The sequence below is a fragment of the Nocardia seriolae NBRC 15557 genome (genome assembly GCF_007990715.1).
Lineage (GTDB): Bacteria > Actinomycetota > Actinomycetes > Mycobacteriales > Mycobacteriaceae > Nocardia > Nocardia seriolae.
Genome location: NZ_BJWY01000011.1, coordinates 1 through 101,187, shown reverse-complemented (window position 1 = coordinate 101,187; position 101,187 = coordinate 1). Strand labels below are relative to the sequence as shown.

Sequence of the window (101,187 nt, the reverse complement as noted above, 5' to 3'; positions counted from 1 at the left end):
CGAGTAGGTTATTGATATACACTAAATGCGAGTATTGTCCGTATGCCGCTTGGGAATTGGGCGACCGGCGGGGTTGCGGCAGGATCGCTGTTTTCCTGAGTCTTGCAAAACGGATCAGGCAGGATCGGCGGCCGAAAGCTCGTGTTGCGCGGCGTGTTCCAGTTGAACAGTCTGTTTTCGGCTGAGATACCCCGCAACGTTCATGTTTCCGAGAATAAAAGGGCGTGTTATTGAAACGTCCCGTTCCGTTGCTGGCTAACCTCGCTTACACTTGCTTGGCAACGGCTGCTGTCGAGTGTCCCGCAGCGCTTCACTCGCCGGTCACGCCTGCGTTCGATTGCGAAATGGGGTTGTGACACAAATGGATTCGCGGACCGTCGCATTGATAAGAACAACGTTCAAGGCGGTTGCTGCGGAAGATGGTGGCCCCGAGAAGCTCGCCCGATCGTTCTACGCCATCCTCTTCACGGAGTACCCGCAGGTTCGCGATTTCTTCCCCGCCGCGCTGGACGCCCAGCGCGACCGCCTGGTCAAGGCCATCGCCTACGTGGTGGACCGGCTCGAGGAACCGGAGCGGCTGCTGCCCTTCCTGGCCCAGCTCGGGCGCGATCACCGCAAGTACGGTGTGGTCCCCGAACACTATGTGGCCGTGGGCAAATCGCTGAAGTCCGCGCTGGAGGCGTACGCCGGCACCGAGCTGTGGACCGACGAGATCGGCCGGGCCTGGGACGAGGGCATCGGCGTCATCGCCAACACCATGATCACCGCGGCCGACCAGGAGAGCACCCCGCCGGTCTGGACCGGCACCGTCATCGAACACCGCGAAGTGCTGCGCAATCTGGCCGTGGTGCGGCTGCAACTGGACCAGCCCATGCAGTACGCGGCCGGGCAGTACATGAGCGTGCAGATCCCGTCCCGCCCGCGCATGTGGCGCTACCTGTCGCCCGCCATCCCCGCGAACACCAACGGCGAGCTGGAGTTCCACATTCGCGGCGTGACCGGCGGCTGGGTCAGCCCGGCCATGGTCGGCCACAGCCGGGTCGGCGAGCAATGGCTGATCGGGTCGCCGCTGGGCGGGCTCGGCGTGCCCCGCAATACCCGTCGCAAGATGCTCATGGTCGGTTGCGGCACCGGCATCGCCCCGCTGCGGGCGCAGCTCATGGCCATGACCGCACGCCGCTCCAACCCCAAGGTGGACCTCTTCGTCGGCGGCCACTACCCGTGTGACCTCTACGATCTCGAGGTGCTGAGCCAATTGGCCTGTGCCAACAAGTGGCTCACCGTCCACCCCGTCACCGAGTCCACCGAGAACCCGTGGTGGCACTTCGACAATTCCGATGAGTCCCGGGAGTTCCCGGGCCTGCAACCGCGGGTGGTCGGTCAGATCGGCAAGATCGTGGCGAGCCACGGCTCGTGGAACGACCGTGACGTGCAGATCGTGGGCGCGCCATCCATGGTGCAGACCACCAAGTTCCGGCTCATGGCGGCCGGAACCCCCACCCAGAACATCCGCCACGACCCGCTGTTCTGAGCGGCCTCCCTCCCCCGCCTCCCCGAGCCTTCAGCGGGCAGCTGGGTGCCGTTGGCTGTCTCGCATCCGTGCCTGCGTCGGGCGCCGAAACTATTTTGGGGGTACCCGGTGAGTTACCCGGATCCTCGCGAAATGGGTTGTCGCGTTGTCGATTATCAAAAACCCTCGTAGCGAATGGCTTCCGCTGGTGCGCCGATGGCGACCAGCTGGTCGATGGTGTTGCGGACCATGGCGGCGCCGCCGCAGACCAGGATCTGGTGGTGGTCCAGGGGACCGAAGCGCTCCGGGATGTCGGCGATGGTGCCCGGCATCATTTCCTCCGGGTGGAAGCCGATGTCGACCCGGCACTGCTCGTACCAGTCGTCGCGGACGTCGGGGTCGTATTCGTCCTGCACCACGGGAATGACCGTGAGCCAGGGGGATTCGTTCGCCAGCAGGTAGAGCATGTCCGAGGCGTAGAGGTCGCGGGGGTAGCGGCCGCTCACGAACAGGTGGGTGCGGGGCGGATCCTCGCGGCGGGCGATGTCCAGCAGCAGGGCGCGCAGGGGCGCGAGCCCGACGCCGTCGGCGAGCATGACCACGTCGGTGGTCTCCGGCTCCACGGTCAGCCAGCCCCCGGGCGCGCTGATCCGCCACTCGTCGCCCGGATGCGAGTCGGCCACGATCGACCCGCTGCACCAGCCGCCCGGCACCGTGCGCACATGGAATTCCAGTTTGCCGTCCAGCGAGGGCGGCAGTGCGCAGTACATGCGCCGCACCATGTTCGGGTGCTGCGGCGTGCGCACCTCGACCGACTGGCCGGCCGCGAACGGCACGAACTCGCCGATCAACCGCACCACCGTGGTGTCCTCGCGCAGCCGGTGCGCGCCGACCACGGTCGCGGTCCACTCGGTCTGGGCGAGGGGGAGCTCTCCGGTCCGGTCCGGGTCGAGCGTCACGGGTGACTCCTGATCATTCGAAAGGGCGGAGCTGCTTCGGGTCGGGCTTCGAAATGTCGTGCACTACACCGGATCCGAGCTTATCGCCGAACTCGGCGTGCCCACCGCGAGCAGCGCGCGCCGGGTGTCGGCGATCATGCGGGCCGACCCGGCGATCTGGATCTGCCGGTCCGCCCACGCCCCGAAGCTGGCCACCACCGCGCCCAGATTGCCGATCAGCCGCCGATGCATGCCGAACGGCGTCTCCGCGGGCGGATACGGATGCCACCACGGGTTGGTCTCGTTCTCGCACACCGGGACCACGGTGAGCCACGGATTGGATTGCGAGAGCTGCCACATGTTCTCCACATCGTAGAGATCACACGGGTAGCGCCCGCCCATGAACAGGTGCACGCGCGGATTGATGCCGCGCCGCCCCATCTCGATCAGCTGCGCCCGCAGCGGCGCGATACCGGTGCCGGAGCCGATCATGAGCACATCCTTGCGGCGGCTCAGGTCCACGTGCAGCCCGCCCAGCGGGGCCGCGATCATCCACCGGTCGCCGACCTGCGTTTCGTTCACGATGGCCGGGCTCACCCAGCCGGTGCGCACCTTGCGCACGTGGAACTCGATCTCGCCGTACGGGTTGGTGGGTATCGCCGGGGACAGGTAGCGCCACATCTTGGGCCGCTGTGGAATGGCGATGGGCACGTACTGCCCGGCCTGATAGGGGATCGGGGTGTCGGTCTGGAGCCGGACGATGGCCAGATCGTCCACCACCCGCCGGTGCCCGACCACCGTCGCCTCCCAGTACGGCTGCGACTTATCGGAATTCGCGCCGATGGCCATGGACGCCGAGATCAGGATGGTGATGTCGCGCCAGCCCGCCTCCAGCTGCCGGCTCCAATTGGCGGCGCCGTTGTAACTGCGGAAGGCGTGCAGCAGGGCGCGGCCGGCGATGTCGTAGTGCGCCGCCTCCACCCCGTACTTGCGATGGTCGCGCGCGAGTTGCTCGAGGAAGCGTTGCGCGCGATCCCAGTCCTCCAGATTGTCGAGCACGAAGGAGATGGCTGTGACCAACCGCTTGGGCTGCATGTCCATGGCGGAGGGGAACAGTTCCCGCAGGGCGGGAATCTCCGCGAAAAGATGACCGTAGAACGCGCTGATCAGCCGTTCGGGCCCGTTGGGGGCCTCGACGACTGTCCGAAAGTTTGCGCGGACCAGCGCTGCCGAACGCGCATCCACGACGTCGAGCTTTCCTTCCTGTGCAACTACCCCGGAACGCCTGCTGCCAGGCGGCCCTCCGCGTCAAGTATCCCTGAAAACGTGGTGGTCGCACGGATATAGCCGGAGGCTGATCGTTTTGGAGCCGTTGGGAGGTATGGGCGGAACTCGAGGTTCAGATCACCAGCACCGTCTTGCCGCGTGCGCCGGACGCTCCGATTACCTCCGCGGCCGCCGCCAGCGGCGGCATATTGCTGATCGGGACCATCAGGTCGGCATTGCCGACCAGGCGCAGCAGCTCCCGCAATTCGGCTGCGCCGCCACTCGATTGGAGGTTGCCGCCGGAGATGCCGCGGGCCTTCAGGTCGGCCTCGTCGGCGGACCCGGTGGTCGAGTAGGCCCAGCCGCCCGGCTTCACCAGGCTCGCGTTGTCGGCGAAGACCGGCGGCGCGGAGACCAGATCGAAGAGCACATCGATGCCGCCCGGGTGGGTCATGCGCACCGAATCGGCGGCCGACAGCTCCGAGTCCTCGGCGCGTGTCGGCGAGTCGGTGACGGTGACGCGGCCGTAGTTCACCACCTCGGTCGCGCCCAGCCGGATCATGCGATCGGTGTCGTCGGGGCGGGCGGTGGCGATGACGTGCGCCCCGGCCAGCGCGCCGAGTTGCACCAGGTACGAGCCGACTCCGCCCGACGCGCCCACGATCAAGACCCGCTGCCCGCCCTTGACCCCGGCCGCGTGCATGAGATCCAGCGCCGTGATGCCCGCGGTGGGCAGGGCGGCCGCGCGAATGGCGGTGACCTCGTCCGGCAGCTTGGCGATGGTGCTCTCGCGCGGCACCACGATGTACTCGGCGAAGGTGCCGTGCCCGACCGGCGGGATCAGGAACTTCCCGACCACCCGATCGCCGATCTCGAAGTCGTTCACCCCCGCGCCCACGGCGGTGATGGTTCCGGCCCCGTCGGTGCCGGGGATCAGCGGAAAGTCGTGCGGCAGTTTGCCGTCCAGGTAGCCGTCGATGATCAGCCGGTCGAACGGATTCACCCCCGCGGCCTCGAGCTGTATCTGGAGCTGTCCGGGCCCGGCCTCGGGGGTCGGCATGTCGGCGGCCTCGGGTTTGCCGCCGAATTCACGGACGACGATCGCGCGCATTGCTGCTCCATTCGTTCGGAAACCGGGATGGATGAGCGGGTGTGATGCGTCAACGAATGGGCCCATCGTACGCGTAGCGTGAGTAAGGGCTTTGGACTCTGGACCCGGCGTCGAAAACTAGTCAGACTTGAGCGGAACAGACTCAACTTGGGTCGCGTTGTACGGAGCAACGACTAGCAGGAAGGTGACAGTGGACTCGTTCAATCCCACCACCAAGACCCAGGCGGCCCTGACCGCCGCGCAACAGGCGGCCTCCGTCGCCGGAAATCCGGAGATCCGTCCGGCGCACTTGCTGGTGGCGTTGCTGGATCAGACCGACGGCATCGCCGCTCCGCTGCTCAAGGCCGTCGCCGTCGACCCGGGAACGGTCCGGCGCGAGGCTCAGGAGATCGTCGACCGGCTGCCGCGGGCGACCGGCGCGACCACCACACCCAATCTCGGCCGGGAGGCCATCGCGGCGCTGAGCTCCGCGCAGAAGCTGGCCACCGAGCTGGGCGACGAATACGTCTCCACCGAGCACCTCGTCTACGGCTTGGCCGCAGGCGATTCCGACGTCTCGCAGCTGCTGCTGAAGTACGGCGCGACCGCGGACAATCTGCGCGAGGCCTTCACCGCCGTGCGCGGCAATGCCCGCGTCACCTCGCCGGATCCGGAGGGCCAGTACCAGGCGCTGGAGAAGTACTCCACCGATCTGACCGCCGCTGCCCGCGAGGGCAAGCTGGACCCGGTCATCGGGCGCGATCACGAAATCAGGCGCGTCGTCCAGGTTTTGAGCCGCCGCACCAAGAACAACCCGGTGCTGATCGGCGAGCCCGGCGTCGGCAAGACCGCGATCGTGGAGGGCCTGGCCCAGCGCATCATCGCGGGCGACGTCCCGGAATCGCTGCGCGGCAAGAAGCTCATCTCGCTCGATCTGGGCGCGATGGTGGCGGGCGCGAAGTACCGCGGTGAGTTCGAGGAGCGGTTGAAGGCCGTGCTGGAGGAGATCAAATCCTCCGCGGGGCAGATCATCACGTTCATCGACGAGCTGCACACCATCGTGGGCGCGGGCGCGACCGGCGAATCCGCCATGGACGCCGGCAATATGATCAAGCCCCTGCTGGCCCGCGGCGAACTGCGGCTGGTCGGCGCGACCACCCTGGACGAGTACCGCAAGCACATCGAGAAGGACGCGGCCCTGGAGCGCCGGTTCCAGCAGGTGCTGGTCGGCGAGCCGTCGGTGGAGGACACCGTCGGCATCCTGCGCGGGCTCAAGGAGCGCTACGAGAACCACCACCACGTGCGCATCACCGACTCCGCGCTGGTGGCCGCCGCGTCGCTGTCCGACCGCTACATCACCTCCCGGTTCCTGCCGGACAAGGCCATCGACCTGGTCGACGAGGCCGCCTCCCGGCTGCGCATGGAAATCGATTCCCGCCCCGTGGAAATCGACGAGATCGAGCGCGTCGTGCGACGGCTCGAGATCGAGGAGGTGGCGCTGGCCAAGGAGACCGACGAGGCGTCCAAGACACGGCTCGAGAAGCTGCGCTCCGAGCTGGCCGACGACCGCGAGAAGCTCAACCAGCTGATGACCCGCTGGCAGAACGAGAAGCAGGCCATCGACGCGGTGTCCGAGCTCAAGGAACAGCTCGAATCGCTCAAGGGCGAGTCCGAGCGGGCCGAGCGCGACGGCGACTACAACAAGGCCGCCGAACTGCGGTACGGGCGAATCCCCAAGCTGGAGAAGGAACTCGCCGAAGCCGAGGTCAAGGCGAAGACCGCCGCCGACGAGGACGTCATGCTCAAGGAGGAGGTCGGGCCGGACGATATCGCCGAGGTGGTGTCCTCGTGGACCGGTGTCCCCGTGGGCAAGATGATGGAGGGCGAGACCCAGAAGCTGCTGCGCATGGAGGACGAGCTGGGCCATCGGGTGGTCGGGCAGAAGGAAGCCGTGCAAGCGGTTTCGGATGCCGTGCGCCGCGCGCGGGCCGGGGTCGCCGACCCGAACCGGCCGACCGGTTCCTTCATGTTCGTGGGACCCACCGGCGTCGGTAAGACCGAGCTCGCGAAGGCGTTGGCGGACTTCCTGTTCGACGACGAGCGCGCCATGGTCCGCATCGACATGAGCGAGTACTCCGAGAAGCACTCGGTGGCCCGCCTGGTCGGCGCGCCCCCCGGCTACGTCGGCTACGACCAGGGCGGCCAGCTCACCGAGGCGGTGCGGCGGCGCCCGTACACGGTGGTGCTCTTCGACGAGATCGAGAAGGCCCACCCGGACGTCTTCGACATCCTGCTGCAGGTGCTCGACGAGGGTCGCCTCACCGACAGCCAGGGCCGCACGGTCGACTTCCGCAACACCATCCTCATCCTGACCTCGAATCTGGGTGCGGGCGGTGACAAGGACACGGTCATGAGCGCGGTGCGCCGCGCCTTCAAGCCGGAGTTCCTCAACCGGCTCGACGACGTGGTCATGTTCCACGCGCTCGACGAGGAACAGCTGGAGCACATCGTGGACATCCAGCTCAACCAGCTGCAGAAGCGGCTGGCCCAGCGTCGCCTGAAGCTGGACGTGTCCGACTCGGCCCGCTTCTGGCTGGCCGTGCGCGGCTACGACCCGGCCTACGGCGCGCGTCCGCTGCGCCGCCTGGTCCAGCAGGCCATCGGCGACTCGCTCGCCAAGGAACTGCTGGCCGGGGAGATCCAGGACGGCGACACCGTGAAGGTGAACGTCACCCCCGACGGCGACACCCTCATCGTCGGGCGCTGACCAGCGCAATCACGGGCCCCCGCACGAGCTTCGGCGCGCGCGGGGGCCTTGCCGTCGCTTGTGAAGAGGCCCTGCTGTTTCGGGACCGTCCGGTCGAGTTCGCGGCCGGGGCGGGGTCGGCCGCCTACCCTGGAAGCCATGACTGATCCGAGCGATCCGTGGTCGCGGCGGCCGGAACCGGGCCCCGAAGGTGGGCCCACCGAGGCCATACCCGCCGGTCCGACGGATTACTTCGGACAACCGCCCGGACCCGACGCCACCCGGGTGCTGCCACCCGCCGACGCGCAGTGGGGCGGCTACGAGACCGGCGGGGGATACGAGCCGACGGCCGTCTATCCGGGGCAACCGGGATACGAGCCGACGAGTAGCTATGCGGCCCCGGGTTATCCGGGCGGTCCGGGCATGCCGACCGGTGGCTATCAGCCCGGGGGCTTCCCGCAGAACCCGCCGCCGCCCCCGCCCAAACGCAATACGACCCTGTGGATCGGGCTGGCCATCGCGGCCGTCATCGCGGTCGCCATTGTCGGCGTCCTGGTGGGAACCATGCTGGGGAGCAGGGATTCGTCGGAGTCGGCCGCCGCGTCCAGCAGTGTCCAGACCTCCGGGTATCCGCTGCCGGGCAACACCTCGGCCATACCGCTACCCAGCGGGATTCCGACCATTCCGGGGCTCGGTGATCTGGATCAGCTCGGCGCCAATATGGGCACCATCGCCAGCAACGACGGCTCCACCCTGACCGTGACCACCCTGTCCGGCGGCTCACTGACCGTGAAGACCGACGACAAGACGCAGGTGATCTCACTCGGCGGCACCAAGGTCGCCGACCTGCCCGTCGGGGAAGTCGTTATGGTGCAAGGCGATAAGAACGCCGACGGATCCATTCAAGCGAAGCTGATCTTCAGCACTTCGCTGCCGAGCGGAACCCGATAACCGATGGAGCATCACGAAGTGATTCCGATAGGGGTGGTGGTGGGGCGACGGGTGGGCAAAACCGCAGGCGTGCCGGGCATTACAACGCCCGGGTGGATAGGGTAGGCGGCGATGACGGCGATATGGTTCGGGCTGGCGGCGATCGCGCTCGTAGGTGCGATCGTGCTGCTCTATTTCGATCGGCTGCAGCGGCAGCGCACTGGGCACGTGCGACAGGTCTGGGCGAAATCCCAGGGGTACACCTATGTTTCGGTGGAACCCGCACTGGCGTCCACCTGGCGGCGCGGTGCGCTGGCCAAACTCGGCTACCTGTCCGCGGTGGACGTGGTCTCGGGCAACCGCAAGGGTGAGAAGTTCGTGCTCTTCGATCTGGAGGACGCCGCCACCCTGGTCGCGGTGCGTCGGCAGATCGGCTCGGACATCGATATCGACCTGCGGGTGAAAACCGCGGCGCCGCCGAAGGATCACGACCTGGAGCTGCTCGGCGCCATCGGTGACCGGGTGGTCTTCGCCACCAATCCGGATGTCGCCCGGCACGCGGTGGATCAGCGCATGGTGGCGTTCATCGAGTCGCTGCCCGACACCGTGCAGCAGCTGTGGTCCGAGGGCAACTGGACCCTGGGCATGCTGCCGGTGTCGGCCACCGCCAAGGACTGGGAGATGGCCATCGACGCGGTGCTGCGGCTCTCGGGCCTGCTGCACGTGCTGCCGCCGGTCATCAGCACCGAGCGCGGTCGTGACGAACTGCCCGAACCCGGCAGCTCCCGCCCGCTCCCCGAGGACGACGACTACGACGGCCACGACGAGTACGGCGACTTCGGCGACGAGGAAGCGGCTCCGCGCCCCCGCGGCGAGGCCCCGCAGCGTCCGCGTGGTGAGGGCTCGCAGCGCCGCCGCGGTGAGGCCCCGCAGCGTGTCGAGCCGGACGACTACGACTCACCGCTGGTCAGCGATATCGCGGGCGAATCGGGCGAGGAGCCCGAAAACTGGCGTCCCGCACTGAAGGTCGTGCCGGACCCGCGCAATCGGGTGCGCCGCAACTGGCCGCCCGCCCCGGAGGGCGAGCCCGACTGGGACGACGAGGACGCCGAGCCGCGCCGTCCCGAGGGCGAAGACCGTTGGGACGAGCCCGAATCCGACGACCACCGCGACGATCCCGATCGGGAGCCCGAGGAGGGCTGGCGTCGGGACCAGGGCCGCAGCGCCCCGCCCGGCGGCCCCTTCCACCCCGGCTTCCGCCCGTACCAGGGGCCAGCCCCGAGGTGACCCGCCGCGGCCCGCGCCGAACCCGTTCCCGGCACGTCGTGCAGACCCATGCACGGCACGCAATGGACCCCGGCGCGCGGCACGCCGCAACCACGTCGCATCTGCGGGAATTCGCAGCGTGTGGGACAGTCAGGGACCAGAATGGGGGCGCAGTTTCGGTCATCGCCGACCGCTCCCCCGTCGTGCGAGTGATAGGCCGTCGATGACCGCGAGTTCCCCTGCAGCGCGCCTGCCCGGCGCGCACCGGCCGGTGTCCCTGGTCACCGGGCCGACCTCCGGCATCGGCAAGGCGTACGCCACCCGGCTCGCCTCGCTGGGTTACGACCTGGTGCTGGTGGCGCGGGATGAGGATCGGCTGGCCGCCCTGGCACACGACGTGCGGGTGCGGTTCGGCGCGCGAGCCGAGGTACTGCCGGCCGACCTGACCCGGCCGCAGGATCGGGAGCGGGTGGCGCGGCGGCTGGCCGAGGGCGTCGAATTCCTGGTCAACAACGCGGGATTCGGCATGACGGGCGAATTCTGGACCGTGGAACCGGACGCCCTGCAGCAGCAACTCGATGTGAACGTCACCGCCGTCGTACAGCTGACCCGGGCGGCCCTGCCGCCCATGCTGCACGCCGCCAAGGGCACGGTGGTGAATGTGGCCAGCACGGCGGGCCTGATCCCCGGACGGGGATCGACCTATTCGGCCTCCAAGGCGTACGTCGTATCCTTCTCGGAAGGGCTGGCGGGCACGCTGGCCGGAACCGGAGTTCGAGTGCAGGCCCTGTGCCCGGGATTCGTCCGCACCGAATTCCATCGGCGAGCCGGAATCGATATGGCATCGCTGCCGCGACCACTGTGGTTGAGCGTGGACGAGGTGGTAGCCGGTTCGCTGCGTGATCTGGAAAAGGACCGGGTGGTCAGCGTGCCCGGCCTGCAGTACAAGGCGATCGTCGCGGTCGCCGAACTGATCCCACGATCCCTGGCGGCCCGTCTCAACCGGGGCCTGTTCAACGCACGCGGAAGGACATGAACACAGCAATGCAGGTAACGACGACCGACCGGGACAGACTCGCCGGGCTGGTGCGCGACCTCGCCGTCGTACACGGCCGGGTCACCCTGTCCTCGGGCAAGGAAGCCGACTACTACGTGGACCTGCGCCGCGCGACCCTGCACCACGAGGCCGCCCCGCTCATCGGCAAACTGCTACGTGAGCTGGTGGCGGACTGGGACTTCGACGCGGTGGGCGGGCTCACCATGGGCGCGGACCCGGTGGCGGCGGCGGTCATGCACGCGCCCGGCCGTCCCATCGACGCCTTCGTGGTCCGCAAGGCCGCCAAGACCCACGGCATGCAGCGGCAGATCGAGGGCCCGGACATCGTGGGCAAGCGGGTGCTGGTGGTCGAGGACACCACCACGACCGGCAACTCGCCGCTCACCGCGGTGCGCGCGCTGCGGGACGCGGGCGCGATCGTGGTCGGCGTGGCCACCGTGGTGGACCGGGAGACCGGGGCCGACGGCATCATCGCGGCCGAGGGCCTCGAATACCGCTCGATCCTGGGCCTGAAGGATCTGGCGTTGGGGTAGGACGAAAGTCCTTACCTGGCGGTTAACGTGACTTGGCTCTGGGCTGAACCCTTGCTCTGGGTTAGCCTGGTGCTGGTCTTACGTCCGACAAAGGTGTTGTGAAGGGTCGTGTGAGTCACCTGTGGTGAGCATTGCAATCAACAAGGGTCATCAAAATGTTGCGATGCTCGGCATCGGCGCTTATCGGCCCCAGCGCCTGGTCAGCAATGCCGATGTGTGCGAGATCCTGGACTCCACCCCGGAGTGGATCTTCGAACGCACCGGCATCCATAACCGGCGCTGGATCTCCGGTGACGAGACCCTGCGCACCATGGCGGTGGCGGCGGGCAACCGGGCGCTGAACAACACCGGCATCGACCGGTCCAAGATCGGCGCGCTCATCTTCTGCACCTCCAGCTGGCTCAAGCTGACCCCGCACGGCGCGCCCAGCGTGGCCGCCGACCTCGGCATGAACGGCATCCCGGCCTTCGACCTGACCTCCGGCTGCGGCGGTTTCGGCTACGGCCTGGGTGTCGCCACCGACATGATCCGCTCCGGCTCGGCCGAATACATCCTGGTCATCGGCGCGGAGACGATGACCGTCGGCCTGGATCCGAAGGATCGCGGCACCGCCATGATCTTCGGCGACGGCGCGGGCGCGGTCGTGGTCGGGCCCAGCGAGGAGAACGGCATCTCGCCGACCGTGTGGGGCTCCGACGGCGAGAACGCCGAGGCCATCGCACAGGATGTGGACTTCCTGGAGTTCATGAACAAGGCCCAGCGGCTGCAGGGCACCGATCCGGCCGTCGAGCCGGTCGGCCGGATGTCGCTGCACATGGAGGGCCCCAAGGTTTTCCGCTGGGCCGCGGTCACCCTGCCGCGCGCGCTGTCCAGCGCCATCGAGAAGTCCGGTGTGGCCAAGGAAGACATCGAGATCTTCATTCCGCACCAGGCCAATGCCCGCATCAACGAGCTCATGAAGAAGAACCTGGGGCTCGCCGACGACATCCCGATGGCCAATGACATCGAGAACACCGGCAACACCTCCGCGGCCTCGATTCCGCTGGCCATGGAGGAAATGCTGGTGAGCGGCAAGGCCAAGGGCGGTCAGCTGGCCCTGCTGCTCGGCTTCGGCGCGGGCCTGTCCTACGCCGGACAGGTCGCGGTGCTGCCGCCGGCACCGGCCGAACCCAGCTTCTGATGGCCCGCCCGTTCCGCGCCGCGTTCGTCGGCGCGGCGGCGGTGACCGTGTTCGGCGCGGTCACCGGACGCGAGAAATTGCAGTGGGCCGCGAAGCCTTTGCTGATGCCGCTGCTGGCCGCCGACGTGGCGGTGAACGGCAAGTATCTGGATCGCACCGATCGCACGGTGCTGCTCGGGTCGCTGGCCGCGGCCACCGTCGGCGACGTGCTGCTCATCGAACCCGACGACGATCGCCGATTGATCGCGGGCGCTTCGTCTTTCGCGGTCATGCAGACCGGGTACTCGTGGCTGTGGTTCCGGCACGGTGGACGGCCGCGCGCCCAGATCGCGGGTCCGCGCCTGGCGGCCTGGCTGGGGGCGGCGGCGCTCATGCGATCGAAGGCCCCGACCGTGGCTGTCCCGCTGGCCGTTTACGGCGCGACACTGGGCACCGCGGCCACTCTCGCCTCCGATCCGGACCTGGCCCGGGACGCGAAGAATATCGCGGGCGTGAATGTTCCGAATGCCGACCCGCACAGCCGCCTGGGCGTGGGCGCGCTGCTGTTCACGCTGTCCGATGGATTGATCGTGCTGCGGCGCATTTTCGCGCGCGGCGAGAAGTCGCGGCGGATCAGCGAGGGCGTCATTCTCGGGACGTATGCGGCCGCGCAATATCTGCTGGCGGATCCGCGCGCGCATCGGTAATCGAATCGGTCACCGAATAGGTGATCGAATAGGTATGGCACGAGCCCCGTCCCGCGTCCGGGATGGGGCTCGCGTTGTTTCAGGCCCGGGAAATCAGGGCAGGACCTGCGGCACCACATCCGGGGCGACCGCGCCGACGATCAGGCCGATGAGCGCGCCCTCGAGCGCACCGCTGACGAGGCAGGCCGGCAGCGCGACGATGCCGATGACGGTGACGGCGCAGATGACGCCCTGGATGATGGCGCCGGCGCCCGCGCCCGCGGCGACCCCGTTGGCCAGCGGATCGTGGTTCTTCGCGTCCGGGTTGGTGGCGATGTCCTGCGGCTGCGAAATCTCCACTGCCGCAGGCGCGATGGCGGGCTGCTCGAGCGCGGGGGCGGCGGCCTCCGGGGCGATCGGCAGCGCGACGGCGGCGACGACCGGGGCGACGGGGGCGGCCTGCGGGGCGAGCTGCACGACGGCGGCCGGAGCGATCGGTTCGATGGCGGTCGCGGATGCGGTGCCCGAGCTGGCGAAAACGGTGACGACGGCCAGCGGCAGCGCCGCGACGAGTGCCTTGGCCCCGAAATTACGAATGGTGTTACGCATGATTTTTCCTGTCCTCCCGACCCCCGTTGCACGCTGAACTCGGCTGGCGTGCAGAACGATTCGTGTCGCCGATGGCAACGGAACAAGTTCTATCCGATCATGGTCACCGAATCAAGTCCGGCCGTCGCTATTCGGGATCGATGCAATTGTGTTCGCCGCCACTATTCGGCGGCGCGGTCACATTCCCCGGACAGCGGTTAGCAGTTCGCGGCCCGCGCGGGACTCGGTCCACCACTTCGTGTGCCCGAGAAAGTACTCGGTATAGGCGATTTCGGCGTTCTCGGTATTGCCGCCGGGAACTATGCCGAGGAAGTAGTCGATCTCGGAGAGCTCATACTCGCAATGTACGAGGGGGAGTAGTGCCGGAAGTGCGTGTCTTTCGGCATCCGTCAAATACCGTACCGATTCGTATGTTTCGAGTAGGGCGCGAACCTGATCGAATCGCGCATTCGCGGGCCCGCCGTCGCGAATCGAAATCCAGTCCACGGCACAGCGTTCGATGGCGGTGGCCAGATCGTGGACGGCGGTGGTGCGGTCGCACAGACCGAAATCGATGACGGCGGAGACGTCCTGGTCGCGCCACAGCAGGTTGGTGCCGTGCCAGTCATTGTGTGTCCACAGCGGTTCCAGGTCCGCGAGCAGCGGCCGGAGGCGTTCGTAGGCCGGGATATGGACGCGCTCCATATCCGCCCGCCAGTCGCGTTCGGCCAGGAACGCACCCAGCGCGGGCCGTTCGGCTGCTCGATCCGCCACGGCCGCAAGGGGATCGGCGGAGGAGAAGACGGTGAAGCCCGCCATCAGCGGCCGCGATCGCCGGCGTGGGGCATCGTATCCGGCCGCTGCCAGGTGCAGCCGGGCCAGCATGTGCCCGGCGGCGGCCGCCTCGTCGCGGGAGCGGTAGGGGGACCAGGAGAAGGCATCCTCGTATTCGTCGATGCCGACTCCGAGTTCCTGTACCTCATAGGTGAATTCGCCGAGGTCGACGGTGCGAACGACGCCGGGCACCGGAATCCCGCGCTCGCGCAGGTGATCCATGAACCGGTGCTCTTCGCCGAGTGCGGCCGAGTCCCGCAGCGCGCGGGGCAGGCGCTTGACGACGACGTCGCGCCCGCCGGGCAGCCGCACCCGCGCGGTCGCCGAGAGCGGTCGCGGGCTGCGCCGGTCGATGACCGCGTCCACGCCCAGCACCGCGTTCACCTCGGCGGAAGTCAGTGCGGGCCAATCGGGTTCGACCAGCGGGTCGAGTCCCATGCCGTAGACGCGATCGTCGCCGGTCATCCCCGCCGGAACCGGACCAGGAGCGCGGTCACCGCCGCGGCCGCGAGGAACGAGTACAGCGAGGCCGAGGACCACCAGCCGGGATGAATGTGCAGGGTGTTCTGCGCCTTCGTCCAGAAATCCGTCCACCAGCTGATCGAGCCCGGATTGAACAGCTGATAGGTGACGAAGCCGATCGCCCACGGCAGCAGCATGAGTGGCCGGGTGGGTGCGTTCTCGTCGAGATTCCAGCCCGTCCGGCCCCGGCCGAAGAAGTAGTCGACGATGAGCACCGCGCACAGCGGCACGAACACCGATCCGATCAGCACCAGGAAGTTGGCGTAATTGCTGAAGTCGGGCACGGGCAGCGCCAGCAGCGTCACGATCAGGCCGACCAGTCCGGCGAGCAGCCGCCGATCCACACGGGGCAGCAGATTCTGGATCGACATGGCCGTCGAATAGATATTGGCGAAGGACTGATCCGATTCGCGCAGCACCAGCACCGCGAAGAACAGCCAGCCCGCCGCCACTCCGAGGAAGGTGTCGAAGATGTGGTCGGCGTTGCCCGCGTGCAGGATGGCGAGGATGCCCAGGCCGTAGCACCAGATCTGGGCGACGGAATAGCCGAGCACGGTGGCGCTCGCGGCGGTCTTCGCCGAGGGGGAGTGCCGGGTGTAGTCGGCGGCCAGCGGCACGAACGAGATGGACACCGCGAGGGTGCTGTCGACGGCGGGCCAGAATCCGCTCCAGCTGGTGCCCGTGGGTAGCGGAACCGGTTGCCGCAGTAGCTGAACCGTGAAATAGATCAGCGCGATGGCCACCGCGACGGAGACGTACTTGCGCAGCGCCCGCACCGCGGCCAGCGGCCAGATGGCCATGACCGTGGACAGCACACCGGCGGCGACGATCACGATCCAGTGCGGCACCCGGTCGTGGGTGAGCGCCGAGACGCCCAGGGTGATGACGGTGAGCTCGTACACGCCCCACCCGATGCACTGCACGATATTGGCGACCGTCGGCAGATACGACAGTCGCGTGCCGAACAGTCCGCGCAGCACCGCCATGGCGGGCGCGCCGGTGCGGGACCCGATGGCGGCGGGCCCGGCCACCATGGCCGCGCCGATCACGGTGCCGACCACGGTCGCCAGCAGCGCCCCGATCAGCGGCAGGCGCGAACCCTCGGTCGGCGACAGCACCACCGCCGCGCCGCTGAACCCGATCAGGCTGACGCCGATGTTCAGCCAGAACGCCGCCTGATCGGTGAACCCGAGCGTGCGCGGCGGCTGGGTGTCGAGCACCAGCGGCGCTTCTCGATGGTCCTTCTTGTCGGCGATCGTCATGCCCAGGATGCTACGGCCCGAATCAGGCGAAACCGGCAGCCAGGTGGCTCTGACCTGGATATATGTTTCCCGGTCAGGGGATTGAGATCACAGGCAGAGCATGATGCGGTCGCGGTTGGCGGGGTCGACCCGGATCGAAATAGTGCCGCCCACAGTGATTCTCGGCTTCACCACCGGTTCCACGTCGAAGACGATGCTGCCGTAGTAGGTCTCCGAGCCCGGGACCACCAGTTCCAGATCCAGTTCGGTGATCTCGGTGCAGTGGTCGGTGCGTTGTAAGGGATGCACCGCTTCGATATTCGCCCAGCCCTCGAGTCCGTGCTTGCGCAGTTTGCGGTCGGAGCGGGTGGGCCGCTGGGCCAGCAGCATGCCGAGGCCGAGGAAGGTTCCGAACAGGCCGACCAGTGTGATGACTTGCAGCGGCACGGTGCCGGGCGGCGTGAGCGGGACTATCCAGCCCAGCCAGCACCCCAGGGCGACCAGGTAGGCGGCCGTCACTCCGAGCACCGTCCGGACTATGCGCGCGTGGTCCATGACACCCTCCAACCACGGCTTACGGGACTCCAGGATAGTCCCGAATTTCGTAGCAAAAGGCGGAGTGGCACGAAGTGCCTCGGTTGGGGGTGGTGGTGGGGTGACGGGTGGGCCCGGCGAGGTCAGAGGCGGTATCGAGTCAGGCGGACGCGGCCGGGGAACGGAGGGTGGTGAGCGCGTCCAGATCCAGCGGCAGGCTCATGCCGTCGAGTTCGAGGGTGACCTGTCCCGAGTGCTCACCGGTCGGTACGTACCGGCCGTCCTGCAATCGATGGGTCAGCAGCCGCAGCGAATTCTCGGTCTCCAGCAGCCAATAGTGCTCGATGCCGACCGCCGCGTACTCCACGAACTTCATGATCCGATCCACCCGCCGGGAACCCGGCGAGACGATCTCGATGGCCCCCAGCACATCCGCGGGCCGCACCCGGGTGGCGTGCTCGGCCCCCGCCGCACCGCCCACGATCAGCACGTCCGGCACCCGCACCGTCGGCGGCGTGCCCTCGTCGACGAGCAATTCGATGCGGGCCATGGCCGCCACCCGCCGCGGTAGCGCCCGCTCCAGCTGAGCCGCCAAGCGCCACACCGCGAGTTGATGCCGCGGCGGCTGCGGCGCGACCACCAGCACGCCGTCCACCAGTTCGCGGCAGTGCCGGTTGTTCTCGGGCAGCAGCGCCCACTCGGCGATGGTGAGCAGGTGATTCGGCCAGTATTCAACCGATTTCAGCAATTCCGCGGAACTCGACCGAGTCATGCCCCCAGTCTTCCACGCTCCGCAATCGCGCAGCGACGTTTCAACCCTTCAACCGAAGAACCGCGAGCACCCGTCGGTGATGCAGATCCGAGGGCGGTAGTTCCAGTTTGGTGAAGATGTTGCCGATGTGCTTCTCGACCGCGCGTTCGGTCACCGTGAGGGCCTGTGCGATGGCCGAATTCGACAGGCCCTGGGCCATGGATTCCAGCACTTCGCGCTCGCGCGGGGTGAGCCGGGCCAGTGAATCCTGTTGCCGGGCAGCGCCCATGAGCTGGCTCACCACCTCCGGATCGAGCGCGGTGCCGCCGGTGGCGACGCGGCGCAGGGCCGCCACGAAATCGGTCACGTCGGCGACCCGGTCCTTGAGCAGGTAGCCGACGCCGCCCGCACCGGCGGCCAGTAGTTCGGTGGCATAACGGGTTTCGATCCACTGTGAGAACACCAGCACGCCGGTGCCGGGATGGCCGCGGCGCAGGGCGAGCGCGGCCAGCAGGCCCTCGTCGGTGAAACTGGGCGGCATGCGGACGTCCACCACGGCCACATCCGGCGCATGATCGGCTACCGCGACATGCAGACCGGTCGCGTCGCCCACCGCGGCCACCACTTCGAAGCCGCGCTCGGCCAGCAGCGCGGTCAGGCCGTCCCGCAGGATGGCATTGTCCTCGGCGATCACCACGCGCAGCGGCCCGGAAGCGGTATCCATGCCCTCGATCATGGCCGAGCCCTCGAACTCGGCCGAGCCCTCGACCACCGCGAAGTCCTCGCTCACTGCGGCCCCGCGAACGGCAGCACCAGCGTGACCAGGGTCGGGCCGCCCACCGGACTGTCCACGAACAGCGCGCCGTCCACCGACCGCGCCCGCTGCGCCAGCCCCGAAAGCCCGCCCACCACAACGGCTTCCCCCGCCGCTTCGGCGGGTTGCAGCGCACCGCCCTGTCCGTTGTCGCGCACGCTCACCGACAGCGCGTCCGATCCGGTCGGCAGCACCGCCACCCAGATCCTGGTCGCGGCAGTATGTTTCACCGCATTGGTCAGCAGCTCCGCGACCGAGAAGTACGCGATGGCCTCGATGGCCGGGCTGGGCCGGGCGGGCAGCAGCACCCGCAGTTCCACCGGGATCGCGCAGCGGGCGGCCAGGGTCTCCAGCGCCGGCGCCAGCCCGAGTTCCAGGGCGGGCGGGTGGATGCCGCGCACCAATTCCCGCAATTCGGTCAGGGCCTCCTTGGATCCGGTGCGCGCCTGGGCGATCAGCTCGCTCGCGTCGCCGCCGGTGGCGAGGCGCTCCTCGGCGCGGCCCAGCATCATGGCGATGCTCACCAGCCGGGCCTGGGTGCCGTCGTGCAGGTCGCGTTCCAGTCGGCGCAGGGTGGCGGCCGCGTCGTCCACGGCCGCGCGGCGCCTCTCCTGGAGTTCGGCGAGCTTCCGGTCGCGGGCGGTCGGGGTGAGCAGGAATCGGGAAAGCAGCACGTGCAGCAGGCACACCGCGCGGAACAGCCACGGCAGCAGGAAGCAGCCGATCACACCGACGGCCGCGAAGGCCAGCACCCGCGGCCAGGTGTCGAGATGGTAGTCGTTGAACTGGGCGAGCGAATGATGCGCCACGCCTTGGTCATCCACATTGGTCGGGTTCCCCACCGCCCACGGAATCGGTGACACCGCCACGAATCCGGTGATGACTACGGTGAGCAGCACGCAGTAGCCGACCACCACGCCCAGCACGAACTCGAGCACCAGGAAGAGCAGGGCCCGCCAGGCGGTCCGGTCGGTGAAGGCCGCGCGCAGCCAGCCGAACAGTCCGGGCCGGAAGGTGAACGGCGGCGGCTCGGGCAGATTCGCGTCCAGCAGCACCGTGCCCAGCACCCGGTAGATGCGGCCCCACACCCGGGCGCCCAGGATCATGGCCGCCAGCAGCGGGATGCCGAGAACGAATATCGACAGGTACGCACTGCCGCCGACGGCGAAGAACAGGTAGGCGGCGGCCAGGCAGCCGAGGCCGAAAACAACGATCAGATAGGCGAACTCCTTCCAGGTGCGAGCCCGGAAGGGGGACAGCAGAAAGGCTCGCAACACGCTCCAGGGCGTACGTTCGCCCGGATCGGGCTGTGGCGCGGGCGGATTCGGATGGGGCATGGATGGATCCGCGGGCGGCGTGGGCGGATCGAACGCGAGGGTGGGAAGGGCGGCCGTTTCGCTCATGCCTCCCATCGTCTCGGTCGCGGCCCCACGAGGCGATGGGGCAGCCTCGAATATGTCCGGTGTGGCCAGCACTACCACCTAGCATTTGGCCATGACGTACGATCCGCCGCCGCCGGGGTGGGATCCGCAGTTCCCCGGCTTCGACAAGCAGCCACAAGACCAGCAGCCACAGGGCGGCCAGCCGCTGAGCTACGGCTACGTCCAGCAGCCGGGCTACTACCCGGGTTATCCACAGCCCGCACCGGGCTACTATCCACAGCCCTACTACGGTGCGCCGCCGCCGGACCATCCGCAGGCGGTGGTGGTCCTCATCCTCGGCATCATGAGCCTGGTGTTCTGCCCGCTCCTGGGACCGGTGGCGTGGATCATGGGCGGCAGCGCGCGCCGGGAGATCACCCGGTCGCAGGGCGCCATCGGCGGCAGCGGCATGGTGACCGCGGGCTGGATCTGCGGCATCATCGCCTCGGCGGGGATGATCCTGCTGCTGTTGTTCATCGTGTTCGCGGTGATCGCCGGTTCGGGGGGCTCCCCGAGCTAGGCACTACGATCGCCGGGTGAGTCCCGCCTCGACCTCCGACGAATCGCTCGCCCCCGGCCCGACCGAATGGGGTGAGCATCCGCACGGGGTCGGACCGTGGCGCGACGAATTCGGCACCGAGCCGCCCGCGGATCCCCGCCTGGATCCGGAACTGCTCAGCCACGGCGACCGGCGCAATGTGGTTGATGCCTACCGGTATTGGCGGCGCGAGGCCATCGTCGCCGATATCGACGCCCGCCGGCACCCCTTCCACGTGGCCATCGAGAACTTCGGGCACGACGCCAATATCGGCACGGTGGTGCGCACCGCCAATGCCTTCGCCGCGGCGGCCGTGCACATTGTCGGCCGCAAGCGCTGGAACCGCCGCGGGGCCATGGTCACCGACCGCTACCAGCACATTCGGCACCACACCGACACCGGCGAATTGCTGCGCTTCGCGGAGTCGGAAGGTCTGACCGTGGTGGCCGTGGACAATGTCCCGGGCTCGGTCCCGCTCGAAACCGCGACGTTGCCGCGCGATTGCCTGCTGCTCTTCGGTCAGGAGGGGCCCGGTGTCACCGAGGCCGCGAAAAACGGGGCGCTGCTGACCGTTTCGATCGCCCAGTTCGGCTCGACCCGCAGCATCAATGCCGGTGTCGCGGCGGGAATCGCCATGCACGCCTGGATCCGCCAGCACGCCGACCTCGGCAATGCATGGTGACGCTCGACTCTCGGTAACAAAATAGCCACGAACAGTGTTGTCCGACTGGCACCATTAGTCCCATGACATCGCGGACCGGGCGCAATATCGAGCCGACCGCTGCGCTCTGGTCGGAACGCGCCGACCTGGCGGAATCCGCGATCCTGTCCCGGCACCTACGGAAGCTGTGGGCCATCCCCGGCACCCAGCTCGGCGTGGTCGGCTGGCCCGCCACCAAGGGCGAGCGCACCTTCGCCTTCTGGCACTACTGGTGGCAAGCCCACTTGATCGACTGCGCGGTCGATGCCGCCAACCGGGCCCCCACGCCCGCTCGGCAGCGCCGCCTCTGGTCCATCGCGCACGCCGTGCGGCTGCGCAATATCACCGGCTGGACCAACAACTACTACGACGATATGGCCTGGCTGACAATCTCTCTGGAGCGCGCCGAGCGCACCCAGGGTGTCGCCGAGGTGCGCGGTGCCCTGCTCACGCTGGAGAAGGAACTGGCGGGCGGGTTCGAGCCGGAGTTCGGCGCGGTGCCGTGGCGCAAAGGGTCCGATTTCTTCAATGCCCCAGCCAACGGTCCGGTCGGTATCGCGATGGCCCGGCTGGGCCGCTACGCCCTCGCCCAGCAACTGTCCGACTTCCTCGACACCCGCCTGCGCGACCAGGACACCGGCCTCATCTTCGACGGCATCCACCTACCGTCCGGCGAGGTGGAGAAGCCGGTCTACAGCTACTGCCAGGGCGTGGCCATGGGCCTGGAAACCGAACTGGCCGTGCACACCGGCGAGCCCCGGCACGCCGAACGCGCGGTCCGGCTGGTGGACGCGGTCGAGGAGCACATGACCGTCGGCGGCGTGGTGGTCGGCGACGGCGGCGGGGACGGCGGCCTGTTCAACGGCATCCTGATCCGCTACCTGGCCCTGACCGCCCTCATGCTGCCCGGCGACGAGCCCGCCCAGGTGACCGCGCGCCGCAAGGCCGCCGCCATCGTCCGCGCCTCGGCCACCGCGGCCTGGGAACACCGCCTGGACGTGGAGGGCGAGCCGCTGTTCGGGGCGGACTGGCGGCAGCCCGCGCGGCTGCCCGGCATCGCGGGCGCGGGCGGGTTCGAGGGCGGGTCGGTCTCGTCCTCGCGCAGCCCGGAACGCGATCTGTCGGTACAGCTTTCGGGCTGGAAGCTGATGGAGGCCGCGCACACGGTCACGGCCGCCGGGCTGTAAGCCTGGTTGATCAGGCGCTGTGCCGCCGGATCACCGGGATCGGCACGGTCGCCGTCTCGTCGGCGTCCACGTCGAAATCCTCGGCGGGGCGCGCCATTTCGGCCCGGTATTGCCGGACGCCGACAATCGTGCCCAGAATCAGCCCGACCACCAGCGTGCCGATGACCGCCGGCATCAGCCACGACATGTCCTCGAGGAAGCTGCCCGCGTAGTAGCTGGCCAGCAGGATCACCGGGGCCCAGAGCACCGCGCCGATGGTGGAGGCGATTGTGTACTTGCGGTGGTCCATCCCGGCCGCGCCCGCGACCAGCGGGCACAGCGTGCGCACCCAGGGAATCCAGCGGGCCACCAGCACCGCCAGGAAGCCGTGGTTGTGCAGCATCTCCGAGACCCGCGTGAGATTGCGGGTGTTGATGTACTTGCCGTTCTTGCGGGCCACGATGTGATGACCGGTGCGCGTGCCGAACACGTACCCGACCTGGTTGCCCGCGATGGCCGCGATCATGGTGCCGATCGACAGCGCCCAGATGTGGCCCTCGCCGCCCGCCTGCGAGGCCATGACGACGCCCGCGGTGATGAGCATGGAGTCACCGGGCAGGAACAGGCCGATGATGAGCGCGCACTCCAGGAAGACGAAGGTGAGCACGATCGTCCAGACGAGCACCGGCCCCGCTGTTTCGAGCGGACCGAACCCGCCGGAGGCGAGAGTGGTTAGCGGGCTGGTGGACACCGATGGCTCAGCGGTTCGACTCGTTCGTCGAGGTGGCCAGCTCGGCCTTCTCCGGCTGCTGGCCGCGGTGCAGCAGGTTCTTCGCGACCGCGATGATGCCCGGGAGAACGGACACGAACACGATCAGCAGGAAGATCGCCTCGACGTTCTTGCGAATGAACTCGACATTGCCCAGGAAGTAGCCGAGCACCGTCACACCGCCGCCCCACAGCACCGCGCCGATGATGTCGACGGTGGCGAACTTGCGGTAGTCCATCTTTGAGACACCGGCCAGCACCGGCATGAACGTGCGCACGATGGGCACGAAGCGAGCCAGCACGATGGTCTTGGGGCCGTATTTCTCGAAGAAGGCGTGCGTCTCGGTGATGTAGTGCTGCTTGAAGAAGCGCGTGTCTTCCTTCTTGAACAGCGCTGGGCCGATTGATCGTCCGATCCAATAGCCGCTCTGATCGCCGAGCCAGGCCACGAACGCGGTCGCGGGCACCAGCCACCAGATGTTCATTCCGGCCGGGGGATGCGCCGAGGCCGCCAGCAGACCGCCAGTGAACAACAGAGAGTCGCCGGGGAGGATCGGGAACAGCAGACCGGTCTCGATGAAGACGATCGCCAAGATCGCCGGGAGCACCGCGTGTGAGAGCCACGTCTCCGTGAGGAGGTGCATGGGGTCCAAGATCGCGGGCAGCGCGGCATTGGTCGTCACGGCATCGGATACGGCCAGCAAGGTCACGGCCACCACAGTACCGGTACCGCAGACATCACACCGAACGTCGATGCAACCTCACAAACTTGTGAGGTATGTGAGGGCATCGGGCCGGAGAAAAAGCCGCTGTCCTATGGTGTGGGCTGACAGAATTTGTCGTACGCAGCACACACCCAACGGAGGTTCCCAGTGCCCATCGCGACTCCGGAGATCTACGCCGAGATGATTGCTCGGGCCAAGCAGAACTCCTTCGCGTTCCCCGCCATCAACTGCACGTCCTCGGAGACGATCAACGCGGCGATCAAGGGCTTCGCGGACGCCGGTTCCGACGGCATCATCCAGTTCTCCACCGGCGGTGCGGAATTCGGTTCCGGCCTGGGTGTGAAGGACATGGTGACCGGCGCGGTCGCGCTGGCCGAGTTCGCGAATGTGGTTGCCGCGCGCTACGACGTGACCATCGCGCTGCACACCGACCACTGCCCCAAGGACAAGCTGGACGCCTTCGTGCGCCCGCTGCTCGCCATTTCGGCCGAGCGCGTCCGCAACGGCGGCCTGCCGCTGTTCCAGTCGCACATGTGGGACGGCTCCGCGATTCCGATCGACGAGAACCTCGAGATCGCCAAGGAACTGCTGAAGCAGGCGCACGCGGCCAACATCATCCTCGAGGTCGAGATCGGCGTCGTCGGCGGTGAAGAGGACGGCGTCGAGGCCGAGATCAACGAGAAGCTCTACACCTCCCCCGAGGACTTCGAGAAGACCATCGACGCGCTGGGCGCGGGCGAGAACGGCAAGTACCTGCTGGCCGCCACCTTCGGCAATGTGCACGGCGTCTACAAGCCGGGCAATGTCGTGCTCAAGCCCGAGGTGCTGGCCGAGGGCCAGCGCGTGGCCGCCGCCAAGCTGGGCCTGGGTTCGGACGCGCAGCCGTTCGACTTCGTCTTCCACGGCGGTTCGGGTTCGCTGAAGTCGGAGATCGAGGACTCGCTGCGCTTCGGTGTGGTGAAGATGAACGTCGACACCGACACCCAGTACGCCTTCACTCGCCCGGTGGCCGGCCACATGTTCGGCAACTACGACGGCGTCCTCAAGATCGACGGCGAGGTCGGCAACAAGAAGGTCTACGACCCGCGCAGCTACCTCAAGAAGGCCGAGACCTCGATGGCCGCGCGCGTCGTCGAAGCCTGCAACGACCTGAACTCGGCGGGACGTTCGATCAGCGCCAAGTAAGCTCAACGGTCGGGATTCCGCTGAAACCGGCGGAATCCCGGGCAATTTACGAGCGGCGGGCGCGCCGCGGTCTCTATCGAGGCAGGTGGCATGACTGTCGATGTACGGGTCCTGGGCCCCGTGCAGTTGCTGGTCGCCGGGCGGTCCGTACCGGTCGGCGGCCCCAAACCCCGTGCGCTGCTGGCGGCGTTGACCGTGAACCGGCGGCGGGCGGTGTCCTCCCAGGCGCTGGCCGACATCGTCTGGAACGACGACCCGCCGGACTCCTACCAGGCCAGTCTGCAGGTGTTCGTCTCGAACATTCGCAAGACCCTGCGCACCGCCGGGGTCGACCCGGTGGCGCTGCTGCGCACCGAATCCTCCGGCTACCGGCTGGAAATCGAGGACGACGAGTGCGATCTCGGGCGCTTCGAGACGCTGCGCCGGGAAGGCTCGGAAGCGGCATCGCTCGGCGATCCGACCGCCGCGTCGCGGCTCTACGGCGAGGCGCTGGCCGAGTGGAGCGGTAGGGCCCTCGACGATCTGTCCGGGCTGGGTTTCGCGGAGAGCTTCGCGACCGCCATGGACGAGGAGCGGCTGCTGGTCGCCTCCGCCCGCATCGACTCCGAAATCGCGCTGGGCCGAGCCTCTTCCGTGGTGGGCGAGCTGGTGTCGATGACCGGCGCGCATCCGCTGCGGGAACCGCTGTGGGCACAGCTCATCACCGCCCTCTACCTGTCCGGCCGCCAGGCCGACGCGCTCGACGCCTGCCGCCGGGTGCGCACGGTGCTCGCCGACGAGCTCGGTATCGACCCGGGGCCCTCGCTCATCGCACTGGAGCAGAAGGTGCTGCGCCAGGAACCATTGAGCACCGGGCAGATTCACGAGGTCGAGCGGATGGCCAAGGCCATGACCGAGACCGTCACCGAGATGCCGCGCGCGGTGCGCGCCGGGCAGCTGCGGATGGTCGACGGGCGGGTGATCCCGATCGGGGCCAAGGGCATGAAGATCGGCCGCATGACCGACAACGATCTGGTGCTCGACGATCCCAAGGCCAGCCGATACCACGCGCAGATCACGCCCAGCCGGGCCGGGCTGCTGATCAAGGACCTGCATTCGGCGAACGGGATCTACATCAACGAGGAGGCCATCGAATCGGCCGCCATCCTGGCCGACGGGGACGCCATCCGGATCGGGACCACCGTGCTCACCTTTCAGGCGCTGCGCTGAACCTGTCTCGATTTGATCGAGATCGGGTGAGTACCGGTGATTCGCCCGCGCCCGGGGGTAGGGTCTCTGCCCGGACGTGTCCGGAAAGCCCGATTGTCGAGAGGTTGAGTGCATGGCCAAGCGGCTGGTCGCAGCTGCGGGTGCGGTGATCTTCGGAGCGGGTGTGATCGTCGGCATGGACCGCGTGGCGGTGGCGGACCCCGCTGCGGCGCAGGCACTTCCGGGCACCGGACCGTGCTCGGCCGACGCCAAGCCGGAGCACGAGGCGCTGGTGCCCAAGACCCTCGAGGTGCCCGTGGTCTATCCGGTGGTCACCGTCGATCCGGGGGCGCCCGTCGAGAACCTGAAGCGCGTGAAGATGGAACTGCCCGCCGATCCGTGCGTCAATCCGTGCCCGGATCTCACCGATCAACCGGCCGCGCCGCCCGACCTGGCCCAGCAACTCGGCCTGCCCCGGCGGATCGTGCGCCCGCAACCGTTCAATTTCGCACTGCCCAACCCGAATCCGCCCGCGCTGCCGCCCGGCCCCGATCCCGCGCACCCGCCGGTCGAGGCCGCCGCGCAGACATCCGCCCGGACCGCGCCGCGGGTCTCCGACGTACGCGAGGTCGCCAAGCTGACCGGCGCGAACTCGGTCAACCGCACCGACAAGCGCTGGCAGGTGCAGGGCACCGACCTGGGCATCATGTGGGAGAGCGGGCCCGACGAGATCGCCATCGCCTTCGGCGACACCGTCGGCCGCGACTTCCATCCGCCGGGCGGCATGGGTGAGGACTGGCGGTCCAACCTGCTGGCCTTCAGCAAGAACCGGGACCTGGCCAACGGCGTCGTCTTCGACCATATGGTCACCGACGACCGTTGCCACGCAACGGAACTGCTGAGCAGCCGCAAGATGGACAATATCGAGATCACCACCATTCCGACCTCGGGTTTCGCCATCGGTGAGCGGCAGTACATGAGCTATATGTCGATCCGCACCTGGAACTCCATCCCGGGCACCTGGTACACCAACTACGGCGGCATCGCCTACTCCGACGACCACGGCGAGCACTGGATCAAGGATCCGTACGCCAAGTGGGAGAACATCTTCGGCGTCTCCAACTGCCAGGTGGCGGCCATGGTGCCGCAGGGCGACTGGGTGTACATGTTCGGCATCCCCAACACCCGCCTGGGCGGGGTGGGGCTGGCCCGGGTGCCCCGAGACCAGGTGCTCAACCCGACCGCCTACCAGTACTGGCAGACCGACGCCTGGGTGCCCGCCATCAATGGATTGGTCACCGCCACACCGGTTGTGGACGCCCCCGCCGCCGAGCTCTCGGTCCGCTACGACGCGAGCCGCAAGCTCTGGCAGATGAGCTACCTGGACACCGCCAAGGCGGCCCTGGTGGTGCGGGAATCGGATTCACCCCAGGGCGCATGGTCCGACAGCGCGGTCACGGTCAGCGCCCTCCAATTCCCGGAGCTCTACGGCGGTTTCATCCACCCGTGTTCCACCGGCGACGACATGTACTTCACCATGTCCACCTGGAGCGACTACAACGTCTACCTGATGCACGCCACCGTGAATTGACCTCCGAAACCGAAAACCCCCGGTCGTTCCCCAGCCGCGACAACTGATTTCGCTGCGGCCGGGGTAACTACGGGGGGACGGCCAAAATTGGTGCGGCACTCGACCGCCGGCACGCGTGGGGGACGGTCCGCGGCTCTCAGCTGTGCGCTGAAGATCCGGGGAGGCGGAATTGAATGTGCGGCCCGCTCTTCGGTTTCGGGGTCTCAGCTCAGGCGGACTTCGGCGATGGCGCGGCCGAAGAGCTTCTTGCCTTCGGAGGTCGCGCCCAGAACCACGGTGGCAGCGCCGGTCTCGGCATCCACCGACTTCACCTTGCCGGTGAACTCGACGATGGTCGGGGCGGTGGGCTCGACCGGGACGTAGCCGGAGAAGCGGACGCTGAACTTGCCCAGCGCAGACGGGTCGCCCAGCCAGTCGATCAGGTAGGCGGCGGTCAGGCCCATGGTGAACATGCCGTGCGCGACCACGGTCGGCAGGCCGACCAGGGTGGCGGCGGCGTCGCTGAAGTGGATCGGGTTCGGGTCGCCGGAGACGCCCGCGTAGTTGACCAGATCGCCGCGGGTGACCGGCACCTTGGCGGCGGGCAGCTCGGCGCCCGCGGTCAGCGCGGTGGCGACGGGGACGGTGTGGACCGGCAGCGGCGCGGCGGGCGCGGCAGGCTCGATGACCTCTTCGGGGTCGAGCAGGACCAGACCGGTCGGGTCGGCAGTGGATTCGCCGGGCTCGGCGACGTGACCGTGCATGACCACGCCGGAGACCGTCTCGATCGCGGACGGATCGATCTCGACACCCTTGCGGGCCACGATGGTGGTGGTCGAGACCAGCACCGGCAGCAGATCGGCGTCGGTCATGGTGACCTTGACGTTGATGAAGTCGTTGTCGCCGAACGAGCGGATGCTCTCGACCACCACGTCCACGCCCAGGCGGTCCTCGGCCAGGATCGGGCGGTAGTACTCGAAGACCTGGTCGGTGTGCAGGGTCTGCGACATGTCGTACTCGGTGAGCACGGTGCCGATCAGGGAGCGGGTGGTGGCCGCGCCGATGACGGACGCGAAGGTCGGCGAGGCGAGCAGACCGCCGTAGCCGAGCTCGACGGCGGCGTCCTCGCGGTGGTGGGCGGGGTGGTCGTTGCGCACGGCGCGCGCGAACTCGCGGATCTTCTCGCGGCCGACGTCGTAGTGATCACGGACACGGAAGTGTCGTCCGACCAGTTCGGCCGCGGTGGCTTCAGTCGTCTCTGCCGTTACCGACATGGTGTTCAGCTCCCTGCAAATCGAAACCCGGTGGGCCCGCACCACTTCTGCCGGACATTGCTTCGGGCTGTGAAGACAATGTCCTGGACGGTGTACAACCGTTGAAGTGCCGGAATGCCGAAAAGGCTGGCCCAGACAATCCGTGACACCTTACTGGCGTCCCGGACTGATGACCAGGTGTTTGTGACGTTCATCGCGGCAGGGACCGCGAATGCGTCAGTGTCTGATTTGCGACGTCGTGGAGGCTGTTCGTGCGGGCCTCGGTGGCTGTTCGCGCGGGCTTCAGTGCCCGTTCTGCGGATCACACACCTTCCACGCGCCACCCTCGTTGCGCAGATCAAAGGTGCGCGCGGAAGTCTTCGACGGATCCGCCGCGGTGAACACCGTCGCCTGCGCCAGCGCGGTATCGCCGGTCACCTGAATGGCATCGATGCTCTTCACCTGCGGAATGCTCTTCTGCTCCTTGGAAGTCCGGTACACGCCGTTGAACTGGTCCGCCGAGATCTTCTGATAGAACTCGTGCTGCGTCCCGCAGGTCACCGCGCGCAGCGTATCCAGATTCCCGCTGTTCAGCGCGTCCGTGTACGCCGTGATCGTCTTCTGCACCAAGGCTTCCGGCGAATTGTCGGTGTTGTGCTTCTGCACCCCGAACACCACGGCGACGATCGCGACCACTGCCACCACGGCCGCCGCCGCGATGATCCACACCTTCTTGTTCGACCCACCGGCGGCCTTCGCCTCCCCGTCGGCCGCCGCCGGAACCCGCTGCGGCTGTGCCAACGGCCGCGACCCATCGACCGGAACATCCTGCACCACAGCCTGTCCCGGCCCACCCGGCGCGGAACCCTGTGCGGCGCCGGGTGCCTGCGCATTCGGCCCCTGCGGCCCGCGCGGCCCCTGCTGTACCAGCGGCGCTCCCTGTCCGTGCGGTGCGCCCGGCCCCTGCGGTGCGCCCGGCCCCTGCGGGGGCCGCGGTCCCTTCGGCCCCTGCGGAGGCGCACCCGCCCCGACCCGCTGCGGCGACGCGATCCGCGGCCCGCCGATCGGCTGCCCCGGCGTGGTCGGCTGCATATCCGCGGGCGACGGCGCACTCGCCGGTCGCCGCGGCCCCATCGGCGGCCGGGGCGGCGCGGGCCGAGTCTCCTCGACCGGCGCATCCTGCACCGGCGCATTCCCCTTCGGCCCCACATTCCGAGGCCCCACATTTCCCCGAGGCGTCTGCGGCGGCTTACCGACCGCCCGCCCCTGCGGCCCCGAAACCCGAATCTTCTCGGTCCCGGCCTCGCCGCCATCCTCCGCCGCGGCATCCCCCGACGGAACCTTCTTGATCACAACGGTTTTCACGTCTCCACCGGACGCATCGCCGGAATCCCCGGCGTCATCGGCCGCTCGGCCCGCAGCGGCATCGCCGTCCGGCCGTGCCGAATCCTCTTGCCCGCTGCCCTTGCCGGCGGCCGTCGTGTCGCCGGAGCCGACATCACCGCGCGGCGCTTCCGCCATCCCCTCGGTCGGCACATCCTGCGGCGCGGGCTCACCCTGCGCGGCGGCCTTGCCCGAACCGTCCTGCGCGCCAGTCTTTCCGGCCACCGCCGCGGCACCGCCCGCAGCCTGACCCGGTCGCTGAATCTTGATCATCTGCGTGGTCGCGTCGGCCCCGGCCTGCGCTTCGGCCTCCGGCTGATCGCCTTCCGCACCACCGTCGGCCTTCTTACCGCCGTCCGGCCGCTGGATCGGAATGAACTGGGTGGGCGCGTCCGCCGCCGCGGCTGCGACACCCGGTCCCTGCTCACCGCCGGTGTCCTTACCCTCTGCGGCCGGTCGCTGAATCGGGATCATCTGGGTCGGCGCGTCATCGGCCGGAGACGATGCCCCGGGGCCACGCCCGCCGACAGCCGACGGCTGCTGCGCCGCACCGGTCGGCCGTCCGCTGCCCGCATTCTGCGAGCCCTGATCTCCGGCCGATCCGGGACCCGTGGACCCACCGGCCGGCTGCGAACCGCCGACGGCCCCGGCCTGTCCACCCGACCCGGATTGCCCTGCCGCGGGGGATTTTCCACGGGTCGTGCTCTGCGGCGCGGACGAATCCTGGCCGACCACAGCTCCACCGGCGGGCCCGGTCACGGTGGACTGTCCGCCCGGAGGAGTCTGCTGGGCTGACCCGCTCGGGGCCGGACGGTCGGATCCCGGGGCGCGGTTCGGGGTCGAGCCGGGGGCCTGGGGCTGGCCGGTCGGGGTGTGCTGGGGCGCGAATGCGCCCGATCCCTGGCGGGCGGCGGCCGGGGGCTGAGCACCCGGCGCACCCTGCGGTCCGGCGGCAGGGGGCTGGACGCGGGCCGCGCCGGACGCCTTCGGGGATTCGTAGTGAATGGTGGCGAAACCGGTCGGTCCGGACTTGGTGGCGGATTTGGCTGCGCCGGTGCTGATCTCCTCGGTGCGGGAATTGGCGGAGGGGATCACCTCGGTGGCGGCCGTCGGTGCGGCATCGGCCGGGTTGGCGGGGGTTGCCGGGCTGGCGGGGGTGTCGGCGTCCGGACGGGCTGCCGGGGTGGCATCGCCCTGCGGCTGCTGGTCGTCTTTCGGGTCGGACACGCGCTGCACCCCTCGCTTCGGCGGAACTGTGATTCGACGGTCAGCCTACTGAGCAATTCGGGCGGCGGTGCAGAATGATCGGCATGACCTCCTTCGGTGATCTGCTCGGACCGCAGCCGGTCCTCCTTCCGGAAAACATCGAGGCGGAGGACGCGCTGCTGCAGAACCAGGACCCGGTGCAGGTCGCCGCGGCGCATCCGACGGCCTCCATCGCGTGGGCGACGCTCGCGGAAGCCGCGCTGGAACGGGGCGGCGACGAGGTCGATCACGACGTCATCGCCGCCTACGCGTTCGCCCGCACCGGCTACCACCGCGGCCTGGACCTGTTGCGCCGCAACGGCTGGAAGGGCTTCGGCCCGGTGCCGTGGAGCCACGAACCGAACCAGGGTTTCCTGCGCAGTGTCGGCGCGCTGGCGAAGGCCGCCCGCGCCATCGGCGAGACCGACGAGTACGCGCGCTGCCTCGACCTGCTCGAGGACTGCGACCCGCGCGCCGCGGCCGAGCTCGGCCTCGACTGAATTGAGCAGCGGCCTAGGCGAAACCATCGACGCTGCCCGGGAGAGCAGCGTGACCCGCATGCGCCGGGCCGCCGGGCGCGTCCGGTCCTCCATCCTGCCGATCGCCCAGTGCGCGATCGGCGCGGGCCTGGCCTGGTTCATCGCGCACCAGGTGGTCGGGCACGAGCACCCGTTCTTCGCGCCCATGGCCGCCATGATCTCCATCGGCGTGTCCTTCGGTGCGCGGCTGCGCCGTTCGATCGAGTTGATCGTCGGCGTGGCGGTCGGCATCGGCATCGGCGATCTGTTCGTCACCCATGTCGGCACCGGCACCTGGCAGATCGTGCTGCTGGTGGTCCTGGCCATGTGCACGGCCGTCTTCCTGGACGGCGGCCCGGTCATCACCATGCAGGCGGCCAGTTCCGCGGTGCTGGTGGCCACGCTCTATCCGCCCGGCAACGGCGGCGCGGCGCTGCGCATGATCGACGCGCTGGTGGGCGGACTGGTCGGCATCGTCGTGGTGGCCGCGATTCCGATACACCCGGTGCGACGCGCCCGCGAACAGGCCGCCGGAATTCTCGAAGTCATGGGCAAGGGCCTCACCGAATGCGCGGACGGCCTGCTCGAGCACGATGCCGAGAAGATCAAGCAGGCGCTGGAGGCCGCGCGCGGCACCCAGGGCGCCATCGATTCCCTGCGCAATACCCTCGAGGGCAGCCGCGAGATCATTCGAATCTCCCCGCTGTACTGGAACTCTCGCGCCCGCCTGCAACGCCTGCGCGAGGCCGCCGACCCCCTCGACAATGCCATCCGCAACACCCGCGTGCTGCTGCGCCGCGCCCTCACCTCGGTCCGCGACGACGAGGTGATCGATCCCCGCCTCATCGTGGAGGTCGAGAAGCTGGGCCAGGCCGTGGACGTGGTGCGCCGCATGATGCTCGCCGACCCGGACGAGAAACCCGATCCCGCCGAGGCCACCCGCATCCTGCGCCGCGTCGGCAAGGGCGCGACCAAGGATCTGGTGGACGGCGCGGGACTGTCGGCGCACGTGTTGTTCGCGCAATTGCGATCCATCGTGGTCGATCTCATGCAGGTGTGCGGCATGCGCCGGCTCTCGGCCATGGCGCTGCTCCCGCCCACCGTACCGAATCCCTATGTGACGCCGATCGATTGACCCGATCTGCGGGCCGATCCGGGCCGTCTGCGGGTACCTGCTCTTGATCTTCGGGTAGTCCGGTACTCGTGTCGAAGCACGTGCGCCCCTCTACCGTTCGTATCAGGCCGGACTCACGAGGGGTAGTCCGGTACCGGACTCGCAGCGACGGGTGGCAACGGTTTCAGGCGGGGGAGGCCTGGGGCCTCGCGCCGAACCGCTGTCGTTGCGAACGGGGCCGCCCGGCAACCGGGTCGTCCGGGCGGCCCATCCTCGCGATATTCACGGCATGAGTGCTCAGCGCCAGAAGCGAGTGAGCGAGCTGCCGTATTGCCACCAGCTGTACGGGTCCCGCGGCAGTCCGGCCAGCTGGAACAGTGTGTCGATGAAGTCGAAGAACAACCGGTTGAGCTGCGGGGTGAACAGCAGCGCGAACAGGATCAGGATGCCGTACGGCTTGATCTGATCCAGCGCCCGGCGCGTCTGGTAGCTCAGCGACGGTTCCAGAATCCCGTAACCGTCGGTGCCCGGGATCGGGATGAGATTCAAGACGGTCGCCGTAATCTGCAGGAACCCAAGGTAACTCAGCCCGTACCAGAACGCCGGGTGCGAGTGCGGGCTGCCGTACAGGCGCACGATCACCAGCAGCACGATGGCGCACACCGCGTTCACCGCCGGGCCCGCACCGCTGAGGATCCGCTGCGTACGCGGACTGAAGTTGTGTGAGTGCACGTACACCGCGCCGCCCGGCAGCGCGAATCCGCCGATGGCGATGAACAGGATCGGCAGTGCGATCGACAGCAACGGGTGGCTGTACTTGAGTGGATTCAGCGTCAAGTACCCGCGCATTTCAACCTCGTGGTCCCCGGCCCGCCACGCCACAAACGCGTGCGCGAACTCGTGCAGGCAGATCGATACGATCCAGCCCGCCACCACCAGGATGAAGACCCCGAATTGAGCCTGCCGCGAAGTGAGTTCGGCGTCCCAGGCCAGCGCTCCGCCCAGGACCGCGACCACCACCACGAGCAGGAACACCGGACTGGGCCGGACCGCTCCGGACTGCCGTCCCACCGCGCGCGGGTAATTCACCTGACTACTCCCAACTGGTCGGCCTGCCGGATCTGCCGATTCCCATTCTCTGGGTGAATCAGCGAACCAGCAGCCAAGGCTCGTGGTGTCGATAGAACGTGGACCGCTTCACCACCCGATCGGCGGTGATCCCATCCCGGGTGACGATGGCGCCACCGGTGCCCAACTGCATGGCGCGCCCGTCGATCCATTTCTTCTTGCGCAGCCCGCGCTGCACGGTGGCGTGCAGGCCGGGCAGCGCCAGCATGGGCGAAACATGCAGGGCCGCGACCTTTCCTGTGAACAGCCGGATGTCGTCGACGTAGGCCTCGCCCTCCAGCTTCGCGCCCGCCTCGCCGACGATGGTGGCGCGGCCGATGAGCACCTTGCCGGTGTCGTCGCGAATCAGCGGGGTCTCGGTGGGCTTGCCCTCCAGCGCGCGCTTGGCGGCGGCCGAGCCGGTGCCGGTGTCGTAGGCGCGCGAGCCGTAGGTGCGATCGATGGGCACGTAACCGATCTCGACGCCGAGGCGTTCGGTGCGCATCAGATGGGTGAGCACGGCCGCCAGTCCGGCGTCCTCACCGAGCACGACGAGCCGGGGCAGGCTGTCGGCGGCCATGACCGGCAGCAATTCATCCAAGGTGCCCGTATCGGGAATGGCCGTGGTCTGGGTCAAGGGCAGTGATGCCAGCGCGATGGGTACGGGCGCGCCGTCGCAGCGGAGAACATGGGTACTCAACTGCCGGACACCCTCCTCTGGCTTCCCAACACCTATCCGCCTCGCTGCGCTCGAATGGACCCCCTGCCGGTCCCTCTCCCCGTGTCACCATAGCTCCGTCGCATTTGCCGCGCTGTCCCCGCTGCGCATCCGTTACTCTGCCCGATTTGCCCTACGCTTCGCTCCGGGCGGGTTCGCGGCCCTGCAAGCTCGGTCTTCCCTCCTCCGCTCCTCCGCTTCGCTCCCGTCTTCCGCTCCAAGCGCGGGGAGGCGGAGCGCAGTCCAGACCGAGCCGGGCCGCGAACTGCGGGTATGGCATCTCTGGGGGTCATGAGCCATCCAGTAAAGTGTGCCTACGGCCACCGCCTTCTGACGGCGGGTAGCTGCAGCACCCGGGTGCTGCGCGTCGAACCCGTAGGAGACACTCACATGCCGGCAATCGTGCTGATCGGCGCCCAGTGGGGCGACGAGGGCAAGGGCAAGGCAACCGATCTGCTCGGCGACCGGGTCCAGTGGGTAGTTCGATACCAGGGCGGCAACAACGCGGGTCACACCGTGGTGCTGCCGAACGGTGAGAGCTTCGCGCTGCATCTGATCCCGTCCGGCATCCTCACCCCCGATGTGACCAACGTCATCGGCAATGGCGTGGTGGTCGATCCGGGTGTGCTGCTGGCCGAACTCGCCGGTCTGGAAGAGCGCGGTGTGGACACCTCCCGCCTGCTGCTCTCGGCCGACGCGCACCTGATCATGCCGTACCACGTGGCCATCGATAAGGTCACCGAGCGCTTCCTCGGCAACAAGAAGATCGGCACCACCGGTCGCGGCATCGGCCCCTGCTACCAGGACAAGGTCGCCCGCGTCGGCGTCCGCGTGGCCGACGTGCTGGACGAGAAGATCCTCACCCAGAAGGTCGAGGCCGCACTGGAATTCAAGAACCAGGTGCTGGTCAAGATCTACAACCGCCGCGCGCTGGACCCGCAGCAGGTGGTGGACGAGGTGCTGGAGAAGGCCGAGGGCTTCAAGCACCGCATCGCCGACAGCCGCCTGCTCTTGAACGAGGCCCTGGAGCGCGACGAGATCGTGCTGCTGGAGGGCTCGCAGGGCACCCTGCTCGACGTCGACCACGGCACCTACCCGTACGTGACCTCCTCCAACCCGACCGCCGGCGGCGCGGCCGTGGGCGCGGGCGTCGGCCCCAACAAGATCACCACGGTGCTCGGCATCCTGAAGGCCTACACCACCCGCGTCGGCTCCGGCCCGTTCCCGACCGAGCTCTTCGACGAGTCCGGCACCTACCTGGCCAAGACCGGCGGCGAGGTCGGCGTGACCACCGGTCGCGCCCGCCGCACCGGCTGGTTCGACGCCGTGATCGCCCGCTACGCCACCCGCGTCAACGGCATCACCGACTACTTCCTCACCAAGCTGGACGTCCTCTCCAGCCTGGACACGGTGCCGATCTGCGTCGCCTACGAGATCGACGGCAAGCGCGTGGAGCAGATGCCCACCACCCAAACCGATTTCCACCACGCCAAGCCCATCTACGAAGAGATGCCCGGCTGGTGGGAGGACATCTCGGGGGCCCGCACCTTCGAGGAGCTCCCGGCCAACGCGCAGGCTTACGTCAAGCGCCTGGAAGAGCTGTCGGGCGCGCGGGTTTCGTGCATCGGCGTCGGCCCCGGTCGTGACCAGACCATCGTCCGCCACGACATCATCGGCTGAGCCAGCCTGAGCCGCAGCACATTTCGCCCCCGCCGCATCGAATGCGGCGGGGGCGAAGTCGTTTCCGATGGCCTCAGTAGGCGATGAGCGGGGCCAGCGGGTCGGCGGCGTGCGGGGTGAGGCCCTGGTAGGCGGTGGCGATGGACTTCACCGCGATGCGGATGTCGGGTTCCTCGTGGGTGAAGGGCAGGCGGATGAAGCGTTCGAAAGCGCCCTGGACGCCGAAACGCGGTCCGGCGGCCAGTAGTACGCCGTGGTTGGGGGCCGTGGCGGCGAGGGCGGTCGAGACCGGGGCGGGGAGCTGGGCCCACAGGGACATGCCGCCCGCGCCGGGGTTGACGTACCAGTCGGGGAGTTCCTCGGCGAGGGTTTCCAGCAGGGCGGCTCGGCGGGAGCGGAGTTGAGCCCTTCTGGCGGTGAGGATTTCGTCGGCGTGACGCAGGAGATGGACGGTGGCCAGCTGGTCCATGACCGGGGTGCCGAGGTCGACGGTGGAGCGGGTGCCGAGGAGTTTGGTGATGAGGGACTGGTTGGCTCGGACCCAGCCGACCCGGAGGCCGCCCCAGAAGGACTTGGAGGCCGAGCCGATGGTGACGATTTCCGAGTTGCGGGCGAAAGCGGCTACGGGGGGCGGGGATTCGAGATCGGAGAGGTTCAGGTCGACCATGGATTCGTCGACGATGACCGTCATGCGGGTCTCGCGGGCGATGGCGGCCAGCTCGGCCCGGCCCTCGGTGTCGAGCAGGTGGCCGGTGGGGTTGTTGAAGTCGGGGATCAGGTAGGCGACGCTGGCGGCGGTTTGCCTTGCGGCGCTGCGGATTCCGTCCAGATCCCAGCCGTCGGGGCGCATGGGGACCGGCACCGGGCGCGCGCCGACATCGCGAATGGCCTCGATGGCGTTCGGATAGGTGGGGTGCTCGATCAGCACCCGTTCGGCCGGCGTGGTGAGCACATTGAGCAGCAGGCGCAGGCCGTGCTGGGCGCCGAGGGTGATCAGGATCTGCTCCGGATCGGTGGGCAGGCCGCGCTCGGTGTAGCGGCGGGCCAGCGCCTCGCGCAGCATGAGCACGCCCACCGGATCCATGCCGTGGGTGCCGAGATATGTCGGAAGTCCTTGCAGGGCGAAGGAATACGCCTCCGTCATCTGCGGCGGCGCGGCCATGGCGGCATAGGTCATGTCGATGGTCGGCAGTTCGGGCTGCGCCATCATGGCCAGAATGCTGCGGGCGGGCTTCGCGCCGTCGTGCACCACGGTCGGCGGCAGCGCCACGGTGCTGCGCGAACCCTGGCGGCTGATCAGATAGCCGTGCTCGCGCAGCAGCGTGTACGCGGAGGTGACGGTGGTACGGCTGACTGCGAGGCTGGTCGCCAGATCCCGTTCACTGGGCAGCGCCACGCCCAAGGGCGCGCGCCCGTCGTGAATGAGCAGCCGGATGCTCTCCGCCAGTGCCACATACGCGGGCCGCGCCGATCGCTTCGCACTGTCGGCGGCGGCTCCCGGTTCCTCGTTCCGCCACCGGCCCAGGTCGCGCGTCAGGCTGGCCGCGCCGATCACTCGTGTCGCCATACAGGCCAGTATCGGGGCACTGGATATTTTCTTCAAGTCCGCGGAAGGTCCAGTATTGGCCACATGGTCGCCCTGCTCGTCTCCTTCCTGATCGTCGCCGCCTTCGCCGCTATCGTCTACCGGTACGCACCCAAGTCCGGTGAACGCTGGGGCGTCCTGCTGGAGCGCTACCGCCCGCATGCCCCCATGTCGGACTGGTCGCTCGCCGAATATGAAGCAGCCCGCCAATATTCGGACCTGGCCGCCATCGCCGCCCTGCGCCCCGACGCCTGCCCGCCCGGCCCGGTCCGCCGCCTCCGCCGCCCCACCCCGGCCGTCGCGGCCCTCGCTCATATCCCCTGCCGCGGTGAGTCGGTCCAGTTCTGACCAACTGGCCTGAATTGGACTCCTTGCCGATGCCACGGTGTGCGTCTTTGTCGGTGCAAAGGTGCACACTGGCCTCATGTCCGCCCCGCCCCGCCCGATAGCGTCGGCGGCGCTCTTCGACACCGCGATCGGCACCTGCGCCATCGCCTGGAGCGCCACCGGCGTCCTACGCTTCGCCCTCCCCGACCGCGACCCGGCCACCACCCGCACCCACATCCTCCGCCGCCACCGCCTGGTCGACCTCCACGAGGACACCCCCACCCCCGAAATATCCACCGCCATCGCCCGCATCCAGTCCCACCTCACCGGCGACCTGGACGACCTGCGCTGGATCCCCGTGGACCCCAACATCTTCAACGACTTCGACCGCGCCGTCTACGAAGTCACCCGAGCCATACCCCCCGGCCACACCCTCAACTACGGCGCCGTAGCCATCCGCGTCGGCCACCCCGGCGGAGCCCAAGCGGTAGGCCAATCCCTGGGCCGCAACCCAATCCCCCTCATCATCCCCTGCCACCGAGTCCTAGCCGCCGACCACGCCCTCCACGGCTTCTCCGCCCCCGGCGGCCTGACCACCAAACAACACCTACTCGAAATAGAACACACCCCCGGCTTCGGCGAACCCACCCTCTTCTGAAAGCCTCGCCGGTAAGCCCACAACTCCGACTGGTGGTGGTCCTCAGCGCGGACAGCTCGGACGAATATGCAACGCCCGCACCGACTTTGCCGGTGCGGGCGTTGCGGTAGAGCAGTTGGCTGTCGCCAGTTTCGGCGGCTGGCTACGGGATTGCGTAGACCGCGGAGATCGAGGCTTCGGGGCCCCAGTTGGCGAAGGGGATGTAGCCGGCGGGGCGGGACATGGCGATGACGATGAGGGTCAGGGGGCCGGCGGATGGGATGTCGGTGAGGTCGGCATCGACGGTGATGGGGGAGGTCGCGGTGTGGGTGCCCTGGAGGTAGATCTGTTGTTCGCCCCACTTTTGTGCGCCCAGGCGTTCGGGGGCCGCCACGTTCCAGCGGAGGGTGAGCCACTGGCCGCAGGAGTCGACGGGACCGATTGGGAGGGTGTCGATTCCGACGGCCTGGACGTTGACTCTGGCGCGACGTGGGGCGTTCGCGTCGTTCTCGACCCAGATGCGGTAGTTGATCTGGCAGTTGAGGGAGTCACCGAGGATGCGGCCGTACTCCGAGACGGGCGGAATCGGCGGAGTCGAGACCGGCGGGACGACGTCGGCGGAAGCCACTCCGGCGGCAGCACAGGACAGGGCCGTGGTCATTGCCGCTACGGTGGCGGCCCGGCGGACCCGGCGCGAAATGTGCATCACAGCGCACCTCCCAGGAAGCCGCCGACCGCGCCGCCGCCGACGCCGCCGGCAACGCCGCCGACGACCGCGGCCGGAATCCCCAGTGCGGCAGCGCCTGCCGCACCGCCGACGGCGGCGCCGATCAGCGCACCGCCGCCCGCGAAGCCCGCGACCTCCGGTGCGGCAGCGGCCGCCTGGATGGCGATGAGGGCGCCGCCCACGCCTCCGGTGGCCGCTGCGCCTGCCACCGCTGCGGCGGTGAGGCCGCCCGCGACGACGGTACCGACGGCCGCGCCGACACCGAGACCGATGAGCGCTCCGGCGGCGGCACCGGGAACCCCGCCCACCACGGCCGCCGGAACTCCGAGCGCCAGCGCGCCGCCGACGGTGCCGATCGCCGCGCCCGCCAGCGTGCCCGCCGCGATCTTGTCGGAGCGGCTCGGGTTGACGCCGATGGAGTTGAGGCCGGTGGCCAGGCCCGCTTCGACGCCGGCGGCGACGCCATTGACGCCGTCGAGGACGTTGTCCGGCAACTGATCCGGCGCGGGCGTGGTGAAGTCGCCGATGCGGACGGTGCGCGGCGGCGGGGCGATCGGGAGGACCGGGTCCACCACGGTGGGGGCGTGCAGGGTCTGGAAGTCCAGCGCCGGGGCCGCCTCGTGATTCGGGATCGGGCGGAAGTTCGCCGGGATCGGGTAGTCGGCCTGCGGCTGTGGTTGGGGTTGCGGCAGTGGCTGATTCGGCACGGTGACGCCGGGCTGCGCCAGGCTCGGGCGCGGAGTCGGACGGTCCTGGTCACCGGCGGGCAGTGCCACACCCGGCTGAGCGGAGCTCGGGCGGAGGCCGGGCTGTGCGGCGCCGGTTCCCGGGGCGGCCGAGTCGGCCGCGCCGGGCTGCGGATTGCCCTGCGGCGCAGCGGTATTGCCCGGTATCCCGGTGCCGCTCGGCTGCGGCGTGGCCGACTGGTTCGACCCGCCCGCCACCTTGGCGGGCTGGTCACTCGAGTTCGAGCAGGCCACCGCCATGACCAACGGAATGGCGCCCACGACGATCGCCCGCCGAGCCACGCTGCCACTCATGTGATGATGCCGCATTCCACGATGTCGACGACCCACGCCGAAACACCCACCTTCCGAACATATTTCGTTTCACGGCCCGAAGGCCGACCATCGATGCCGGTGATTCGCACCGGCTGCGGGCAAGGCGTTCCCGCCGCGCCGTGAATTTCAGTTTTCGCAGGTCATACGCTCGAACGGGGGTGCGAAGTTTGCGCGCCAGCTCCGGAACGCTGTGCGGCACAGAACTTCCGGCGGCCCGAGTGGACAGGCACCGCACCACGGTCGATGACGGGGCGGTCAGAGGTGCGCTACTTCGACCGGAGGAGGCGAATCAGAAGACGCCGCCGAGGTCGGCTCCGCCGATGGCCGCGCCGATGACGCCGCCTCCTACGCCGCCGAGCACTGCCGCCGGAATCCCGGCCACCGCGGCGCCCAGCGCGGCGCCCGCGAGCCCACCGGCCACTGTGCCGACGCCGAGACCGATCAACGCACCACCGCCGATGACCGGCACGGCTTCGGGGGCCGCGATGGCGGCACCGATGCCGCTGGTGGCGATGCCCGCGGCGGCTGCCGTAGCCGCGACGACGGCGACACCGATGCCGGCACCGATGCCCGCACCGACTCCGGCTCCCACGATGCCGCCGACCAGACCGCCGACCGCGGCACCGCCGAGCGCGGCGGGAATACCGACTGCCGCGGCGCCGACGACCACACCGGCCGCGGTGGCAGCGGCGATCTTGTCGGAACGGGACGGGTTGATGCCGACCGACTGCAGAGTCGTCGAGACGTTCGCCTCGGCATCGGCGGAGAAGTCGTTGACCGGGTTGAGGATCTCGTCCGGCACCTCATCCGGGGCCGGCGTGTAGAAGTCGCCGATGCGCAGGGTGCGGGGCGGGGGAGCGATGGGGGCGACCGGCTCGACGGGCTCGGGCGCGTGCAAGGTCTGCCAGTCGATGGCGGGGGCGGGCTCGGTCTCGACCGGGACCGGCCGGTGGTTCTGCGGCACCGCGTAGTCGGCCTGCGGCGCGGACTGGGGTGCGGCCGGGGTGATGGTGGTCCCGGGCTGGGCCGGGGACGAGCTGGTGCCCGGCTGGGCGGGGCTGGTCGTCACCCCCGGCTGCGGAACGGCCTGGGCGACCGAGGCGCAGGCGATGGCCAGGGTCAGCGGCAGGATGCCGACGGCGGGACGGATGGCGTGTCGGAGCACGCCGGTATTCGCTTCTAGATGCCGACGAGCCACGTCGAAAACACCACCCTCATCAGATTTTCCCGACTTCCCCCGTGTGAGCCTCGGGAGGCTCACACTTCGCGGCATGTTAACTGATTGAGAGCTGGTTGCTCTAGTCCCTTTTGCTCGTCGGGGAGTTTGACGGTGATGCTTGAGAGATTTCGCACAATTTGCAGGTAGATCGGATTCCGATCTACCTGTCGCGACTAAATCTCGGATTTGCTGGAATGTGTCCCGCCGCGCATGAGTTCGGCCAGCGCCTCGCGGTCGGTGACGTCGAGCTTGATGCACGCCCGGTAGAGGTGGCCCTCCACGGTCCGCACCGACACCGTCAGCCGGTCGGCGATCTGCCGGTTGGACAGCCCGGCCGCAACCAGATTCGCGATCTCCCGCTCCCGGGCCGTCAGCGGTAAGGGCTGCGCGGATTGCCGCAGCGCCGGGGTCGAGGCCCCGCCGCAGGCCGCGGCCAGCCGGTTCGCGGTCGCGGCGGATTCCAGCAGGCGACGGCGATCGCCCGCGCGCTCGTGTGCGGAGGCGGCCTGTGCCGCCGCGTCGGCAGCCGAGAGCAAGGCCCCGATGCTCTCGAATTCCGCTGCGGCGGTATCCAATCCGGGTCCGTCGTGGGCGGCGACCGCGACCGCGTGCCGGGCCTGCACCTGCACCAGCCGCCCGTCGATGCGCGCGGCCAGATCCGCGAGCCGCCCTGCCACGGTGTGATCGCCGAAGCGCGCCGCGGTGTGCAGCGCCATGGCCTCGACGGCGTGCTGATGCGACCGGGCCGCCATATCCGCGGCCCCGATGGCGAGCCGGATGGCCGGTGTCGCGGTGCCTTCGGCCGCGGCCTGCATGGCCCGCGCCAGTTCCAGCAGCGCTTCGTAGACGGCGCTGTGCCGCCCGCCCCGGAAGGACGCCGCCGCAATGGCTTCCGCGGCATCGGCGGACCGGCCGAGCGCCGCGTACGCCTCCGCGAGCCGCAATTGCGCCGGGAACATCCAGGCCGCCGCGCCCTCGGAGGTGAGCGCCGCGAGCGCCTGCTCCAGATTGTCGATGCCCTGTGGGAACTGGCCCTGCGCCACGTCCACGGTGCCCTGCAGGATCTTGGCCAGGCCCCAGGCCAGGTATTGGCCGGGTGACGAGAACGGATAGGGCTTGTTGGCGCAGCGCCGTGCGGTTTCGAATTCGCCGGTGAAGGTGAGCGCCAGCACCTCGGCGTGCGCGAACATGAAACTGTTCAGGCTGTCGATGTGCGATTCGATGGCGTGCCCGTGTGCCGCGTACTGCCGGGCCGCATCGCCGCGCCCCATGAGCGCCAGTGCCAGCCCACCGCCGAACGCGGCCCAGTAGACCGCCCACGGCGGTGCGTCCGGCGCGGACATGACGGGTTCGGCGAGGTTGAACGCCTCCTCGATCCGGTTCTCGTTGACCGCGCACGCGGACGCCAGACCATCCAGTGTCGCAACGAGTTTCGGATTCGAGACCCGGCTGCGCACCAAGGCCAGCACCTCGTCGGCGCGGTCGGCGTCGCCCATGGACCACAGCAGGTTCGACACCCGGGTGGTACCCCAGCGGGTCAGCTGCACCTCGGTCATCTGGTCGGGATCGAATCCGGCCAGCGTCCGCTCGGCCTCGATGCGATGGCCCTGCCACAGCAGCGCCCGCGCCAGCAGATCCGCTGCCTCGATGCCGCCCCGCCGTTCCACCGCCGCCCGCGCGAACCGTTCTCCCAGTGGCAGATTCGCCAGTGCGATGGCGTCGGCGGCGGCCGCCTCGAACAGCTCCAGATCCGCGGATTTGTCACTGTCCAAGGCCAATTCGGCCAGCCGGATGCGCTCGTAGGCGGAATTGATGGGCCGATCCTTGAGCGCCGAGTATAGCCGCCCGCGCAGCCGCCGCGCCGACGCGATGCCCAGCCGCCGCCGGATCACCTCCCCGAACAGCGGGTGGTTGTACCGCACCAGCAGCTGGTGGCTGTTCTCGACAATCCTTATGAGCCCGCGGGTTTCGGCCGATTCGACGGCCTCCTCACCCGCGATCTCGGACAGCACATCCAGATCGATGGGTTCGCAGAAGGTCAGCAGCTCCAGCACCCGCAGCACCGAGTCGGGCAGCTGCTCCACCCGATCCTCCAGCAGCGCGGCCAATTCCGAGGTCACCGCCGCGCGCCCGCGCAACTGCCACACCCCGTTGACCTGACGCAGCGTCCCGGCCTCCAGCGCGCCGTCGACCAGGTGCCGCAGGAAAAGCGCGTTGCCCCCGGAGGATTCCCACATCAGGTTGGCGGTGAACCCCTCCAGCTGCCCGCCCAGCATCGATTCCACCAATTCCACGCTCTGCCTTTGTGTGAACGGTTTCAAATCGATGCGCAGCAGGTGCCCGTCCTTCCACAGCGAGGTCACCGCGTCGGGCACCTGCACCCCGCTGCGCACGGTGCACACGATGTGGGCGGCGCGGTCGATGGCCAGCTGCAGCAGCAGGGTGGCCGAGAGCTGATCCAGCAGATGTGCGTCGTCGACGCCGATGATGGTGTGCCCGTCGGCGAGCAGCGCTTCCCGCGCGGCCGCCATGAAGGTCACCGGATCGTGGGCGGTGTACACCCCCACCATGTGCGCGAAGACCCCGAGCGGAATGCTGCGGGCGGATTCGGTCCCCGCGACCCAGCGAATGTTTCCTCGGACGGCGGCGGTGGCCTGTGGTTTTGCCGACCCCCGCGTCGCCGGTGAGCACCGCCCCGACGAAGTCGTCGCCGGTGAGCGCCGACCTGATCGATTCGAGTTCGCTCTCCCGTTCGACCATCGGCCAATTCCGAGCCATGGCTCAACTGTAGTTCTCCGCGGCGGCCCGGGCAGGGTTAACGAAAGCGCCGGAACCTGCGGGTTTTATTCGTTGACCAGCCGCAATCCGGGGGTGCGGGCCTGGCGGCGGTCGACCAGCCAGACCACGATGGTCTGGTCGGCGGCCGGATCCAGGGTCTCCACCTCGACCTCCACCTCACCCTGAACCGGGTGTTGAATCCGCAGCACGACGGTCCGGAAATCGCTGAGCCGGTGTTCGCGCCAGCGCTGCTCGAACTCCGGGTAGCGGCTCAGCATGGTGATGACGGCCTGCACGGACGGATCGTCCGGGAAGCGGGTGACCACCGTACGCAGCGACGAGGCGGCCATGTCGGCGGCGACTTCCCAGTTCAGGAAGACCTTCCGGGCGGTCGGGTGGGCGAAGACGTAGTTGGCGAAATTGCCGTGCGACTCCTCCTCGAACATGCCGAGCGGTGCGGCGAAGTCCTGGAAGGCGGGGTTCCCGGCCAGCAGGTTCAGCCAGCGCCCGAGCACGAAGGCGGGCGTCGGCTGCAGCGCGTCGATGACCGCCTGGATGGTCTCGGAGACCTGCTCGCGGGCCTGCCCGGCGGCCGGGCAGCTGGCCTTCTGCTCCAGGCCGAGCGCCAGCTTGCCGAAGTGGTGCTTCTCGATCTCGTTGAGCCGCAAGGCATCCGCGAGCGCGACCAGGACGGCGGTGGAGGGATTGGTGTCGCGGCCCTGCTCCAATCGGGCCAGATAGTCCGCGCTGACGCCGGCGAGTGCGGCGACCTCTTCGCGGCGTAGCCCGGGCGTGCGCCGTCGGCGGCCGGACGGCAGCCCGACGTCTTCGGGTTGCAGTTGGGCGCGGCGCGCGATCAGGAACTCGGCGAACTCGGAACGGGACACCTCTCCATAATGCCTGGTCCCGGTCCCGTTATCCGCGCCCGGCCAGTCCCCGGATAACCACGGGCTGGTTAATCGGACCTCGGTCCACTTAATCTCCCGGTATGACGACTTCCGAGCAGACCACCCTCGCCCCCGGCGCCTGGACCCTCGACGCCAACCACTCCTCGGTCAGCTTCACCGTGAAGCACCTGGGCATTTCCAAGGTCCGCGGCCGCTTCAACCGCTTCGAGACCGGTTTCGTCGTGAACGAAGCCGGCGAGGCGGCCATCGAGGCCACCATCTACTTCGACTCCTTCGACACCGGCAACGAGATGCGCGACGGCCACGTCCGCAGCGCCGACATCCTCGATATCGCCAACCGCCCGCACCTGACCTTCCGCGTCCCCGAGCCGGTCGCCCTGGCCGAGGAGTTCGAGGTCACCGGCGAGGCCACCATCGGCGGCATCACCAAGCCCGTCACCCTCGCGGTCGCGTGGGGCGGCGTGCAGGTCTTCCCGCAGGACAACAAGCCGCACGCGGGTTTCTACGCCACCGGGTCGATCAAGCGCAGCGACTTCGGCGTCGCGCCGGGTATGCCCAACGCCATGCTCAGCGACAAGATCGCCATCGAGCTCGACATCCAGCTGGTCGCCCCCGAGGCCTGATCCTCCCGCCGCATCGGAAAAGTCAACGCCCCCTGTGGAATTCCACAGGGGGTGTTCGGCCGTTCGGCGGAAATCAGTCGGCCCAGACGGTTTCGATCGGGGTGCCCGCGTCCGGCGGCGGGGTCGGGATGCCGGACGGGGTACGCGAGAAGCGCGGGGCCGGGGCGTGCTGCACGACGCCGTCGATCTCGATGAGACCGGTGCGGGCCTGGATGTGCGGATTCTGTTCGGCCTCGGTGAAGGTCAGCACCGGGGTGGTGCAGGCGTCGGTGTGCTCGAACACCGCCCACCACTCGTCGCGGGTCCTGGTCTTGAACTTGTCCGCGAACAGCTTGCGCAACTGCTCCTGACCGGCCGGATCGAGCTGGTGGGGCAGGCCCTCGGGCGAGATCTCCAGGCCGGTGAGCAGTTCCGCGTAGAACTGCGGTTCGATGCAGCCCACGGCCATGTACTTGCCGTCGGACGTCTCGTAGGTGTCGTAGAAGGCCATGCCGGTGTCGAGCAGGTTGGTGCCGCGCTCGTCGGACCACAGGCCCATGCCCTTCATGCCCCAGATCATGTGCGAGAGGGCAAGCGCGCCATCGATCATGGCGGAGTCGATGACCTGGCCCTTACCCGAGCTCTGCCGCTCCACCAGCGCGGCGAGAACGCCGAAGACCAGGAACATGGAGCCGCCGCCGAAGTCGCCCACCATGTTCAGCGGCGGGACGGGGCGTTCGCCCTTGCGCCCGATGGCATTCAGCACGCCGGTCAGCGAGATGTAGTTGATGTCGTGCCCGGCGCGATCGGCCAGGGGGCCGTACTGGCCCCAGCCGGTCATGCGGCCGTAGACCAGGCGCGGATTGCGGTCCAGCGCCGCGTCGGGGCCCAGGCCCATGCGCTCGGTGACGCCGGGCCGGAAGCCCTCGATGAGCACGTCGGCCTTCTCGATCAGCCCGAGCACCTTCTCGATGTCGGCCGGATCCTTGAGGTTGGCCTCGACGATGGTCCGGCCGCGCCACTGCGGGCGCTCCATGAAGCCGGGGAAGCCGCCGGGGCGCTGTACCCGCACCACGTCCGCGCCGAGATCGGCGAGCAGCAGCGCCGCGTGCGGACCCGGGCCGATGCCGGCCAGTTCGACTACTCGGATGCCCGCGAGCGGGCCCTGCTTGGCGGTGGATGGAGTGCTCACGCCCTACCTCGGTTCGTCGTCGAATCCTGCGCACCGGCTCACAGTCCGGTGTTGACGGTATGACAATAACGCGCCCGCGGTTTCTCGCGGCAGGGTGGGCAGGACCGGGTCAGTGGTCGACGATGGGCAGCGGCAAGGTGTCCGGCGGGGGTGGTTTGGGCAGCTCCGAGCGCGGCAGGCGCAGGGTGGGCAGCTCGCCGACGGCCATCCGCACGGTCGGGTTCGGGTCCTCGAAGGACCGGTCCTTGACGGGCAGGCCGTAGAAGGCGCGGGCATTGTCCTCGAGGACGCGGTGCAGGTCGGAGCCGACGGCATCGGCGATGACCGATAGGTCGGTATCGCGGAAGGGCCGCCCGGCGCGGGTGCCCGGCAGATCGGTGCCGAACATGAGCGCCTCGGGATTGACGGTGTGGATCTTGCGCAGTGCCGAGCCGACATTCATCGACACTCGCCCGAAGCCCGACGCCTTCACCTTGGCCCCGCGATCGACCAGGTTGAGCAGGTACGGCAGGCACTCGTCGGACATGCCCATGTGGTCGATGGACAGCTTGGGCAGTTTGGTGATGACCGGTTCCAGCGAGCCGAGCATGGACCCGTCGATGTACAGCTCCACATGCCAGCCCGCCAGCTCGTAGGCACGCAGGGCCAGCATGGTCAGGCCGACGATATCGCCGCCCGCGCGTTTGAGATTGAACCGGATCGCACGGACCCCGGCCCGGTTCAGCTCGATGATCTGCTTGTCGGGCGCGTCCACCGACAGCATGGTGACCCCCACCCAGCCCTCGCCGAGCGCGTCGAGGGCCGCCAGCAGGTAGCTCTGATCGGTGCCCTGGAACGACCCGCTGACCACCGCGCCACCGTCGATATCGAAGCGGGACATCCGCTTGCGATAGTCGGCGATGGTGTACGGGTCGGGCAGGTAGCCCTCGTTCTCCGACAGCGGAAACCGCGGGTCGAAGATGTGGAGATGGGCATCGAACACGTGATCAGCATGCCTCAGAACGGTGACAAGTGTGGACAACCTTGTCCGACAGGCGGATTCGAGCTGGTCAGAGCACCTTGTCCGGTTCGGAGGCGGCCAGCATGTCCTCGCGCTCGACGACCTTGACCCGCTCGCGGCCCTGCGGCTCGCCCAGCGCGCGCTCGTGCGCGTCGAGGCGGTACCAGCCGGCCCAGGTGGTGAACGGGATGCCCTTGCCCTCGAGGAACTCGGTCACGGCCTCGGGCTCCGGCTTGGCGGCCGGGACGAAGTTCGCGGCGTCGTCGAGCAGGCAGGCGATGGTCTCGTTGGCGTCGCCCTTGGTGTGGCCGATGAGGCCGACCGGGCCGCGCTTGATCCAGCCGGTGACGTAGGTGGCGGGCTCGTAGCGGTCGGAGCCGTCGGCGTCCTCGTCGACCAGCACGCGACCGGCCTCGTTGGGGACGGTGCCGGCCTGGTCGTCGAAGGGCAGGGCCGGGATGTTCTGTGACAGGTAGCCGACCGCGCGGTACACGGCCTGGATGTCCCAGTCCTTGAATTCGCCGGTGCCCTTGCAGTTTCCGGTGCCGTCGAGCTGGGTGCGCTCGGTGCGCAGGCCCACGACCTTGCCGTCTTCGCCCAGGATTTCCGAGGGGTTCTCGAAGAAGTGCAGGAACAGCTTGTGCGGGCGGTCGCCGATATCGCGAATGGCCCACTGCTCCAACGTATTGCAGATCATGTCGACCTGCTTGGAGTGGCGGCGCGCGGCCTCGGAGCCCTCGTCGTAGTCGATGTCCTCGGGGTCGACGATGACCTCGATGGTCGGCGAGTGGTCGAGTTCGCGCAGCTCGAGCGGGGTGAACTTGGCCTGGGCGGGGCCGCGGCGGCCGAACACGTGCACCTCGAGGGCCTTGTTGGCCTTGAGACCGTCGTAGACGTTCGGCGGAATCTCGGTGGGCAGCAGTTCGTCACCGGTCTTGGCGAGCACGCGCGCCACGTCGAGGGCGACATTGCCGACGCCGAGCACGGCGACCTTCTCGGCGTCCAGGGGCCAGGTGCGCGGCACGTCCGGGTGCCCGTCGTACCAGGACACGAAATCGGCCGCACCGTAGGAGCCGTCCAGGTCGATGCCCGGAACCTCCAGCGCGCGGTCGGCATTGGCGCCGGTGGAGAAGATGACCGCGTCGTAGAACTGACGCAGGTCCTCGAGGGTGATGTCGACGCCGTAGTCGCTATTGCCGAGCAGGCGGACCGAGTCCTTGTCGAGCACCTTGTGCAGGGCGGTGATGATGCCCTTGATGCGCGGGTGGTCCGGCGCGACGCCGTAGCGGATGAGGCCGAAGGGCGCGGGCATGCGCTCGTAGAGGTCGATGCTCACCCCGTCGAAACCGGTGGGGGCATCGGACTTCATCAAGGCGTCGGCGGCGTAAATACCGGCCGGTCCTGCGCCCACGATCGCAATGCGTAGCGGGCGGGTCGCTGCACTCTGTTCGGTCATTCTTCCGCGCACCCTTTGGGTCGAAACTTGCTTGCCGTCAAAACTCAGCCGTCGTTCTTAGCTTAGGCTAAGTTGACGCCCTGGCTTCGGTGGCCTCCGTGGCCCCCGACGCTGCAGCGTTGCTGCGTAGTCCTGCTATTCCCGCGTCGGCGCGGAAATTCTGCTGATTCTAATTCTGCTGATTCTATCGATGGCGCACGGGACCCTCCGTCGGCAGGGCGGTGAAACTGCGGGAAAGCCAGGCATGATCTACCCATGAGCGACGCCGAGGAGACAGTCGAGGAGACCCAGATCCCGATCGACCAGAGCGAGGCCCGCAGCATGTGGCCGTTCCTGTTGGCGGCGGGCATCATCGCGTTCGTGATCCTGGGCATCGTGATCGCCACCCTGGTCTCCCCGGTTGAGAAGAACGTCACAGATTCCGATCGATTGTCGGTCGCGGCGGGCGAATTCATCAAGGCCCGCAGCGACACCGGCAAATACGATCCGACCTTGGCCTGCAAGGGATTCGACGAGAACAATTCGCCGCTGAAGATCGCGGCCGGCTCCGGCGGGTCGATCAGCTTCGACAAGATCGCCGATCCGGTCGTCGAGGGCGACAAGGCCACCGCGCAGGTCACTTTCAGCGCCGACGGCGCCCAGTCGACGTCTACCTGGCACTTCACCCGGGAGAATTCCCGCTGGTTGGTCTGCAGCGCCTAATTTGCCCTCCGTTTCGCTCCGGGCGGGTTCGCGGCGCTGGAGGTCTCGTTCTTCCCTCCCCCGCTTCGTTCCTCCGGCTCCACTCGGTCCAGAACGAGACGCGCCGCGAACCTGGTGGGTGGGGTTTGACAGGGCGGAGGGTTTTGCGGCACTCTCATCCCAGGTCATGAGTGCCAGCGCCAAGCCCCGGCTCGCTGGTCGGCAACCCTCCTCCGCGGTGGGGTGCTCCGGGTGACGACCTGGCCACGCACCGAGCAGCGGTGCGGCAAGTGCGGATTCACAGGAGGTACAGGTGAACTACGCGGGTGACATCACGCCGAAGCAGGCGTGGGAGTTGTTGCGCGACAATCCGGATGCGGTGCTGGTGGATGTCCGCACCGAAGCGGAGTGGCGATTCGTCGGCGTGCCCGACACCAGCGGCATCGGTCGGCCGACGGCCCTCATCGAATGGGTGGACGCCACCGGCACGCCCAATGCCCGCTTCACCGACCAGGTCAAGCAGGCCCTCGCCGATCGCCCAGCGGATTCGGACGCCCCGATCATCTTCATCTGCCGTTCCGGTCAGCGCTCCATCGGCGCGGCCACCGCGGTCACCGCCCTCGGCATCGCCCCGTCGTTCAATGTGGTCGACGGCTTCGAAGGCGCGCTGGACGGCCAAGGTCATCGCGGCAGCACCGGCTGGCGCGCCGACGGACTCCCGTGGAGGCAGTCATGATCACCGGCGGCTCTTTCGAGAAACCGCTTCCCGAGGGCGTCGGCCCCGCCACCCAGGCGGTGCGCGGCGGCACCCGGCGCTCCGGCTTCGACGAGACCTCCGAGGCGCTGTTCCTCAATTCGGGTTTCGTCTACGAGAGCGCCGAGGCGGCCGAGGCCTCGTTCACCGGCGATATCGAGCACTTCGTCTACTCCCGCTACGGCAACCCGACGGTCGCCATGTTCGAGGAGCGGCTGCGTCTGATCGACGGCGCGGAAGCCTGTTTCGCCACCGCGTCCGGTATGTCGGCGGTGTTCACCGCGCTGGGCGCGCTGCTGTCCGCCGGTGACCGCCTGGTCGCGGCGCGCAGCCTGTTCGGTTCGTGCTTCGTAGTGGCCAACGAGATCCTGCCGCGGTGGGGCGTGGAAACCGTCTTCGTCGACGGCGAGGACCTGGACCAGTGGGAGCAGGCGCTGTCGGTCCCCACCCAGGCCGTCTTCTTCGAGACCCCCTCCAACCCCATGCAGACCCTCACCGATGTGCGCGCGGTCTCCGACCTCGCCCACGCCGCGGGCGCGAAGGTGGTGCTGGACAACGTCTTCGCCACCCCGCTGCTGCAGCGCGGCTTCGATCTGGGCGCGGACATCACCGTCTACTCGGGCACCAAACACATCGACGGCCAGGGCCGCGTCCTCGGTGGTGCGATCCTGGGCCCGCAGGACTACATCGACGGCCCGGTCAAAAACCTTATGCGCCACACCGGTCCGGCCCTGAGCCCCTTCAACGCCTGGACCCTGCTCAAGGGCCTGGAGACCATGCCCCTGCGCCTGCGCCAGTCGGTCGACTCCGCCCTGAAGATCGCCCAGTTCCTGGAATCCCACCCCTCGGTGGCTTGGGTCAAGTACCCCTTCCTGTCCTCGCACCCGCAGTACGAGCTGGCCAAGCGCCAGATGTCCGGCGGCGGCACGGTGATCACCTTCGAACTGAAGGCCCCCGAGCACGAGGCCAAGAAGCGCGCCTTCGAGGTGCTGAACCGCCTGCGCATCATCGACATCTCCAACAACCTCGGCGACGCCAAGACGCTGATCACCCACCCCGCCACCACCACCCACCGCGCCATGGGCCCGGAAGGCCGTGCGGCAGTGGGCATCACCGACGGCGTCGTCCGCATCTCCATCGGCCTCGAGGATGTCGAGGACCTACTCGGCGACCTGGATCACGCGCTGAGCTGAGAGTGTGAGCGAAGGGCCGGAACCCGATGGGTTCCGGCCCTTCGTCGTTCCCGGGCCAGAGCATTGACAGTATGCTGTCAAATATGACAGCATACTGTCATGATGAGAACGGTTCATATGGCAGTGTTCGATACCTTCTCGGATTGGGAGGTCGGGCACGCAACAGCGCACATCAATCGCGAGCTGTGGCAGCGCGATCCGGGAACCTGGCAGGTCAAGACAGTCGGGCCGAGTGCCGATCCGGTGACGTCCATGGGTGGGATGCGGGTTGTGCCCGATTTGGCGCTCGAGGATCTGCGCCCGGCCGACAGCGCGATGCTCATCCTGCCCGGCGGATCCACTTGGGAGGCGGGCGAACTCGTGGCCTTGGAGGCGAAGGCGAGTGAATTCCTCTCCGCCGCAGTGCCGGTGGCCGCGATCTGCGGTGCGACCTTCGGGCTCGCCCGCGCCGGGCTGCTGAACGATCGTCGCCACACCAGCAACGACCTGGGTTATCTGTCCATGAGCGGATATTCGGGTCTGGACCACTATGACCAGGACACGACCGCTGTCCTCGACGGTGATCTCATCACCGCGACCGGAACCCGCCCCGTGGATTTCGCCCGCGCGGTCTTCGAGCGCCTGGGTCTCTACGAGCCGCACGTGCTGGACGCCTGGTACCAGCTGTACGGAAACAATGACGGCGCTGGCTTCTACACGCTGGCCCACTATGAGCAGCAGCGTGCGGCGGCGGCTCGATGACGCGCTCCGAGCAGGAACTGTTCAGCACCGCCGCGATCACGTCGTTCAAGCTGAACGGCCAATTCCTCACTATCGCAGAGGAGTTGGCCACGCCCGCCGGTATCACCGCGGCCTGGTGGCAGGTGCTCGGCGCGGTCCAGCCCGGCCCGTTGCCGGTGGCCGGTATCGCCCGTGAGATGGGCATCACCCGGCAGAGCGTGCAGCGCATCGCGGATCTGCTGGTGGGCAAGGGGCTGGCCGAATACCGTCCCAACCCGGCCCATCGGCGCGCCAAGTTGGTTGCTATCACCGAGGCGGGCTTCGAGGCGGTGCGTCGCATCAACCCGCAGCACGCCAAGATGGCCGCTCGCTTGACCGCGGAACTGGGCGTCGAACGATTCTCACAAATCGTCGACGCCCTGACCGAATTATCCGCCGCCTTGGCTGTTTTCGATGCCGAGTGACGGGCGCCGCCCGCGATTCGGCTAGAGCGCGAACGGGTCCTTGGTCTTGCCGACCAGGGCGGCTACCGAGGGGAGGATGGTGGTGGGGCGGTAGGGGAACTGTTCGACCAGGGCCGGGGTGGAGATGCCGGTGGTGACGAGGATGGTGCGCATGCCCGCTTCGAGGCCCGCGATGACGTCGGTGTCCATGCGGTCGCCGATCATGACGGTGGACTGGGAGTGGGCGCCGATGCGGCGCAGGGCCGAGCGCATCATCAGGGGGTTGGGCTTGCCGACGTAGTAGGGCTTCTTGCCGGTGGCCTGGGTGATGAGGGCGGCGACCGAGCCGGTGGCGGGGAGGATGCCCTCGCGGGAGGGGCCGGTGGCGTCGGGGTTGGTGGCGATGAAGCGGGCGCCCGCCGCGACGAGGCGGATGGCGGTGGTGATGGCTTCGAAAGAGTACGTGCGGGTTTCGCCGAGGACCACGTAGTCCGGGTCGGAATCGGTGAGGATGTAACCGATTTCGTGCAGGGCGGTGGTGAGGCCGGACTCGCCGACCACGTAGGCGGTGCCGCCGGGACGCTGATCGTTGAGGAAGGTCGCGGTGGCCAGGGCGGAAGTCCAGATGGCTTCGACCGGGATTTCGAGACCGGTGTGCTTGAGCCGGGCCTGCAGGTCGCGCGCGGTGTAGATGGAGTTGTTGGTGAGGACCAGGAACGGAATGCCGTTGTCGCGCAGCTCGGCGAGGAACTGATCGGCTCCCGGAACCATGTGATTCTCGTGTACGAGGACGCCGTCCATGTCGGTCAGGTAGGAGAGGATCGGATCTGCGTTCGAGTTGGTCACGCGCACATTCTCCGCTATCCCGGGACCGGGCGCTCATATATTCCCGCTCTAGCTGACCGTCCGACCGGTCTTATCCCCGGAATACCGTTCCCCGACCCGGGGTTCGAGGACTTGGGTGTGACCCCTGCCGCACCGCCTCCCGTCGCTGACCTAGGGTGCGAGGTAAGTCCGTTTGTGACGCGCGGCGTCGCAGGCGACCGGCGGGAGGTTGGCCCGCACAACCCAAGCGCAGCAAGGCGACAGGAGTGCCCAGGTGAAGGACCTCAAGCTCGGTTACAAGGCATCCGCGGAACAGTTCGGCCCCCGGGAACTGGTGGAGCTGGCGGTGGCGGCGGAGGCGCACGGCCTCGACAGCGCCACGGTCTCCGACCATTTCCAGCCCTGGCGGCACAATGGCGGCCACGCCCCGTTCTCGCTGGCCTTCCTGGCCGCGGTCGGCGAGCGCACCAAGCGCATCCAGCTCGGCACCTCGGTGCTGACCCCGACCTTCCGCTACAACCCGGCGGTCATCGCGCAGGCCTTCGCCACCATGGGCTGCCTGTACCCGGACCGCATCATGCTCGGCGTCGGGTCGGGCGAGGCGCTCAACGAGATCGCCACCGGCTACACCGGCGAATGGCCGGAGTTCAAGGAGCGTTTCGCGCGCCTGCGCGAGTCGGTGGATCTCATGCGCGCGCTGTGGACCGGCGAGCGCGTCGACTTCGACGGCCAGTACTACAAGACCGTCGGCGCCTCGATCTACGACGTGCCCAAGGGCGGCATCCCGGTCTACATCGCCGCGGGCGGTCCGCTGGTGGCCCGCTACGCCGGTCGCGCCGGTGACGGTTTCATCTGCACCTCGGGCAAGGGCATGGACCTCTACACCGAGAAGCTCATGCCCGCCGTCGCCGAGGGCGCGGCCAAGGTCGGCAAGACCGTCGAGGACATCGACCGGATGATCGAGATCAAGATCTCCTACGACACCGATCCCGAACTGGCCCTGGAGAACACGCGTTTCTGGGCCCCGCTCTCGCTGACCGCCGAGCAGAAGCACTCCATCACCGACCCGATCGAGATGGAGGCCGCGGCCGACGCGCTGCCGATCGAGCAGATCGCCAAGCGCTGGATCGTGGCCAGCGATCCGGACCAGGCCGTCGAGCAGATCAAGCCGTACCTGGACGCGGGCCTGAACCACCTGGTCTTCCACGCCCCGGGCCACGACCAGCGCCGTTTCCTGGACCTGTTCCAGCGCGATCTGGCCCCGCGCCTGCGCGCTCTCTGAGGCGTCGCGCATCACACCCGATCGGGCGGTACCCGGGGACGGACCGCCCTTGCGGAGTCCCTTCCGGGTGTGCCGCCCGGCGGTCGAAAACAGGCCCCGGACCGGGACATATGTCATGTGATTGCAGTCTCGCGGGCCCGGCCGCGGGAATGGCTCCCGCGGAAAACTCCTGCTCGAGCGGGGCCTCGATGATCGATAGCTGTCATGCATAATTAGGCGCGCTTGACGTGTTGCCCGGCAGACGCGGAAATCGGATCAAAACGCTCGGTAGGCTTTCGCTCATGGCTGCCACACCGGTTTCCAGTGTGTACATCGCGTCCCCTGAGGGCGACACCGGCAAGTCGACGGTGGCGCTGGGCGTTCTCCAAGCTCTCGCCGCGACGACCCCGCGGGTGGGCGTGTTCCGCCCCATCACCCGGTCCGCGAACGGCCGCGACTACATCCTCGAGCTGCTGCTCGAGCACTCCACCTCCGATGTCGACTACGACCAGGCCATCGGCGTCACCTACGAACAGGTGCACGAGGACCCGGACGCGGCGATCTCCGAGATCGTCATGCGCTACCACGCCGTCGCCAAGCAGTGCGACGCCGTGCTCATCATCGGCTCCGACTACACCGACGTCGCCAGCCCCAGCGAATTGCGCTACAACGCCCGCATCGCGGTCAACCTGGGCGCGCCCGTACTGCTGGTGGTGCGCGGAATCGGCCGCACCCCGGACGAATTGGGCCAGCTGGTGGAGCTGTGCCGCGGTGAGCTGGTGGCCGAGCACGCCAAGCTGGTGGCCGTGGTGGCCAACCGCTGCGATCCCGTGCAGATCGAGGCCGACGCGGCCGTGCTGAAAAAGGTTGCCGCGGTGCCGTCCTGGGCGCTGCCGGAGGTGCCGCTGTTGCAGGCCCCCACCATGGAGGAGCTGCGCGAGGCGATCGGCGGCGAACTCTACAGCGGCGATTCGGAACTCATGCAGCGCGAGGCCCTGGACGTGATCGTCGGCGGCATGACCGCCGAGCACATTCTCGAGCGCCTCACCGACGGCGTCGCCGTCATCACCCCCGGCGACCGCTCCGACGTGCTGCTGGCGCTGGTGAACGCCCATGAGGCGGAAGGCTTCCCGTCGCTGGCGGGCATCATCATGAACGGCGGCATGCTGCCCGAGCCGTCCATCGCCCGGCTGATGGCGGGCCTCAAGCCCAAGCTGCCCATCCTCTCGACCGATCTCGGCACCTTCGAGACCGCCAAGGCCACCGCGCTCACCCGTGGCCGGGTCTCGCTGTCCAGCATCCGCAAGGTGGACACCGCGCTGGCGGTCATGGAGGAGCGGGTCGATCCGCGGGAACTGTTGCGGCAGATCGAGGTTCCGATCCCCAACATCGTCACCCCGCAGATGTTCGAGTACCAGCTCATCGAGCGTGCCCGCGGTGACCGCAAGCGCATCGTGCTGCCCGAGGGCGACGACGACCGCATCCTGCGCGCGGCGGGTCGCGTCTTGCAACGCAAGATCGCCGATCTCACCATTCTCGGCGAGGAGGCGGCCGTGCGCGGTCGCGCCGCCGAACTGGGCGTGGACATCGACGCCGCCGAGGTGCTCGAACCCAAGACCTGCGCGCTGCGCGACGAATTCGCCGAGGAGTACGCCCGCCTGCGCGCCCACAAGGGCATGACGGTGGACCGCGCCCGCGAATTCATGAGCGACATCTCGTATTTCGGCACCATGATGGTGCACATGGGCGTGGCCGACGGCATGGTGTCGGGCGCGGCGCACACCACCGCGCACACCATCCGCCCGTCCTTCGAGATCATCAAGACCACGCCGGGCGTGTCCACGGTGTCCTCGGTCTTCCTCATGTGTCTCGCGGATCGTGTGCTGGTGTACGGCGATTGCGCCGTGGTGCCGGATCCGACCCAGGAACAGCTGGCCGATATCGCCATCTCCTCCGCCCGCACCGCCGCCCAGTTCGGCATCGACCCGCGGGTGGCCATGCTTTCGTACTCGACCGGTGAATCCGGCTCCGGCGCGGACGTCGACAAGGTCCGCAATGCCACCAACCTGGTGCACGAGCGTGCCCCGGAACTGTTGGTGGAGGGCCCGATTCAGTACGACGCCGCCATCGAACCGGCGGTGGCCAAGACCAAGCTGCCCAATTCCGAGGTGGCCGGTCAGGCGACGGTCTTCATCTTCCCGGATCTCAATACGGGTAACAACACCTACAAAGCGGTGCAGCGCAGCGCCGGAGCGGTGGCCATCGGCCCGGTGCTCCAGGGTCTGCGCAAGCCGGTCAACGACCTCTCCCGCGGCGCGCTCGTCGCCGACATCGTGAACACCGTTGCCATCACCGCCATTCAAGCCCAACAGGAGGCGCAATGAAGGTTCTGGTGATCAACTCCGGTTCCTCGTCCATCAAATACCAGCTGCTGGAACCGGAGTCGGCCGACGTGGTCGCGTCCGGCGTGGTGCAGCGCATCGGCGAGGATGTCGAGAGCGACATCGTCACCGTCGAACACAAGTGTGGCGGACAGACTTTCGAGTACCGGGGCCCGCTCGCCGATCACGCGGCGGGCCTGCACGTGGTGTTCGACCTGTTCAAGACCTCCGGCCAGGATCTGGCGCACGCCGATCTGGGCGCGGTCGGGCACCGGGTGGTGCACGGCGGAGAGGTCTTCTACCGGCCCACGCTCATCGACGACGACGTGGTCAAGGCCATCATCGACCTGTCTGCGCTGGCCCCGCTGCACAATCCGCCCAACGTCATCGGCATCGAGTCCGCCCGCGCGCTGCTGCCGGACGTGCCGCAGGTCGCGGTCTTCGACACCGCGTTCTTCCACAACCTGCCCGCGGCCGCCAAGGCCTACGCCATCGACGCGGAAACCGCTGCCGCGCACGGTATTCGCAAGTACGGCTTCCACGGCACCTCGCACGACTACGTGTCCGGCCAGGTCGCCGAATTCCTCGGTAAGGACCGGGCGGAGCTGAACCAGATCGTGCTGCACCTGGGCAACGGTGCGTCGGCCTCGGCCGTGCGCGGCGGCCGGGCCGTGGACACCACCATGGGCCTGACCCCGCTCGAGGGCCTGGTCATGGGCACCCGCTCCGGTGATCTGGACCCGGGCATCATCTTCCACCTGATCCGCACCGCGGGCATGGATGTGAACGATGTGGACGCCCTGCTCAACCGGCACTCCGGCATCAAGGGCATCTCCGGCGTCAACGACTTCCGGGAACTGGGCCAGCTCATCGAAACCGGTCATCCCACCGCGAAATTGGCGTTCGACGTCTACATCCACCGGCTGCGCCGCTACATCGGCGCGTACCTGATCGAGCTCGGCCAGGTCGACGCCATCACCTTCACCGCCGGTGTCGGAGAGAACGACGCGCACGTGCGCGCCGAGGCGCTGGCGGGCCTGGAGCGCTACGGCATCCGCATCGACGAGGCCCGCAATGTCGAGCGCTCCCGGGTGGCCCGCAAGATCTCGACCGACGACTCCGAGATCTCGGTGCTGGTGGTGCCGACCAACGAGGAACTCGCCATCGCCCGCGCGTCCGCCGACCTGGTCGGCTGAATCGACCCGGTCGGCCGAGGCCCGGACCGGGCTTCATGAAAACATCACGATGCGAATGGCATCGTGAATGCCGGGCCAGGATCCTCCCAGGTCCACCGGAACCCGTGTCGCACCACGCACACTGCGGTAGGGATCGAACAATCCCTCGCCGACCCCGTGATCTCAGGCTGCCCCCGAGATCGCCGCAGGCGACACGGGCTCTTTCCGGTGACGCTCAGAACCAAGATTTGGCGCGCACCGCGTTGGCCAGATCGACCAGCGCGTAACGGTGCGTACGGGCGGGCGCGGAGCGGGCCAGGCCGCGCAGACCGGTCTCGATGCCGCGGCGCAGATCCCGTTCGGTGAACGGCGACCCGAACAGCTTGGCCCCGTTCGCCTTCGGCCGCTTCCCGGCCTGCACCCAGCCCAGCGCGATGCCCAGGGTGAGGATGCGCAGCTGGGCCGCGCGGCCCTCACCCGGCGGCAGGTCCTGCACCCGCGCCGCCGCCACCTGTAACGTCGATTCATCCAATTCCGCTGCGGGAGCACAGGTCAGCAACATGAGAATGGCCGTCATCCGGGCCTCGGCGTAATGCCGGGAGGCGGGCGGCACCTGATCCAGCGCGTGCACGGCCGCGGTGATGTTCCCGGCCGCCGCGAGCTGGCGGGCCAGGCCGAACGCGGCGCTCACCACGCCCCGGTCGGTGCGCCACACGGTGGCGTAGTAGCTCTCCGCGTAGGCCCGCCATTCCTCTGGATCCGGCGAATCCCAATGTTGCAGAATCAGTTCCGCGGTGGCGGCCAGCGCCAGCGTGGGCCCGATCTCGCCGGGCAGCGCCTCCAGAACCGCGTCGAAGCGGGCGAAGGCGCGCTCGTACTCCAATTCGAGGAGTTCGGTCAGGCCCAGATACCAGTCGATGCGCCAGTCCGGGGCGGGCGGCAGCGGCGCGTCGGTGAGCCGGGCCAGCAGCAGGCGCGCGGCGGCGGGCTCGGCCAGATCCAGGTGGGCGCGGGCCTCGGCGAGGGTCACCTCCAGCTCGAAAGTCTCGGGCGCGCCGCCGGGTTCGGCCGCGGCGCGCTGGCGGGCGTGCCGCAGTTCGTCGAGAGCGTGCCGGGGCTCGGGGTGGGCCGCGCCCGCCAGCAGCGGGGCCGACGGGTCACCCGGATCGATGATCGGCACCGGCAGTGCCGCCACCACGTCGCCGGGCTGGAGCAGGGTGTCGCGGGCGACGCCGTCGATGATGCCGTCGGTCTGCGCGATCAGTTCGCCGGTGCCGAAACTGGTGCGCGGCGGGCTGAAAAGCGTTGACAGCTGCGGGTGTTCATTGCCGGTCTCCGCGGCCAGGATCTCGCGCAGCACGCCGGTGAGCTGGGTGGCCAGCAGGCGCGCGGAGGCGAAGCGGCGGTCCGGGTCGGGGTGGGTGGCGCGCAGCAGCAGCCGGTACAGGAATTGGTGCCGGGCCAGGATCGGCTCGTCCTTGGGATCCGGAATTCCGTCCATGTACGCGCCGCGTTCCATCGGCAGGTGCAGGGTGAGCACGGCCAGGGTGCGGCCCGCGGTGTAGATGTCGGAGGCCACCGTTGGCCCGGTGTGCGCGATCTCCGGGGCCTGATATCCCCTGGTGCCGTAGAGGTTTCCGTACGCCTCGAACTGGCTGACCGCGCCCAGGTCGATGAGCTCCACCCGATCGGTGGTGATCATGATGTTGTCCGGCTTGAGGTCGTTGTAGGCCAGCCCCACCGAATGCAGATAGTCCAGTGCCGGAAGGATTTCCAGCAGATACGCGATGGCGACGGCGACCGGCATGCGCTCGGGCGCGTAGTGGTCGAGCAGGTCGCGCAGCGAATGCCCGCCCACGTACTCCATCACGATGTAGCCGATGGGCGTCCCGTCCGGACCGGGATGCTCCACGAAGTTGTGGATCTTGACGATGCTCGGGTGCACCACCTCGGCCAGGAACTGCCGCTCGGCCACCGCGACCGCCTGCGCCTCGGCGTCACCAGCGTGGAGCAGGCCCTTGAGCACCACCCAGCGGTCGCTCACATTCCGGTCGATGGCCAGATAGATCCAGCCCAGCCCGCCGTGCGCGATACAGCCCTGGATCTCGTACTGCCCCGCCACCCGATCGCCGGGATACAGCGAGGGCCGGAAATCATAAGGCGCACCGCAGGTTTGACAGGAGCCGGCCGTGGTGGACGCCTGCGTCGGCGTGGCCCGTCCGACCGGCTTGCCGCAGCGCCAGCAGAACCGCCGCCCCTCGGCCACCACCGGATCTTCGAGTACCGCGGCCTCCGGATCGACCGGCTCCACCGCGGGAATCGGCACCAGTCCGGCCCCGAGCCGCCGCACCACCGGCCGGGTCCGGGTCATCCGCGCGGTCCGCTGCGAGGGCCGCGTCGGCGTCCGCGGATCGGCTTCGGAGCTGCCGGGTCGCGAAACACCCTGTGCCCCGGCCTGTTCGGCCACCTCGGTGACATCGGGCGCGGGCACCTCGGCCTGCTCGCCCGCCGCCCGCGGTGTCAGCTCGGTCCGTCGGGTGGCCGCGGTCGGCGCGAATTCCCCGCCCGCCCCGGCGGTTTCGGCGCGGGTGGTCATCTCGGTGCGCGCGGGCCAATGCGGACCCACTGTCAGCTCGGTGCGCGCGACAGCCTGGGTCCCGTCCGCGTGCGGGCGCGGCATGGACGCGGTCGCCGCGGCCTCCTCGGCGAGTTCCTCCCGGGTGGTCGCCCGCGTCGCCGCGGGCTCGTCCGTCCCGTCGTCGCGGGATACGGGTTCGTCGGATCCGGACGGTGCGGTCATCGTCAGTCCTGGTACCTAGGGGGCGGCGGGACGGCCGCGTCGCCCAGCTCGGACACCAGCCAGCGCCTGTAGAGCCGGTTCCAGGTGCCGTCGGCGCGAATGCGTTCCAGTGTTCCGTTCACGAAGCGGACCAGATCGTCCGCGCCCTTGGCGATGCCGATGCCGTACTGCTCGGTGCTCAGATTCGGGCCGACCACCTCGGTGGCCGGATCCTGTTCGGCCAGCCCGGCCAGCACGGTGTCGTCGGTGCTGATGGCGTCGACCTGCCGCTGCTGCAACACCACCAGGCAATCGGCCCAGCTGGGCACGGTGAGCACGGAGGCGGCCGGCTGCTGGCGGCGGATCAGATTGAGCGAGGTGGTGCCGCTGGCCACGCACACCCGCCGCCCGGCCAGATCACCCAGGCTCTCGATGCCGGAGTTGTGCACGGTCAGCACCCGCTGGTGGGCCTGTAGGTACGAGGTGGAGAAGGTGACCGTCTGCCGCCGTTCGCAATTGATGGTCATGGTCTTCACCACCACGTCGACGGTGTGCTCGACCAGGGCCTTCTCGCGGTCGGCCGAGCTCAGGATGCGGTATTCGACCGCGCCGGGATCGCCGAGCAGATCCCGCGCCAGCTCCTTGGCGATATCCACGTCGAAGCCGGCCAGGGTGCCGCTGGTCGGGTCGCGGAAGCTGAACAGATTGCTGCCCGGGTCCAAGCCCACCAATAGTCGGCCGCGCGCCCGGACGGCATCGATGTCGGGTCCGTTCCTGGTGCCGGAGGGCCGCAGGCTGGCGGTCGGATCCCCGCAGTCGGGCGCCGGGGGCGGCGGGGTCGACTGGGTCTGCGCCACAACGGCTCCCGAGGGCAGCGGCGGCTCGATATAGCTCGGCACCCGGGTCGAGGGCACGGGCGGCGGGGGACTGTCGTCCCCGCAGGCGGCGGTCGCCAGCACGGCCCCGGCCAGGGCCGCCACGGCGAGGGAGCGGATCGGTCTTCGGGTCATCGGTACTCCCGGAACCGGGGCCACAGGCCCGCCGCGATCAGCACTGCGGCGGCGGTGCTCAGCACCAGCGCGCCCGGCGCGAGCAGGTCCAGGGTGCGGGCGGCGTGAGAAGTGTCGGTGCGCAACATGTTCCGGGTGTCGGCGATGCCGTCGCCGAGGGCGCGGTCCAGGGCGTCGGTCTGCGCGGCGGCCTCGTTCGCGCCGGGACCGGTGGCGACCGCGGCCGCGCCGAGGAAGTCGCCCTTGGACAGCGCGTCGTTCATGCGCTGGTGCGCGGCCCGCCAGCGGTCCAGGGCGGCCGCGGCGGTCCGCACCTCGTTCGCGCCCGGCGCGTCGGATGCGTAGCCGGACAGGATGTTCCGCAATTTGTCGATGGCCCGGTCGTAGGTGCGGTCGTCGTCCGCGCCGGTGTCGCGGCGCACCAGCTTGAGGGTCTCGGCGGTGCGGGCCTGCTGGGCCAGGATGCGGCTCTCGGTGAGCGCGGCGGTCGGGATGCTGCCGTCGTCGCGGGCGTGGGTGGTGTCCACCGCGGAGATGAAACCCGCGATCACCGTCCAGGCCAGCAGCACCACCATGGTCGTGGTGGCCAGCAGCAGACCCAGATTCAGCACCCGATGCCAGCGCCGGAACAGGAACAGCTGCGCCGCGATCAGGGCCGCCACCGCCAGCAGCGGCAGCAGGATGGCGGGCCACGGCGGTCGCACGTGGTTGCGCTGGGTGGCGGTGATGGCCGCGGACCGGTGCTGCTGCAATTCCTGCGCCATCGGCAGCAGCGTGCCCTGCATCAGATAGGACGCCTCGCCCAGATAGGCCGCGCCGACCGGCTGCCCGCTGCGATTGTTGGCCCGCGCGGTCTCGACGATGCCGGTGTACACCGGCAGCCCGGTGGCGATGCCGCTGCGCAGATGCGTATCCGCGTCCCCGTCACTGCGATTGGATTGGGTCACCAGTTCGGCGGCCGCCTCGCCGACCGCCTGGTTGTAGCGGTCGCGCACCGGTTTCGGTTCCAGCCCACCGGAAATGAAGGCGGTGCCCGCCGAGGCGTCGGCCACCGAGAGCGAGGTGTAGAGCCGCTGCGCCGAATAGGCGTCCGGCTCCGACTCGTCGAGCAGTGCGTCGAGGGCGTGTTGCCGGCTGGTCACCGCGGTGGCGGTGACGATTCCGGCGGTCACGCACAGGCTCAGCAGGATCAGCCCGACCGCGATGAGCTTGGCGGGGGAGGAGTGCGCGAAGGACCGCAGTTCGGTGGTCGCGAAGCGCTCCCGCCAGGCCGCCGCGGCCGCGCGCGGGGACAGCTCGTCCAGTCCCAGCTCCTCGGTGCGCGCCATCCTCACCTCCCACTGACCGAAATCGAACGACCGACTTGTTGCTGTCGAATGAGCTTATTGTGGACGTACCGCCGCCGTGACGCGGGAATCCCCGCGGTGTGCCCCGCCGTGCGGTGCGGGCGCACGACGGCGTGGCCTGAGGATGGGATTGCGAAGATGCGTGGTGACGGCGACGGCTGGGCGGAAAGCCCGGATGGCACCCGCCAGTGGGGTCGCTTCGGCGCTGCCGGACTGTTGCTGCGCGCCCCGCTGGCCGGCGGTGGATCCGCGGTCCTGCTGCACCACCGCGCCGCCTGGACCCATCAGGGCGGCACCTGGGCGCTGCCGGGCGGGGCCCGGGATTCCCACGAGACCACCGTGCACGCCGCGGTCCGCGAGGCCGAGGACGAAGCGGGCATCGCGCCCGGCTCGATCCGGGTGCGGTCCTCCCGGGTGACCGCGACCGCCGCCGGCGGCTGGACCTACACCACGGTCATCGCCGATGCGGCCGACCGCCTGCGCACCCGCGGCAATACCGAGAGCCAGAATCTGGCCTGGGTGCCCGAGGACGAGGTGCAGGACCGTCCGCTGCATCCCGGTTTCGCCGCCGCCTGGCCGTCACTGCGCGCCACGCCCACCCGGGTCAGCCTGGCGGGCATCCCCGCGCCCCGGGCGGTGGCGGCCGCGTTGCCGCGCACCCTGGATCTGGCCGGCGGCGGCTTCGTGTGGCTGCACTCCAACGGCGACGGGAACGGCCGCACGGCCCGCTTCGGAGCGCCCGAATCCGGCTCGGAACAGACCGATTTGGCCGGAAATGTGTTGTTCCTCACTATGGGCCAGGTGTTGTCTTGATTGGGTGAGCACGCGCGAGCTTCCCACCTACTGCCGGATCTGTGAGCCCCTGTGCGGGCTGATCGCCACCGTCGAGGACGGGCGGCTGATCCAGCTGCGCGCCGACAAGGAGCATCCGCTCTCCCGCGGCAATGCCTGCCCCAAGGGCATCGCGTTCACCGAGATCCAGAACGACCCGGACCGGGTGCTGTATCCGCTGCGGCGCACGGCCGCGGGCGAGTTCGAGCGGGTCTCCTGGGAGACCGCACTCGACGAGATCGGCGAGCGGCTGCGCGGGCTGATCGCCGAGCACGGAATGGAAAGTCTCGGCTGGTATTTCGGCAATCCCTCGTCGTTCTCCTACTCGCATACGTTGTGGATGCTCGGCTTTCAGATGGCCGCCGGGTTGAAGCACGTGTACTCGGCGGGCTCCCAGGACGTGAACAACCGCTTCGTGGCCAGCCAGCTGCTCTACGGCTCGGCCACCTCGGTCCCGGTCCCCGATCTGGACCGCACCGACTTCCTGCTCATGCTCGGCGCGAATCCCCTGGTCTCGCACGGCAGCGTGATGAGCGTGCCGCGAATCCGCGAGAAGCTCACCGCGATCACCAAGCGCGGCGGTCGCGTCGTGGTGGTCGATCCGCGGAACACCGAGACGGCCAAACTGTTCGAGCACGTCGGCGTGCGGGCGGACGGCGACGCCTGGCTGCTGGCTGCACTGTTGCAGGTCATCTTCGACGAGGGCCTCGAGGACGCCGACGCCCTGCGCCGCCAGGCCGCCGGGGTGCGCGAATTGCGCAATGCCGTGCGGCGTTTCACGCCCGAGGCCACCGCCGAGGTGACCGGCCTGGAACCCGATCGGGTGCGCGCCCTGGCCCGCGATCTGGCCCGCGCCGAGTCCGCGGCGGTGTACGGCCGCACCGGCACCTGCCTGGGCCGCCACGCGACGCTGGTCGCCTTCCTCATCGACGCTCTCGCCCTGGTCACCGGAAACCTGGACCGGCCGGGCGGTTCCGTCTTCGGCAAGGAACTGGTGGCCGTCTCCAAACTGAACGCCCGCGTCGGCTTCATCGGCTATGGCAAGAACCGTTCCCGCATCGGCGGATTCCCCGACGTGCTGGGCACCTTCCCGGCCGCCATCATGGCCAAGGAGATCACCACCCCCGGCCCCGGCCGCCTGCGCGCCCTGCTCACCTCGGCGGGCAACCCGGTCTCCTCGGTCCCCAACGGCCGCGAATTGGCCGCCGCCCTGGATCAACTCGACCTGTTCGTGTCCATCGACCTCTATGTCAACGACACCAACCGGACCGCCGACTACGTCCTGCCCGCGACCGCTTTCCTGGAGCGCGACGACATCCCACTGCCGTTCACCGCGCTCTCCCCGCCCCCATACACCCAGTACACCGAGCGGGTCGTGGAACCCTACGGCGAGGCCCGTGAGGAATGGCGCATCATCGACGACCTGGCGACCCGAATCGGCGTGCAGCCCTTCGCCATCGGCCCGGCCCGCGCGGCCGGTCGCGCCCTGAGCGCCCTGCGCCGCCGCGTCCCCCGCCTGCCCGCCCGCCCCACCCCGACGCTGCTCGCGGATCTGGCGCTGCGCACCGGCCCGTACGGCGACCTGTTCGGCCTGCGCCGCGGCGGCCTCAGCCTGCGCATGCTGCGCCGTCACCCGCACGGCGTGGTGCTCGCCGACGCCATCACCACCGGCGTCCTGCGAGAGGTGGTGCAGCACAAGGGCGGTCGGGTCCGGCTGGATCCCGATGAGATCATGATCGAGTTGGCCACCCTCGCCGACCGCCCTGCCGACCCGACCTACCCCCTGCGCGTGATCGGCCTGCGCGAACTCAAATCCCACAATTCGTGGATGCACAATGTCGAGCCGCTCATGCGCGGCGACCGCGAGCACGCGGCCCGCATCAACCCGAAAGACGCGGCGGTGGCGGGCATTTCCGACGGCGACCGCTGCCGCGTCACCTCACCGCACGGCTGCATCGAGGTGACCGCCCGCCTCACCGAGGACATGACCGAGGGCAGCGTGGCCATCCCGCACGGCTGGGGTCATCGCGGCGGCTGGCAGCGCGCGAACGCGGCGGGCGGCGCGAACGTGAACGTGAACGATCTGATGTCGACCGAAGTGGCCGACGTGGAACGCCTCGCGGGCATGTCCAACCTGAACGGGGTCCCCATCCGGCTGGACCCCGTCGGCTGAATCAGCGGACGTTGTCGAGGATCCGCGCTTTGATGGCGCGGGCCGCGGCGGTCGGGTCGGCGGCCTCGGTAATGGCCCGCACCACCACGATTCGGGTCGCGCCCGCCGCGAGCACCTCGTCCAGGTGCGGCGCGTCGATGCCGCCGATGGCGAACCACGGCCGGTGGGTGTGCGAATCGGCGGTGGAGCGGACCAGCTCCAGGCCCGCGGGGGTGCGGCCCGGCTTGGTCGGGGTGGCATAGACCGGGCCGGTGCAGAAGTAGTCGATGTGCTCGTCCACGGCGGCCAGTCCGGCCTGCGCGCGGTTGTTGGTGGAGCGGCCCAGCACCACTTCGGGTCCCAGGATCTGGCGGGCGTACCAGGGCGGCAGGTCGCCCTGGCCCAGGTGCAGCACGTCCACGCCCGCGGCCAGCGCGATATCGGCGCGATCGTTGCAGGCGACCAGCGCGCCGTGGCGGCGCGCGGCCGACTTCAGCTCGGCCAGCACGCCCAGCTCGGCCTTGGCCTCGAGCGGTCCGAACTGTTTCTCGCCGCGTGAGCCCTTGTCCCGCAGCTGGATGATGTCGACGCCACCCGCCAGGGCGGCCTCGGCGAACTGGGCCAGGTCGCCCGTGTCCCGGCGCGCGTCGGTGCACAGGTAGAGCCGCGCGGAGGCCAGCCGTTCTCGTGGGGAGATCACAGCGCACTCCGTCGGGATACTGGGCGGTTCGGGTGGGAGGGTTGCACGGCCTCGACGGTAGTCGCGCTACGGTGGTTGAGTCGAAACGACCCGTGGGTGCGAACCCCGGCGCGATGCCGCGCGCAGCTCCCGGTGAACTTTCCGTTTCGAACGGTATATATGCAGGTCCCGGACGTACCGGGACGAGTTAGGTGGATTCACATGCGGACTCTGGCCGTCGTCGGCGGCGGTGTGATCGGACTGTCGGCGGCCTGGCGGGCGGCCGTAGCGGGCTTTACCGTCACCCTCTTCGACCCGGCCGTGGGTTCCGGATCCTCCTGGGTCGCGGGCGGCATGCTCGCCCCCCTTTCCGAAGGCTGGCCCGGCGAGGACGCCGCCCTGGAATTCGGTGCCGCCTCCCTGGTCCGCTGGCCGAAGTTCGCCGCTGACCTGCGGGAGATCACCGGCACCGACGTCTTCGTGGCCGATCAGACGCTGACCGTAGCCCTCGATGCCGCCGACGCCGCGGACCTGCGCACCATCGCCGATTTCGTCAACGCCCACGACCTGCCCGGCCTGACCGCGAAAGATATATCTGTCCCGCCCGGCGAGTCCGCGGGTCTACGGCTGCTCGATCGCGCCGGGGTGCGCGCGGCCGAACCGAGCCTGGGGCGCGGCGTGCGGGCCGGGCTGCTCGCCGTCGCCGAACCCGCGGTCGACAATCGCGCCCTGGTCGGCGCGCTCCGAACCGCCTGCGCCGCAGCCGGAGTCGAATTCCGCGCCGAACGCGTCGCCGCGCTGTCCGACCTGCCGCACGACCGCGTCGTGCTGGCGGCCGGCGCCGCGGCCGCCGAGCTCTGGCCCGGCCTGCCGGTCCGCCCGGTGAAGGGCGAGATCCTGCGCCTGCGCCGTCGCCCCAGCGCGCCCACCCCGCCGACCCGGGTCATCCGGGCCAGGGTGCACGGTCGTCCCGTATATCTTGTGCCGAGGGGTGACGGAATTGTGCTGGGTGCAACACAATACGAAGTCGGGTTCGACAGTGCCGTGACCGTCGCCGGTGTCCGGGACCTGATCACCGATGCCGAAGCGGTGCTGCCGGGTATCGGCGAATACGAATTCGCCGAGGCCATCGCGGGCGCGCGCCCGGGTTCCCCGGACAATCTGCCGCTCATCGGCTACCTGGACGACCGCGTGATCGTGGCGGCCGGGCACGGCCGCAACGGCATTCTCGACACCCCCGTCACCGCCGACGCGGTGCTCGCCCTGCTCACCGACGGCGAGTTGCCGCAGGCGCGGGCGGCGGACCCGCACCGGTTCGCAGCTGCCGCACCGCTTTACCCCGGAGGAGTTCGATGACCGCAATCCCGGTCGGCGTCACCGTGAACGGTGCGGGCCACGTGTTCCCCGAGCCGCTCACCGTGCGCGAGTTGCTGGAACGGCTGAACCTGCCGTGCCAGGGCATCGCGCTGGCCATCGACGGCGCGGTCTTCCCCAAGTCCCGCTGGGACGAGCCGGTCGGCCGCGGCTGGGAGATCGAGGTGCTGACGGCGGTGCAGGGTGGCTAGCCCGACGGCGGGAGCTCAGGGCCCGAAGGCGGCAGCTCGCGTAACCACGCAGGGCCCCGCGCACGCCGCATTGGGCACAGCGCCGCTGGTCATCGCCGGTCGCGAGTTCGGCTCGCGGCTGATCATGGGCACCGGCGGCGCGGAGAACCTCGCCGTGCTGGAGGAGGCCCTGGTGGCCTCGGGCACCGAGCTCACCACCGTCGCCATGCGCCGGGTGGACGCCGCGGGCGGCACCGGCGTGCTGGACCTGCTCAAGCGCCTGGAGATCGCCCCGCTGCCCAATACCGCGGGCTGCCGCACCGCCGCCGAGGCCGTGCTCACCGCCCAGCTGGGCCGCGAGGCGCTCGAAACCGATTGGGTGAAGCTGGAAGTCATCGCCGACGAGCGCACCCTGCTGCCCGATGCCATCGAATTGGTCGCCGCCGCCGAGCAATTGGTGGACGACGGCTTCACCGTGCTGCCCTACACCACCGACGACCCGACGCTGGCCAAGCGCCTCGAGGACATCGGCTGCGCCGCGGTCATGCCCCTGGGCTCGCCCATCGGCACCGGCCTGGGTATCGGGAACCCGCACAATATCGAGATGATCGTGGCCGCCGCGGGCGTCCCCGTCATCCTCGACGCGGGCATCGGCACCGCCAGCGATGCCGCCCTGGCCATGGAACTCGGCTGCTCCGCCGTGCTTTTGGCCACCGCGGTCACCCGCGCCCGGCAACCCGCGCTGATGGCCGCCGCCATGGCCCGTGCCGTCGAGGGCGGCTGCCTGGCCCGCCACGCGGGCCGCATCCCCAAGCGATTCTGGGCTCAGGCATCCTCACCCGGTTTCTGAACCGGTCGCCCTGATCCGTGAACCCGGGGTCCGGTCCGGGCCGTAGTCATCCCTGAGAATGAGCGACGCGCTACCAATTGGCGATAGTGCGCGCCTCGAATCTGGGGAAGACTGGTCACCATGATCGAACTGAGAGGCCTGACCAAACACTACGGCCAGACCGTCGCGGTGTCGGATCTGTCGTTCACGGTCCAACCGGGCCAGGTGACCGGCTTTCTCGGCCCGAACGGGGCGGGCAAGTCGACCACCATGCGCATGATCCTCGGGCTCGATACCCCGACCTCCGGTACCGCCCTCATCGACGGCAAGCCGTATCAGGAACTGAAGAAACCACTCGAATCGGTCGGCGCGCTGCTGGACGCGAAGTGGGTGCACCCCAATCGCTCCGCCCGCTCGCATCTGCGCTGGATGGCCGCCTCCAATGACATTCCGCAGTCCCGGGTCGAGGAGGTGCTGCGCCTGGTCGGCCTCACCGAGGTGGCGGGCAAGAGCGCGGGCGGCTTCTCGCTCGGCATGTCCCAGCGTCTCGGGCTGGCGGGCGCCCTGCTCGGCGATCCGCAGGTGCTGCTGTTCGACGAGCCGGTCAACGGCCTGGACCCCGAGGGCATCCTGTGGATCCGCCGCTTCATGCAGCGGCTGGCCGCCGAGGGCCGCACCGTGCTGGTGTCGAGCCACCTGCTCTCCGAAATGGCGCAGACCGCAGAGCATCTCGTGGTGATCGGCCGCGGTCGCCTGATCGCCGACACCACCACCAAGGATTTCATCGAGAAGGCGTCGGAACAGTCTGTGCGCGTGCGCAGTCCGCAGCTGGATCAGCTGCGCAGCCTGCTCACTTCCAACGGCATGACCGTGCGCGAGGACGGCGCGGAATCCGACGGTCCGGCGCTGGTCGTGGCCGGTGTCACCTCCGACGCGGTCGGGAAACTGGCCGGCGCCGACGACATCACGCTCTACGAGCTCTCGCCGCAGCGCGCCTCCCTCGAGGAGGCGTTCATGCGCATGACCGGCGGCGCGGTGCAGTACCACGGCGAAGGCTTCGATCAGGTTATGGGAGGTGCGCTCTGATGGGAGTGCTGACCGCGGAACGTATCAAGCTCACCTCGACCCGTTCGCCGTGGTGGTGCTCGGCCGTCGTGGTGCTGCTGGGCCTGGGCTTCGCCGTGCTCGGCGCGGTCTCGGGGCGCGCGGCCAAGGGCGACAACTCCGACCTCTACAACGTCTCGCTGGCGGTCTCGGGGGTGAGCGGCCTGGGCGTGATGGTGCTGATGATCATGGCGACCCTGTCGGTGACCAGTGAGTACCGCTTCGGCGTCATCCGCACCTCCTTCCTCGCGACCCCCGCGCGCACCCGGGTCATCACGGCCAAGGCCGGGTTGCAGGCGGTCTACGCGACCGTCCTGACCGCGGTGTTGTCGATCGTCGCGTACTTCGCCTTCCGGGCCATCTACGGCGCCAAGCCCGGGGTCGGGCTCTCCACCGCCGAGGAGCAGCGGGCACTGTTCGGGGTGCCGGTCTACGCCCTGCTGTGCGCGATCCTGGCGGTAGCTGTTGGTGTGCTGGTGCGGCAATCCGCGGCCGCGATCTCCATCCTGCTGCTGTGGCCGCTACTGCTGGAGACCCTGCTCGGCGCCTTCGGCAGTTTCGGCCGCAACGTGGGTCCGCTGTTGCCTTTCCGCAACGCGCAGCGATTCTTCACCATGGGGTCCGACTCGCGGAACTGGCACTGGGGCGTGTGGGGCAGTCTGATCTACTTCGCGGTGTTCGTCGCGGTGATCTTCGGGGCCGCAATCTTGGTCGTGAACAAGCGCGATGCTTAGCTCGTCTTTCGAGTAATAGAGACCCTGCCCGGGGAGCCGCCGGCCACTGCCCGGTACGGCGGCGAGCATCGGCCCGATACGGAATTCCGTATCGGGCCGATGTCATATGGGGGAGGCAAAGAAGGTGTGAAGACTTTCGATTCCGGCCGGAAACTTCTAGCCGTGGGACTGGACGGTCTGTAGCATCTCCTCAGCAACCAAAACACTCAAACATCGGCGGGCCCAACGACGTGGCCGCTAGTACCGATCGGGAGGTGTCAGGTGGCAATCATTAATCCATCCCATGACGGAACGCTGGGATACGCTCTGGGCGTGAGCGAACGACCCTCCGACGGCGGTGAACGCGCCTCCGGTGTGAACCGCGAGAACGGGGACGCGAACCGTACGGAAGGTATCGGGACCGATCGCAGCCGGTCGCGCGACGCGGGTGGCAGCCGGGCGCGTGAACCCCGCATCGACCCGGACGTGGTCATCCCCTTGATTCCCGCGGAGCTGTCCGAGGACGTCGACGAGAACGCGCCGCAGTCGCGGCGCCGCGGCCGCTTCCCCGGTCAGCTCTCCGCCATCGTCAATGCCGCCAATCAGCGCGGCGACATCATCGGCGCGATCCGCAAGGCGCGCGAGAACCTGCCCGGCGATCCGGCCTTCGGCGATCCGCTGTCGGTGTCCGGTCCGGGCGGGGTGCGGGCGGTGGCCCGCGCGGCCGACAAGCTGGTCGGCGATTCCCCCAGTGCCGCACGCGAATTGGGGCTGGGCGCGCTGCAGGTCTGGCAGGCCATGCTGGAGCGGTTCGGCAAGGGGCGCGGCACCCAGGAGATCACCATCATGTTCACCGACCTGGTGGCCTTCTCCAGCTGGTCGCTGGCCGCCGGTGACGAGGTCACCCTGGATCTGCTGCGCCGGGTGGCCAAGGCCATCGAGCCGCCCATCAATGATCGCGGCGGCCAGGTGGTCAAGCGCATGGGCGACGGCGTCATGGCCGTCTTCCCGTCCGCGGACCGCGCCGTGCGAGCGGCCGTGGCCGCCAAGGAGAATCTCTCGGCCGTCTCCGTGGACGGCTATCGCCCGCAGATGCGGCTGGGCCTGCACACCGGCAGCCCGCGCGAGATCGGCGGCGACTGGCTCGGCATCGACGTCAATATCGCCGCCCGCGTCATGGAGGCGGGCGGCAATGGCAACACCATGCTCTCGGGCGCGACCCTGGACGCGCTGAGCCCCGAGACCCTCGAGGAACTCGGCCTGGGCATCAAGCCCTACCGCCGCATTTTCTTCGCAGCACCGCTGAGCGGTGTCCCCGAGGACCTCCGCATCTTCCGCCTCGAAACCGAATAGTTAATTCAGCATCCAGAGCACCGCGCCCACGGCCGCCAGGACTCCGCACACACCGAGTCCGATGGCCAGCGGGCGCGAAGTCTTGAAGAACGAGTACGCCCCGCCGAGCAGGAATCCGGCGAGGGCGAGCAGGACGATCACGGTGACGTCTGAGGACACGCGATCAGTCTGCCTGACGGTATGCGACGCACCGGAGACCGGTCCTGACCTGCCATTATCGCAAATAACAAGCACGCGGGCTTGATTTTTTCGGGTGCCGATGTGACCCTGTAACCGACCGCAGCACCGACGCTGCGCCGGACTCAGGTGCACTAGGGAGGCCCTCCATGAGTCAGCTCGCCGACACTCCGGATCTGATCCGGATCGGCAACTGTTCCGGGTTCTACGGCGATCGCTTCGGCGCCATGCGGGAGATGCTCGAGGGCGGGCAGCTCGATGTGCTCACCGGCGACTATCTGGCCGAGCTCACCATGCTGATCCTGGGACGGGATCGCATGAAGGACGCCAACCTCGGCTACGCCAAGACCTTCGTCAAACAGTTGGAGGGCAGCCTCGGGCTGGCCCTGGAATCGGGTGTGAAGATCGTCGCGAACGCGGGCGGGCTGAATCCGGCCGGGCTGGCGCAGCGAATCCGCGAAGTGGGCGAGAAGCTCGGTCTCGCACCGAAGGTCGCGTATGTGACCGGTGATGATCTGGTCGCGCGCGCCGGGGCACTGGGGCTGGGCGCACCGCTCACCGCCAATGCCTACCTGGGCGCGTGGGGCATCGCCGAATGCCTGAACGCGGGCGCGGACATCGTGGTGACCGGGCGGGTCACCGACGCGTCGGTGGTGGTCGGACCCGCGGCCGCGCACTTCGGCTGGGGCCGAACCGATTACGACGCGCTGGCCGGTGCGGTGGTGGCCGGGCACGTGATCGAGTGCAGCACCCAGGCCACCGGCGGCAACTTCGCCTTCTTCACCGAGATCGCCGATATGGGGCGGCCGGGCTTCCCGATCGCCGAGGTCCGGCGCGACGGCAGCAGCGTCATCACCAAGCATGAGGGCACCGGCGGCGCGGTCACCGTGGACACGGTGAAAGCGCAGCTCATGTACGAGATTCAGAGCGCGCGCTACGCCGGGCCGGACGTGACGACGCGGCTGGACTCCATCCAGGTGAGCCAGGACGGGCCGGATCGGGTGCTGATCAGCGGCGTCACCGGCGAGGCCCCGCCGCCGCAGACGAAGGTGTCGATCAACACCATCGGCGGGTTCCGCAACGAGATGGAGTTCATCCTCACCGGCCTGGATATCGAGGCCAAAGCCGAACTGGCGCAACGGCAGCTGGAATCGTGGCTGCCCGCGCGCCCGGCCGAGCTGGACTGGACGCTGGCGCGGCTGGACCGCCCGGACGCCGACACCGAGGAGCAGGCCAGCGCGCTGTTGCGTTGCGTCGTACGCGATCCGGACCCGAACAAGGTCGGGCGCGCGTTCTCCAGCGTCGCGGTGGAGCTGGCGCTGGCCAGCTACGCCGGGTTCTCGCTGACCTCGCCGCCCGGAAACGGCGGCCCCTACGGCGTGTACAAGCCGGGATATGTCGACGCGCACGAGGTGCCGCACACCGCGGTGCTGCCCGACGGCGCCGAGCTGGCCATCGCGCCCGCCACGGACACGCTGGAACTGGCCGAGGTCGCCGAACCCGCACTGCCGCAGCCGCTTCCGGCCGGTGCCACCAAGCGTGTGCCGCTGGGCGCCATCGCCCTGGCCCGCTCCGGCGACAAGGGCGGCAATGCCAATATCGGCGTCTGGGTGCGCACCGAGGAGCAGTGGCGCTGGCTGGTGCACGCGCTCACCGTCGACGAACTGCGCCTGCTGCTGCCCGAGACCGCGAAACTGCCCGTCACCCGGCACGTGCTGCCGAATCTGCGGGCGCTGAACTTCATTGTCGAGGGTCTGCTCGGGGAGGGCGTGGCCTATCAGGCCCGCTTCGATCCGCAGGCCAAGGGGCTCGGGGAATGGCTGCGGGCCCGGCACATCGAGATTCCTGTGGAGCTGCTGGGCGCGAGCAGTCAGGAGCCGGAGGCGGCAGCGCAGCGTAACCACGGAGGCTCCCTGTTCGCGCCCGAGAGGAAACAGCCATGAGCACCGGATATGTGAATCCCTGGACGACGCCGGAACGTCGCGAACTACGCGCCACCGTGCGCGGTTTCGCCGAGCGCGAGGTGCTGCCCTACCTGGACGACTGGGAGCGCCACGGCGAGATTCCGCGCGAGCTGCACAAGAAGGCGGGCGCGCTGGGGCTGCTGGGCATCCAGTTCCCCGAATCCGTGGGCGGTTCCGGCGGGGACGGTATCGACGCGGCCATCGTGTGCGAGGAGATGCACTACGCGGGCTGCTCGGGCGGACTGTTCGCGTCGCTGTTCACCTGCGGGATCGCGGTGCCGCACATTGCGGCTTCGGGGAACCCGGAGCACATCGAGCGGTGGGTGCGGCCGACGCTGGCGGGGGAGAAGATCGGATCGCTGGCGATCACCGAGCCGGGCGGCGGGTCGGATGTCGGGCATCTGCGGACCAGCGCGGTGCGCGACGGCGACGAATTCATCGTCAACGGCGCCAAGACCTTCATCACCTCCGGTGGGCGCGCCGATTACGTGGTGACGGCGGTGCGCACGGGTGGTCCCGGCGCGGCCGGTGTTTCGCTGCTGGTGGTGGAGAAGGGCACGCCGGGGTTCACGGTCTCGCGCAAGCTGGAGAAGATGGGCTGGCTGGCCTCCGATACCGCCGAGCTGTCCTATGTCGATGTGCGGGTGCCGGTTTCGAACCTGGTCGGACCCGAGAACAGCGGATTCGCCCAGATCGCCTCGGCTTTCGTGAGCGAGCGGGTCGGTCTGGCCGCGCAGGCGTACGGGCACGCGCAGCGCTGCCTGGACCTGACCGTGCAGTGGTGCCGGGATCGCGAGACCTTCGGGCGTCCGCTGATCAGCCGCCAGGCCGTGCAGAACACCCTGTCCGAGATGGCGCGTCGCACGGATGTGGCGCGCGTCTACACCCATCATGTGGTGGAGCGCGCCGCGCACGGCGAGACCGATCTGATCGCCGAGGTGTGCTTCGCCAAGAACACCGCCGTGGAGACCGCGGAATGGGTTGCCCACCAGGCGGTGCAGCTCTTCGGCGGCCTCGGCTACATGCGTGAGTCCGAAGTCGAGCGGCACTACCGCGATGTCCGCATCCTGGGCATCGGCGGCGGCACCAACGAGATCCTGACCAGCCTCGCGGCCAAGCGATTGGGGTTCCAGTCTTGAGCATCCTGCGTACCTCCCTGGACCCGGAAGCGGCGGACTATCGCGCCGCCGCCGAGGCCATGACTGCCAAACTGGCCGAGGTCGAGGCCGAATACGCCAAGAACATCGCGGGCGGCGGCCCGGACAAGATGGCGCGGCATCGCAAGCGCGGCAAGCTGACCGCGCGCGAGCGCATCGAGCTGCTGCTCGACGAGGATTCGCCGTTCCTGGAGCTGGCCCCGCTGGCCGCCTGGGGCAGCGACTTCCACGTGGGCGCGAGCGTGATCGCGGGCATCGGCATTGTCGAGGGCGTCGAATGCATGATCGTCGCTCCGGATCCGACCGTGCGCGGCGGCACCTCGAATCCGTGGACGCTGCGCAAGAACCTGCGCATGAACGACATCGCGCTGGAGAACCGGCTGCCGGTGATCGGGCTGGTGGAGTCCGGCGGTGCGGATCTGCCGACGCAGAAGGAGGTGTTCGTCCCGGGCGGGCGCATGTTCCGGGACCTGACCCGCCTGTCGGCGGCCGGAATCCCCACCATCGCACTGGTTTTCGGCAACTCGACCGCCGGTGGCGCGTACGTGCCGGGCATGTCCGACTACACGGTCATGATCAAGGAGCGCTCCAAGGTGTTCCTGGGCGGTCCGCCGCTGGTGAAGATGGCCACCGGTGAGGAGTCCGACGACGAGTCGCTGGGCGGTGCCGAAATGCACGCGCGCACTTCGGGTCTGGCCGACTACCTGGCCGTCGACGAGCAGGATGCGATCCAACTGGGCCGTTCCATCGTCAAGCGCCTGAACTGGCAGAAGAAGGGCCCGGCTCCGCGTCCGCTCACCGAGGTCATCGAGCCGCTGTACGACCAGGACGAGCTGCTCGGCATCGTGCCGTCCGACCTCAAGATCCCGTTCGATCCGCGCGAGGTCATCGCCCGCGTGGTGGACGGTTCGGACTTCGACGAGTTCAAGCCGCTCTACGGTTCCAGCCTCGTGACCGGCTGGGCCGAGCTGCACGGCTACCCGGTCGGCATTCTCGCCAACGCCCGCGGCGTGCTGTTCTCCGAGGAGGCACAGAAGGCCACCCAGTTCATCCAGCTGGCCAACCAGTCGAACACGCCACTGCTGTTCCTGCACAACACCACCGGCTACATGGTCGGCAAGGAGTACGAGCAGGGCGGCATCATCAAACACGGCGCGATGATGATCAACGCGGTGTCGAACTCGAAGGTGCCGCACATCTCGCTGCTCATGGGCGCGTCCTACGGCGCGGGCCACTACGGCATGTGCGGTCGTGCCTACGACCCGCGCTTCGTATTCGCCTGGCCCAGCGCCAAATCCGCCGTCATGGGCGGTGCGCAGCTGGCGGGCGTCATCTCCATCGTGGGCCGGGCCGCGGCCGAGGCCAAGGGCATGCCCTTCAACGAGGAGGCCGACGCCGGGATGCGGGCCATGATCGAGGCGCAGATCGAGGCCGAATCGCTGCCCATGTTCATGTCGGGCCGCCTCTACGACGACGGCGTCATCGACCCGCGCGACACCCGCACGGTCCTGGGAATGGCGTTGTCCGCCATCCACAATTCCCCGATCAAGGGCGCCGAGGGCTTCGGCGTCTTCCGGATGTGAGGCCAGATATGGAAATCACCAACGTTCTGGTCGCCAACCGTGGCGAGATCGCGCGGCGGGTTTTCGCCACCTGCCGCCGCATGGGTATCGCGACGACCGCCGTCTACTCGGACGCCGATGCGAACTCGCCGCATGTGGCGGAGGCCGACGCCGCAATCCGCCTGCCGGGCAACACCCCCGGCGAGACCTACCTGCGCGCCGAGCTGATCATCGAGGCCGCCCTGGCCGCCGGTGCCGACGCCATCCACCCCGGTTACGGATTCCTTTCCGAGAACGCCGAATTCGCCAGGGCCGTGCAGGCGGCCGGGCTGACCTGGATCGGCCCGCCCGTGGCCGCCATCGAGCAGATGGGCTCCAAGGTCGAGTCCAAGAAGATGATGGACGCCGCCGGTGTCCCGGTGCTGAAGGAACTGGATCCGGCCGAGGTCACCGCCGACATGCTGCCGGTGCTGATCAAGGCGTCCGCGGGCGGCGGTGGCCGCGGCATGCGCGTGGTGCGCCAGCTGTCCGAGCTGACCGATCAGATCGAGGCGGCGCAGCGGGAAGCCCAGTCCGCCTTCGGCGATCCGACCGTGTTCTGTGAGCGCTACCTCGAGACCGGCCGCCACATCGAAGTTCAGGTGATGGCCGATACCCACGGCACGGTGTGGGCGGTCGGCGAGCGCGAATGCTCGATTCAGCGCCGCCACCAGAAGGTCGTCGAGGAAGCGCCGTCGCCGCTGGTCGAGAAGATCGACGCCCTGCGCGCGTCAGGCTCGGAGGCGGCAGCGGAGCGTAACCACGGAGAGCCCGCGCGCAGGGCCGATGGACAGAGCATGCGGTCGCGGCTGTTCGAGGCGGCGCGGCTGGCGTCGGAGGCCATCGGGTACGAGGGTGCGGGCACCGTCGAATTCCTGGCCGATGAGAAGGGCGACTTCTTCTTCCTGGAGATGAATACCCGCCTCCAGGTGGAACATCCGGTCACCGAGCAGGTCACCGGGCTGGATCTGGTGCGCCTGCAACTCCAGGTCGCCGCCGGTCGCCCGCTGCCCGCGCGGCAGCCGGAGATGCGCGGGCACTCCATCGAGGTGCGCCTGTACGCCGAGGACCCGGCGCACGATTGGCAGCCGCAGTCTGGGCCCGTCCACAAGCTCGAAATCCCGGGAACCCTGGGCGAATTCACCGTGCTGACCGAGCCGGGCGTGCGCCTGGACACCGGTGTGGTGGACGGCTCGATGGTGGGCGTGCACTACGACCCCATGCTCTCGAAGGTGATCTCCTTCGCCGAGACCCGGGACGAGGCGGCGCACCTGCTGGCGAGTGCGTTGCAGCGGGCCAAGATTCACGGCCTGGTCACCAACCGCGACCTGCTGGTGCGGGTGCTGCGGCATCCGGCGTTCCTCGCGGGGGACACCGACACCGCCTTCTTCGCAACGCACGATCTCGAAAAGCTTTCCACGCCTTTGGTTTCCGAAGCCGACGAGCAACTCTCGATCATTGCCGCGGCGCTGTCGGATGCCGCCGCGAACCGGCGCTCGGCCCGGGTCGGCCGCGGCCTGCCCAGCGGCTGGCGCAATCTGCCGTCGCAGGCGCAGTCCAAGTCCTACGAGTCCCGCCTCACCGGCAAGCGCGAGGTGCGCTACCGCCTCACCCGCGCCGGTCTCGAGGTCGAGGGCCACGAGGGTCTCGAATTGCTCGAAGCCACACCGGATCTGGTGGTCCTCCAGGTGCCGGGCGCGCGCGGCCCGGTGCGCCGCCGCTTCGAGATCGCCTGCTACGGCGAGCTGGTGGCGGTGGATTCCCCGCTCGGCCCGGTTGCGGTGCGCCGCCTGCCGCGCTTCGAGGATCCGGCCGATCAGGTGGCCGAGGGCTCGCTGCTGGCCCCGATGCCCGGCTCGGTGATCCGGGTGGCCGCGCAGGTCGGCGACCGCGTCGAGAAGGGCCAGCCGATCCTGTGGCTGGAGGCCATGAAGATGGAGCACACCATTGCCGCGCCCGCCGCGGGCGTGCTCACCGAATGGAACGTTTCCGCCGGTCGACAGGTCGAGGTCGGCACGGTACTCGCCGTGGTGCACGGCGATGACGCAGCCCACAGCGAAGATCAGGAGTAGGCAATGAGTTTCATCGAAACCGACGAGCAGAAGGCGCTGCGGGCCGCGGTGGCCAAAGTGGCCGCCAAGTACAACTTCCGCGACTACGCCGGTCCCAAGGCCCGCCGCAACGAGCCCTTCGACGAACTGTGGGACGAGGCGGGCAAGCTCGGCTTCCTGGGCGTGAACCTGCCCGAGGAGTACGGCGGCGGTGGCGCGGGCATCTACGAACTCGCGCTGGTGCAGGAGGAATTGGCGGCGCAGGGCTGCGGCCTGCTGCTCATGGTGGTCTCGCCCGCCATCTGCGGCACCATCATCACCAAGTACGGCACCGAGGCGCAAAAGCAGCACTGGCTGACCAAGCTGGCCGACGGCTCGGCCAAGATGGTGTTCGGCATTACCGAGCCGGATGCGGGCTCCAACTCGCACAAGATCACCACCACCGCCCGCCGCGACGGCGAGGACTGGATCCTCAACGGCCGCAAGATCTTCATCTCGGGCGTGGACCAGGCCGAGGCGGTGCTCATCGTGGCCCGCACCGAGAACGCCAAGACCGGCAATCTGCAGCCCGCGCTGTTCATCGTCCCCGTCGACGCGCCCGGCTTCGTGAAGACGAAGCAGGAGATGGACATTCTGGAGCCGGACAACCAGTTCACGCTGTTCCTCGACGATGTGCGGCTGCCCGCCACCGCCCTGGTCGGCCAGGAGGACGCCGCCATCGCGCAGCTGTTCGCGGGCCTGAACCCGGAGCGCATCATGGGCGCGGCCATGGCGGTCGGCATGGGCCGCTACGCCATCGACCGGGCGGTGTCCTACGCCAAGGAGCGCGCGGTGTGGAAGGGCGCGCCGATCGGCTCGCACCAGGGCATCTCGCATCCCCTCGCGCAGGTGAAGATCGAACTGGAACTGGCCAAGCTGATGATGCAGAAGGCCGCGTTCCTCTACGACTCCGGCGACGACTTCGGTGCCGCCGAGGCCGCGAACATGTCGAAATACGCCGCGGCCGAGGCCAGTATCAAGGCCCTGGACCAGGCCATCCAGACCCACGGCGGCTCCGGCCTGACCTCCGATGTGGGCCTGGCGGGCATGCTGGCCGCCGCCCGCATCGGCCGGGTGGCCCCGGTCAGCCGCGAGATGATCCTCAACTTCGTCTCCCAGCACTCGCTGGGTCTGCCCCGGTCGTACTGACCGGGGTGACGAGCGGCGGCGGTCGCGCGGGCCGCCGCCGCTCACACCCTCCGCCGAAAGCCACACAGCAGCAGGAGTATTCGATGACCGACACAGCCGGCGCGGACACGCCGTTCGTGCGCTACGAGGTGCGCGACGGATTCGCGGTGCTGACCCTGGACTCCCCGCACAATCGCAATGCCCTGTCCTCGCGGCTGGTCACCGAGCTGCTGGCGGGCCTCGAGCGCGCGGCCGGGGACGACGCGGTGCGCGGGGTGGTGCTCACCCACATCGGCAATACCTTCTGCGCGGGCGCGGATCTCAAGGAGGCGGTGGACGCCGACCCGGCGGCCGCCGCCGATATCCGCACCCGCTGGATGATCTCGGTGCTGCGCAACATCATCGCCATGCCCAAACCCGTTGTCGCCCAGGTGGACGGCAATGTGCGGGCGGGCGGCATGGGCATCATCGCGGGCTGCGATCTGGTGATCGCGGGGCGCAACAGCAGTTTCGCGCTGACCGAGGTGCGAATCGGGCTGGCCCCGTTCATGATCTCGCTCACCCTGCTGCCGCGCATGACCGGTCGTTCGGCGGCCCGCTACTTCCAGACCGGCGAGACCTTCGACGCGGCCGAGGCCGAACGCATCGGCCTCATCACCGTCGCCGCCGACGACCCCGCGTCCGAGACCGCGCGTCTGCTCGGCGAGCTGCGCAAGGGCTCACCCCAGGGTTTGGCCGAGGCCAAGCAGTTGGTCAATGCCGAACTGCTCGCGGCGTTCGATCGCTCGGCCGAGGACCTGGCCAAACGGTCCGCGAGCTACTTCGGCACCCCCGAGGTGATCGAGGGCATCACGGCCTTCATGCAGCGCCGCCCGCCGAGCTGGGCAGAATAGCCACCATGGCGACACCCCACGAACCCAAGCAGGACCGCAGCCGGGCCACCCGGCAGCGGCTGCTGGAGGCGACCATCGACTGCCTGGCCCAGACAGGCTGGGCGGCCGCCACGGTCGCCGTGGTGGCCGAACGCGCCGGGGTGTCGCGAGGCGCGGCCCAGCATCACTTCCCCACCCGCGAGGACCTGATCACCGCCGCCCTCGAGTACATGTTCGAAACCCGCATGGACCAGGCCAAGGCCGATGCCCTGGCGGTGGCCGACGTCGCGGAGGGCGTGGCCCGCACCGAAGCCGTGGTCGCCGGCCTGGTCGAGTCCTACACCAGCCCCCTGTTCAAGGCGGCCCTGCAGGTCTGGACCCACGCCGCCGCCGACGAGGTGCTCCGCGAACGAATCGTCCCCATGGAGGCCCGCTTCGGCCGCATCTCCCACCGCATGGCGATCGAGGCCCTGGGCGTGGACGACTCCGACCCCGTCACCCACCACCTCGTCCAAGCCACTCTCGACCTGGCCCGCGGCCTCGGTCTGGCCGACGTCCTCACCGACGACTCCCTGCGCCGCAAGGAAATCGTCCAGCAGTGGGCCGCCACCCTCCACACGGCCCTGACCGCCCGGCCCTGACCGGCCGCGATCCGCTCGGCGGGGTCAGAAGCCGAAAATCTCTGCCAGATCGATGGATTCGTCGTCCCAGCGGCGTTCGATGGCCTCGCGCTCGGCATCGGGGAGCAGAGGGTCCCAGCCTGCCCTGCGCCAGAAGGCTTCTCGATGCTCATCGCTGAGGGGATGCGTGCTCATGGCGATTCCCTGGATCGTGACGACCGTCACATCGATTTTATCGACAAGCGCTGAGCGCCAGGACCCGTTCGGGTCCCGGCGCTCAGTTCTTTTGTGGCGGTGGCAAGTCCGCCGGTTATGCGGTTTTCGGTGAGGTCAGGTCGTAGAGGGTGATGCCGTCCACCTCCTGGGAGTTGAAGTGCTCCTTGACCCAGGCCGTGATCTGGGAGCTCTGGCTGTTGGAGTTGCCGCCGCGCTCGCCACCCATCTGGCTGCCGCCGATGAAGTAGTGGATCCGGCCGACCTGCACGTACTCCGGGAACTGGGCCAGCGTCGGCGACGGGTCGCTGCCGTTGAAGCCGCCGATCGGCATGACGGGCAACTTGGTCGCCAGCTGGAAACCGGCCGCCGAATTGGAGCTGACGGTGGCCGCCACCCAGGTGTAGTCCGAGCCGTCGGCCTCGAGCAGTGCGGTCACCCGGGCGCTGGGGTTGCTCGCGCTCATCATGCCGCCCGCCGGGCCGCCGAATCCGCCCGGGCCGCCTTCGCTTCCGGTGTTTCCGGCCGGAAGTCCGCCGGTGCCGCCGCCGGGGTTCGTGCCGGTACCGGGCTGGCCGCCACCGGGCTGGCCGCCACCGGGCTGGCCGCCGGGAGCGCCCCGGCCGGTACCGCCATTGCCGTTGCGGCCGTCGGGCATACCGTGGTCGCCGCCGCGCGACCCGCCGGGACCGAAACCGCCGCGCACATTCGGGCCAGCCGAGGGCATCGGGCCCTGGTGTGCGGTGGCGATGCCGTCGATCGCGTAGGCCGTGGGAGCGGCCAGACCGACCAGTACTGCGGCCGTCGCGACGGCCAGTCCGGCCCTGCGGGGCAGGCGGATCAGCAGGGCCAGGGTGGTCGCGATGCCGCCGACCAGCACCACCCAGCGCAGCCACGGCACGAAGGAGGTGCTGCGGGACAGGATGATCCACGCCGTCGCGGTGGTCAGTGCGAAGGCCAGTGCGAGGGACAGCCGCACCGGGACCCGGTCGCGATGCCGCCAGGCGAGCGCCGCGCCCGCGCCGATCAGCGCCGCCACCGCCGGGGCCAGCGCCACCGTGTAATACGGGTGGAAGATGCCCTTCATGAAGCTGAACACCAGCCCGGTGCCCAGCAGCCAGCCGCCGAACAGGATCAAGGTCGCGCGCTGCGGATCGATGCGGGTCACCTTGCCGCGCAGGGCGAGTCCGACGACCAGCAGCACCAGTGCGGCCGGAATCAGCCAGGCGATCTGACCGGCCTGCGCGGGCTCGAACAGCCGCCCGATGCCCGGCGTGCCCCACATGCCGCCGCCACCGCTGGGCAGTTCGCCGCCACCGCCGCCGACACTGCCGGTCTCCTCGCCATTGAGGCGACCCAGACCGTTGTAGCCGAGGGTCAGCTCGATGATCGAATTATGCTGCGAGCCACCGAAGTACGGCCGGTCGTCCACCGGCCACAGTTCGGCGATGAGCACCCACCAACCCGCGCCCACCACCATGGCGGCGGCCGCGCCGAACAACTGCGCGATGCGCTTGCCCAGCGCGGGCGGGCCCGCGATCAGGTAGGTCAGCGCCAGCGCGGGCACCACCAGCAGCACCTGCAATTGCTTGGCCAGGAAGCCGAGTCCGATGAATCCGCCGGTGAGCAGCACCCAGCGCCAGCGGCCGTCGGCCACCGCGCGGGTCATGGCCCAGGCCGCGGCCAGCATGAGGAACACCAGCATGGCGTCCGGGTTGTTGAACCGGAACATCACGGCCGCGATGGGAGTCAGGGCCAGCACCAGCCCCGCCAGCAGTCCGGCGCCCGCACCGAAATTCCGCCGCACGATCGCCCACAGCAGCGCCACCGTGGCCACACCCAGCAGGGCCTGCGGCAACAGCATGCTCCAACTGTGCAATCCGAAGATTCGCACCGAAATCTCCATGGGCCACAACGACAGTGGCGTCTTGTCCACGGTGATGGAGTTGGCGGCGTCGGAGGATCCGAAGAACATGGCCTTCCACGACACCGAACCGGCCTGCACCGCCGCGGCGTAGAAGGAGTTGGCCCAGCCGTTCGCCGATAGATTCCAGAGGTAGGCGACGGCGGCGCCGACGAGCAGGGCCGCGAGGGCCGGGTACTCCCGGCGGTCGCCGCGGGCCGGTGGCTCGTCCGGGGGTGCGGCGGGCCGGGTTTCGGGCAGGGTCGCGGTCATCGGTCGTTTCCTCGGTCGGTCGGGTCAGCGGTTGGGGTGTCCCACAGCGGCAGGTCACCGTGCTCGGGATGGCAGCGTCCGGGGAAGTCGACCCGGAGCAGCCGGAAGCCGTCGGCCGCTGCCCGCGGTGCGCGGAAGAGAGGTGCGGGGAGGAGGGTGGTCACCGGGCGGCCCCCGGCGTGGCATGCCGACCCGCATTGCGGAAGACGAAGCGCAGGCCCACGAATCGCAGCAGGGTGGCGACCAAGTTGGCGATCACCAGCACGAGTAGGTCGAGATGGACCGCCGCGTCGGGCGCCCAATGATGCAGTGTGTAGAGCGAGCCACTGGTCAGCGCCAGACCGACGCCGAAGATGACCAGACCCTGGAAATGGTGTGACACGGCTTGATCGGCGCCGCGCACGCCGAAGGTGAAGGCCCGGTTGGCGGCGGTATTGCCGATCGCGGTGATGAGCAGCGCCAGGAAGTTGGCGACCTGCGCGCCGGTGATCCCCTGCAGCACCACGTAGAGCAGCAGGTAGGCCAGGGTCGAGGTGAGGCCGACCAGGCCGAAGCGCACCAGCTGCCCGACCATGCCCAGCGGCACGCCCTCCACCAGCGGTTCGCGGCCGACCGCGGCGCGCAGCTCATTGATGGGCAGCCGGCCGCTGGCCAGCGCGCGGGCGACCCGCCAGATGCCGAGCAGATCCTTGCGGGCGGTGTCGACGATGTCGACCCGGGAGTCCGGATCGTCGATCCAGTCCACCGGCACCTCGTGGATGCGCAGCCCGATGCGTTCGGCCAGCACCAGCAATTCGGTGTCGAAGAACCATTCGCCGTCCTCCACCAGCGGCAGCACCAGCTTGGCCACCTGCGAGCGCATGGCCTTGAAGCCGCACTGCGCGTCGGAGAACTTGGCCCGCAGCGAGGTGCGCAGGATGAGGTTGTAGCAGCGCGAGATGATCTCGCGCTTGGGTCCGCGCACCACCCGCGAGGAGGAGGCCAGCCGGGTGCCGATGGCGACATCCGAGTGCCCGGACACCAGCGGCGCGACCAGCGGGAGCAGCGCGTTGAGGTCGGTGGACAGGTCGACATCCATGTAGGCCACGACCTGGGCGTCGGAGGACTGCCACACCTCGCGCAGCGCGCGGCCGCGGCCCTTGCGGTCCAGGTGCACCACCCGCACGCCGTCCAGCTGCGCGGCCAGCTGTTCGGCCACGGTCCGGGTGTTGTCCGTGGAAGCGTTGTCCGCGATGGTGATTCGCGCGGTGAAGGGGAAGTTGAGGGTGAGGAAGGCGTGCAGCCTGCGCACGCACGGCCCCAGGTCGACCTCTTCGTTGTAGACCGGAACGACCACATCCACGACGGGTGCGGTCACTGCGTTTGCGGGTTCCGCCGCCCGCACGGCGGTTACGGTGTCGTTCATGGTGACCAATCTCGATCACCGAACTCACATCAATCTGCGCTGCGCCTGGGAGCTTCCTGGGAGGGCGTGACCGCGTGCCCGAGCCGGGCCGCGGCTAGCGCGGACCGAGGTGCAGCCGCCACAGCGGGGAGACCGGCCCGTGGCCCGCGCCCAGATCGTAGGACGCCTCCAGGCAGCGGAAGGTCCACTCCTTGGCGAAGGCGACCGCGTCCGGCACCGAATAGCCGTGGGCCAGCGCGCAGCAGATGGCCGCGGCCAGGGTGTCGCCGCCGCCGTGGTCATTGCCGGTGGCCAGGCGCCGGGCCGGGAGTTCGTGGAAGGTGTCGCCGTCGAAGAGCAGGTCGGTGGACTGCTCGGAGGTGCGCAGGTGCCCGCCCTTGACGATGGCCCACCGCGGGCCGAGCGCGATGAGGGCCTCGGCGGCCTTGCGCGCGGTGGCGTCGTCGATCACGTCGATGCCGGTGATGAGCCGGATCTCGTCGAGGTTCGGGGTGACCACGGTGGCCAGCGGAATCAGGGTGTGGCGCACCGCGTCCAGGGCCTCGGCGTGCAGCAGGGCGTCGCCGTGCATGGAGGCGGCGACCGGGTCCACGACCAGCGGAATGCTGCCGTCGCGCCCGATGCCGACCTCGCGGCACACGCCCGCGACCGCCTCGATGATGGCGGTCGAGGCCAGCATTCCGGTCTTGGCCGCGCCGATCCCGATGTCGCCCACCACGGTTCGCACCTGGTCGGCCACGACCTGCGGCGGGATCTCGTGGAAACCGCTGACCCCGAGGGTGTTCTGCACGGTCACCGCCGCCACCGCCACACAGGCGTGCACGCCGCACAGCGCCATGGTGCGGGAGTCGGCCTGGATGCCCGCGCCGCCGCCGGAGTCGGTGCCCGCGATGGTGAGGGCGCGGACCGGGGTGGTGCCATTCGGGGCGAGCGGTAGTAGTTCCACGTCACAGACCCTAGTGGGCTCGAATGATGCCCGGGCGGCAGCCCTAAATGAAAACCGTTATCATTAACCGCATGACTTCAGACCCGAACACGGCCCTGCTGCCAGTGACCGTGCTGTCCGGCTTCCTCGGCGCGGGCAAGACGACCCTGCTCAACCACATCCTGGCCAATCGGGAGGGCCGCCGGGTGGCGGTCATCGTGAACGACATGAGCGAGGTGAACATCGACGCGGCGCTGGTCGCGGGACAGGGGCACCTGGACCGGACCGAGGAGAAGCTGGTCGAGCTCACCAACGGCTGCATCTGCTGCACGCTGCGCGAGGACCTCATCGAATCGGTGGGAAAACTGGCGCGGGAGGGCCGCTTCGACCACCTGGTCATCGAATCGACCGGTATCTCCGAACCCATGCCGGTGGCGGCCACCTTCGAGTGGGAGTTCGAGGACGGCTTCCGGCTCGGCGAGCTGGCCCGGCTCGACACCATGGTGACCGTCGTGGACTGCTCCACCTTCCTGGCCGAAGTGGTCAAGGGGCAGGCTCTCGCCGAGCGGAATATGCAAGCGGGAGCAGGGGATGCCCGCACCATCGCGGATCTGCTCATCGATCAGGTCGAGTTCGCGAATGTGCTGGTGCTCAACAAGACCGACCTGGTGACCGCGAACGCCGTCGGCACCGTGGAGGCCACGATCCGCCGCCTGAACCCGGCCGCCCGCATCGTGCACTCCGCCCATGGCGTCGTCGACCTGGCGCAGGTCCTCGGCACCGGCCTCTACAACCCGGACCTGGCGGCCCAATTCGACGGCTGGGACGAGGAACTCGCGGGCGGCCACACCCCCGAAACCGAGGAATACGGCATCAGCAGTCTCACCTTCACCGCCGACCGCCCCTTCCACCCCGAACGCCTGGAAGCCGCACTCTCGCAACTGCATCGGCTGCTGCGCAGCAAGGGCTTCTTCTGGCTGGCCACCCGCCCTGACCTCGCCGCCATCTGGTCGCAGGCGGGCCCGAACCTCACCTTCGAAGCGGGCGCCCACTGGCAGGCTCTCGACCTGCCCCCCGGCCAGGAAATCGTCTTCATCGGCATCCAGCTCGACCGCCCGCACGTCCACGATCTCCTGGCCTCGGCCCTGCTCACCGACACCGAAATGGCTGCCGGCCAACAGGAATGGCTCACCTACCCCGACCCCTTCCCCTCGTGGGGGCCGTCCCACACGCACAACTGATCAGGCGGTGGCACGGATGGCGTCGGCCACCGCGACGTGGTCCTTGGTGAGGATCTTGGAGTGGTTGCTGGGCACCTTGGCGGTGACGGTGAGGTTGGGATTGGCGGCCAGACACGGGTCCAGGGAGGCCCGGACGGCTTCCATTTCCTCCTCGGTGGCACCGAGATTCGCGCCGGTGGCGAGGACGTAGCGGACCGGACGGGTCACGCGGTCGAGGATGGGGGCCAGGGCGGCGCACAGGTCGTTGAGTTCGATATTGCTCTCGGCGTGCTGGGCGGCGGACATGCGGGCGGCCAGGCCGAACGGGCGCAGCAGCGGCATGAAGTAGCGCATCTGGTTGAACAGCTTGCGGATTCGCTCCTTGCCCGCCTCGTCGGTGAGGCCCCAGGGCTGCGCGCCGTCGACCGAGACCACGCCGATGACGTGGTCGGGGTTGCGGTCGGCCCAGTGCACGGCGACCAGGGCGCCGTAGGACCAGCCGACCAGGATGGCGCGCTCCACGCCGCGGGCCGCGAGGACGGCGTCCACGTCACGCAGGCACGCCTCGAAGGAGTAGTCGGCGGAGGTCTGCGACTTGCCGCGGGCCCGCTCGTCGAAGGTGATGTGGCGGTAGCCGGGGCCCAGGTCGGCGATGACCTTCTTCCAATTCGACTGCGTCGCATAGGAGCCGTTGAGGTAGATGACGGCCGGGCCGTTGCCGCCGGTGTCGGTCACCGCCAGTGCGGTGTCCTCGACCTGCACCAGGCCGGTCCAGGTGGTGGTGTCGGTGTGAATGGCGGTGGTGGTCATCGTGTACTCCCGGTACTCGTCGCGGCCCGGAGGCCGCGATCGCTGTTGATGTGAGTACTTTCGCCAGACCGGCTGATACCGGCCTGATGTCGACCTGACACGGATGCTGACGCGGTGGAGCGGGTCAGTTCGAGATGCCGGGGGTACGGCGGACATAGGTCTCGTCGGTGAGCTGCTCGACGAGGAAGTCGGCGATATCGGCGCGTGAGATCTTCAGGGCCAGACCGGTTTCGGTGGCGGGGAAGGCGCGGCGATACTTGCCGGTGGTGGGGCCGTCGGTGAACGCGCTGGGGCGCACGATGGTCCAGTCCAGGTCGCTGGCCAGCACGTACTGCTCCTGCTGCACGTGGTCGGCGTAGGCCTGGCGCAGCAGCATGCCGAACATGACGTACTTCCAGACGAAGTTCAGATTGCCGCGGCTGTCGCCGACGCCCAGCGAGGACTGGCAGATCAGGCGCTTGACGCCGGTCCGGTCCATGGCCTCGATGATGCGGCGGGTGCCCTCGGCGCGCACCACGCCCTTGCGGCCCGCGCCCAGGGTGACGATGACCGCCTCCTGGCCGATCACCGTGCGCTCCACGGCGGCCGGATCCAGGACGTCGCCGACCTCGACGCGCAGCCGCTCGTGCGGCGCGGCGATATTCGCGGGGTTGCGGGTCAGCACGGTGACCTCGTGGCCGGCCGCCAGGGCGCGGGCGACGACGTGGCGACCGATGGTGCCGGTGGCTCCGAAGATTGCGACCTTCATGCTTCTCACCTCGTGTAATTCGTTGTTGCGAAGGTGAATTCAGTACATCAATCCGGGCCGCCGGGGAACATCGCCGCGCGTCTCGCGAACATGCGGGAGGGTCCAGGCATGCGTGTGGCCCGCGCTCGGACACGGGCACGGGCCACGGGGCGGGAATCAGCTCAGCTGGGCGAAGAATCGGCGAATATCGGCGAGCAGTACCTCGGGGGCCTCGTGCGCGGCGTAGTGCCCGGCCGCGTCGTTCGGGCTGTCCGAGTGCGTGGACGCCACGTCGTAGGCGTGCCAGCTCACGATGTTCTTGTGATCCCGGTCGGCGAAGCGGCGGATCGACTGGAAATCACCCTTGAACATGGCCAGCGCGGTCGGCACCGTGGTCGGGCCCGGGGTGCGCTCGGTGTCGTGGGCGTCCTCCCAGTAGAAGCGGATCGAGGAGGCGGCGGTGCCCGTCAGCCAGTAGACGGCGACATTGCCGACGACGAACTCCGCGTCCAGGCTCTCGCCCATGAGCTGGGAGTTCCAGCCCAGCAGGCCGATCGGCGAATCCGAGATGGCGAAGGCCAGGGTCTGCGGCTGCTGGCTGTGCAGGGTGTTGAAGGAGAACTTGTTGTCCATGAACCACTGCAGGTGGCCCAGCGCCGCCATGTCGTCATCGGACAGGTCCGCCATCTCGGCCGGATCGCCCGAAGGGAACGAGAACAGCTGCGTCACATGCATTCCCAGCAGCCGATCCGGGGCGATGCGGGCCATTTCCGGCGCGACCATCGAGCCCGCGTCATTGCCGATCGCGCCGTAGCGCTGGTAGCCGAGCCGGTCCATCAGCGTGACCCAGGCGCGGGCGGTGCGGCGGGTGCCCCAGCCGGTCGAGCGGGTCGGGCCGGAGAAGCCGAAGCCGGGCAGTGAGGGGATGACCAGGTGGAAGGCCGGGTCGTCGGCGGATTCCGGCGCGGTGAGCGGCTCGATGACATCGAGGTACTCGAGGATCGAGCCGGGCCAGCCGTGGGTCAGGATGACCGGGGTGGCGTCCGCCCGCGACGAGCGCACGTGCAAGAAGTGGATGTCCTCACCCTCGATCTCGGTGGTGAACTGCGGGTAGGAGTTCAGCTTGGCTTCCAGTGCCCGCCAATCGAATTCGTTCACCCAGTACTCGGCCAGCCCGCGGACCCGGTCGGCGGTGACGCCGTACGCGTCACCCACGCCCGGCAGCTCGTTCGGCCACAGCGCCTTGCGCAGCCGCTCGTTCAGATCATCGAGCCGGGCCTGGGGGACATCGATGCGGAAGGGGCGGATGGCTGCGGAGGCGGGCTGGGCGTTCATCATTCTCTCCTTGGTGGAACGGAATGTTTCGTTCTGTTTCAAGCGTAGCGGAACAGAGTATTCCGTTCAAGTGGTATTCTCGATTCATGCCGAAGACAGCCGAACCCGCAGCTCAGCGCGCCCTCCCGGGCCGCAAGGCGCAGGCCGCCCGCAATGACGAGGTCATCCTCGCGGCCGCCCGCGAGGTGTTCCTAGCCGAACCGAAGGCCCCGATCTCCGCGGTAGCCGAGCGCGCCGGCGTCGGCATCAGCGCCCTCTACCGCCGCTACCCGAGCAAGGAGGAGCTGCTGCGCACCCTCTGCTACGACGGCCTGCACCGCTACAACGTGGAAGCCGAAGCGGCCCTGGCGAATTCCGACGGCTGGCCGACCCTGGTCGACTTCCTGCGCCGAGTGGTAGACGCAGATGTCCACTCCCTGGTCGTCCACCTCGCGGGAACCTTCACACCGGATGACTCGATCCTCCCCGAGGTGCACCGCTCGGCTCAGCTGAACAACGAAATCCTGCGCCGCGCACAGGAATCGGGCCGACTGCGCCCCGGCATCACCGTCGCCGACTTCGGCCTGATCCTCGAGGCCTGCGCCGCCATCTCACTACCCGACGCCGACCGCACCACCCAGCTACGCCGCAGAATCCTGGCCCTGCTCATCGACGGCCTGGCGGCCACCACCGGGGACCTCCCAGGCCCCGCGCCCGCGCCGGGGAAGTTCGCGAGCCGCTGGCAGCGGACTACGTGAGCATCAGCTCGATCTCGAGGCGGCCACTGCGTCAGTTCCGGCAATTCGCCGGGAATGAATGGGCAGACGAGCGCTCGCCCGGTCTCGGCCTCGATAGCTTCGTCTTGGCCATGCAGGCATCCTGCCTGGCATCGGATGAACCATCTTGGGAATCCATATCCTGAGATACGAAGAATTCGCGCGTGCCGCTCCGTCTGTATTCGCAGGACCCCGGATCGGAAGGAACCGCCATGAATTGGACCCTCGAGGTAGTCATCGTCCCCGTCACCGATGTCGACCGGGCCAAGGAGTTCTACAGCGACAAGCTGGGCTTCCACGTCGACCACGACACCGTGGTCGGTGAGGGGATGCGCGTCGTCCAGCTCACCCCGCCCGGCTCGGGCTGTTCGATCGTCATCGGCGAGGGTGTGGTGCCGAAGATGGAGCCCGGCTACCTGAAGGGCCTGCAACTGGTTGTTCCCGACATCAAGCGCGCGCACGCCGAACTGAAGGAGCGTGGCGTCGAGGTCACCGATATTCAGGTGCTGGGCGGACCGGTCACCGAGGGAGATCCGTTGAACAACAGGGGTGTCATCTTCTTCGACGACCCGGACGGCAACAGCTGGGGCGTCCAGCAGATCTCCGATCGGGCCTGAAACGACTGCGGGGCGGGCAGCTCGAAAGCCGCCCGCCCCGAATCGGATTCGTAACTAGGACACGACCGGCAGGTACACCTTGCCGCCCGCGGCCGCGAACTCCTCGGACTTCTCCGCCATGCCCGCCTCGATGGCGTTCACGTCGGTGAGGCCGTGCTTTTCGGCGTAGTCGCGCACGTCCTGGGAGATGCGCATGGAGCAGAACTTCGGGCCGCACATGGAGCAGAAGTGGGCGGTCTTGGCGGGCTCGGCCGGCATGGTCTCGTCGTGGTACTCCCGTGCTGTGTCGGGGTCCAGGGAGAGGTTGAACTGGTCGGTCCAGCGGAACTCGAAGCGGGCCTTGGACAGCGCGTTGTCGCGGTCCTGGGCGCGCGGGTGCTGCTTGGCCAGGTCGGCGGAGTGGGCGGCGATCTTGTAGGTGATCACGCCGACCTTCACGTCGTCGCGGTTGGGCAGGCCCAGGTGCTCCTTGGGCGTCACGTAGCAGAGCATGGCGGTACCGGCCTGGGCGATGATGGCCGCGCCGATGGCCGAGGTGATGTGGTCGTAGGCGGGCGCGATATCGGTCGCCAGCGGGCCGAGGGTGTAGAAGGGAGCCTCCTCGCAGAGCTCCTCCTCCAGCCGCACGTTCTCCACGATCTTGTGCATCGGCACGTGGCCGGGGCCCTCGATCATCACCTGCACGCCATAGGATTTCGCGATTTTAGTGAGCTCGCCCAGGGTGCGCAGCTCGGCGAACTGGGCCTCGTCATTGGCGTCCGCGATGGAACCCGGACGCAGGCCGTCACCGAGGGAGAAGGTGATGTCGTACTCGGCGAGAATCTCGCACAGCTCGGCGAAGTTGGTGTACAGGAACGATTCCTGGTGATGCGCCAGACACCAGGCGGCCATGATGGATCCGCCGCGCGAGACGATGCCGGTGACGCGCTTGGCGGCCAGCGGCACGTAGCGCAGCAGCACGCCCGCGTGCACGGTCATGTAGTCGACGCCCTGCTCGGCCTGCTCGATCACGGTGTCGCGGTAGATCTCCCAGGTCAGCTTGGTGGGATCGCCGTTCACCTTCTCGAGCGCCTGGTAGATCGGCACGGTGCCCACCGGGACGGGGGAGTTGCGCAGGATCCACTCGCGGGTCTCGTGAATGTTCTTGCCGGTGGACAGGTCCATGATGGTGTCGGCGCCCCAGCGGGTGGCCCACACCATCTTCTCGACCTCCTCGGCGATGGAGGAGCTCACGGCCGAGTTGCCGATATTCGCATTGATCTTCACGGCGAACTTCTTGCCGATGATCATGGGCTCGGACTCGGGGTGGCGGTGGTTCGCGGGGATCACCGCGCGGCCCGCGGCCACCTCGTCGCGCACCAGTTCGGGCGAAACGCCCTCGCGCGCCGCGATGTAGGCCATCTCCTTGGTGACGATGCCCTGGCGCGCCCAGTTCAGCTGGGTCGGCGGGCCGTCGACCTGCGGCTTGTCCCAGGTGTCGCGCAGCTTGGGCAGCCCGGCCTCGAGGTCGATGGTGGCGGTGTCGTCGGTGTACGGACCCGAGGTGTCGTACACGTCGAAGTGCTCGCCATTGGTGAGATTGATGCGCCGCACCGGGACGTTCAGGGTCGTGCCGTCGGCCTCGACCTGCTCGTAGTGCTTGACGCTGCCCTCGATGGGACCGGTGGTCACGGTGTCGACAGGCGCAGAGCTGCTGGGGACACGGCTGGATGACATTGTGAATCCTCCCTACGCCGGCATTACCCGGTCAGGTTCATACGGTCGACGGCCCTAGCCGTCCTCTCAGCCCGCTGGTGCGAGCCCCCGTTGGCATGCGTACTTTCTTGCGACAAAAACTGTCGCAGCCGACCATACATGCCGAGTGCAACCGGGTCAGCCGAGCTCGGGAAGATATACAAGACACGCGCGCCCGGTCGGTGGTCGACCGGGCGCGCGTCGCAGGAAAACGGCGGAAAAGGCGTTACCGCTCCTGCGGGCCGATGGGCCAGCCGAGGGCGCCGAAGGCGGCGTTCAATTCGATCTCGACCTGCGTGGCCAGCGCGTCCACGCTGCCGAGCATGGTGATCACGTCGTCGGTGCGGCAGCCGACCGGATTGGTGGCTCCGGGAGCCAGCCGGGTCTGGATCCAGTTGAAGGCGTCCGCCATGCCCAGCGTGGTCAGCGTCAGATGCTCGCTGAGGTGATCGCGCTTGTAGTAGACCGAGGTCCCGCCGTCACACCACCGCTGGACCATGCGGTCGTTGGTGTACCAGGGCACCGCCTCGTCGTAGACGCCCTGATAGACCATGGTCGGCGCGGTCGGCGGATCACCGCCCAGCACAGCCGAATCGAAGACCTCCTTGATCTCCGGCAAGGCCAGGTAGTCCGCGATCGGGATGGTCAACATGCGCTGGTAATCGGTGAACATCAGGTTCAGCACATTGCGCACCAGACACTGGTTGGCCGTGCGGTTCATGACCGCCAGACCCTCCGGCGTCATGACCTTCTCGGTGGTCTCCGCGAACTTCGGATACGCATTGCGCAGCGAGGCGATACCCACGCCGATCAGGCTCGCGAACATGGAACCGTTCACGTGCAGCAGCGATTCGACATCCGAGACCGGCGCGCCCATGGCGATGCCCTTGACGTTCAGCTCCGGCGCGTAGCTCGGCTGCATCTCCGCCGCCCAGCCGCTGCCCATGCCGCCGCCGGAGTAACCCCACAGCGCCACCGGCGTATTCGCACCGTCCAGGCCCAGCGGCTGGAAGCTCTCGGCGGCGCGCACGCTGTCGAGAATCATGTAGCCGGGTTCCTTGGCGACCGCGAGGTGCCCGTTCAGGCCCTCGTAGTCGGGCACATTGATGGCATAGCCCTGACTCAGCGACGCCGCCAGCTCCAGGTATTCGACCGTGGAGTGGATGCCCTCCAGCGCGGGCAGGCCGCCGCCCTGCTGCAGGACGTAGGAGGGCGCGCAGTTCGGGGCGGTGCTGTCGTAGAAGAACTGGTGCGAGACCAGCGGCCGGACGTGAGAAGATGCGCACGTCGGCGTTGCCGAGCAGCAGCCGCCGTCCGGTCACCACGTCACTGTCGGCGGGCTTGTCGCCCAGGAACAGTTCGTGCAGCTTCAAATGCCGGTGCCGCAGCGGATGATTCGGATACAGCCGCTGCTCGGGCAGCACCCACACCGACGAATCCACAATGGCCGGAGGCAATCCCCGGTGATACAGCAGCGAGGAGTCGCCGGAGAAGCCCTCTTCTCCCATCAGCTCTTCGTAATAGAGCCGACCCTGCTCGTCCCGATGCTGTGTGTGCCGCTTGGGCGGCACCGAACCAACCTGCCGATAGAACGTCATCGCGGCCTCCCGCATTGACCGATGGGCACTTTCCATCGTAGCCATCGAATAGCGGGGAGGACCCCGGTTCGGGCAGGTGTGCTCAGGCGTGGCTGTCCGGGTTTTCAGGCATGGCGGAGCGCGCGGTACACGGCCGCACCGACGAACTCGCCCAACGTGTCCGGAGTCCATTCGCCCGGGTCGGTCAGCAGGGTGCGGACCGCGCCCTCGCCCGCGGACACCCACAGTTCGACCAGTGCCGAAAGTTTGCGCTCGGCGTCGGCCGTTCCCCACGCCTTCAAGGTCGGCCGGAGTCGGCGGGTGCAGCGCTCCACGGCGAGCAGTCGGCCCTTGCCGAACGAATCCGCCACGGCCGGATCGGGATTGCCGTACAGCAGCCGCCAGCTGTCGGGCCGCGCGGACACGGTGTGCAGCAGCGCGCGGAAGCCCTCCACGAACACCGCCTCGTCGGCCTCCACCCGGCGGCGGGGCAGCACGTCCAGGATGCCCGCGACCAGGTACTCCTCCTCGCGGTGGATGAGGGCCTCGAGCAGTTCGACCCGATCGGCGAAGCAGGCGTAGACCACCGGCCGGGTCACCTTCATGCGGTCGGCCACGGCCGCGATGGTGACCGCCGCGATGCCGTCCGCGACGGCGATCTCCAGCGCGGTGTCGAGGACCTGCGGGCGGCGGCGTTCCGGACCCAGATGCGGCGCGCGCTGGCGGGGTCTTGTCGCCGAATCGGTGCCCATGCGCACCGACGATAGCAGTGCCCGCCGAGACCGGAACGGCAGGTCGGATGGGTTTCCAAGATCGTTTCATTCACCCGTGTACAAAAATGCTACATTCACGAAGGAAACTATTCGGTGGAGCCGAGGACGCCCCCGGCCGGAGGAGAAGAATCCCGATGAGCCAGACCCTGTTCAACCCGAAGACCTGCGAATTCACCGAATTCGACGCGGAGACCCGGCGCCTGCTGCGCGCCACCGTCGACTACTTCGAAGCCTTCGGCAAGGTCCGGCTGCTGGCCGAGAGCCGCGACCGCGTCTGGTACGCGGACTTCCTGGACTTCATCAAGCGCGAACGGGTCTTCGCGATCTTCCTGACCCCGGCCGAACAAGCGGGCGGCGACTCGAACAAGCGCTGGGACACCGCCCGCATCGCCATGATGAGCAAGATCCTGGGCTTCTACGGGATGCAGTACTGGTACGTCTGGCAGGTGACGATCCTGGGTCTGGGCCCGATCTGGCAGAGCCACAATGCCGAGGCCAAGGCCCGCGCGGCCGCGCTGCTGGAATCCGGCGAGATCTTCGCCTTCGGCCTGTCCGAGCAGGACCACGGCGCGGACATCTACTCCACCGACATGGTGCTCGAGCCGAAGGCCCGTGGCGGCTACACCGCCACCGGCGGCAAGTACTACATCGGCAATGGCAATCTCGCGGGCATGGTGTCGGTCTTCGGCCGCCGCGCCGACAAGCCGATCATCGACTCCTCGGACTTCATGCGGAAGATGACCGACGAGGAGTACTCCGGCTACCTGTTCTTCGCCGCCGACTCCCGGCACAAGAGCTACAAGCTGCGCAAGAACGTCGTCGACTCCCAGATGTACGTCGCCGCATTCGATCTCGACAAATATCCGGTCGCCGAATCCGACATCCTGCACACCGGGCGCGCGGCCTTCGACGCCGCCATGAACACCGTGAACGTCGGCAAGTTCAACCTCGGCTTCGGCGCGGTCGGCTCGTGCGAGCACGCCATGTTCGAGGCCGTCACCCACGCGCACAACCGAATCCTGTTCGGACACCGCGTGACCGAGTTCCCGCAGGTGAAATCGCTGCTCGCGGACAGCTACGCGCGCTTGATCGGCATGAAGCTCTACAGCGAGCGCGCCATCGACTACATGCGCTCGGCCGACGAGAACGACCGGCGCTACCTGCTTTTCAACGCCATCGAGAAGATGTCGGTGACCCGGAACGGGCAGCGGCTCTACGAGGATCTCGCCGACGTCATCGCCGCGCGCGGCTTCGAGAACGACATGTATTTCCCCATGGCCATGGTCGGCATGTTCGGCCTGCCGCGCCTCGAGGGCACGGTGCACGTGAACATGGCGCTGTCGCTGAAGTTCATGCCCAACTTCATGTGCCATCCCGCCGACGCCGCGCTGGCCGCGCTGCGCTACCTGCCCGGCGCGGGCGTCGCGCCCAAGGGCGCGGTGCGCGCGGTCTCGGGCGCGCTCAGCTGGACCAGCCGCCACGCCAGCGGCCCGGCCGCCAAGGCGGTGCCCGCGCTGAAGGCCGAATTCGCCCGTGCCGCGCACGCTCCCGTGCCCACCCGCCGCGACGCGGCCGATGACGAATTCCTGTTCCGGCAGGGCCCGAGCAGCGGTCTGGGCAAGATCCGCTTCGCCGATTGGCGTCCGGTCTTCGAGAAGTTCGCGCACATCCCGAATGTCGCGGTCTTCCTCGAACAGGCTCTCGCCTTCCAGACCCTGCTGGCCGCCGCCACCCCGACCGCCGAGCAGCAGCAGGACGTCGACTTCCTCTTCGCCCTCGGCGAGCTGTTCACCACACTCCCGTACGCCCAGCTCATCCTCGAGCAGGCCGAGATCGCGGGCGCCGACGAGGCGGTCCTGGACCAGCTCTTCGACCTGTTCGTGCGCGAGTTCTCCAAGCACGCCCTGACCCTGCACACCAAGCCGACCGCCACCAAGGCCCAGCAGGTCCGAGCCCTGGATCTGGTCCGCCGCCCGGCCGCCGACCCGGCCCGCTTCGGGCGTGTGCTGACCCAGGTCACGGCCCTCGCGGGTGCCTACGAAATGAACCCCTGACCATAGCCAATGCTGACCGGCATCCCCCGGTCCGCAAATGCTACATTCCTGAATGAAACCGGTGAGTTCGTTCAGGACTGGACAACTGATCTGGTGACGACCGGGGTAACTCCCCGGGTACGGCCGAAATGGTTTCGGCACCCAACCGCCGGCACGGGTGCACAACATCGACGGCTCCCGAGCCGCCCGCTGAAGTCGCGGGGAGGCGGGGGAGTCACTGCAAAGGAGCAGAAAGATGACCGCAGTGACCGCGCGTCCCCAGTTCGACGCCCCCGCTCGCACCATCCGCGAGGTCGATTACGGCTTCTTCGGGCCGGACTCGCCGACGTGGAAGGTGTGGACCGCGCCCACGGCTCTGATCGGCTTCCAGCGCGCGGTCACCCTGGAACACTTCGACCCGGATCTCACCGCGGCCGTGGCCGATGTCGGCGGCATCTACAGCGATCCGCGCGGGCGGCTCGACCACACCTTCGCCTACTTCCTGATTGCCGCGGTGGCCGACAGCCGGATGGCCGTCGAGGCGTCCGAGCACCTCATGCAGGTGCACGCCAAGGCCACCGGCATCGAGCCGATCAGCGGAAAGCGTTACAGCGCAAACAATCCTGACTCACAGCTGTGGATGCACGTCACCGGCTGGCATTCGGTGCTCAAGTGCTACGAGATGTACGGCCCGGGACCGCTGACCCCCGAGGAGGAGCAGCAGTACTGGCGGGAGTGCGTCATCGCGGCCGAACTCCAGACCTGCCGACCGTCCGATGTGCCGACCTCCCGCGCCGAGGTCCGCGAGTACTTCGAGCGGGTGCGGCCGCGGCTGTGCAGCTCCGAACGGGCCCGCCAGGGCATGCACTACCTGCTGTTCACGCCCAGTGAGAAGGGCGTGAAGCTCTGGGCCGGAAGCCGTTTGGTGGCCCCGGCCGCGATTGCCACGCTGCCGAAGTGGATGCGCGAGACCGGTGGTTTCGACCAGCCCGGCGCGCTCGACGCGGCCTACCCGCCCGCGGTGCGACTGGCCATGGCCGCCCTGAAGAACGACCGGCTCGAACTGAAGGTCGCCGAGCACTTCATCGGCCGCATGACCGGTCGCTTGCTCGAGGAGCACATGCGAGCCGGGGTTCCCGTGAACCCGGTCACCGTCACTCCGGCGCAGGCCAAGGAACTGTACGGCCGTTCGGCGCACTCGAGCGCATAACGGCGCGGTTAACATTTCGGGGTTCTTACCGGTCGGGAGGGCCATCCGGGGTTAATACT

88 protein-coding genes, 2 pseudogenes and 2 riboswitches are annotated in these 101,187 nt (G+C 68.7%); of the genes and pseudogenes, 48 read left to right on the top strand and 42 right to left on the bottom strand.

The features are described from left to right. Positions 1–361: 361 nt before the first annotated feature. Positions 362–1,531: a globin domain-containing protein gene (locus NS2_RS05900; RefSeq protein ID WP_033086313.1), complete on the top strand. Its 1,170-nt coding sequence runs from the start codon at positions 362–364 to the stop codon at positions 1,529–1,531. 155 nt (positions 1,532–1,686) lie between these two features. Here NS2_RS05900 and NS2_RS05895 read toward each other — a convergent pair whose 3' ends face one another. The 3 genes from NS2_RS05895 to NS2_RS05885 form a co-directional block, all read right to left on the bottom strand. Beyond that, the gene (locus NS2_RS05895; RefSeq protein WP_045436356.1) at positions 1,687–2,469 is read right to left on the bottom strand and encodes an FAD-binding oxidoreductase; all 783 of its coding nucleotides are present in this window, start codon (positions 2,467–2,469) and stop codon (positions 1,687–1,689) included. Positions 2,470–2,532: 63 nt separating this feature from the next. Then, entirely contained in the window at positions 2,533–3,693 is a 1,161-nt protein-coding gene (locus NS2_RS05890; RefSeq protein WP_033086312.1) for an FAD-binding oxidoreductase, read from the bottom strand. 154 nt (positions 3,694–3,847) lie between these two features. Then, entirely contained in the window at positions 3,848–4,825 is a 978-nt protein-coding gene (locus NS2_RS05885) for an NADP-dependent oxidoreductase (RefSeq protein WP_045436353.1), read from the bottom strand. Between the two features lie 190 nt (positions 4,826–5,015). On the opposite strand from NS2_RS05885, the gene clpB reads away from it, so the two are divergent. The 7 genes from clpB to NS2_RS05850 all read left to right on the top strand — a co-directional run bounded on the left by clpB (position 5,016) and on the right by NS2_RS05850 (position 13,202). Next, positions 5,016–7,571 carry an ATP-dependent chaperone ClpB gene (clpB, locus tag NS2_RS05880; protein WP_033086311.1) on the top strand — a complete coding sequence of 852 codons (2,556 nt, stop codon included), beginning with the start codon at positions 5,016–5,018 and terminating at the stop codon, positions 7,569–7,571. Positions 7,572–7,709: 138 nt separating this feature from the next. Next, complete coding sequence (locus NS2_RS05875) at positions 7,710–8,501, top strand: DUF5666 domain-containing protein (RefSeq protein WP_033086310.1); 792 nt, start codon at positions 7,710–7,712, stop codon at positions 8,499–8,501. Between the two features lie 111 nt (positions 8,502–8,612). Further along, the gene (locus NS2_RS05870) at positions 8,613–9,767 is read left to right on the top strand and encodes a TtfA family protein (RefSeq protein ID WP_081985705.1); all 1,155 of its coding nucleotides are present in this window, start codon (positions 8,613–8,615) and stop codon (positions 9,765–9,767) included. Between the two features lie 202 nt (positions 9,768–9,969). After that, on the top strand, positions 9,970–10,782 hold the full coding sequence (locus NS2_RS05865) for an SDR family NAD(P)-dependent oxidoreductase (protein WP_033086309.1): 813 nt from the start codon (positions 9,970–9,972) through the stop codon (positions 10,780–10,782). An 8-nt stretch (positions 10,783–10,790) separates the two neighbouring features. Further along, positions 10,791–11,336 carry an orotate phosphoribosyltransferase gene (pyrE, locus tag NS2_RS05860; protein WP_033086308.1) on the top strand — a complete coding sequence of 182 codons (546 nt, stop codon included), beginning with the start codon at positions 10,791–10,793 and terminating at the stop codon, positions 11,334–11,336. A gap of 121 nt (positions 11,337–11,457) precedes the next feature. After that, complete coding sequence (locus tag NS2_RS05855; RefSeq protein WP_033086307.1) at positions 11,458–12,516, top strand: beta-ketoacyl-ACP synthase 3; 1,059 nt, start codon at positions 11,458–11,460, stop codon at positions 12,514–12,516. Then, on the top strand, positions 12,516–13,202 hold the full coding sequence (locus NS2_RS05850; RefSeq protein WP_033086306.1) for a lysoplasmalogenase: 687 nt from the start codon (positions 12,516–12,518) through the stop codon (positions 13,200–13,202). Before NS2_RS05855 ends, NS2_RS05850 begins: the two co-directional genes overlap by 1 nt. Before the next feature lie 93 nt (positions 13,203–13,295). On the opposite strand, the gene NS2_RS05845 is transcribed toward NS2_RS05850, so the two are convergent. From NS2_RS05845 to NS2_RS05815, 7 genes are all read right to left on the bottom strand, one after another. Then, positions 13,296–13,790, bottom strand: a complete 495-nt coding sequence (locus tag NS2_RS05845; RefSeq protein WP_052086072.1) for a hypothetical protein — start codon at positions 13,788–13,790, stop codon at positions 13,296–13,298. 177 nt (positions 13,791–13,967) lie between these two features. Beyond that, positions 13,968–15,068 carry a phosphotransferase enzyme family protein gene (locus NS2_RS05840; protein ID WP_033086304.1) on the bottom strand — a complete coding sequence of 367 codons (1,101 nt, stop codon included), beginning with the start codon at positions 15,066–15,068 and terminating at the stop codon, positions 13,968–13,970. Beyond that, positions 15,065–16,387 (bottom strand): purine-cytosine permease family protein, encoded by a 1,323-nt coding sequence (locus NS2_RS05835; RefSeq protein ID WP_147207097.1) that lies wholly within the window; start codon positions 16,385–16,387, stop codon positions 15,065–15,067. Before NS2_RS05835 ends, NS2_RS05840 begins: the two co-directional genes overlap by 4 nt. 87 nt (positions 16,388–16,474) lie before the next feature. Beyond that, positions 16,475–16,921 carry a hypothetical protein gene (locus NS2_RS05830; RefSeq protein WP_033086333.1) on the bottom strand — a complete coding sequence of 149 codons (447 nt, stop codon included), beginning with the start codon at positions 16,919–16,921 and terminating at the stop codon, positions 16,475–16,477. Positions 16,922–17,060: 139 nt separating this feature from the next. Continuing rightward, entirely contained in the window at positions 17,061–17,672 is a 612-nt protein-coding gene (locus NS2_RS05825) for a Uma2 family endonuclease (RefSeq protein ID WP_045436350.1), read from the bottom strand. A 40-nt stretch (positions 17,673–17,712) separates the two neighbouring features. Further along, positions 17,713–18,375 carry a LuxR C-terminal-related transcriptional regulator gene (locus NS2_RS05820; RefSeq protein WP_045436375.1) on the bottom strand — a complete coding sequence of 221 codons (663 nt, stop codon included), beginning with the start codon at positions 18,373–18,375 and terminating at the stop codon, positions 17,713–17,715. A gap of 62 nt (positions 18,376–18,437) precedes the next feature. Next, entirely contained in the window at positions 18,438–19,868 is a 1,431-nt protein-coding gene (locus NS2_RS05815) for a sensor histidine kinase (RefSeq protein ID WP_228102549.1), read from the bottom strand. 91 nt (positions 19,869–19,959) lie between these two features. Here NS2_RS05815 and NS2_RS37180 point away from each other — a divergent pair, with 91 nt between their 5' ends. The 3 genes from NS2_RS37180 to NS2_RS05800 all read left to right on the top strand — a co-directional run bounded on the left by NS2_RS37180 (position 19,960) and on the right by NS2_RS05800 (position 22,311). Continuing rightward, positions 19,960–20,406, top strand: coding sequence for a DUF4190 domain-containing protein (locus NS2_RS37180; RefSeq protein ID WP_196223035.1), 447 nt, complete (start codon positions 19,960–19,962; stop codon positions 20,404–20,406). Between the two features lie 16 nt (positions 20,407–20,422). Next, on the top strand, positions 20,423–21,106 hold the full coding sequence (locus NS2_RS05805; protein ID WP_033086301.1) for a TrmH family RNA methyltransferase: 684 nt from the start codon (positions 20,423–20,425) through the stop codon (positions 21,104–21,106). Positions 21,107–21,168: 62 nt separating this feature from the next. Then, positions 21,169–22,311 carry a glycoside hydrolase family 76 protein gene (locus NS2_RS05800; RefSeq protein ID WP_052086071.1) on the top strand — a complete coding sequence of 381 codons (1,143 nt, stop codon included), beginning with the start codon at positions 21,169–21,171 and terminating at the stop codon, positions 22,309–22,311. A 10-nt stretch (positions 22,312–22,321) separates the two neighbouring features. Here NS2_RS05800 and NS2_RS05795 read toward each other — a convergent pair whose 3' ends face one another. Further along, positions 22,322–23,041, bottom strand: coding sequence for a DedA family protein (locus tag NS2_RS05795; protein ID WP_033086300.1), 720 nt, complete (start codon positions 23,039–23,041; stop codon positions 22,322–22,324). 7 nt (positions 23,042–23,048) lie between these two features. After that, positions 23,049–23,702 carry a DedA family protein gene (locus NS2_RS05790; RefSeq protein WP_045436369.1) on the bottom strand — a complete coding sequence of 218 codons (654 nt, stop codon included), beginning with the start codon at positions 23,700–23,702 and terminating at the stop codon, positions 23,049–23,051. 228 nt (positions 23,703–23,930) lie between these two features. On the opposite strand from NS2_RS05790, the gene fbaA reads away from it, so the two are divergent. The 3 genes from fbaA (at position 23,931) to NS2_RS05775 (ending at position 27,747) form a co-directional block, all read left to right on the top strand. Beyond that, on the top strand, positions 23,931–24,968 hold the full coding sequence (gene fbaA, locus NS2_RS05785) for a class II fructose-bisphosphate aldolase (RefSeq protein WP_033086299.1): 1,038 nt from the start codon (positions 23,931–23,933) through the stop codon (positions 24,966–24,968). A 90-nt stretch (positions 24,969–25,058) separates the two neighbouring features. Then, positions 25,059–26,177: a BTAD domain-containing putative transcriptional regulator gene (locus tag NS2_RS05780; protein WP_033086298.1), complete on the top strand. Its 1,119-nt coding sequence runs from the start codon at positions 25,059–25,061 to the stop codon at positions 26,175–26,177. 112 nt (positions 26,178–26,289) lie between these two features. Next, entirely contained in the window at positions 26,290–27,747 is a 1,458-nt protein-coding gene (locus tag NS2_RS05775; RefSeq protein WP_033086297.1) for a glycoside hydrolase family 183 protein, read from the top strand. A gap of 203 nt (positions 27,748–27,950) precedes the next feature. On the opposite strand, the gene NS2_RS05770 is transcribed toward NS2_RS05775, so the two are convergent. Together NS2_RS05770 and NS2_RS05765 are read right to left on the bottom strand one after the other, a co-directional pair. After that, on the bottom strand, positions 27,951–29,000 hold the full coding sequence (locus NS2_RS05770) for a fused (3R)-hydroxyacyl-ACP dehydratase subunits HadA/HadB (RefSeq protein WP_033086296.1): 1,050 nt from the start codon (positions 28,998–29,000) through the stop codon (positions 27,951–27,953). 282 nt (positions 29,001–29,282) lie between these two features. Continuing rightward, entirely contained in the window at positions 29,283–31,589 is a 2,307-nt protein-coding gene (locus NS2_RS05765) for an Rv0361 family membrane protein (protein ID WP_143161170.1), read from the bottom strand. Between the two features lie 83 nt (positions 31,590–31,672). On the opposite strand from NS2_RS05765, the gene NS2_RS05760 reads away from it, so the two are divergent. After that, positions 31,673–32,107, top strand: a complete 435-nt coding sequence (locus NS2_RS05760) for a DUF3151 domain-containing protein (protein WP_033086326.1) — start codon at positions 31,673–31,675, stop codon at positions 32,105–32,107. A gap of 58 nt (positions 32,108–32,165) precedes the next feature. After that, positions 32,166–33,260 (top strand): FUSC family protein, encoded by a 1,095-nt coding sequence (locus tag NS2_RS05755; RefSeq protein WP_033086325.1) that lies wholly within the window; start codon positions 32,166–32,168, stop codon positions 33,258–33,260. A gap of 276 nt (positions 33,261–33,536) precedes the next feature. Here NS2_RS05755 and NS2_RS05750 read toward each other — a convergent pair whose 3' ends face one another. Together NS2_RS05750 and NS2_RS05745 are read right to left on the bottom strand one after the other, a co-directional pair. Next, positions 33,537–34,328: a site-2 protease family protein gene (locus NS2_RS05750; RefSeq protein WP_033086295.1), complete on the bottom strand. Its 792-nt coding sequence runs from the start codon at positions 34,326–34,328 to the stop codon at positions 33,537–33,539. A gap of 58 nt (positions 34,329–34,386) precedes the next feature. Next, positions 34,387–35,046 carry a hypothetical protein gene (locus NS2_RS05745; RefSeq protein ID WP_081985704.1) on the bottom strand — a complete coding sequence of 220 codons (660 nt, stop codon included), beginning with the start codon at positions 35,044–35,046 and terminating at the stop codon, positions 34,387–34,389. 408 nt (positions 35,047–35,454) lie between these two features. Here NS2_RS05745 and NS2_RS05740 point away from each other — a divergent pair, with 408 nt between their 5' ends. Further along, complete coding sequence (locus tag NS2_RS05740) at positions 35,455–36,744, top strand: adenylosuccinate synthase (RefSeq protein WP_036546324.1); 1,290 nt, start codon at positions 35,455–35,457, stop codon at positions 36,742–36,744. A gap of 73 nt (positions 36,745–36,817) precedes the next feature. Here the strand turns inward: NS2_RS05740 and yczR are convergent, their stop codons facing one another. Further along, positions 36,818–38,311, bottom strand: a complete 1,494-nt coding sequence (yczR, locus tag NS2_RS05735) for a MocR-like transcription factor YczR (RefSeq protein WP_036546321.1) — start codon at positions 38,309–38,311, stop codon at positions 36,818–36,820. A gap of 63 nt (positions 38,312–38,374) precedes the next feature. On the opposite strand from yczR, the gene NS2_RS05730 reads away from it, so the two are divergent. Beyond that, positions 38,375–38,677, top strand: a complete 303-nt coding sequence (locus NS2_RS05730) for a hypothetical protein (RefSeq protein ID WP_033086292.1) — start codon at positions 38,375–38,377, stop codon at positions 38,675–38,677. 76 nt (positions 38,678–38,753) lie between these two features. Beyond that, the gene (locus NS2_RS05725; RefSeq protein ID WP_045436341.1) at positions 38,754–39,314 is read left to right on the top strand and encodes a methylated-DNA--[protein]-cysteine S-methyltransferase; all 561 of its coding nucleotides are present in this window, start codon (positions 38,754–38,756) and stop codon (positions 39,312–39,314) included. A 142-nt stretch (positions 39,315–39,456) separates the two neighbouring features. On the opposite strand, the gene NS2_RS05720 is transcribed toward NS2_RS05725, so the two are convergent. The 5 genes and pseudogenes from NS2_RS05720 to NS2_RS05700 form a co-directional block, all read right to left on the bottom strand. Further along, complete coding sequence (locus tag NS2_RS05720) at positions 39,457–39,954, bottom strand: hypothetical protein (RefSeq protein WP_033086291.1); 498 nt, start codon at positions 39,952–39,954, stop codon at positions 39,457–39,459. A 44-nt stretch (positions 39,955–39,998) separates the two neighbouring features. Next, positions 39,999–41,060: a hypothetical protein gene (locus NS2_RS05715; RefSeq protein ID WP_121556045.1), complete on the bottom strand. Its 1,062-nt coding sequence runs from the start codon at positions 41,058–41,060 to the stop codon at positions 39,999–40,001. Positions 41,061–41,370: 310 nt separating this feature from the next. Then, entirely contained in the window at positions 41,371–42,246 is an 876-nt protein-coding gene (locus NS2_RS05710; protein WP_196223034.1) for a hypothetical protein, read from the bottom strand. A 227-nt stretch (positions 42,247–42,473) separates the two neighbouring features. Next, positions 42,474–45,078 (bottom strand): annotated as a pseudogene (locus tag NS2_RS05705) (helix-turn-helix transcriptional regulator). Between the two features lie 65 nt (positions 45,079–45,143). Further along, on the bottom strand, positions 45,144–45,965 hold the full coding sequence (locus tag NS2_RS05700; protein WP_036549688.1) for a helix-turn-helix domain-containing protein: 822 nt from the start codon (positions 45,963–45,965) through the stop codon (positions 45,144–45,146). Positions 45,966–46,066: 101 nt separating this feature from the next. On the opposite strand from NS2_RS05700, the gene NS2_RS05695 reads away from it, so the two are divergent. Further along, the gene (locus tag NS2_RS05695; protein ID WP_033086287.1) at positions 46,067–46,609 is read left to right on the top strand and encodes a YceI family protein; all 543 of its coding nucleotides are present in this window, start codon (positions 46,067–46,069) and stop codon (positions 46,607–46,609) included. Between the two features lie 73 nt (positions 46,610–46,682). On the opposite strand, the gene NS2_RS05690 is transcribed toward NS2_RS05695, so the two are convergent. From NS2_RS05690 to NS2_RS05680, 3 genes are all read right to left on the bottom strand, one after another. Further along, positions 46,683–47,780, bottom strand: a complete 1,098-nt coding sequence (locus NS2_RS05690; RefSeq protein ID WP_036549691.1) for a CaiB/BaiF CoA transferase family protein — start codon at positions 47,778–47,780, stop codon at positions 46,683–46,685. Positions 47,781–47,889: 109 nt separating this feature from the next. Beyond that, positions 47,890–48,762: an amidohydrolase family protein gene (locus tag NS2_RS05685; RefSeq protein WP_033086285.1), complete on the bottom strand. Its 873-nt coding sequence runs from the start codon at positions 48,760–48,762 to the stop codon at positions 47,890–47,892. 67 nt (positions 48,763–48,829) lie between these two features. Next, entirely contained in the window at positions 48,830–50,236 is a 1,407-nt protein-coding gene (locus NS2_RS05680) for an FAD-dependent oxidoreductase (protein WP_033086284.1), read from the bottom strand. Positions 50,237–50,491: 255 nt separating this feature from the next. On the opposite strand from NS2_RS05680, the gene NS2_RS05675 reads away from it, so the two are divergent. From NS2_RS05675 to NS2_RS05655, 5 genes are all read left to right on the top strand, one after another. Next, on the top strand, positions 50,492–50,938 hold the full coding sequence (locus NS2_RS05675; protein WP_033086283.1) for an Rv0361 family membrane protein: 447 nt from the start codon (positions 50,492–50,494) through the stop codon (positions 50,936–50,938). 162 nt (positions 50,939–51,100) lie between these two features. Then, positions 51,101–51,216: riboswitch (SAM riboswitch) on the top strand. A gap of 14 nt (positions 51,217–51,230) precedes the next feature. Further along, positions 51,231–51,653 (top strand): rhodanese-like domain-containing protein, encoded by a 423-nt coding sequence (locus tag NS2_RS05670; protein WP_033086282.1) that lies wholly within the window; start codon positions 51,231–51,233, stop codon positions 51,651–51,653. Further along, entirely contained in the window at positions 51,650–52,864 is a 1,215-nt protein-coding gene (locus NS2_RS05665) for an O-succinylhomoserine sulfhydrylase (RefSeq protein WP_033086281.1), read from the top strand. The genes NS2_RS05670 and NS2_RS05665 overlap by 4 nt, the downstream gene beginning before the upstream one ends. Positions 52,865–52,981: 117 nt before the next feature. After that, positions 52,982–53,605, top strand: a complete 624-nt coding sequence (locus NS2_RS05660) for a type 1 glutamine amidotransferase family protein (RefSeq protein WP_230464059.1) — start codon at positions 52,982–52,984, stop codon at positions 53,603–53,605. Further along, positions 53,602–54,048, top strand: a complete 447-nt coding sequence (locus tag NS2_RS05655; protein ID WP_033086279.1) for a MarR family winged helix-turn-helix transcriptional regulator — start codon at positions 53,602–53,604, stop codon at positions 54,046–54,048. Before NS2_RS05660 ends, NS2_RS05655 begins: the two co-directional genes overlap by 4 nt. Positions 54,049–54,069: 21 nt before the next feature. Here the strand turns inward: NS2_RS05655 and NS2_RS05650 are convergent, their stop codons facing one another. Continuing rightward, positions 54,070–54,828, bottom strand: a complete 759-nt coding sequence (locus NS2_RS05650) for an HAD-IIA family hydrolase (protein WP_081985706.1) — start codon at positions 54,826–54,828, stop codon at positions 54,070–54,072. A 298-nt stretch (positions 54,829–55,126) separates the two neighbouring features. Between NS2_RS05650 and fgd the strand changes: the two genes are divergently transcribed. The 3 genes from fgd (at position 55,127) to NS2_RS05635 (ending at position 59,690) form a co-directional block, all read left to right on the top strand. Next, positions 55,127–56,134 carry a glucose-6-phosphate dehydrogenase (coenzyme-F420) gene (gene fgd / locus NS2_RS05645; RefSeq protein WP_033086277.1) on the top strand — a complete coding sequence of 336 codons (1,008 nt, stop codon included), beginning with the start codon at positions 55,127–55,129 and terminating at the stop codon, positions 56,132–56,134. Positions 56,135–56,415: 281 nt separating this feature from the next. Further along, positions 56,416–58,497, top strand: a complete 2,082-nt coding sequence (pta, locus tag NS2_RS05640) for a phosphate acetyltransferase (protein WP_033086276.1) — start codon at positions 56,416–56,418, stop codon at positions 58,495–58,497. Then, positions 58,494–59,690: an acetate kinase gene (locus NS2_RS05635; RefSeq protein WP_033086275.1), complete on the top strand. Its 1,197-nt coding sequence runs from the start codon at positions 58,494–58,496 to the stop codon at positions 59,688–59,690. The genes pta and NS2_RS05635 overlap by 4 nt, the downstream gene beginning before the upstream one ends. Before the next feature lie 214 nt (positions 59,691–59,904). On the opposite strand, the gene NS2_RS05630 is transcribed toward NS2_RS05635, so the two are convergent. The 3 genes from NS2_RS05630 to NS2_RS05620 form a co-directional block, all read right to left on the bottom strand. Continuing rightward, complete coding sequence (locus NS2_RS05630; protein WP_370737277.1) at positions 59,905–62,265, bottom strand: serine/threonine-protein kinase; 2,361 nt, start codon at positions 62,263–62,265, stop codon at positions 59,905–59,907. Positions 62,266–62,471: 206 nt separating this feature from the next. Next, on the bottom strand, positions 62,472–63,458 hold the full coding sequence (locus tag NS2_RS05625; protein ID WP_033086274.1) for a glutamate ABC transporter substrate-binding protein: 987 nt from the start codon (positions 63,456–63,458) through the stop codon (positions 62,472–62,474). After that, positions 63,455–64,786 carry a GlnX family signal transduction membrane protein gene (locus NS2_RS05620; RefSeq protein WP_033086273.1) on the bottom strand — a complete coding sequence of 444 codons (1,332 nt, stop codon included), beginning with the start codon at positions 64,784–64,786 and terminating at the stop codon, positions 63,455–63,457. Before NS2_RS05620 ends, NS2_RS05625 begins: the two co-directional genes overlap by 4 nt. Positions 64,787–64,942: 156 nt before the next feature. On the opposite strand from NS2_RS05620, the gene NS2_RS05615 reads away from it, so the two are divergent. Further along, entirely contained in the window at positions 64,943–65,617 is a 675-nt protein-coding gene (locus NS2_RS05615) for an NUDIX hydrolase (RefSeq protein WP_033086272.1), read from the top strand. Positions 65,618–65,621: 4 nt separating this feature from the next. Continuing rightward, complete coding sequence (locus NS2_RS05610) at positions 65,622–67,808, top strand: molybdopterin-containing oxidoreductase family protein (protein ID WP_033086271.1); 2,187 nt, start codon at positions 65,622–65,624, stop codon at positions 67,806–67,808. A 1-nt stretch (position 67,809) separates the two neighbouring features. Here NS2_RS05610 and thiE read toward each other — a convergent pair whose 3' ends face one another. Beyond that, positions 67,810–68,487, bottom strand: a complete 678-nt coding sequence (thiE, locus tag NS2_RS05605; RefSeq protein WP_228102547.1) for a thiamine phosphate synthase — start codon at positions 68,485–68,487, stop codon at positions 67,810–67,812. A gap of 201 nt (positions 68,488–68,688) precedes the next feature. Here thiE and thiO point away from each other — a divergent pair, with 201 nt between their 5' ends. The 6 genes from thiO to NS2_RS05575 all read left to right on the top strand — a co-directional run bounded on the left by thiO (position 68,689) and on the right by NS2_RS05575 (position 74,009). After that, complete coding sequence (thiO, locus tag NS2_RS05600) at positions 68,689–69,822, top strand: glycine oxidase ThiO (protein WP_033086269.1); 1,134 nt, start codon at positions 68,689–68,691, stop codon at positions 69,820–69,822. After that, complete coding sequence (gene thiS, locus NS2_RS05595) at positions 69,819–70,031, top strand: sulfur carrier protein ThiS (protein ID WP_033086268.1); 213 nt, start codon at positions 69,819–69,821, stop codon at positions 70,029–70,031. The genes thiO and thiS overlap by 4 nt, the downstream gene beginning before the upstream one ends. A gap of 70 nt (positions 70,032–70,101) precedes the next feature. Further along, complete coding sequence (locus NS2_RS05590; RefSeq protein ID WP_033086267.1) at positions 70,102–70,860, top strand: thiazole synthase; 759 nt, start codon at positions 70,102–70,104, stop codon at positions 70,858–70,860. A gap of 120 nt (positions 70,861–70,980) precedes the next feature. Beyond that, the gene (locus NS2_RS05585; protein WP_033086266.1) at positions 70,981–71,925 is read left to right on the top strand and encodes an ABC transporter ATP-binding protein; all 945 of its coding nucleotides are present in this window, start codon (positions 70,981–70,983) and stop codon (positions 71,923–71,925) included. Then, on the top strand, positions 71,925–72,677 hold the full coding sequence (locus NS2_RS05580) for an ABC transporter permease (RefSeq protein ID WP_147207096.1): 753 nt from the start codon (positions 71,925–71,927) through the stop codon (positions 72,675–72,677). Before NS2_RS05585 ends, NS2_RS05580 begins: the two co-directional genes overlap by 1 nt. Before the next feature lie 564 nt (positions 72,678–73,241). Then, a complete protein-coding gene (locus tag NS2_RS05575; protein WP_231993077.1) occupies positions 73,242–74,009 on the top strand; it encodes an adenylate/guanylate cyclase domain-containing protein in 768 nt (255 codons plus the stop codon). On the opposite strand, the gene NS2_RS35835 is transcribed toward NS2_RS05575, so the two are convergent. Beyond that, a complete protein-coding gene (locus NS2_RS35835; protein ID WP_155239063.1) occupies positions 74,010–74,168 on the bottom strand; it encodes a CG2302 family histidine operon protein in 159 nt (52 codons plus the stop codon). It lies immediately after the preceding gene. A 167-nt stretch (positions 74,169–74,335) separates the two neighbouring features. Between NS2_RS35835 and NS2_RS05570 the strand changes: the two genes are divergently transcribed. From NS2_RS05570 to NS2_RS05540, 7 genes are all read left to right on the top strand, one after another. Then, positions 74,336–76,129: an acyclic terpene utilization AtuA family protein gene (locus NS2_RS05570; RefSeq protein WP_045436332.1), complete on the top strand. Its 1,794-nt coding sequence runs from the start codon at positions 74,336–74,338 to the stop codon at positions 76,127–76,129. 11 nt (positions 76,130–76,140) lie between these two features. Beyond that, positions 76,141–77,289, top strand: coding sequence for an acyl-CoA dehydrogenase family protein (locus tag NS2_RS05565; RefSeq protein WP_103557283.1), 1,149 nt, complete (start codon positions 76,141–76,143; stop codon positions 77,287–77,289). Next, complete coding sequence (locus NS2_RS05560; protein WP_147207095.1) at positions 77,286–78,890, top strand: acyl-CoA carboxylase subunit beta; 1,605 nt, start codon at positions 77,286–77,288, stop codon at positions 78,888–78,890. Before NS2_RS05565 ends, NS2_RS05560 begins: the two co-directional genes overlap by 4 nt. A gap of 8 nt (positions 78,891–78,898) precedes the next feature. After that, a complete protein-coding gene (locus NS2_RS05555) occupies positions 78,899–80,980 on the top strand; it encodes an acetyl/propionyl/methylcrotonyl-CoA carboxylase subunit alpha (RefSeq protein ID WP_033086263.1) in 2,082 nt (693 codons plus the stop codon). 3 nt (positions 80,981–80,983) lie between these two features. Then, positions 80,984–82,147 carry an acyl-CoA dehydrogenase family protein gene (locus tag NS2_RS05550; protein ID WP_033086262.1) on the top strand — a complete coding sequence of 388 codons (1,164 nt, stop codon included), beginning with the start codon at positions 80,984–80,986 and terminating at the stop codon, positions 82,145–82,147. A gap of 83 nt (positions 82,148–82,230) precedes the next feature. After that, the gene (locus NS2_RS05545) at positions 82,231–83,019 is read left to right on the top strand and encodes an enoyl-CoA hydratase family protein (protein WP_033086261.1); all 789 of its coding nucleotides are present in this window, start codon (positions 82,231–82,233) and stop codon (positions 83,017–83,019) included. A gap of 5 nt (positions 83,020–83,024) precedes the next feature. Beyond that, entirely contained in the window at positions 83,025–83,639 is a 615-nt protein-coding gene (locus tag NS2_RS05540) for a TetR/AcrR family transcriptional regulator (RefSeq protein WP_033086260.1), read from the top strand. Between the two features lie 24 nt (positions 83,640–83,663). Here the strand turns inward: NS2_RS05540 and NS2_RS35830 are convergent, their stop codons facing one another. The 4 genes from NS2_RS35830 to thiD all read right to left on the bottom strand — a co-directional run bounded on the left by NS2_RS35830 (position 83,664) and on the right by thiD (position 88,358). Further along, entirely contained in the window at positions 83,664–83,813 is a 150-nt protein-coding gene (locus tag NS2_RS35830) for a hypothetical protein (protein WP_162836602.1), read from the bottom strand. A 115-nt stretch (positions 83,814–83,928) separates the two neighbouring features. Further along, positions 83,929–86,007 carry a glycosyltransferase family 39 protein gene (locus tag NS2_RS05535; RefSeq protein WP_033086258.1) on the bottom strand — a complete coding sequence of 693 codons (2,079 nt, stop codon included), beginning with the start codon at positions 86,005–86,007 and terminating at the stop codon, positions 83,929–83,931. Positions 86,008–86,167: 160 nt separating this feature from the next. Further along, positions 86,168–87,412, bottom strand: coding sequence for a bifunctional glycosyltransferase family 2/GtrA family protein (locus NS2_RS05530; RefSeq protein ID WP_052086073.1), 1,245 nt, complete (start codon positions 87,410–87,412; stop codon positions 86,168–86,170). A gap of 94 nt (positions 87,413–87,506) precedes the next feature. After that, entirely contained in the window at positions 87,507–88,358 is an 852-nt protein-coding gene (gene thiD, locus NS2_RS05525) for a bifunctional hydroxymethylpyrimidine kinase/phosphomethylpyrimidine kinase (RefSeq protein WP_033086257.1), read from the bottom strand. 71 nt (positions 88,359–88,429) lie between these two features. On the opposite strand from thiD, the gene NS2_RS05520 reads away from it, so the two are divergent. Then, positions 88,430–89,578, top strand: coding sequence for a GTP-binding protein (locus NS2_RS05520; protein ID WP_033086256.1), 1,149 nt, complete (start codon positions 88,430–88,432; stop codon positions 89,576–89,578). Here NS2_RS05520 and NS2_RS05515 read toward each other — a convergent pair whose 3' ends face one another. From NS2_RS05515 to NS2_RS05505, 3 genes are all read right to left on the bottom strand, one after another. Beyond that, complete coding sequence (locus NS2_RS05515) at positions 89,579–90,367, bottom strand: alpha/beta fold hydrolase (RefSeq protein WP_033086255.1); 789 nt, start codon at positions 90,365–90,367, stop codon at positions 89,579–89,581. 124 nt (positions 90,368–90,491) lie between these two features. After that, a complete protein-coding gene (locus tag NS2_RS05510; protein ID WP_033086254.1) occupies positions 90,492–91,115 on the bottom strand; it encodes an NAD(P)-dependent oxidoreductase in 624 nt (207 codons plus the stop codon). 156 nt (positions 91,116–91,271) lie between these two features. Further along, positions 91,272–92,429, bottom strand: coding sequence for an epoxide hydrolase family protein (locus NS2_RS05505; protein ID WP_033086317.1), 1,158 nt, complete (start codon positions 92,427–92,429; stop codon positions 91,272–91,274). Between the two features lie 86 nt (positions 92,430–92,515). On the opposite strand from NS2_RS05505, the gene NS2_RS05500 reads away from it, so the two are divergent. Together NS2_RS05500 and NS2_RS05495 are read left to right on the top strand one after the other, a co-directional pair. Next, complete coding sequence (locus NS2_RS05500) at positions 92,516–93,166, top strand: TetR/AcrR family transcriptional regulator (RefSeq protein WP_033086253.1); 651 nt, start codon at positions 92,516–92,518, stop codon at positions 93,164–93,166. A 230-nt stretch (positions 93,167–93,396) separates the two neighbouring features. Continuing rightward, complete coding sequence (locus tag NS2_RS05495; protein ID WP_033086316.1) at positions 93,397–93,801, top strand: VOC family protein; 405 nt, start codon at positions 93,397–93,399, stop codon at positions 93,799–93,801. A gap of 54 nt (positions 93,802–93,855) precedes the next feature. Here NS2_RS05495 and thiC read toward each other — a convergent pair whose 3' ends face one another. The 4 genes and pseudogenes from thiC to NS2_RS05475 form a co-directional block, all read right to left on the bottom strand. Then, positions 93,856–95,517, bottom strand: coding sequence for a phosphomethylpyrimidine synthase ThiC (thiC, locus tag NS2_RS05490; protein ID WP_033086252.1), 1,662 nt, complete (start codon positions 95,515–95,517; stop codon positions 93,856–93,858). Next, positions 95,510–95,618, bottom strand: a riboswitch (TPP riboswitch). Its footprint overlaps the gene before it by 8 nt. A gap of 143 nt (positions 95,619–95,761) precedes the next feature. Then, a complete protein-coding gene (locus NS2_RS05485; RefSeq protein WP_228102971.1) occupies positions 95,762–96,700 on the bottom strand; it encodes a lipase family protein in 939 nt (312 codons plus the stop codon). A gap of 111 nt (positions 96,701–96,811) precedes the next feature. Further along, a pseudogene (locus NS2_RS37175) lies at positions 96,812–97,133 on the bottom strand (homogentisate 1,2-dioxygenase); the annotation flags it as partial. Between the two features lie 104 nt (positions 97,134–97,237). Continuing rightward, entirely contained in the window at positions 97,238–97,864 is a 627-nt protein-coding gene (locus NS2_RS05475) for a TetR/AcrR family transcriptional regulator (RefSeq protein ID WP_033086251.1), read from the bottom strand. Positions 97,865–98,019: 155 nt separating this feature from the next. Here NS2_RS05475 and NS2_RS05470 point away from each other — a divergent pair, with 155 nt between their 5' ends. Beyond that, positions 98,020–99,939, top strand: coding sequence for an acyl-CoA dehydrogenase family protein (locus tag NS2_RS05470; protein WP_033086250.1), 1,920 nt, complete (start codon positions 98,020–98,022; stop codon positions 99,937–99,939). A gap of 235 nt (positions 99,940–100,174) precedes the next feature. Then, positions 100,175–101,128, top strand: a complete 954-nt coding sequence (locus tag NS2_RS05465; RefSeq protein ID WP_045436325.1) for an oxygenase MpaB family protein — start codon at positions 100,175–100,177, stop codon at positions 101,126–101,128. Positions 101,129–101,187 lie beyond the last annotated feature (59 nt).

What these genes read in the sequence shown, in the direction of transcription:
- NS2_RS05790 (WP_045436369.1), bottom strand. Translation starts at nt 23,702, where the DNA reads ATGCACCTCCTCACGGAGACGTGGCTCTCACACGCGGTGCTCCCGGCG.
- NS2_RS05840 (WP_033086304.1), bottom strand. Translation starts at nt 15,068, where the DNA reads ATGACCGGCGACGATCGCGTCTACGGCATGGGACTCGACCCGCTGGTC.
- NS2_RS05875 (WP_033086310.1), top strand. Translation starts at nt 7,710, where the DNA reads ATGACTGATCCGAGCGATCCGTGGTCGCGGCGGCCGGAACCGGGCCCC.
- NS2_RS05615 (WP_033086272.1), top strand. Translation starts at nt 64,943, where the DNA reads ATGCGTGGTGACGGCGACGGCTGGGCGGAAAGCCCGGATGGCACCCGC.
- NS2_RS35830 (WP_162836602.1), bottom strand. Translation starts at nt 83,813, where the DNA reads ATGAGCACGCATCCCCTCAGCGATGAGCATCGAGAAGCCTTCTGGCGC.
- NS2_RS05845 (WP_052086072.1), bottom strand. Translation starts at nt 13,790, where the DNA reads ATGCGTAACACCATTCGTAATTTCGGGGCCAAGGCACTCGTCGCGGCG.
- NS2_RS05755 (WP_033086325.1), top strand. Translation starts at nt 32,166, where the DNA reads ATGCGCCGGGCCGCCGGGCGCGTCCGGTCCTCCATCCTGCCGATCGCC.
- NS2_RS05475 (WP_033086251.1), bottom strand. Translation starts at nt 97,864, where the DNA reads ATGGGCACCGATTCGGCGACAAGACCCCGCCAGCGCGCGCCGCATCTG.
- NS2_RS05820 (WP_045436375.1), bottom strand. Translation starts at nt 18,375, where the DNA reads ATGGATACCGCTTCCGGGCCGCTGCGCGTGGTGATCGCCGAGGACAAT.
- NS2_RS05545 (WP_033086261.1), top strand. Translation starts at nt 82,231, where the DNA reads ATGACCGACACAGCCGGCGCGGACACGCCGTTCGTGCGCTACGAGGTG.
- thiC (WP_033086252.1), bottom strand. Translation starts at nt 95,517, where the DNA reads ATGTCATCCAGCCGTGTCCCCAGCAGCTCTGCGCCTGTCGACACCGTG.
- NS2_RS05665 (WP_033086281.1), top strand. Translation starts at nt 51,650, where the DNA reads ATGATCACCGGCGGCTCTTTCGAGAAACCGCTTCCCGAGGGCGTCGGC.
- NS2_RS05515 (WP_033086255.1), bottom strand. Translation starts at nt 90,367, where the DNA reads ATGACCACCACCGCCATTCACACCGACACCACCACCTGGACCGGCCTG.
- NS2_RS05885 (WP_045436353.1), bottom strand. Translation starts at nt 4,825, where the DNA reads ATGCGCGCGATCGTCGTCCGTGAATTCGGCGGCAAACCCGAGGCCGCC.
- NS2_RS05540 (WP_033086260.1), top strand. Translation starts at nt 83,025, where the DNA reads ATGGCGACACCCCACGAACCCAAGCAGGACCGCAGCCGGGCCACCCGG.
- pyrE (WP_033086308.1), top strand. Translation starts at nt 10,791, where the DNA reads ATGCAGGTAACGACGACCGACCGGGACAGACTCGCCGGGCTGGTGCGC.
- NS2_RS05725 (WP_045436341.1), top strand. Translation starts at nt 38,754, where the DNA reads ATGTCCGCCCCGCCCCGCCCGATAGCGTCGGCGGCGCTCTTCGACACC.
- NS2_RS05625 (WP_033086274.1), bottom strand. Translation starts at nt 63,458, where the DNA reads ATGACCCGAAGACCGATCCGCTCCCTCGCCGTGGCGGCCCTGGCCGGG.
- NS2_RS05550 (WP_033086262.1), top strand. Translation starts at nt 80,984, where the DNA reads ATGAGTTTCATCGAAACCGACGAGCAGAAGGCGCTGCGGGCCGCGGTG.
- NS2_RS05775 (WP_033086297.1), top strand. Translation starts at nt 26,290, where the DNA reads ATGGCCAAGCGGCTGGTCGCAGCTGCGGGTGCGGTGATCTTCGGAGCG.
- NS2_RS05865 (WP_033086309.1), top strand. Translation starts at nt 9,970, where the DNA reads ATGACCGCGAGTTCCCCTGCAGCGCGCCTGCCCGGCGCGCACCGGCCG.
- NS2_RS05580 (WP_147207096.1), top strand. Translation starts at nt 71,925, where the DNA reads ATGGGAGTGCTGACCGCGGAACGTATCAAGCTCACCTCGACCCGTTCG.
- NS2_RS05655 (WP_033086279.1), top strand. Translation starts at nt 53,602, where the DNA reads ATGACGCGCTCCGAGCAGGAACTGTTCAGCACCGCCGCGATCACGTCG.
- NS2_RS05650 (WP_081985706.1), bottom strand. Translation starts at nt 54,828, where the DNA reads ATGGACGGCGTCCTCGTACACGAGAATCACATGGTTCCGGGAGCCGAT.
- NS2_RS05495 (WP_033086316.1), top strand. Translation starts at nt 93,397, where the DNA reads ATGAATTGGACCCTCGAGGTAGTCATCGTCCCCGTCACCGATGTCGAC.
- NS2_RS05680 (WP_033086284.1), bottom strand. Translation starts at nt 50,236, where the DNA reads ATGACCGAACAGAGTGCAGCGACCCGCCCGCTACGCATTGCGATCGTG.
- NS2_RS05740 (WP_036546324.1), top strand. Translation starts at nt 35,455, where the DNA reads ATGCCGGCAATCGTGCTGATCGGCGCCCAGTGGGGCGACGAGGGCAAG.
- NS2_RS05555 (WP_033086263.1), top strand. Translation starts at nt 78,899, where the DNA reads ATGGAAATCACCAACGTTCTGGTCGCCAACCGTGGCGAGATCGCGCGG.
- NS2_RS05630 (WP_370737277.1), bottom strand. Translation starts at nt 62,265, where the DNA reads ATGACCACCCGCGCCGAAACCGCCGGGGCGGGCGGGGAATTCGCGCCG.
- NS2_RS05520 (WP_033086256.1), top strand. Translation starts at nt 88,430, where the DNA reads ATGACTTCAGACCCGAACACGGCCCTGCTGCCAGTGACCGTGCTGTCC.
- NS2_RS05675 (WP_033086283.1), top strand. Translation starts at nt 50,492, where the DNA reads ATGAGCGACGCCGAGGAGACAGTCGAGGAGACCCAGATCCCGATCGAC.
- NS2_RS05635 (WP_033086275.1), top strand. Translation starts at nt 58,494, where the DNA reads ATGAAGGTTCTGGTGATCAACTCCGGTTCCTCGTCCATCAAATACCAG.
- pta (WP_033086276.1), top strand. Translation starts at nt 56,416, where the DNA reads ATGGCTGCCACACCGGTTTCCAGTGTGTACATCGCGTCCCCTGAGGGC.
- thiS (WP_033086268.1), top strand. Translation starts at nt 69,819, where the DNA reads ATGACCGCAATCCCGGTCGGCGTCACCGTGAACGGTGCGGGCCACGTG.
- NS2_RS05660 (WP_230464059.1), top strand. Translation starts at nt 52,982, where the DNA reads ATGGCAGTGTTCGATACCTTCTCGGATTGGGAGGTCGGGCACGCAACA.
- NS2_RS05825 (WP_045436350.1), bottom strand. Translation starts at nt 17,672, where the DNA reads ATGACTCGGTCGAGTTCCGCGGAATTGCTGAAATCGGTTGAATACTGG.
- NS2_RS05620 (WP_033086273.1), bottom strand. Translation starts at nt 64,786, where the DNA reads ATGGCGCGCACCGAGGAGCTGGGACTGGACGAGCTGTCCCCGCGCGCG.
- NS2_RS05830 (WP_033086333.1), bottom strand. Translation starts at nt 16,921, where the DNA reads ATGGACCACGCGCGCATAGTCCGGACGGTGCTCGGAGTGACGGCCGCC.
- NS2_RS05870 (WP_081985705.1), top strand. Translation starts at nt 8,613, where the DNA reads ATGACGGCGATATGGTTCGGGCTGGCGGCGATCGCGCTCGTAGGTGCG.
- NS2_RS37180 (WP_196223035.1), top strand. Translation starts at nt 19,960, where the DNA reads ATGACGTACGATCCGCCGCCGCCGGGGTGGGATCCGCAGTTCCCCGGC.
- NS2_RS05760 (WP_033086326.1), top strand. Translation starts at nt 31,673, where the DNA reads ATGACCTCCTTCGGTGATCTGCTCGGACCGCAGCCGGTCCTCCTTCCG.
- NS2_RS05850 (WP_033086306.1), top strand. Translation starts at nt 12,516, where the DNA reads ATGGCCCGCCCGTTCCGCGCCGCGTTCGTCGGCGCGGCGGCGGTGACC.
- NS2_RS05510 (WP_033086254.1), bottom strand. Translation starts at nt 91,115, where the DNA reads ATGAAGGTCGCAATCTTCGGAGCCACCGGCACCATCGGTCGCCACGTC.
- NS2_RS05720 (WP_033086291.1), bottom strand. Translation starts at nt 39,954, where the DNA reads ATGACCACGGCCCTGTCCTGTGCTGCCGCCGGAGTGGCTTCCGCCGAC.
- NS2_RS05900 (WP_033086313.1), top strand. Translation starts at nt 362, where the DNA reads ATGGATTCGCGGACCGTCGCATTGATAAGAACAACGTTCAAGGCGGTT.
- NS2_RS05500 (WP_033086253.1), top strand. Translation starts at nt 92,516, where the DNA reads ATGCCGAAGACAGCCGAACCCGCAGCTCAGCGCGCCCTCCCGGGCCGC.
- NS2_RS05505 (WP_033086317.1), bottom strand. Translation starts at nt 92,429, where the DNA reads ATGAACGCCCAGCCCGCCTCCGCAGCCATCCGCCCCTTCCGCATCGAT.
- NS2_RS05470 (WP_033086250.1), top strand. Translation starts at nt 98,020, where the DNA reads ATGAGCCAGACCCTGTTCAACCCGAAGACCTGCGAATTCACCGAATTC.
- yczR (WP_036546321.1), bottom strand. Translation starts at nt 38,311, where the DNA reads ATGGCGACACGAGTGATCGGCGCGGCCAGCCTGACGCGCGACCTGGGC.
- NS2_RS05535 (WP_033086258.1), bottom strand. Translation starts at nt 86,007, where the DNA reads ATGACCGCGACCCTGCCCGAAACCCGGCCCGCCGCACCCCCGGACGAG.
- NS2_RS05815 (WP_228102549.1), bottom strand. Translation starts at nt 19,868, where the DNA reads ATGAGCGAAACGGCCGCCCTTCCCACCCTCGCGTTCGATCCGCCCACG.
- NS2_RS05695 (WP_033086287.1), top strand. Translation starts at nt 46,067, where the DNA reads ATGACGACTTCCGAGCAGACCACCCTCGCCCCCGGCGCCTGGACCCTC.
- NS2_RS05715 (WP_121556045.1), bottom strand. Translation starts at nt 41,060, where the DNA reads ATGAGTGGCAGCGTGGCTCGGCGGGCGATCGTCGTGGGCGCCATTCCG.
- NS2_RS05800 (WP_052086071.1), top strand. Translation starts at nt 21,169, where the DNA reads ATGACATCGCGGACCGGGCGCAATATCGAGCCGACCGCTGCGCTCTGG.
- NS2_RS05570 (WP_045436332.1), top strand. Translation starts at nt 74,336, where the DNA reads ATGAGTCAGCTCGCCGACACTCCGGATCTGATCCGGATCGGCAACTGT.
- NS2_RS05530 (WP_052086073.1), bottom strand. Translation starts at nt 87,412, where the DNA reads ATGAACGACACCGTAACCGCCGTGCGGGCGGCGGAACCCGCAAACGCA.
- NS2_RS05730 (WP_033086292.1), top strand. Translation starts at nt 38,375, where the DNA reads ATGGTCGCCCTGCTCGTCTCCTTCCTGATCGTCGCCGCCTTCGCCGCT.
- thiO (WP_033086269.1), top strand. Translation starts at nt 68,689, where the DNA reads ATGCGGACTCTGGCCGTCGTCGGCGGCGGTGTGATCGGACTGTCGGCG.
- NS2_RS05835 (WP_147207097.1), bottom strand. Translation starts at nt 16,387, where the DNA reads ATGACGATCGCCGACAAGAAGGACCATCGAGAAGCGCCGCTGGTGCTC.
- NS2_RS05465 (WP_045436325.1), top strand. Translation starts at nt 100,175, where the DNA reads ATGACCGCAGTGACCGCGCGTCCCCAGTTCGACGCCCCCGCTCGCACC.
- NS2_RS05585 (WP_033086266.1), top strand. Translation starts at nt 70,981, where the DNA reads ATGATCGAACTGAGAGGCCTGACCAAACACTACGGCCAGACCGTCGCG.
- NS2_RS05780 (WP_033086298.1), top strand. Translation starts at nt 25,059, where the DNA reads ATGACTGTCGATGTACGGGTCCTGGGCCCCGTGCAGTTGCTGGTCGCC.
- NS2_RS05770 (WP_033086296.1), bottom strand. Translation starts at nt 29,000, where the DNA reads ATGTCGGTAACGGCAGAGACGACTGAAGCCACCGCGGCCGAACTGGTC.